117 protein-coding genes (1 of these 117 running past the window's edge) are annotated in these 115,343 nt (G+C 42.4%); 5 read left to right on the forward strand and 112 right to left on the reverse strand.

What is annotated here, in order from left to right:
* From H4683_RS21220 to H4683_RS02870, 84 genes are all read right to left on the reverse strand, one after another.
* On the reverse strand, positions 1 to 507 hold a 507-nt coding region (locus tag H4683_RS21220), incomplete at its 3' end, for a translation initiation factor IF-2 N-terminal domain-containing protein (protein WP_225941840.1).
* On the reverse strand, positions 485 to 835 hold the full coding sequence (locus tag H4683_RS02460; RefSeq protein ID WP_192597246.1) for a YlxQ family RNA-binding protein: 351 nt from the start codon (positions 833 to 835) through the stop codon (positions 485 to 487). The genes H4683_RS21220 and H4683_RS02460, both read right to left, overlap by 23 nt.
* On the reverse strand, positions 832 to 1,110 hold the full coding sequence (gene rnpM, locus H4683_RS02465; RefSeq protein WP_192597247.1) for an RNase P modulator RnpM: 279 nt from the start codon (positions 1,108 to 1,110) through the stop codon (positions 832 to 834). The genes H4683_RS02460 and rnpM overlap by 4 nt, the downstream gene beginning before the upstream one ends.
* A 19-nt stretch (positions 1,111 to 1,129) precedes the next feature.
* Complete coding sequence (gene nusA / locus H4683_RS02470) at positions 1,130 to 2,317, reverse strand: transcription termination factor NusA (protein WP_192597248.1); 1,188 nt, start codon at positions 2,315 to 2,317, stop codon at positions 1,130 to 1,132.
* 21 nt (positions 2,318 to 2,338) lie between these two features.
* Positions 2,339 to 2,815, reverse strand: a complete 477-nt coding sequence (rimP, locus tag H4683_RS02475; protein ID WP_192597249.1) for a ribosome maturation factor RimP — start codon at positions 2,813 to 2,815, stop codon at positions 2,339 to 2,341.
* A gap of 135 nt (positions 2,816 to 2,950) precedes the next feature.
* Positions 2,951 to 7,261 carry a PolC-type DNA polymerase III gene (locus H4683_RS02480; protein ID WP_192597250.1) on the reverse strand — a complete coding sequence of 1,437 codons (4,311 nt, stop codon included), beginning with the start codon at positions 7,259 to 7,261 and terminating at the stop codon, positions 2,951 to 2,953.
* Between the two features lie 73 nt (positions 7,262 to 7,334).
* Positions 7,335 to 9,041 carry a proline--tRNA ligase gene (locus tag H4683_RS02485; protein WP_192597251.1) on the reverse strand — a complete coding sequence of 569 codons (1,707 nt, stop codon included), beginning with the start codon at positions 9,039 to 9,041 and terminating at the stop codon, positions 7,335 to 7,337.
* A gap of 69 nt (positions 9,042 to 9,110) precedes the next feature.
* Positions 9,111 to 10,382, reverse strand: coding sequence for an RIP metalloprotease RseP (rseP, locus tag H4683_RS02490; protein ID WP_192597252.1), 1,272 nt, complete (start codon positions 10,380 to 10,382; stop codon positions 9,111 to 9,113).
* A 35-nt stretch (positions 10,383 to 10,417) separates the two neighbouring features.
* Complete coding sequence (locus tag H4683_RS02495) at positions 10,418 to 11,575, reverse strand: 1-deoxy-D-xylulose-5-phosphate reductoisomerase (RefSeq protein ID WP_192597253.1); 1,158 nt, start codon at positions 11,573 to 11,575, stop codon at positions 10,418 to 10,420.
* Between the two features lie 196 nt (positions 11,576 to 11,771).
* Complete coding sequence (locus H4683_RS02500) at positions 11,772 to 12,566, reverse strand: phosphatidate cytidylyltransferase (protein ID WP_192597254.1); 795 nt, start codon at positions 12,564 to 12,566, stop codon at positions 11,772 to 11,774.
* Complete coding sequence (locus H4683_RS02505) at positions 12,563 to 13,357, reverse strand: isoprenyl transferase (protein ID WP_192597255.1); 795 nt, start codon at positions 13,355 to 13,357, stop codon at positions 12,563 to 12,565. The genes H4683_RS02500 and H4683_RS02505 overlap by 4 nt, the downstream gene beginning before the upstream one ends.
* A gap of 144 nt (positions 13,358 to 13,501) precedes the next feature.
* Positions 13,502 to 14,059, reverse strand: a complete 558-nt coding sequence (gene frr / locus H4683_RS02510; protein WP_192597256.1) for a ribosome recycling factor — start codon at positions 14,057 to 14,059, stop codon at positions 13,502 to 13,504.
* Entirely contained in the window at positions 14,059 to 14,784 is a 726-nt protein-coding gene (gene pyrH, locus H4683_RS02515; protein ID WP_192597257.1) for a UMP kinase, read from the reverse strand. The genes frr and pyrH overlap by 1 nt, the downstream gene beginning before the upstream one ends.
* 78 nt (positions 14,785 to 14,862) lie before the next feature.
* On the reverse strand, positions 14,863 to 15,747 hold the full coding sequence (tsf, locus tag H4683_RS02520; protein ID WP_192597258.1) for a translation elongation factor Ts: 885 nt from the start codon (positions 15,745 to 15,747) through the stop codon (positions 14,863 to 14,865).
* Between the two features lie 86 nt (positions 15,748 to 15,833).
* The gene (gene rpsB, locus H4683_RS02525) at positions 15,834 to 16,556 is read right to left on the reverse strand and encodes a 30S ribosomal protein S2 (protein WP_192597259.1); all 723 of its coding nucleotides are present in this window, start codon (positions 16,554 to 16,556) and stop codon (positions 15,834 to 15,836) included.
* A gap of 143 nt (positions 16,557 to 16,699) precedes the next feature.
* On the reverse strand, positions 16,700 to 17,215 hold the full coding sequence (locus H4683_RS02530) for a hypothetical protein (protein WP_192597260.1): 516 nt from the start codon (positions 17,213 to 17,215) through the stop codon (positions 16,700 to 16,702).
* A 5-nt stretch (positions 17,216 to 17,220) separates the two neighbouring features.
* A complete protein-coding gene (locus tag H4683_RS21225) occupies positions 17,221 to 17,520 on the reverse strand; it encodes an RNA polymerase subunit sigma (RefSeq protein WP_225941841.1) in 300 nt (99 codons plus the stop codon).
* Positions 17,517 to 18,299, reverse strand: coding sequence for a FliA/WhiG family RNA polymerase sigma factor (locus H4683_RS02540; protein ID WP_192597458.1), 783 nt, complete (start codon positions 18,297 to 18,299; stop codon positions 17,517 to 17,519). Before H4683_RS02540 ends, H4683_RS21225 begins: the two co-directional genes overlap by 4 nt.
* A gap of 102 nt (positions 18,300 to 18,401) precedes the next feature.
* A complete protein-coding gene (locus tag H4683_RS02545) occupies positions 18,402 to 18,896 on the reverse strand; it encodes a chemotaxis protein CheD (RefSeq protein ID WP_192597261.1) in 495 nt (164 codons plus the stop codon).
* A gap of 1 nt (position 18,897) precedes the next feature.
* Positions 18,898 to 19,530 (reverse strand): chemotaxis protein CheC, encoded by a 633-nt coding sequence (locus H4683_RS02550; protein WP_192597262.1) that lies wholly within the window; start codon positions 19,528 to 19,530, stop codon positions 18,898 to 18,900.
* Positions 19,520 to 19,987 (reverse strand): chemotaxis protein CheW, encoded by a 468-nt coding sequence (locus tag H4683_RS02555; RefSeq protein ID WP_192597263.1) that lies wholly within the window; start codon positions 19,985 to 19,987, stop codon positions 19,520 to 19,522. The genes H4683_RS02550 and H4683_RS02555 overlap by 11 nt, the downstream gene beginning before the upstream one ends.
* A gap of 16 nt (positions 19,988 to 20,003) precedes the next feature.
* On the reverse strand, positions 20,004 to 22,055 hold the full coding sequence (locus H4683_RS02560) for a chemotaxis protein CheW (protein WP_192597264.1): 2,052 nt from the start codon (positions 22,053 to 22,055) through the stop codon (positions 20,004 to 20,006).
* A gap of 13 nt (positions 22,056 to 22,068) precedes the next feature.
* The gene (locus H4683_RS02565) at positions 22,069 to 23,193 is read right to left on the reverse strand and encodes a protein-glutamate methylesterase/protein-glutamine glutaminase (RefSeq protein ID WP_192597265.1); all 1,125 of its coding nucleotides are present in this window, start codon (positions 23,191 to 23,193) and stop codon (positions 22,069 to 22,071) included.
* Between the two features lies 1 nt (position 23,194).
* Positions 23,195 to 24,046 (reverse strand): AAA family ATPase, encoded by an 852-nt coding sequence (locus H4683_RS02570; protein WP_192597266.1) that lies wholly within the window; start codon positions 24,044 to 24,046, stop codon positions 23,195 to 23,197.
* Positions 24,039 to 25,154, reverse strand: coding sequence for a flagellar biosynthesis GTPase FlhF (gene flhF, locus H4683_RS02575; RefSeq protein ID WP_192597267.1), 1,116 nt, complete (start codon positions 25,152 to 25,154; stop codon positions 24,039 to 24,041). The genes H4683_RS02570 and flhF overlap by 8 nt, the downstream gene beginning before the upstream one ends.
* Positions 25,154 to 27,184, reverse strand: a complete 2,031-nt coding sequence (flhA, locus tag H4683_RS02580; protein WP_192597268.1) for a flagellar biosynthesis protein FlhA — start codon at positions 27,182 to 27,184, stop codon at positions 25,154 to 25,156. Before flhA ends, flhF begins: the two co-directional genes overlap by 1 nt.
* Before the next feature lie 26 nt (positions 27,185 to 27,210).
* Entirely contained in the window at positions 27,211 to 28,290 is a 1,080-nt protein-coding gene (flhB, locus tag H4683_RS02585) for a flagellar biosynthesis protein FlhB (protein WP_192597269.1), read from the reverse strand.
* A 4-nt stretch (positions 28,291 to 28,294) separates the two neighbouring features.
* A complete protein-coding gene (fliR, locus tag H4683_RS02590; protein WP_192597270.1) occupies positions 28,295 to 29,071 on the reverse strand; it encodes a flagellar biosynthetic protein FliR in 777 nt (258 codons plus the stop codon).
* A 4-nt stretch (positions 29,072 to 29,075) separates the two neighbouring features.
* Positions 29,076 to 29,345 carry a flagellar biosynthesis protein FliQ gene (fliQ, locus tag H4683_RS02595; protein ID WP_192597271.1) on the reverse strand — a complete coding sequence of 90 codons (270 nt, stop codon included), beginning with the start codon at positions 29,343 to 29,345 and terminating at the stop codon, positions 29,076 to 29,078.
* An 11-nt stretch (positions 29,346 to 29,356) separates the two neighbouring features.
* On the reverse strand, positions 29,357 to 30,022 hold the full coding sequence (fliP, locus tag H4683_RS02600) for a flagellar type III secretion system pore protein FliP (protein WP_192597272.1): 666 nt from the start codon (positions 30,020 to 30,022) through the stop codon (positions 29,357 to 29,359).
* Positions 30,015 to 30,701, reverse strand: coding sequence for a flagellar biosynthetic protein FliO (locus H4683_RS02605; protein ID WP_192597273.1), 687 nt, complete (start codon positions 30,699 to 30,701; stop codon positions 30,015 to 30,017). The genes fliP and H4683_RS02605 overlap by 8 nt, the downstream gene beginning before the upstream one ends.
* Positions 30,702 to 30,708: 7 nt before the next feature.
* Positions 30,709 to 31,071: a response regulator gene (locus H4683_RS02610; RefSeq protein WP_192597274.1), complete on the reverse strand. Its 363-nt coding sequence runs from the start codon at positions 31,069 to 31,071 to the stop codon at positions 30,709 to 30,711.
* A gap of 20 nt (positions 31,072 to 31,091) precedes the next feature.
* Positions 31,092 to 32,252, reverse strand: coding sequence for a flagellar motor switch phosphatase FliY (gene fliY, locus H4683_RS02615; RefSeq protein WP_192597275.1), 1,161 nt, complete (start codon positions 32,250 to 32,252; stop codon positions 31,092 to 31,094).
* On the reverse strand, positions 32,245 to 33,243 hold the full coding sequence (gene fliM, locus H4683_RS02620) for a flagellar motor switch protein FliM (RefSeq protein WP_192597276.1): 999 nt from the start codon (positions 33,241 to 33,243) through the stop codon (positions 32,245 to 32,247). Before fliM ends, fliY begins: the two co-directional genes overlap by 8 nt.
* Positions 33,244 to 33,290: 47 nt before the next feature.
* The gene (fliL, locus tag H4683_RS02625; protein ID WP_192597277.1) at positions 33,291 to 33,719 is read right to left on the reverse strand and encodes a flagellar basal body-associated protein FliL; all 429 of its coding nucleotides are present in this window, start codon (positions 33,717 to 33,719) and stop codon (positions 33,291 to 33,293) included.
* Positions 33,709 to 33,930, reverse strand: a complete 222-nt coding sequence (locus H4683_RS02630) for a flagellar FlbD family protein (protein WP_192597459.1) — start codon at positions 33,928 to 33,930, stop codon at positions 33,709 to 33,711. Before H4683_RS02630 ends, fliL begins: the two co-directional genes overlap by 11 nt.
* A gap of 80 nt (positions 33,931 to 34,010) precedes the next feature.
* Complete coding sequence (flgG, locus tag H4683_RS02635; protein ID WP_192597278.1) at positions 34,011 to 34,988, reverse strand: flagellar basal body rod protein FlgG; 978 nt, start codon at positions 34,986 to 34,988, stop codon at positions 34,011 to 34,013.
* Between the two features lie 84 nt (positions 34,989 to 35,072).
* Complete coding sequence (locus H4683_RS02640; RefSeq protein WP_192597279.1) at positions 35,073 to 35,453, reverse strand: TIGR02530 family flagellar biosynthesis protein; 381 nt, start codon at positions 35,451 to 35,453, stop codon at positions 35,073 to 35,075.
* 20 nt (positions 35,454 to 35,473) lie between these two features.
* Positions 35,474 to 36,133, reverse strand: a complete 660-nt coding sequence (flgD, locus tag H4683_RS02645) for a flagellar hook assembly protein FlgD (RefSeq protein ID WP_192597280.1) — start codon at positions 36,131 to 36,133, stop codon at positions 35,474 to 35,476.
* Positions 36,134 to 36,135: 2 nt separating this feature from the next.
* Positions 36,136 to 37,401, reverse strand: coding sequence for a flagellar hook-length control protein FliK (locus H4683_RS02650; RefSeq protein WP_192597281.1), 1,266 nt, complete (start codon positions 37,399 to 37,401; stop codon positions 36,136 to 36,138).
* A gap of 35 nt (positions 37,402 to 37,436) precedes the next feature.
* Positions 37,437 to 38,060: a magnesium transporter MgtE N-terminal domain-containing protein gene (locus tag H4683_RS22095; protein ID WP_192597282.1), complete on the reverse strand. Its 624-nt coding sequence runs from the start codon at positions 38,058 to 38,060 to the stop codon at positions 37,437 to 37,439.
* Between the two features lies 1 nt (position 38,061).
* Positions 38,062 to 38,514: a flagellar export protein FliJ gene (fliJ, locus tag H4683_RS02660; RefSeq protein ID WP_192597283.1), complete on the reverse strand. Its 453-nt coding sequence runs from the start codon at positions 38,512 to 38,514 to the stop codon at positions 38,062 to 38,064.
* Entirely contained in the window at positions 38,511 to 39,842 is a 1,332-nt protein-coding gene (gene fliI / locus H4683_RS02665) for a flagellar protein export ATPase FliI (RefSeq protein WP_192597284.1), read from the reverse strand. The genes fliJ and fliI overlap by 4 nt, the downstream gene beginning before the upstream one ends.
* A 2-nt stretch (positions 39,843 to 39,844) precedes the next feature.
* Positions 39,845 to 40,624, reverse strand: a complete 780-nt coding sequence (gene fliH, locus H4683_RS02670; RefSeq protein WP_192597285.1) for a flagellar assembly protein FliH — start codon at positions 40,622 to 40,624, stop codon at positions 39,845 to 39,847.
* On the reverse strand, positions 40,608 to 41,621 hold the full coding sequence (gene fliG / locus H4683_RS02675; protein ID WP_192597286.1) for a flagellar motor switch protein FliG: 1,014 nt from the start codon (positions 41,619 to 41,621) through the stop codon (positions 40,608 to 40,610). Before fliG ends, fliH begins: the two co-directional genes overlap by 17 nt.
* Before the next feature lie 14 nt (positions 41,622 to 41,635).
* Entirely contained in the window at positions 41,636 to 43,234 is a 1,599-nt protein-coding gene (gene fliF / locus H4683_RS02680; protein WP_192597287.1) for a flagellar basal-body MS-ring/collar protein FliF, read from the reverse strand.
* Positions 43,235 to 43,298: 64 nt separating this feature from the next.
* Positions 43,299 to 43,607 carry a flagellar hook-basal body complex protein FliE gene (fliE, locus tag H4683_RS02685; RefSeq protein ID WP_192597288.1) on the reverse strand — a complete coding sequence of 103 codons (309 nt, stop codon included), beginning with the start codon at positions 43,605 to 43,607 and terminating at the stop codon, positions 43,299 to 43,301.
* Positions 43,608 to 43,631: 24 nt separating this feature from the next.
* The gene (flgC, locus tag H4683_RS02690; RefSeq protein ID WP_192597289.1) at positions 43,632 to 44,093 is read right to left on the reverse strand and encodes a flagellar basal body rod protein FlgC; all 462 of its coding nucleotides are present in this window, start codon (positions 44,091 to 44,093) and stop codon (positions 43,632 to 43,634) included.
* Between the two features lie 2 nt (positions 44,094 to 44,095).
* Entirely contained in the window at positions 44,096 to 44,488 is a 393-nt protein-coding gene (flgB, locus tag H4683_RS02695; RefSeq protein ID WP_192597290.1) for a flagellar basal body rod protein FlgB, read from the reverse strand.
* Positions 44,489 to 45,177: 689 nt separating this feature from the next.
* Positions 45,178 to 45,954, reverse strand: a complete 777-nt coding sequence (gene codY, locus H4683_RS02700; RefSeq protein WP_192597291.1) for a GTP-sensing pleiotropic transcriptional regulator CodY — start codon at positions 45,952 to 45,954, stop codon at positions 45,178 to 45,180.
* A gap of 87 nt (positions 45,955 to 46,041) precedes the next feature.
* Positions 46,042 to 47,442 carry an ATP-dependent protease ATPase subunit HslU gene (gene hslU / locus H4683_RS02705; RefSeq protein WP_192597292.1) on the reverse strand — a complete coding sequence of 467 codons (1,401 nt, stop codon included), beginning with the start codon at positions 47,440 to 47,442 and terminating at the stop codon, positions 46,042 to 46,044.
* Complete coding sequence (hslV, locus tag H4683_RS02710) at positions 47,439 to 47,981, reverse strand: ATP-dependent protease subunit HslV (protein ID WP_192597293.1); 543 nt, start codon at positions 47,979 to 47,981, stop codon at positions 47,439 to 47,441. The genes hslU and hslV overlap by 4 nt, the downstream gene beginning before the upstream one ends.
* A 12-nt stretch (positions 47,982 to 47,993) precedes the next feature.
* Entirely contained in the window at positions 47,994 to 48,893 is a 900-nt protein-coding gene (gene xerC, locus H4683_RS02715) for a tyrosine recombinase XerC (RefSeq protein WP_192597294.1), read from the reverse strand.
* A gap of 468 nt (positions 48,894 to 49,361) precedes the next feature.
* Positions 49,362 to 50,672, reverse strand: a complete 1,311-nt coding sequence (gene trmFO / locus H4683_RS02720) for an FADH(2)-oxidizing methylenetetrahydrofolate--tRNA-(uracil(54)-C(5))-methyltransferase TrmFO (RefSeq protein WP_192597295.1) — start codon at positions 50,670 to 50,672, stop codon at positions 49,362 to 49,364.
* 26 nt (positions 50,673 to 50,698) lie between these two features.
* Positions 50,699 to 52,771 (reverse strand): type I DNA topoisomerase, encoded by a 2,073-nt coding sequence (topA, locus tag H4683_RS02725; RefSeq protein WP_192597296.1) that lies wholly within the window; start codon positions 52,769 to 52,771, stop codon positions 50,699 to 50,701.
* A gap of 169 nt (positions 52,772 to 52,940) precedes the next feature.
* Positions 52,941 to 53,828 carry a DNA-processing protein DprA gene (gene dprA / locus H4683_RS02730; protein WP_420826533.1) on the reverse strand — a complete coding sequence of 296 codons (888 nt, stop codon included), beginning with the start codon at positions 53,826 to 53,828 and terminating at the stop codon, positions 52,941 to 52,943.
* Positions 53,829 to 53,892: 64 nt separating this feature from the next.
* Complete coding sequence (sucD, locus tag H4683_RS02735; protein WP_192597297.1) at positions 53,893 to 54,795, reverse strand: succinate--CoA ligase subunit alpha; 903 nt, start codon at positions 54,793 to 54,795, stop codon at positions 53,893 to 53,895.
* Between the two features lie 18 nt (positions 54,796 to 54,813).
* Positions 54,814 to 55,974: an ADP-forming succinate--CoA ligase subunit beta gene (gene sucC / locus H4683_RS02740; RefSeq protein WP_192597298.1), complete on the reverse strand. Its 1,161-nt coding sequence runs from the start codon at positions 55,972 to 55,974 to the stop codon at positions 54,814 to 54,816.
* A gap of 121 nt (positions 55,975 to 56,095) precedes the next feature.
* On the reverse strand, positions 56,096 to 56,386 hold the full coding sequence (locus H4683_RS02745) for an EscU/YscU/HrcU family type III secretion system export apparatus switch protein (RefSeq protein WP_192597299.1): 291 nt from the start codon (positions 56,384 to 56,386) through the stop codon (positions 56,096 to 56,098).
* Positions 56,383 to 58,302 carry a hypothetical protein gene (locus H4683_RS02750; protein ID WP_192597300.1) on the reverse strand — a complete coding sequence of 640 codons (1,920 nt, stop codon included), beginning with the start codon at positions 58,300 to 58,302 and terminating at the stop codon, positions 56,383 to 56,385. The genes H4683_RS02745 and H4683_RS02750 overlap by 4 nt, the downstream gene beginning before the upstream one ends.
* The gene (locus H4683_RS02755; protein WP_338062378.1) at positions 58,299 to 59,090 is read right to left on the reverse strand and encodes a ribonuclease HII; all 792 of its coding nucleotides are present in this window, start codon (positions 59,088 to 59,090) and stop codon (positions 58,299 to 58,301) included. The genes H4683_RS02750 and H4683_RS02755 overlap by 4 nt, the downstream gene beginning before the upstream one ends.
* Before the next feature lie 113 nt (positions 59,091 to 59,203).
* A complete protein-coding gene (gene ylqF / locus H4683_RS02760) occupies positions 59,204 to 60,067 on the reverse strand; it encodes a ribosome biogenesis GTPase YlqF (RefSeq protein WP_192597301.1) in 864 nt (287 codons plus the stop codon).
* A 17-nt stretch (positions 60,068 to 60,084) separates the two neighbouring features.
* Positions 60,085 to 60,642: a signal peptidase I gene (gene lepB / locus H4683_RS02765; protein WP_192597302.1), complete on the reverse strand. Its 558-nt coding sequence runs from the start codon at positions 60,640 to 60,642 to the stop codon at positions 60,085 to 60,087.
* A gap of 99 nt (positions 60,643 to 60,741) precedes the next feature.
* Positions 60,742 to 61,086: a 50S ribosomal protein L19 gene (gene rplS, locus H4683_RS02770; RefSeq protein WP_192597303.1), complete on the reverse strand. Its 345-nt coding sequence runs from the start codon at positions 61,084 to 61,086 to the stop codon at positions 60,742 to 60,744.
* A gap of 133 nt (positions 61,087 to 61,219) precedes the next feature.
* Positions 61,220 to 61,957, reverse strand: a complete 738-nt coding sequence (trmD, locus tag H4683_RS02775; RefSeq protein ID WP_192597462.1) for a tRNA (guanosine(37)-N1)-methyltransferase TrmD — start codon at positions 61,955 to 61,957, stop codon at positions 61,220 to 61,222.
* A complete protein-coding gene (gene rimM, locus H4683_RS02780; RefSeq protein WP_192597304.1) occupies positions 61,957 to 62,472 on the reverse strand; it encodes a ribosome maturation factor RimM in 516 nt (171 codons plus the stop codon). The genes trmD and rimM overlap by 1 nt, the downstream gene beginning before the upstream one ends.
* A 61-nt stretch (positions 62,473 to 62,533) precedes the next feature.
* Positions 62,534 to 62,767, reverse strand: a complete 234-nt coding sequence (locus tag H4683_RS02785; RefSeq protein ID WP_192597305.1) for a KH domain-containing protein — start codon at positions 62,765 to 62,767, stop codon at positions 62,534 to 62,536.
* A gap of 15 nt (positions 62,768 to 62,782) precedes the next feature.
* Complete coding sequence (gene rpsP, locus H4683_RS02790; protein ID WP_192597306.1) at positions 62,783 to 63,055, reverse strand: 30S ribosomal protein S16; 273 nt, start codon at positions 63,053 to 63,055, stop codon at positions 62,783 to 62,785.
* Positions 63,056 to 63,167: 112 nt separating this feature from the next.
* A complete protein-coding gene (gene ffh, locus H4683_RS02795) occupies positions 63,168 to 64,523 on the reverse strand; it encodes a signal recognition particle protein (RefSeq protein WP_192597307.1) in 1,356 nt (451 codons plus the stop codon).
* Between the two features lie 12 nt (positions 64,524 to 64,535).
* The gene (locus H4683_RS02800; protein ID WP_192597463.1) at positions 64,536 to 64,868 is read right to left on the reverse strand and encodes a putative DNA-binding protein; all 333 of its coding nucleotides are present in this window, start codon (positions 64,866 to 64,868) and stop codon (positions 64,536 to 64,538) included.
* A gap of 73 nt (positions 64,869 to 64,941) precedes the next feature.
* A complete protein-coding gene (gene ftsY / locus H4683_RS02805; RefSeq protein WP_192597308.1) occupies positions 64,942 to 65,943 on the reverse strand; it encodes a signal recognition particle-docking protein FtsY in 1,002 nt (333 codons plus the stop codon).
* Between the two features lie 14 nt (positions 65,944 to 65,957).
* On the reverse strand, positions 65,958 to 69,515 hold the full coding sequence (smc, locus tag H4683_RS02810; protein WP_192597309.1) for a chromosome segregation protein SMC: 3,558 nt from the start codon (positions 69,513 to 69,515) through the stop codon (positions 65,958 to 65,960).
* 2 nt (positions 69,516 to 69,517) lie between these two features.
* Positions 69,518 to 70,285 carry a ribonuclease III gene (gene rnc, locus H4683_RS02815; RefSeq protein WP_192597310.1) on the reverse strand — a complete coding sequence of 256 codons (768 nt, stop codon included), beginning with the start codon at positions 70,283 to 70,285 and terminating at the stop codon, positions 69,518 to 69,520.
* 184 nt (positions 70,286 to 70,469) lie between these two features.
* Complete coding sequence (locus H4683_RS02820) at positions 70,470 to 70,706, reverse strand: acyl carrier protein (protein ID WP_192597311.1); 237 nt, start codon at positions 70,704 to 70,706, stop codon at positions 70,470 to 70,472.
* A 371-nt stretch (positions 70,707 to 71,077) separates the two neighbouring features.
* Entirely contained in the window at positions 71,078 to 71,824 is a 747-nt protein-coding gene (gene fabG / locus H4683_RS02825) for a 3-oxoacyl-[acyl-carrier-protein] reductase (protein WP_192597312.1), read from the reverse strand.
* The gene (fabD, locus tag H4683_RS02830) at positions 71,824 to 72,771 is read right to left on the reverse strand and encodes an ACP S-malonyltransferase (RefSeq protein WP_192597313.1); all 948 of its coding nucleotides are present in this window, start codon (positions 72,769 to 72,771) and stop codon (positions 71,824 to 71,826) included. The genes fabG and fabD overlap by 1 nt, the downstream gene beginning before the upstream one ends.
* Positions 72,768 to 73,760, reverse strand: coding sequence for a phosphate acyltransferase PlsX (gene plsX / locus H4683_RS02835; RefSeq protein WP_192597314.1), 993 nt, complete (start codon positions 73,758 to 73,760; stop codon positions 72,768 to 72,770). Before plsX ends, fabD begins: the two co-directional genes overlap by 4 nt.
* The gene (gene fapR / locus H4683_RS02840; protein WP_192597315.1) at positions 73,757 to 74,341 is read right to left on the reverse strand and encodes a transcription factor FapR; all 585 of its coding nucleotides are present in this window, start codon (positions 74,339 to 74,341) and stop codon (positions 73,757 to 73,759) included. Before fapR ends, plsX begins: the two co-directional genes overlap by 4 nt.
* Complete coding sequence (locus tag H4683_RS02845) at positions 74,328 to 74,666, reverse strand: hypothetical protein (protein WP_192597316.1); 339 nt, start codon at positions 74,664 to 74,666, stop codon at positions 74,328 to 74,330. Before H4683_RS02845 ends, fapR begins: the two co-directional genes overlap by 14 nt.
* Positions 74,663 to 76,711, reverse strand: a complete 2,049-nt coding sequence (gene recG / locus H4683_RS02850; protein WP_192597317.1) for an ATP-dependent DNA helicase RecG — start codon at positions 76,709 to 76,711, stop codon at positions 74,663 to 74,665. The genes H4683_RS02845 and recG overlap by 4 nt, the downstream gene beginning before the upstream one ends.
* The gene (sdaAA, locus tag H4683_RS02855; protein WP_192597318.1) at positions 76,692 to 77,600 is read right to left on the reverse strand and encodes an L-serine ammonia-lyase, iron-sulfur-dependent, subunit alpha; all 909 of its coding nucleotides are present in this window, start codon (positions 77,598 to 77,600) and stop codon (positions 76,692 to 76,694) included. Before sdaAA ends, recG begins: the two co-directional genes overlap by 20 nt.
* A gap of 12 nt (positions 77,601 to 77,612) precedes the next feature.
* Positions 77,613 to 78,275: an L-serine ammonia-lyase, iron-sulfur-dependent subunit beta gene (sdaAB, locus tag H4683_RS02860; RefSeq protein WP_192597319.1), complete on the reverse strand. Its 663-nt coding sequence runs from the start codon at positions 78,273 to 78,275 to the stop codon at positions 77,613 to 77,615.
* 138 nt (positions 78,276 to 78,413) lie between these two features.
* A complete protein-coding gene (locus H4683_RS02865) occupies positions 78,414 to 80,081 on the reverse strand; it encodes a DAK2 domain-containing protein (protein ID WP_192597320.1) in 1,668 nt (555 codons plus the stop codon).
* 18 nt (positions 80,082 to 80,099) lie between these two features.
* On the reverse strand, positions 80,100 to 80,462 hold the full coding sequence (locus H4683_RS02870; protein ID WP_192597321.1) for an Asp23/Gls24 family envelope stress response protein: 363 nt from the start codon (positions 80,460 to 80,462) through the stop codon (positions 80,100 to 80,102).
* Positions 80,463 to 80,678: 216 nt separating this feature from the next.
* Here H4683_RS02870 and rpmB point away from each other — a divergent pair, with 216 nt between their 5' ends.
* Entirely contained in the window at positions 80,679 to 80,867 is a 189-nt protein-coding gene (gene rpmB, locus H4683_RS02875) for a 50S ribosomal protein L28 (protein ID WP_192597322.1), read from the forward strand.
* Positions 80,868 to 81,064: 197 nt separating this feature from the next.
* On the opposite strand, the gene H4683_RS02880 is transcribed toward rpmB, so the two are convergent.
* From H4683_RS02880 to gmk, 12 genes are all read right to left on the reverse strand, one after another.
* Positions 81,065 to 81,718 (reverse strand): thiamine diphosphokinase, encoded by a 654-nt coding sequence (locus H4683_RS02880; protein WP_192597323.1) that lies wholly within the window; start codon positions 81,716 to 81,718, stop codon positions 81,065 to 81,067.
* Positions 81,715 to 82,383 carry a ribulose-phosphate 3-epimerase gene (gene rpe / locus H4683_RS02885; protein ID WP_192597324.1) on the reverse strand — a complete coding sequence of 223 codons (669 nt, stop codon included), beginning with the start codon at positions 82,381 to 82,383 and terminating at the stop codon, positions 81,715 to 81,717. Before rpe ends, H4683_RS02880 begins: the two co-directional genes overlap by 4 nt.
* On the reverse strand, positions 82,376 to 83,269 hold the full coding sequence (gene rsgA, locus H4683_RS02890) for a ribosome small subunit-dependent GTPase A (RefSeq protein ID WP_192597325.1): 894 nt from the start codon (positions 83,267 to 83,269) through the stop codon (positions 82,376 to 82,378). Before rsgA ends, rpe begins: the two co-directional genes overlap by 8 nt.
* Before the next feature lie 17 nt (positions 83,270 to 83,286).
* The gene (gene pknB / locus H4683_RS02895) at positions 83,287 to 85,251 is read right to left on the reverse strand and encodes a Stk1 family PASTA domain-containing Ser/Thr kinase (RefSeq protein ID WP_192597326.1); all 1,965 of its coding nucleotides are present in this window, start codon (positions 85,249 to 85,251) and stop codon (positions 83,287 to 83,289) included.
* Positions 85,248 to 86,006, reverse strand: a complete 759-nt coding sequence (locus tag H4683_RS02900) for a Stp1/IreP family PP2C-type Ser/Thr phosphatase (RefSeq protein ID WP_192597327.1) — start codon at positions 86,004 to 86,006, stop codon at positions 85,248 to 85,250. Before H4683_RS02900 ends, pknB begins: the two co-directional genes overlap by 4 nt.
* A 36-nt stretch (positions 86,007 to 86,042) precedes the next feature.
* Positions 86,043 to 87,398, reverse strand: coding sequence for a 16S rRNA (cytosine(967)-C(5))-methyltransferase RsmB (gene rsmB / locus H4683_RS02905; RefSeq protein WP_192597328.1), 1,356 nt, complete (start codon positions 87,396 to 87,398; stop codon positions 86,043 to 86,045).
* Entirely contained in the window at positions 87,395 to 88,336 is a 942-nt protein-coding gene (gene fmt / locus H4683_RS02910; RefSeq protein ID WP_192597329.1) for a methionyl-tRNA formyltransferase, read from the reverse strand. Before fmt ends, rsmB begins: the two co-directional genes overlap by 4 nt.
* Positions 88,333 to 88,842, reverse strand: a complete 510-nt coding sequence (def, locus tag H4683_RS02915; RefSeq protein WP_192597330.1) for a peptide deformylase — start codon at positions 88,840 to 88,842, stop codon at positions 88,333 to 88,335. Before def ends, fmt begins: the two co-directional genes overlap by 4 nt.
* 23 nt (positions 88,843 to 88,865) lie before the next feature.
* Positions 88,866 to 91,277 carry a primosomal protein N' gene (gene priA / locus H4683_RS02920; protein ID WP_192597331.1) on the reverse strand — a complete coding sequence of 804 codons (2,412 nt, stop codon included), beginning with the start codon at positions 91,275 to 91,277 and terminating at the stop codon, positions 88,866 to 88,868.
* On the reverse strand, positions 91,267 to 92,484 hold the full coding sequence (coaBC, locus tag H4683_RS02925) for a bifunctional phosphopantothenoylcysteine decarboxylase/phosphopantothenate--cysteine ligase CoaBC (RefSeq protein ID WP_192597332.1): 1,218 nt from the start codon (positions 92,482 to 92,484) through the stop codon (positions 91,267 to 91,269). The genes priA and coaBC overlap by 11 nt, the downstream gene beginning before the upstream one ends.
* 96 nt (positions 92,485 to 92,580) lie before the next feature.
* Complete coding sequence (gene rpoZ / locus H4683_RS02930; RefSeq protein ID WP_192597333.1) at positions 92,581 to 92,805, reverse strand: DNA-directed RNA polymerase subunit omega; 225 nt, start codon at positions 92,803 to 92,805, stop codon at positions 92,581 to 92,583.
* A gap of 4 nt (positions 92,806 to 92,809) precedes the next feature.
* Positions 92,810 to 93,427 (reverse strand): guanylate kinase, encoded by a 618-nt coding sequence (gmk, locus tag H4683_RS02935; RefSeq protein ID WP_192597334.1) that lies wholly within the window; start codon positions 93,425 to 93,427, stop codon positions 92,810 to 92,812.
* A gap of 155 nt (positions 93,428 to 93,582) precedes the next feature.
* Here gmk and H4683_RS02940 point away from each other — a divergent pair, with 155 nt between their 5' ends.
* Both H4683_RS02940 and ccsA read left to right on the forward strand, forming a co-directional pair.
* Complete coding sequence (locus H4683_RS02940; protein ID WP_192597335.1) at positions 93,583 to 95,274, forward strand: Rqc2 family fibronectin-binding protein; 1,692 nt, start codon at positions 93,583 to 93,585, stop codon at positions 95,272 to 95,274.
* A 312-nt stretch (positions 95,275 to 95,586) separates the two neighbouring features.
* Positions 95,587 to 96,786 carry a cytochrome c biogenesis protein CcsA gene (ccsA, locus tag H4683_RS02945; RefSeq protein WP_192597336.1) on the forward strand — a complete coding sequence of 400 codons (1,200 nt, stop codon included), beginning with the start codon at positions 95,587 to 95,589 and terminating at the stop codon, positions 96,784 to 96,786.
* Positions 96,787 to 96,914: 128 nt separating this feature from the next.
* Here ccsA and H4683_RS02950 read toward each other — a convergent pair whose 3' ends face one another.
* The 4 genes from H4683_RS02950 to H4683_RS02965 form a co-directional block, all read right to left on the reverse strand.
* Complete coding sequence (locus H4683_RS02950) at positions 96,915 to 97,103, reverse strand: hypothetical protein (protein ID WP_192597337.1); 189 nt, start codon at positions 97,101 to 97,103, stop codon at positions 96,915 to 96,917.
* A gap of 329 nt (positions 97,104 to 97,432) precedes the next feature.
* Positions 97,433 to 98,365: a hypothetical protein gene (locus H4683_RS02955; RefSeq protein ID WP_192597338.1), complete on the reverse strand. Its 933-nt coding sequence runs from the start codon at positions 98,363 to 98,365 to the stop codon at positions 97,433 to 97,435.
* Positions 98,366 to 98,449: 84 nt separating this feature from the next.
* Positions 98,450 to 99,721 (reverse strand): S-layer homology domain-containing protein, encoded by a 1,272-nt coding sequence (locus H4683_RS02960; RefSeq protein WP_192597339.1) that lies wholly within the window; start codon positions 99,719 to 99,721, stop codon positions 98,450 to 98,452.
* Positions 99,722 to 100,272: 551 nt separating this feature from the next.
* Positions 100,273 to 100,725 (reverse strand): GNAT family N-acetyltransferase, encoded by a 453-nt coding sequence (locus tag H4683_RS02965; protein WP_192597340.1) that lies wholly within the window; start codon positions 100,723 to 100,725, stop codon positions 100,273 to 100,275.
* Positions 100,726 to 101,020: 295 nt separating this feature from the next.
* On the opposite strand from H4683_RS02965, the gene H4683_RS02970 reads away from it, so the two are divergent.
* On the forward strand, positions 101,021 to 101,551 hold the full coding sequence (locus tag H4683_RS02970; protein WP_192597341.1) for a GNAT family N-acetyltransferase: 531 nt from the start codon (positions 101,021 to 101,023) through the stop codon (positions 101,549 to 101,551).
* A 67-nt stretch (positions 101,552 to 101,618) separates the two neighbouring features.
* The gene (locus H4683_RS22290; RefSeq protein WP_192597342.1) at positions 101,619 to 101,723 is read left to right on the forward strand and encodes a helix-turn-helix domain-containing protein; all 105 of its coding nucleotides are present in this window, start codon (positions 101,619 to 101,621) and stop codon (positions 101,721 to 101,723) included.
* 172 nt (positions 101,724 to 101,895) lie between these two features.
* Here H4683_RS22290 and H4683_RS02980 read toward each other — a convergent pair whose 3' ends face one another.
* From H4683_RS02980 to H4683_RS03035, 12 genes are all read right to left on the reverse strand, one after another.
* Positions 101,896 to 102,546: a hypothetical protein gene (locus H4683_RS02980; RefSeq protein ID WP_192597343.1), complete on the reverse strand. Its 651-nt coding sequence runs from the start codon at positions 102,544 to 102,546 to the stop codon at positions 101,896 to 101,898.
* 229 nt (positions 102,547 to 102,775) lie between these two features.
* On the reverse strand, positions 102,776 to 103,408 hold the full coding sequence (gene pyrE, locus H4683_RS02985; RefSeq protein WP_192597344.1) for an orotate phosphoribosyltransferase: 633 nt from the start codon (positions 103,406 to 103,408) through the stop codon (positions 102,776 to 102,778).
* Entirely contained in the window at positions 103,408 to 104,118 is a 711-nt protein-coding gene (gene pyrF, locus H4683_RS02990) for an orotidine-5'-phosphate decarboxylase (protein WP_192597345.1), read from the reverse strand. The genes pyrE and pyrF overlap by 1 nt, the downstream gene beginning before the upstream one ends.
* A complete protein-coding gene (locus tag H4683_RS02995) occupies positions 104,115 to 105,029 on the reverse strand; it encodes a dihydroorotate dehydrogenase (RefSeq protein ID WP_192597346.1) in 915 nt (304 codons plus the stop codon). Before H4683_RS02995 ends, pyrF begins: the two co-directional genes overlap by 4 nt.
* The gene (locus tag H4683_RS03000; protein WP_192597347.1) at positions 105,026 to 105,802 is read right to left on the reverse strand and encodes a dihydroorotate dehydrogenase electron transfer subunit; all 777 of its coding nucleotides are present in this window, start codon (positions 105,800 to 105,802) and stop codon (positions 105,026 to 105,028) included. The genes H4683_RS02995 and H4683_RS03000 overlap by 4 nt, the downstream gene beginning before the upstream one ends.
* Positions 105,799 to 108,996, reverse strand: coding sequence for a carbamoyl-phosphate synthase large subunit (carB, locus tag H4683_RS03005; protein ID WP_192597348.1), 3,198 nt, complete (start codon positions 108,994 to 108,996; stop codon positions 105,799 to 105,801). The genes H4683_RS03000 and carB overlap by 4 nt, the downstream gene beginning before the upstream one ends.
* Positions 108,989 to 110,089 (reverse strand): carbamoyl phosphate synthase small subunit, encoded by a 1,101-nt coding sequence (locus H4683_RS03010; protein ID WP_192597464.1) that lies wholly within the window; start codon positions 110,087 to 110,089, stop codon positions 108,989 to 108,991. The genes carB and H4683_RS03010 overlap by 8 nt, the downstream gene beginning before the upstream one ends.
* Positions 110,089 to 111,366, reverse strand: a complete 1,278-nt coding sequence (locus H4683_RS03015) for a dihydroorotase (RefSeq protein WP_192597349.1) — start codon at positions 111,364 to 111,366, stop codon at positions 110,089 to 110,091. Before H4683_RS03015 ends, H4683_RS03010 begins: the two co-directional genes overlap by 1 nt.
* A 1-nt stretch (position 111,367) precedes the next feature.
* The gene (locus tag H4683_RS03020; RefSeq protein WP_192597350.1) at positions 111,368 to 112,246 is read right to left on the reverse strand and encodes an aspartate carbamoyltransferase catalytic subunit; all 879 of its coding nucleotides are present in this window, start codon (positions 112,244 to 112,246) and stop codon (positions 111,368 to 111,370) included.
* Between the two features lie 147 nt (positions 112,247 to 112,393).
* On the reverse strand, positions 112,394 to 113,680 hold the full coding sequence (locus tag H4683_RS03025) for a solute carrier family 23 protein (RefSeq protein ID WP_192597351.1): 1,287 nt from the start codon (positions 113,678 to 113,680) through the stop codon (positions 112,394 to 112,396).
* Between the two features lie 28 nt (positions 113,681 to 113,708).
* Positions 113,709 to 114,257 (reverse strand): bifunctional pyr operon transcriptional regulator/uracil phosphoribosyltransferase PyrR, encoded by a 549-nt coding sequence (gene pyrR, locus H4683_RS03030; RefSeq protein WP_192597352.1) that lies wholly within the window; start codon positions 114,255 to 114,257, stop codon positions 113,709 to 113,711.
* Positions 114,258 to 114,595: 338 nt separating this feature from the next.
* On the reverse strand, positions 114,596 to 115,343 hold the 3' portion of the coding sequence (locus tag H4683_RS03035) for an RluA family pseudouridine synthase (protein WP_192597353.1). Its footprint extends 179 nt past the window's final position; the window shows 748 of its 927 coding nt (coding positions 180-927); its start codon lies off the right edge, out of view; the stop codon is at positions 114,596 to 114,598.

A 115,343-nucleotide genomic window follows, 5' to 3' on the forward strand; every position in this document is an offset into this window, starting at 1 on the left:
GCTTTGGCCTGGACGAGACTGGCCTCCACCTTGTGCCGGACGCGCTGCTGGACGGTTAGCTGATTGTCCTGATGTGCTTTGGCCTGGACGAGACTGGCCTCCGCCTTGTGCCGGACGCGCTGCTGGACGGTTAGCTGATTGTCCTGATGTGCTTTGGCCTGGACGAGACTGACCTCCGCTTTGTGCTGGTCGGGATTGACCACCTTGTGCCGGTCTTGCTGATGGACGTGCAGCTGATTGTCCACCTGTCGTACCTTGTGTACTTTGTGCTGGACGGTTTTGACCTGCTTTTTGAGTAGCATCCGATTTCGGTGCAGGATTTACTTTTGGTGCATTTGACTCTTTTTTATAATCGCTGAATTTATTATCCAATTTAGAAACAACTTCCTTATCTATTGTGGACATATGATTTGTCACACTCACATTTATCTTACTAAGCTCATCGATGACTTCTTTACTTGATTTATTCACACGTTTTGCGTATTCATGTACACGTATTTTCGTCATTAGCCCACCCCCGATTATATTCGTTGAGGAGCCCAGACACTTTTTTGGCAAAGCCAGCGTCCGTTAGCGCGAGTACGACCCGCGACTCTTTACCGATTGCATGCCCAATGTCTTCACGATTTCCGAAAACATGCTTCTCAACGTTGTAAGACGTACATTTATCGTCCAATTTCTTCAATGTGTTGTTAGATGCATCTTCTGAAACAATCACAAGATGCGCTTTACCAGAACGGATTTCACGTATAACGAGTTCTTCACCTGTGATGATCATCCTTGCGCGTGTAGCCATGCCAAGCATTTGATAGATCTGTTTCGTCGGATCTATCATTTCAAAGCCTCCCGGCGGATTGCATGAAGTAGATCATCGAATACCTGTTCAGGCACGGCCGTTCCAAGTTGACTTTCAATCGAACGATTTCGACGCGCGGATTCGACTGCTTCTTCGGATTTTGACACATATGTCCCGCGGCCAGATTTCTTGCCTGTGAGATCCACTGAAACTTCCCCTTCTTTCGGACGGACGATGCGTATCATTTCCTTCTTTGGAAACATCTTGCCTGTCGACGCGCATTTACGTAAAGGAATTTTTTTCATGTTTGTCATGTGTGGTCATCCTCTCTCCTCAGTCTTCGTCGCTTGAATACAAATCGATTGATTCGATTTCTATATCCTTTGTCACTTCATCCTCAATATAATACGGATCGTCATTTTGTGTAGTTTCTTCAATAATATCTTCTTCGGCAGCCTCATTGAATACAGGAGGATAGATTCCGAGTTCCCGTGCATCCGTTTCACTCTTGATGTCTATTTTCCAACCGGTCAACTTAGCAGCTAGTCTTGCATTCTGTCCTCGTTTTCCGATGGCAAGCGATAATTGATAATCAGGTACGACAACCGTTGTCGATCGTTCGTCATCATTCACTCGGACATCGATTACTTTGGATGGGCTTAACGCGTTTGCTACGAAAATAACCGGATCCTCAGACCACTCCACGATATCAATCTTTTCACCATTCAGTTCATTGGTAATCGATTGCACACGAGAACCTCTTGCGCCTACACATGAACCAACCGGATCGACGGCATCATTATTCGTATGAACTGAAATTTTTGAACGGTCTCCTGCTTCGCGTGCGATAGATTTAATCTCTACGATGCCTTCAAAGATTTCAGGTACTTCCATCTCAAACAATCTACGTAGAAGGCCAGGATGTGTTCGCGATACGAATACTTGTGGGCCGCGTGATGTTCGTTCAACTTTTGTAATATAAACTTTAATGCGATCATGCGGCTTAAACGATTCGGTCGAAATCTGCTCACCTATTGGCAATACAGCTTCGACTTTCCCAAGACCTACATACAAGTTGCGTGGATCGAGTCGTTCAACAATACCGTTAACGATATCATCTTCCTTGTCGACATACTCCTCATAGATAATGCCACGTTCCGCTTCCCGAACTCGTTGTGTGACGACTTGTTTTGCAGTCTGCGCCGCGATACGACCGAAATCACGTGGTGTTACTTCTTCTTCCACGATATCCTCAAGTTCGTAAGAAGGATTAACTTTGTGCGCATCTTCAAGCGAGATTTGTAATCGATCATCCTCGACTTCTTCTACGACATCTTTACGGGAATATACTTTCATCGTCCCCTTATCAAGATTCAAATCAACCCGCACGTTTTGTGCCTGATTGAAGTTACGTTTATAAGCGGTTATAAGTGCCACTTCGATTGCTTCTACCAATACGTCCCTTGAAATGCCTTTCTGCTTTTCGAGGGCAGTCAATGCATCGAGTAGATCACTACTCATTTTCATCACTCCTACAGTCAATTATGCGGAAAAATCGATGGCCAATCTGGCAAGTGCGATTTTTTCCTTGTCAATACTTACAGTCACTTTCCTTGTCTTGATGCGTATTTCGACTTCTGCGGTTTCAGGACCATAAGTTAGTAAGTAGCCTTCGAATTCCTTCATGCCATCGATCGCTTCATAGGTCTTAATAAATACGAACTGACCGATTGCTTTTTGGAAGTCTTCTTCCTTTTTCAATGGTCGCTCTGCCCCTGGTGAAGATACTTCAAGGAAGTAATTTTGTGTAATTGGATCGGTACGGTCGAGTTCTTCACTTAGTTTTTCACTTACTTGTGCACATTGATCAATGTCGATATTTCCATCAGGGTTGTCAATATACACGCGCAAAAACCAGTCTTTTCCTTCTTTTACAAATTCCAAATCGACTAGCTCTAATCCCAAGTCATTTACGATTGACGTTGCAAGCTGCTCAATTTCCTCCGTAATTTTACTCATCTTGTCCCTCCCAACAACTATCTAAAAAGCGCTTAGAACAACAGAAAAGAGCGGGAATTCCCACTCTTTTTGCGCAAGACTATTACAAAAGTTATTCCAATCATACCATACGAAGATAGCGGGTGCAACAATGTCTTAGAAGAGAGAAAGCTGATTCGCTTCCGGCATGCCTTCTAGGCAACCTAACGTATCCAAGTACTCGACTACTGTCTTGGAGACACGCCCCCGTTGCTGTAAGTCCTCTTTCGAAAGAAACTCTCCATCCTTCCTCGCTTCAACAACCGCTTTCGCAACATTTGCTCCAAGTGACGGTATCGAATTAAACGGTGGCAAGAGGGAATTCCCTTCAATGATAAATTCCGAGGCATCTGATTTGTATAGATCTGGTTTCGCAAATGAAAAGCCCCGTTCGCACATCTCCAATGCAATCTCAAGCACCGTTAGTAAACTTTTCTCTTTCGGCGTTGCATCAAGCCCTTTTGCATTAATTTCTTTAACTTGTGCCCGAATCGAAGCCGATCCTTTCGTCATCGACAATAGATCGTAATCAGTTGCTCGTACTGTGAAATAAGCTGCATAATACAAAATCGGATGATGTACTTTAAAATATGCAATACGAAGTGCCATCAGAACATAAGCAGCGGCATGCGCTTTCGGGAACATGTATTTAATCTTTTTACAAGATTCAATGTACCAATTCGGCACACCCTGCGTTTTCATCTCCGCCTCGAATTCCGGTGAAAGACCTTTCCCCTTACGAACGGACTCCATGATTTTAAAGGCCATCGATGGTTCTAATCCTTGATAAATCAAGTACACCATGATGTCATCGCGACAACCGATAACGTCTGACAGTACACATGTTTTATTCTGAATCAATTCCTGTGCGTTACCTAGCCAAACGTCCGTCCCATGAGATAATCCCGAAATCTGAATCAGTTCTGAAAACGTCGCTGGTTTGGTCTCTTCAAGCATCTGACGAACGAATCGGGTACCAAACTCTGGCACGCCAAGTGTCCCGGTTTTACAACCAATCTGTTCTTCCGTGACACCAAGTGAAGTAGTCCCACTGAATAGTTTCATGACTCCTTCATCATCTGGAGGAATGGTTAACGGATCAATTCCCGAAAGATCTTGCAACATTTTTATCATCGTCGGGTCGTCATGCCCAAGAATATCGAGTTTCAACAAATTATTATCGATAGAATGAAAGTCAAAATGGGTAGTCTTCCAGCTTGAATTCGTGTCATCTGCCGGGAATTGAATTGGCGTAAAATCGAATATCTCCATTGTATCTGGTACAACGATAATACCGCCGGGATGTTGCCCCGTATTCCGCTTGACGCCGGAGCAACCTTGCACGAGTCTGTCAATTTCCGCTCCACGAAGGTTCAAGCCATTATCGTTCATATAACCACGTACATAGCCGTAAGCCGTTTTTTCCGCAACTGTTCCGATAGTCCCTGCCCGGAAGACGTACTCTTCCCCAAACAGTTCTTTTGTGTAATTATGCGCATGCCCCTGGTATTCTCCACTGAAATTCAAATCGATATCCGGTACTTTATCCCCTTTAAAACCAAGAAATGTTTCAAACGGGATATCTTGACCATCTTTTTTAAACATCGTCTCGCAAGAAGGACACGCTTTATCGGGAAGGTCATAACCTGAACTTACTGAGCCATCAGTAAAGAACTCGACATTTTTACAGGATGGACAGATGTAATGCGGCGGTAATGGATTCACTTCGGTGATTTCCATCATCGTCGCAACGAGAGATGATCCAACTGACCCCCGCGAGCCAACAAGATAACCATCATCAAGCGATCTCTTAACTAATTTATGGGAGATGAGATAGATAACCGCAAATCCGTGACCAATTATCGATTTCAATTCTTTATCGATTCGCGCTTCAATTAGTTCCGGCAACGTTTCACCATAGATTGCATGAGCCATAGAATATGTCAATTCACGTACTTCATCTTCTGCTCCTTCAATCTTCGGTGTATAAAGTTCATCCTTAATTGGTTTCACATCGCCGATTCTATCAAGAATTTTCCGTGGATTGTCAATGACGATTTCCTCCGCGACTTGTTCACCCAGAAACGAAAACTCTTCCAACATTTCATCTGTCGTCCTGAAATGGACTGCGGGCAAAGCATGTCTGTTCATCGGGTTGGCCCCGCCTTGCGATCTAACAAGAACTTCCCGGAACTTGGCGTCCGTCTCATCGATGTAATGGACATTACCTGTCGCACACACTGGAAGTCCGACTTTTTTCCCAAGCTTAATCATTTTCCGCATGATGTCTTCCATATTCCATTCATCGCGAATCAATTCAAGTTCTACGAGATGTGAATAGACTGGTTTCGGATGCACCTCAAGGTAGTCATAGAACTTCGCGATTTCCTCAACCTCTTCAAGCGACTTCTGCATCAGCCCTTCAAATACTTCGCCTTTATCACACCCAGAACCGACTAAAAGACCTTTCCGATGTTTGATAAGTAAGGACCTTGGAATCCGTGGTACGCGGTAGAAATAATTCATATGGGAATAGGAAACGAGTTTGAATAAGTTTTTTAACCCTTCGTCATCGGTCACAAGAAGCGTGCAATGGGATGGACGGGAACGTTTATAGGCATCTCCTTCCCCAATATGCGTATTGAAATCATCCAAGTATTCGATACCCTTCTCTTCTGCTTCTTTCATGAGACGCAAGAATAGATGGGCAGTTGCTTCGGTGTCATAGATGGCGCGATGATGCTGGGTCAGTTCGATATTATACTTTTTCGCCAGTGTATTCAGTCTGTGATTGCGCATCTCTGGATGAATTAATCGAGCCAATTCGAGCGTGTCGATAACTGGATATGCGGCTACAGTTAGCCCCGACTTTTTAGCCGATTCGTAAAAGAACCCCATATCAAATTTTGCATTATGGGCGACGAGTATCGAATCTCCGATAAATTCATCGAACTGCTTGATGACTTCCGCAACTTCAGGGGCATCTTTTACCATATCGTCCGTTATACCTGTCAGCTTTGTCGTTGTGGAAGACAATGGATGATGCGGATTAGCGAAACGTTCAAATGTCTCAATGATTTCACCATTCTTTAGTCTGACTGCAGCAAGCTCAATAATTGTGTCATAAACAGCTGAAAGTCCTGTTGTCTCAACGTCGAACACGACATATGTAACATTCTCAAGTTTCAGATGCTGTTCATCATAAACAATCGGTACACCATCATCGACCAAGTTCGCTTCCAGACCGAAAATCACCTTAATATCGTTCTTCTTCCCAGCTGAAAACGCTTCTGGAAACGATTGGACATTCGAGTGATCTGTAATCGCGATTGCAGGATGACCCCATTTCGCTGCTTGTTCGACAAGTGCAGATGCGGATACCAAACCATCCATCTGACTCATTGTCGTATGGGCATGAAGCTCGATTCGTTTCCTATCCTCGGGTGCTTTGTCTTTCCGTATGACGGGTGTGACTTCCATAATATCCTGTGCCATCATGATTAAGTCACGGACGAATGTATCGTTCTGAATTCCACCGCGTGCTCGGATCCATGCCCCTTTTTTCAACATTCTCATCATTTCGGCATCTTCATTATCACGGGAAAACATTTTCACAAGAATTGAATCCGTATAGTCGGTCACTTTCAACGTAAGTAATGAACGGCCACTACGTAATTCCCGTACTTCTGTATCGAACACAAATCCTTCTATCGTCACGCGGCGCTCTTCATCTTGAATATGCTGAATTTCCAATAACGGTTCATCCTGCCTGATGGGAGTTCCAAGTCGGAACGGGCCGGTTATATTGCCATTTTCTTTTTTATTGGTTTCGCGTTGCATCATATCAGCAAGTGCTTTTTGCCCCAGCGCATCTTCCTCTGCCTTACGTTGTACTAAAAATGCTTTTTGCGCATCTACTGCGCCATTATCCTCTTCGGTGATTTTGAAATCGACAATCGGCCTTGCTAAACCGAATGTTGTATAGACCTCTGAAATCTGGCTCGCGTATTTACTTTTCAACGTTTGTAGCTCCATGTCATTCATGCAAAGAAGCGTCATTTTGCCCCCTGTCATGACAGGTTTTTGGCTCATCAACCGATCCCTAATTGGCGGCGACATCACACTCATCTCTTCGATGACGATTGGCCAGTAGTCAATGAGTAGCTGATCATCAACTTCCTCGGCGTTATGCGTGATTTGCAAACGAACCGTTGCGATTGCTGAAAAAGCTTCGTTTATGCGGCCAGAGAAATATTTATATATTTCAATAGGTAATGGTTGTTTGAGTGTCAAATTGAATTGCCACACACGTGATTTTTTATGGATATTAACGCGATTCAGTTCCGCCTGCTCAAAGTGAATCGCGAATTGGTCATCTGTCATTCCAATTTGCTGTAATAGTACATACAGTTTGTTGTTGGCCTCCATCTACCGTCCCACCTTTCTTTTGCAGTGAAAAAGAAGGGAAGTACCGATTTAGACGGCCTTCCCTTCCTGCTCGTTATTCCATTCCGAAAAATGCTTGCAACTTTTCAGTGAGTTCCTCTTTTTGCCATTCCGTAGATTCCCCGGTCTGTCTGAACTTCACTTCTACGATGCCCTCAGAAGCTTTTTTCCCAACTGTAATACGTACCGGCAATCCAATTAGATCCGAATCGGCGAATTTCACACCCGCACGCTCAGGTCTATCATCATAGAGTACGTCATATCTGTACGATTTTAGGATGTTATATAGCTCTTCAGCCAATGCGTTTTGACTTTCATCCTTGGTGTTAATGGCAATAAGATGGACATCGTATGGCGCTAATTTTTTTGGCCATTTCAAGCCATTCTCATCATTGAACTGTTCCGCAACCGTAGCAAGAATTCGTGAAACTCCGATTCCATAGCACCCCATGATGAACGGCTTTGCTTTACCGTTTTCATCAAGAAACGTCGCATCCATCGCTGTGCTATACGTTGTCAAGAGTTTGAATATATGACCCACTTCAATTCCTTTGGCAAACTTAATCGTACCTTTGCCGTCCGGAGAAGTATCCCCTTCTTGAACGAAGCGTAGATCTTCATAACGATCCACCGCAAAATCTCGTTCCGGATTAACATTCGTTATATGGAACCCGTCTTCGTTCGCACCGCAAACACCGTTTACGATGGACGCGATTGCATGATCCGCAATCACTTTTAGATCGACCGGTAATTTAACAGGTCCAATTGAACCGACTCGACATGAGAGAAGTTCCAAGACGTCCGCTTCATGAGCAAATTCCACAACCGTTGCACCTAGTGCATTTTTAAGTTTGATGTCATTGATTTCATGATCGCCACGAGCAAGAACGACAATAAGTTTATCATCCGCTTTGAAGATAAGCGTCTTGACAATTCGACTTGCATCGACTTCAAGGAATGATGCAACATCGTCAATGGTTTTCTGGTTAGGCGTCTCGATTTTCTCCATTTTCTTCAATGGCTCGGACAATTTTTCATAGGCTACATTCACTTCAGCCATTTCGATATTCGCCGCATAGCTAGACGAATCACTGTAAGCAATCGTATCCTCGCCTATGTCGGACAATGCCATGAACTCATGCGTTCCTGTTCCACCGATAGAGCCGCCATCCGCGATAACCGCTCGGAAATTCAGGCCAATTCTTGTAAAGATATTCATATATGCCCGCATCATGTCTTGGTATTTTTCTTCAAGACTTTCTTCCGTCGCGTGGAATGAATACGCATCTTTCATGATGAACTCACGGCCACGCAACAAACCGAATCGTGGACGTTGCTCATCGCGAAACTTCGTCTGAATTTGGTACATCGTTAACGGCAATTTCTTATATGATTTCACTTCGTCACGGACGAGGGATGTAATGACTTCCTCATGCGTTGCGCCAAGTGCAAATTCCCTGTTGTGGCGATCTTTCAAACGAAACAGTTCAGGACCATAGTTGTACCATCTTCCTGTTGCCTGCCATAGTTCCGCCTGTTGCATTGCAGGCATGAAGACCTCGACAGCTTCAATTGCATCCATTTCTTCTCGAATGATTATCTCTATTTTTTGTAACACTTTCTTACCCAAAGGCAGATAGGAATAGATTCCACTCGTGTTTTGACGAATGAATCCAGCACGTAGCAACAGTTGATGGGATTTAATCTCCGCATCAGAAGGCACTTCACGCATGGTTGGGATGAATGATCGTGATTGTCTCATGTCGTTTTCCACCTCAACTAAAGTTTTAGAAATCATGTTTTACAATCCTAGGCGCTGCAATTTTCTATTCTAAAAGAAGAATTGCTGGATATCATTCCATGTGACAACTAGCATAAGAACCATGAGAAGCATGATTCCAACAAAATGGACCATTCCTTCTTTTTGCTTGGAGACTGGCTTACCACGAATCGCTTCGATTAAGAAGAACAGCAATCTTCCCCCATCAAGTGCGGGCAATGGTAGCAAATTCATGATTCCCAGGTTGATGCTCAATATAGCAGCCCAGTTCATGAGACTGTAAATACCGAACTGTGCAACTTCTTCTGTCGCCTTGTAAATGCCGACCGGCCCAGATAATGCGTCAATCGAGAATTTACCCGTAACGAGCATTCCAAGCAATTCAAATATTCTCATAAACCAAGTATAGGTTTGCTCCGCACCAAATGCGACCGCCTTCAGCGGATTCTTTTCAACTGGACTCTCATAGACTACGCCTATTCGACCAAATTCCTTGCCCTTTTCTTTAACTGTGGCTGGAATAATTTCAAGCTTCACTCTTTCACCATTTCGATCTACTTCAAATTGAAGCGGCACCTCAGGATTATCCTGAATGACTTTAGAAAACTCCATCCACGTGCTTACAGGCTTTCCATCGACCACTTTGATGTAGTCGCCTTCTTCCATACCAGCCATCTGCGCAGGACTACCCGCTTTTACTTCTGAAATAATTGGTTCGTTTGTTGGTTCGCTTATCGGTACTCCTTGCAGAAGTCCAATCGCTAGGAAAATGAAGAATGCAAGGATGAAATTGAACAATGGACCCGCAAATATGGCCATCGCACGACTGCCAACAGATTTCGATTCAAATTGTCTATCATATGGAGCAATAAGTGTTTCCTGACCTTTTTCAAGAATAATTGCTTTTCTAGAGACGTTGTAGCGAACGAGTTGTCCCTCGTCGTCATAGCCTTCGATATACAATTCCTTTTCAAGATCCGAGGATTCCGTTTCCAAAAACAGCACGTCTGGATTCGCAACATTGCGGTTCAAGTAGATTTTCTCTACTTCACCAGACCTTCCAATTAGGAGACCTACACGATAGCCTGGCTGTAACTCGACTGTATCAAAGTCTTCACCAGCCATTCTGACATACCCGCCAAGCGGTAAAAGCCGAATCGTATATAATGTTTCGCCTTTCCTGATTGCAATTATTTTAGGACCGAATCCAATCGCAAATTCGCGCACCATAATCCCTGCCCTTTTAGCAAACAGGAAATGCCCAAATTCATGAAAAGCAACGAGTGTACCGAAAATGACTATAAACGCAATAACGGTTTCCATATAAAACCACCTTCACTGACCATTTTGGTCCATTCTTAAGTAATTGATTCTACCATAGCATACACCATTTTTCGAGTAAGCGAATCTGTTTCCAAAATCGTTTCGAGATCTGGTGTAGAAATCACCTGATGCCCATCCATTATACGTTCAATGATATCTTCGATTTGGATAAACGGTATGCGTCCATTCACGAATAAATCGACCGCCACTTCGTTTGCCGCATTCATGACAGTCGGCATTGTGCCACCCTCCCTGCCAGCAGCATACGCAAGTGCTAATGCCTTAAAACGATTGTAATCCATCTTGTCAAAATGCAATTTGCCAATCTCCTCAAGTCTAAGCGGCTTCGCGTTTTGCATCGGAATTCGGTCTGGATACGTTAGTGCATATTGGATTGGCACGCGCATATCTGGAGAACCAAGTTGAGCCATGACGCTAGTATCTTCAAATTCGACCATGGAGTGTATGATGCTTTCCTTGTGCAATAGACAATCAATTTTATCATACGGCATGCTGAACAAATGATGTGCCTCAATCACTTCGAGTCCTTTATTCATCATCGTCGCTGAGTCAATCGTCAATTTATTGCCCATCGACCAGTTCGGATGTGCAAGGGCCTGCTCCACTGTGACATTTGAAAGTTCCTTCCGTGAAAGATCCCTGAAGCTTCCTCCTGACGCCGTTAATATGAGTCTAGAAATACGCTTAGGGTTTTCCCCGTTCAATGACTGGAAAAGCGCGGAATGCTCGCTGTCAACCGGCAGAAGCGGAACACCATATCTTTTAGCTTCCGCCATGACAATATCCCCTGCGGCCACAAGCGTCTCCTTGTTGGCAAGTGCGATGGTAATGCCTGCTTTGATGGCTTCAAGCGTTGGCTTGAGTCCGACACTCCCCATGACCGCATTGACCAAAATATCGGCATTTGAATGAGCCGCTACCTCAATGAGCCCTTCTTCACCGTAGACAAATTTGATGTTCGGAAATTCACCTTCCAGTCGATCAGCATCTTCACGCCTCATCACCGAAACTACCTTTGGGAAAAACATAACTGCAATTTCCCTTACCTTATCAATATTCTTGCCAGCTGAAAAAGATACGAGTTCAAATCTGTTCGGATTCGATCCGATGATATCTAACGTCTGTATTCCAATGGAGCCGGTCGCCCCTAGAAGACTTATTTTCTTTTTCATAACGACACCCTTTCCAATCAAATACGCCTTGGCGGATTTGCGCCCGGATTTTGAATTGAGCTTACTCAATTCAAAATCCGGGGCATCCGCCAGAGGCTTAACTTTATTCAGCAGGGATTTGAAACCTCGTTGAATTGTCTACATACTTCTAATTATATCATTACTTATTGAAGTGAATGACCTCTGCTGAATGAAGTTAACCTACAAAATGAAGGAAATGAAGCAGTGGTAATACAAAAAGAAGACTATCAAATCTATCCAATATTCCGCCATGTCCCGGTAGGAGCTTTCCTGAGTCCTTCACTTCATAATGCCTTTTAAGTGCCGATTCGACAAGGTCACCCAGTTGTCCAACAATAGAAGCAATAATTGTCACACTAATAAGTAATATGTATGTCGATGCAATTGGGATAAAGTATTGAAATACGCACGCAAAAACAATAGCGGAGATAATTCCACCCAAAAAACCTTCAATCGTCTTATTTGGTGATATTTCCGGCCAAAGCTTCCGCTTGCCGATTTTCCTCCCTATAAAATAAGCACCTGAATCTGTCGTCCAAATCACCATCAAGGCATACACGACATATTCAATTCCAGACATTCTCGTTTCGATCAAATAATAGAAGCCAATTCCGACATACAGTGCCGCCAAGACAGAAAATGCCGCGTGATCGAACGTATACCTATTTTTCACAATCACCGTATGGACCAATAAAATGAGAACAAATGCAAACGCCATTTCGATTTTAGTATAGCCTAGTATGTCATAAATGTGGTTTCCCCAATCTATCGGCATAAGAAGCACAACGAGTACAGCCCAGGTGATGACGCCTTCGATAGAGAATAGGCGGATCTCTTTCATCCGCAACAATTCATATAATCCAACCGTAGCAATTGCATAAATCCCTATCGTGAAAGGTATACCTCCGGTAATAACTAATGGGATGAAAAATGCAAACGCAACGATAGCGGTGATTATTCTTTGTTTCATGCCTTCCCTTCCCCTTCTATACTTCCAAAACGTCTATTGCGCAATTGGAATTCTTCGATTGCATTCAACATGCATTTTTCATCAAAATCAGGCCATAACACATCTGTGAATGAGAACTCTGAATATGCAAGTTGCCACAGCATAAAATTCGAGAGTCTTACTTCGCCGCTTGTACGAATAAGCAAATCGGGATCTGTTAAATGTGCGGTCATTAGATGAGATTCGATGAGTGATTCATTGATATCGTCTGATTTGATTGACTGATCCGCAATCAGCGTTGCAATTTCCTTTACAGCTTCGACGAGTTCAAGCCTACTACCATAATTCATGGCAAAATTTAACGTCAAACCGTTATTTCCTTTTGTTTCTTCCATTGCTTTTAAAATCGAATTCTTCGTATGATTCGGCAGTTCATCAAAATTCCCAATCATTTCAACTTTCACATTTTGCTCGATTAGTTCAGGGAGATATGTAGTTAGAAACTCGCCAGGAAGTTTCATTAGAAAATCTATTTCCAATTTGGGACGTTTCCAATTTTCTGTGGAAAAAGCGTAAAGTGTAAGCACTTTTATGCCGAGTTCGTTTGCGATTCGAGTTATTTTACGGACCGTTTTCATCCCTTCATGATGACCTGCGATTCTTGGTAAGCTACGCTGTTTCGCCCATCTTCCATTGCCATCCATAATAATCGCTACATGAGCAGGAATGTCTCTGCATTTCACATTAGCAATCCGTTCGATTAATGAACCGCTCGACACCCTAGTTTTTTTCCGAAAGAGTTTTTCCAGCATATCGTTTCCTCCACTCGGCTACTTTTCATAGCAAGTACATACTCTATCGTACCAAATTTAACGTCAAATTACAGTTGATAATGAAAAACAAATGAAAAAGACGTCCTGAAATTAGGACGCCCCGGAGTATAGAAAGTTCTTCTATCAGATATCCATGATTTCATTTTCTTTATCTTTTGCAATTTCATCAATTCTTACGATTTGAGTATCAGTTAACTTCTGGATTTCCTCACCATTACGATGTAATTCATCTTCCGTAATGTCACTACTTTTTTCGAGTTTCTTGAAATCCTCATTTGCATCGCGACGAACATTACGGATTATAATTTTTGCGTCTTCCGCTTCTTTTTTCACAAGTTTGACGAGATCTTTACGTCGTTCTTCCGTCAATATAGGAATCGCTAGACGAATAACAGACCCATCGTTTGATGGTGTAATTCCTATATCTGATTTCATGATTGCCTTTTCAATATCCCCTAGCGTTGTCTTATCATACGGTTGAATGACGAGAAGACGCGCCTCGGGAACAGAAATTCCAGCCATCTGACTGAGTGGTGTAGGTGCTCCGTAATAATCGACAGCTATTCTGTCTAATAAGGAAGCATTTGCGCGTCCAGCTCGAATTGATGCAAGTTCCCTCGTATACGAACTAATCGCTTTGTCCATCCTGTCTTTCGCTTGATTTAATACTGTTTGTGGCATTAAATATTCCTCCTGACAACCGTACCGATTGGCTCACCAAGTACAGCTCTTTTTATATTTCCGTGCTCCATAATCGAGAATACTACGAGTGGGATATCATTGTCCATACATAGAGTAGAAGCTGTAGAATCCATAACTTCAAGACCTTGACTAATGACTTCTAAATAGGATAGTTCTGTGTACTTAACCGCATCCGCATTTTTCATCGGGTCCGCGGAGTATACGCCGTCCACATTATTTTTACCCATAAGGATGACATCTGCTTCGATTTCCGCCGCACGTAGAGCCGCTGTCGTATCTGTCGAAAAATAAGGGTTTCCAGTTCCTGCTGCAAAAATGACGACCCTTTTCTTCTCAAGATGACGAATCGCTTTGCGACGTATGTAAGGTTCTGCAACTTGCCTCATTTCGATAGAAGAAGAGACACGGGTTTCAACACCAATTTTTTCTAGGGAATCCTGTAACGCAAGGGAATTCATGACTGTTGCCAGCATGCCCATATAATCCGCAGTCGCACGATCCATTCCCATTTCGCTTCCGATTTTGCCACGCCAAATATTTCCGCCCCCAACAACGACGGCCACTTCGACATCAAGTTCAACAACTTCTTTCACTTGTTCAGCAACGGTTTTGATAATCTCAGGTGATAATCCGAACCCTTTTTCTCCAGCAAGTGCTTCACCGCTTAATTTCAAGACGATTCTTTTGTATTTTGCGACGCTCATTTGAACCCTCCATCTATTCGGTTTTCTCGAAAAAGAGGGAACACACGCATGTGTTCCCACTCATCATTTTATTATGGATTAGTTTCCTTTTACTTGGTTCATTACTTCGTCCGCAAAGTTCTCTTCGCGTTTTTCGATTCCTTCGCCTACTGAATAACGGATAAATTCCGTCAATGTACCGCCAGTAGATTTAACGAAGTCTCTTACCTTTTGATCGGAGTTTTTAACGAATGCCTGATCAAGTACACAGATTTCCTCGAAGTATTTACCGATACGACCTTCAACCATTTTCGCTACAATATTTTCAGGTTTTCCTTCGTTAAGTGCTTGCTCTGTAAGAATTTTACGTTCACGATCCACTTCTTCTTCAGAAACTTGGTCGCGTGATACATATTTCGGGTTCAAAGCTGCAATATGCATTGCAACATCTTTCGCCGCTTCCGCATCCGTAGATCCTTCAAGAATTGCAAGAACACTAATGCGTCCACCCATATGAAGGTATGGTCCAAATGCGTCGTTAGCAGTTTTTGTGCGGATTTCAAAGCGACGAAGAGTAAGCTTTTCGCCGATTTTCGCTACAGCGTTTGAAATATGATCAGCTACAGATAGACCGTTTGACATTTTAGATTCAACCGCTTCTTCAACTGTTGCTGGTTTTGTAGCAAGAAGATGTTCAGCAAGTTCTTTTACAAGTGTTTGGAATCCTTCGTTTTTCGCAACAAAGTCTGTTTCCGCGTTCACTTCAAGAATGATTGCTTCGTTTCCGTCCACATGAATGGAAGTTATACCTTCCGCTGCAATGCGATCCGCTTTTTTAGCTGCGCTTGAAAGTCCTTTTTCACGTAAGAAGTCGATTGCCGCTTCCATATCTCCGTTAACTTCAATTAGTGCTTTTTTGCAGTCCATCATACCTGCGCCTGTTTTTCCGCGCAATTCTTTTACCATTTGTGCTGTAATAGTCATTTTTTTATTCCTCCTATTTACGTCATCTTTTCCTTTAAAAAAGACGATAAGGGTGTTAGCCACTTATCGTCCCATCATTTACTGGATTACTCTGCAGCTACTGCTTCTTCAGTCATTTCTTCGTCTTCACCCTGTCTAGATTCCATCAATGCGTCAGCCATTTTGCTTGTCAATAGGCGTACTGCACGGATTGCATCATCGTTTGCAGGTATAATATAGTCAATTTCATCTGGATCACAGTTTGTGTCGACGATTCCAACAAGTGGAATTTTCAATTTAATTGCTTCTGCTACTGCGATACGTTCTTTGCGTGGGTCAACAACAAACATAACGTCAGGTAGAGCTTTCATATCACGGATACCGCCAAGGAATTTAAGTAGGCGTTCGTGTTCTTTTTTAAGTTTACCGACTTCTTTTTTAGGAAGTACTTCGAAAGTACCGTCTTCTTCCATGCGCTCGATTTGTTTCATACGAGATACGCTTTTTTGAATTGTACCGAAGTTTGTAAGTGTTCCACCGAGCCAACGTTGGTTAATGTAATACATTCCAGCGCGTTCAGCTTCTTCTTTAATAGCATCCTGTGCTTGTTTTTTAGTACCGACGAATAGAACTTTCCCACCATCAGCACCAACTTGGCGCATGAATGCATATGCTTCTTCAAGCTTCTTCACCGTTTTTTGAAGATCGATGATGTAGATTCCGTTACGTTCCACGAAGATGAATTTTTTCATTTTCGGGTTCCAACGGCGTGTCTGGTGACCGAAGTGTACTCCTGCTTCAAGCAATTGTTTCATTGAGATTACTGACATTTACTATTCCTCCTGTTTGGTTAGATTCCTCCGTGCGCTTCATCCGATAGAGCGACCTTTCGGCACCTTCTCTATCGTCCGTACACGTGTGTAGTAATACCACTTGCTAATATAACATAGTCGCTTTTATTTCGCAACCTGATTCATCTAAATTTCAGAATCAGCTCCACCTCTGTGCGTCCCTTGCCCAATTTCTGTGCAATTTCCTCGATGGATTGACCAGCATCATGCATTTCATAGGCAAGTATCCTATCATCACTTGTAGCCGTTACTTCAGGTTCTTTACGTTTAGGAACTGAAGTCGTTGTGACTGCATTGTAGGATTTAAGGGCCTGATTGATAGGTATTCTTGATGTGTTAACGCCTATAAGAAAAGGTGTATCTTCCGAGGAAACCGTAGTTTCTCGTCTTTCTTGTACACTTTCTTTATTTGTTCGGGCCAATTCCTTGTCCCGGACAGAGAGTTTGACAATCAATCTTTCATTCTCGTCTTTCAGTTCAGATAAATATGCTCCAATCGAGTTGTCCATTTCAGCCATCAGTTTCCGCTGTTTCTTTTCAAGATCGTCAAACTTCGATATTTTAGTATAAAGTAAAGCTAGAAAATAAAAACTAGCGATTTGCATGATGAATAAAAATAAAAGAGCTATTGGTATCATCTTTCTTACCCTGTAAAGTCGACGAATGAACCTTTGTAGGGGTGCACCGTCTTCTTTTCCTCTTCTTTTTCTCGCCGTTCCCGTTCTTCCGACTGTTGTTCTTCATGTTTTTTCCTGTCTGCGTCCATCTCCGCATACTTTTCCGATTCCAAAACGGTTTCCCTATTTTTCAATGTTTGACGATCTGTTAAGGTGTTGGCATGGTCCTGGTTTAATTGTGACTGCTGCTGCTTTTGTTCAGCAATCTTTCCTGCTTCAAACGTCTTCGGTATGGCAATTTGCAGCTCAATCCCTTTTAGACTCATAATAACCCTCCATCTACTATTTCAGGCGCTAATTGTGTTCGCAGTTTGAATAATGCCTTTGAGTGGATCTGAGAAATGCGTGAAGTAGATAAATTCATGATTTCACCGATTTCCGTCAGTGTCATTTCCTCAGTATAAAATAGATTGAGAACAAGTTGTTCATTCTTGTTCAGTTCCTTGATTTTATTCACTAAATCACCAATCAGTTCATTCATCATCATTTCGTGTTCAGGTGTTTTAGAATCCTGATCCCGGATGACAAATGATTGTTGTCCCTCATCGTCATCGTCATTAATTTTCTCATTTATAGATAGAACACTGGAAAAATAATGTTCATGTACAGTCTGATACACTTCGTCAACACTTATCCCTATATGATCAGCAATTTCTTCAGGTGTCGCATGACGTTGTAATTGCTGTTCAAGCTTCGTGATGACTTCCTCAAGTTTTTTCGACTTCTCCCTTGACGAACGGGGAAGCCGATCCTCTTTTCGTAATCCATCGATTATACTCCCTCGAATTCGAAAAGAAGCGTATGTATCAAATTTCAAATCCCGGCTCTTATCAAATTTGGTCAATGCATCGAAAAGACCTTGATATCCAAGACTCATGATATCATCCCTCGAAACATGCCTTGGTAGTCCCTGACTTATCCGTTGGACATGGTACGTGACAAGCGGTGTATACTTCTCGACAAGTATATCCCCGGCATCAGGGTCTCGATTGTTTATCCACAGGTCCCAACATGCATCTTCTTCAGTTACTTCCCATTTGGACATCGAATTCCCCACTTTCAATGATGATTTCGCCATAGTTAATTAACTCCTATTATACCAAATAAATGCGAAGAAAGGCGCCTGAACTAATCAGACACCTCCTTTTTATATCTCTTTCGAACCCTGGTTTACCTTCCTTACGTTTAGTATGGATGTAGCGGGGTCAAATTCAATGGTTCGACCAATTGATCCACCTGTATCCTCCGCGACTAATGGGATGGATAATCGTTTCAATTCTTTTTTAACAGCCTCAACATTTCGTGGACCTATGCGAATCGTATCACCTGAACCAAATTGAAACATTTGTGAGCCCCCCGCGATTTTCGCTTTTAATGATTGTGTTCGGACACCTTCTGCCTTAAGTAGCTCAATCAGTGCCACGACACCTGTGTCTGCAAATTTGGCAACATTTACACAATCTGATTTCCCTAGACTTGAATCTGGTAGCATCACATGCAATAGACCAGCAAACCTCTTCATGTCATCATAGAGAACAACTCCTACACATGAACCAAGTCCTGATGTACGGATTTTTGTCGGACGTTCAACAATGTTCATATCAGCTATCCCAACCCTAACGACCTCGTTAAATTTCGTCATTTTAGGACACACCCAACGAACGGAAAATGGTAGTGTATGATGATGGGTCCGGAAGAAAGAAAAAGTGACCATCTATACTTGTACGGCCAACCGCACTTTCTTCACAAATCTGCGTATCAATGACAATGACTTCGTCACAATGATGGGACACTTCAATTAGTCCAAAACTGATAATTGCACCGACCATGTCTACACTTAACGATGGTACAGTAGAATAAATTTTCAATCCCGTAAAATCCGAAAGAGCAGACAAATAAGAACCCGAAAGAATACTACCTAGTTCCTGCATCGCGGATATTCCAATATCAGATAACGGCGGTGAGTTGAAATCGAAAGATACATCCCCAATCAATCTTTGAATGAAGTAATTTGCCGACTCTAAAGGGAGAACAAAAAACATACTACCCGACAGATCACCCTCAATTCGCTGAAAGATGCCAGCTACAATTGTTTCAGCACCTCCTGCAAGATTGAACACCCCATCGAATGAAACAAGTTCAACATTTGGCACAAACATATCGATTTTACGATCAAGTAATAGGGACATTGACGTTGCTGCATGTGCAGCTCCAACATTACCCGTTTCCTTCAAAATATCCAGATGCATCTCAGTTATCAAACTTTCAGATCTCATCTGACAGACTTCGCTTTACCGGTTCGAGGACTTTTGTGAGATTTAGCATGACAAGAAGACGTTTCCCAACTTTAGAAACTCCTAAAATAAAGTCCGATTCAACGGAACCAACGACCTCCGGTTGAGGTTCAATTGATTCGATTGAAATATCGAGCACATCGTTCGCCGCATCAACAATCAAACCTACTTCGTATTCTTTCAATGTGACAATGATAATTCTTGTATTTTCGTCCATTTCTTTAACTTCAAGCCCAAACCGTTCACGTAAATCCACAATCGGTGTGACAACACCCCTTAGATTAAGAACCCCTCTTACATAAGAAGGAGTTTTCGGCACGCGTGTAATAGAAAGTAGTTTTTCGATTGACTGGACAACATCTACACTGATTGCATATTCCTTATCCACCAATTGGAAAACAATGACTTTCAATTCTTTTTGCTCTACCATTTCAGTCATGATAATCCACTCCTAATTATTTGATCAGTGCATTACAATCGACGATAAGTGCAACTTGTCCATTTCCAAGAATTGTCGCACCAGAAATCGCAAATACATTTTGTAAATAATTACCCAGTGATTTCAAAACGATTTCCTGTTGACCGATGAACGAGTCGACTACCAGCCCCGCTAGTCTTTCACCTTTCCTAACGATGACCACCGACTGAAATCTGCCAGATATATCATTCTGTTTCGGCATTTCAAAAATCTCTTTCAAATTAACAAGCGGGACGATACTCCCACGGAAATCAATCACTTTCTGATTATGAGCATTCATGATATCTGTTTTCTGAATAATTGCGGTTTCAATAATTGAAGAAAGCGGAATCGCATACACTTCACAATCAAGTTCCACAAGCATGACGGATATGATGGACAATGTAAGTGGAAGTTGAACTTGAAATAATGACCCTTCGTTTTCTATTGATTTGATTGAAATATAGCCCCCGAGCGATTCAATCGTATTTTTCACGACATCAAGACCGACACCCCGCCCGGATACATCTGAAATCTTTTCCGCCGTCGAAAAACCAGATGAAAGAATTAGTTCAGCCACTTGGCGATCCGTCATTGAATTGGCTGTTTCCTCCATTACAATACCATTTGAGATTGCTTTCGCAAGAACACGTTGACGATTTACGCCTGCACCATCATCTTCCAATTCTATAAATACGTGATTACCGGAATGATAGGCCCGTAGTGTTACAGTTCCTTCTTCTGGTTTACCTTTTGCAATTCGTTCCGACGGACTTTCAATTCCGTGGTCTAGCGCATTACGAATCAAATGGACGAGTGGATCTCCGATTTCATCGATAACTGTCCGATCTAGCTCAGTTTCAGCACCTACAATTTCCAGCATGATTTTCTTATCAAGATCACGTGCAAGCTGTCTTACCATCTTTGGAAATCGGTTGAACACCGTTTCAACAGGAATCATACGCATATTCAGGATGATGTTTTGTAAGTCTCCTGATACCCTAGTCATCCGTTCCACAGTTTCCGTCAGTTCTGGGTTATGAAGATCACCAGCAATGGATTGGAGTCTACCACGATCTATGACAAGCTCTTCGAATAAATTCATGAGGATATCAAGTCTGTCAATATTTACACGGATTGTCTTATTGCCAGATTGCACAGTTCCCTCCCGTTTCCCACTTTGAGCAACCGATTCTGGTAGCGTATTCACTTCTTGAGCAATGGATTCCGTGACTTTCGAAACTTTGCTCACTTCGACTTCCCTAGCCTGATTATCATTTATAAGATAATCATCCGTAACCGGAACTACTATCACGTTTTCAACCTCTGATACACTCATTACTTTGGACCTCAATGTGTCCGCATCTTCCGTAGAAATAAGTGCAATCGAAAACATTTCGCCAAATTCTTCATTTTCAAGGTATTGAACATCCGGTTCAGTTTTGATAATCTCGCCTAACTTTTCAAAAATTTCAAATACCATGAACACCCGTGCTGCTTTTAACAGGCAATCTACTCGCAATTGTACAGTGACTTCAAATGTAGTAAATCCCTGTTCGAGCGATTGATTAATCACCGTCATTTCATATTGATCAAAACGAAGGCCTGCTTTTTGATTATAATCTTCTTTCACAGCCACTGTTGCAGAAGCGGCAGATTCGACGGTAGCACCGCCAACTTCTATTCTATTCAAGGATTCTACGAGTTCACGCACATCTTTTTTACCTGTCCCGCCGGACGCGATATCCATTACCATTTCCTCAAGATAGTCAACAGCATGAAAGACAACATCCAATATTTCAGTTGAAACATGGATTTTTGCATTTCGAATTGCATCCAGTACATTTTCCATCATATGTGTCAAATCTGCGATGTCTTCATAACCCATTGTGGCCGACATCCCCTTCAACGTATGAGCAGAACGGAATATTTCATTCACAATACCGAGATCTTTTGGGTTTCTCTCAAGGTTCAATAAATGCTTGCTACATGACTGGAGATGCTCCTTACTTTCATCGATGAACATTTCCAAATATTGATGTGTATCCACTGTTATGCCCCCTTTAAGACTTTATGATTTCCATCATTGAGGTCGATATATCGTGTAAATCCATAATCTCATCAGCAAGATTCGCTTCCTTTATGGCTTTTGGCATACCAAAGACAACTGAAGTTTTTTCAGATTCAGCAATCGTGATTGTTCGACCATTTTCCCTCAAAATTTCCATCCCTTTCTTCCCGTCGTTGCCCATTCCAGTCATGATGACTGTCAAATAATTTAACTCGGAATTTTCAGCTGCCGACTCGAGAAGAGCGTCAACGGATGGGCGATGGCCCATTCGGGGTGGGTCAACATCATCCAAACGTACATAGTAACTCATGCCTTTCTTCATTATTTTAAGATGCTTTCCTCCCGGCGCGATAAATGCGGTTCCGTTTACAAGGGGCTCACCATTTTCCGCTTCTTTTACATGAATAGCACATAAAGTATCTAGCCTGTCTGCAAGGGATCTGGTAAAACCCGGAGGCATATGTTGAACTACGAGAATCGGGGCATCAATCGTGGAAGGTAAATTTGTCAAAACTTCTTGAAGTGCCCGAGGACCCCCTGTAGATGTACCTATTATAATAAATGTCTTACCTGTTTTAAAAACTTTGTTTTTTAATAAGCTTGTCATTCGATATTCGGGTAAAGATGAAGAAGTAATTTCGATTTGCTTGGACATGAATTGTCGCAGTCCAAATTGATTAGCAGGCTTTCTCACCATGGTAGACATTCGAACATTAGCAGCAGTCATGACTTTTTCAATGATTTCTTCTCTCACCTCATGAAGGTTTAACGATATCGATCCACCCGGCTTCGCAATAAAGTCGACAGCACCATATTCCATAGCAAGTATTGTATTTTCTTCACCAATTCTCGTCGTACTTGATAACATAACCACGGGAACCGGATGTTTCGCCATGATTTCTATCAAAGCTTCCAGTCCATTCATAACTGGCATTTCGATGTCCATTGTGACTACGTCCGGTTTCAGCGCCATCACTTTCTCCACGGCTTCTTTCCCATTGCGGGCTGTTCCGATTACTTCCATAGTAGGGTAACCCGAAAGAAAATTGGAAATGATTTTTCGCATGAAAGCTGAATCATCCACTACAAGCACTTTCTTACGATTATCCTTATCCAAATCATCCACGCCCTTTCGTAAACATGTTTCTCAATTTAGAAATGAATCCATCCCCCTTTTTTTGCTCCTGATCAGCATTTCCCCTGATAAACGTTTCAGCAATTACCATTATTATTTTTGAAATCGGAGCCTCTGGAAATAAAAAAAGGAGTGGTCTCTGCGCAACAACCGCATTATGGACGTATGAGTCTTCAGGAAGATAACCTAAGATGATCATTTCCTTGTCTAAGAACTTACTCACAGCATACTGAAGTCGCATTACAGTATCATTGCCGTCATCACTCCGATTTCCGACAATAAATAATGCCTTATCCTGATCTTCCACGCAAATGAACTTCATCATGGAATACGCATCTGTGACGGAAGTTTGCTCTTTTGTCAAAATGACGATTATTTCATCGACAGCAACAATCAGTTCGAGAGGTTGCTGAGTTGCTCCTATATCGAATAAAATAAAATCATACTCTTTTTGTAGACATTCCAATGCTTGAGTAAACCTTTTGAACATTTCTTCCGACCATTCCATAATTGTAGCAAGGTCAGACCCTCCTGAAATGAAAGTTAATCCTTCTGGCGCCTTATTAATTACCTCATCTATAGCTTTTGTTCCTAGTAAATAATCTTTTAAACTATACCGAGGTGTCATTCCGAGTAGAATATGGATATTGCCCATCCCAACATTCATATCGATTATGATCACCTTTTTGCTCTGCGCACGAAGTGCATAAGCAAAGTTCGTCGTGAAATACGATTTCCCACTACCGCCTTTTCCGCTGGCGATGGCAATCGTTTTTGAAAGTTCACCTTGAGATTTCAGCATCTTGAGCCTAAGAGTTTCTGCTTGATCACGCATCATATGCACCCTTCAACAATAAAGAAATCAGTTTTTCACTGTCTACTTCGGTAATATCCTCAGGTACTTCCTGACCGTCTGTATAATATGCGGTTCCAATACGGTAATCTCTCATCAAATTAAATATTGGGCCAATCGATCCTGTCTCATCCATTTTCGTGAAGATGAATTTTTCTAACGGCATCTTATTGAATTGTTCAACAATCGTTCTCATATCTTCTTCTTTCGAAGTTACAGAAAGGACTAAAAATGTTTCCATTTCAAGTGAAAAGTCAATGAGTCTTGATAGATCTTCCACATATTTCTTCTCTTTATAATTCCGTCCTGCTGTATCTATGAAAATAAGATCTCGATCAGCAAGTTTTTCAATTGCATTCTCAAAATCTTTACTATTGTATGCAATTTCTACTGGCGCTTGCATTAAATTCGCATATGTACGTAGCTGTTCAATTGCTGCAATTCGATACGTATCCGTAGTGATAAAACCGATTTTTCTTTTCTTTTCAAGAAGGGCACGTGCGGCAATTTTTGCAATTGTGGTCGTCTTACCAACACCTGTCGGCCCTATAACGTTAATGTATTTCTTATTAAAAGATATTCCGCCAAATGGTAAATCACCAATTTCTCTTTCAATTAATTGGTGCACGATGTCCAGTTGCTCTTCAGTTGTAAAATCTTTTTTCTCAGATTTCATTCGATTGAAAAGCTCTTCACCCAAATGTGAAACAAAGTCTGTGGCTAAATCTTGTTGCTCAAGATATGAAAGTAACGGTTTTATTTCATCTGGAAAACGAGAATGTGCTGCAGATTGATGCATATCTTTTAACATCTTTTTCATTTCGGTCATTTCTTTTTTTAGTTCATAAGATGTCCTATTCTCGTTATTTGAACGTTCCTCTAAGACGTTTGCTGAAACTGATACAACTGGTGGTGCGCTAGGTTTATCAACTCCCGCGACAACTTCAACAGACTTTCTTTTAAATAAACCTAAAAAGCCTTTAGATTTAACTACGTTCGAACTGAGGATGATTGCATCATCCCCAAAGTCCGAACGTACTTTTTTCATGGCATCTACCATCGTATTTTCTCTATATCTCTTCATTTTCATTAAATATCCACCACCCCGACACTTTGGACTTCGATTGAAGCTTCAAGCTCATTGTAAGATAGTATTGGTATCTGAGGGAAGTACCGTCCTGTAATTTTCCTTAAATACATCCGAATTGCTGGCGAGCATAAAATGACTGGAGATTGATCCATCAAAGCAACCCGTTCCACTTCTCTCGCAATAGATTCGAGTATTTCCTGTGAATCTCCAGGATCGATAGATAAATAATTTCCTTGTTCTGTCTGCTGAATATTGTCAGCAATCATTTTTTCCACTTTAGGTGAAACGGTAAGCACTTTAAGCGCTTGATCAGTTGTGGCATACTGTAACGTAATCTGTCTTGCAAGTGCCTGTCGGACATATTCCGTCAAAACATCCACATCCGATGTGTATTTCGAATAATCTGCCAGAGTTTCGAAAATGATTGGCAAATTACGGATTGAGACGTGCTCACTTAGAAGTTTTGAAAGTACTTTTTGAATTTCACCAATTGATAACGGTGTCGGTGTTAGCTCATCGACAAGTATAGGGAATGATTCGTGGACATGATCAACAAGTTGTTTTGTTTCTTGACGCCCAATTAAATCAGCGGCATTCGCACGTATCACTTCAGTAATATGTGTCGAAACAACACTTGGTGGATCAACAACCGTGTATCCATGTATTTCCGCATCTTCCTTCACATTTTCCGTTATCCACTTAGCAGGAAGTCCAAACGATGGCTCAATTGTTTCAATACCTTCGATTGCATCTTCTCCACCTGGGCTCATTGCAAGATAATGATCAAGAAGAAGTTCCCCTCTTGCTAGTTCACTTCCCTTTATTTTAATTCTGTACTCATTCGGCTGTAGCTGAATGTTATCTCGAATCCGAACGACTGGAATGACCAGACCCAATTCAATCGCAAGTTGCCTGCGGATCATAATAACCCGGTCAAGCAAATCGCCACCTTGTGTTGCATCAACAAGAGGTATCAATCCATAGCCAAACTCAAATTCAATCGGATCAACATTCAAGAGATTAACAACATTTTCAGGACTTTTCAGACCTTCTGTTTCAAAATCCTCTTCCATACCCAATAATTCTTCTGGATCTTCTTCCGCTTTGCGAGACATTACAAATGCGCCCAATGCAAGTGTAATAGCAATCGGAATTGTAAGCATATCATTGATAGGTGTTGCCAATCCAAGTAATAAAACCGTCACAGCTGCAATATAAAGTAGTTTAGGTTGACCTAGAAGCTGATTTGTAATATCGGAACCTAAATTCCCCTCAGAAGCTGCACGCGTAACAACGATGCCTGTCGCTGTTGAAATAAGCAATGCTGGTATTTGTGAAACAATACCGTCACCGACAGTTAATTGGGAGAATAGTGTAGCAGCTTCCGCGAAAGGAAGTCCCATCTGAACGACACCGATAATAATCCCAACAAGAAGATTGATGATAACAATGATAATACCAGCAATCGCATCCCCTTTGACGAATTTCGTAGCTCCATCCATTGCCCCGTAGAAGTCGGCTTCGTTACCTACTTTCTCTCGGCGCATCCGCGCATCCGTCTCAGAAATCATTCCCGCATTCAAGTCAGCATCAATGCTCATCTGTTTACCAGGCATTGCATCGAGGGTGAAACGAGCAGCAACTTCTGCTACCCGTTCCGCTCCCTTGGTAATAACAAGGAATTGGATGATGATCAAAATAACGAAAACAACGAGTCCCACAACAATATTTCCACCGGTAACGAATGTTCCGAAGGTTTCAACAACCCCACCTGCATCCCCATCGCTTAGTATCGCCCGCGTCGTAGAAACGTTAAGTCCAAGGCGAAACAGCGTAAGCAAAAGCAGTAAAGATGGAAATATTGAAAACTGCAACGCTTCCTGCATATTCATGGCTGTTAAAAGTACTAAAAGACCTAAAGTGATATTTATAATAATTAAGAAACTTAGTAGCCATGGCGGAAGCGGGATGACAAGCATCGCGACAATCATGATGACCGCAGCGAGCACTCCTATATCTCTGAATTGCATGTCATCCCCACTTTCTTATAATCAAGTTAAATTTTTCGTTGAATTCGATACACATAGGCAAGTATCTCGGCAATCGCTTTAAAGAATTGTTCGGGAATCCGTCCCCCAATTTCAACATCGTCATACAACGCTCGAGCAAGTGGCCTATTTTCCACCATGATGATGTCATGTTCTTTTGCAATCAATTTCATCTTCTGTGCGACAAAATCAACGCCTTTCGCAACAACAATTGGAGCATCCATATTCCCATCATCATACTTCAGTGCAATAGCGAAATGAGTCGGGTTTGTAATAACTACATCCGCATTAGGAATTTCCTGCATCATCCTTCTCATTGCCATTTCACGCTGTCGCTGTTTGATGCGGGACTTGATAATTGGATCCCCTTCAGTATTTTTATACTCATCCTTTATGTCTTGTTTAGACATCCGAAGATTTTTTTCATAGTCATACTTCTGATAAAAAAAGTCGAGGACGGATATGAACAACAATACAAACGATGCAGAAATTCCCATTAGAGCGGCAAGTTTCGCTACCGATGTCAACACTATCCATGGACTTTTGAAAGCCAGCCCAAGGACCCTATCGATATTCATCCAGATAATAAGGACTGTAACCGTACCGATTAATGAAATTTTTAAAAGAGATTTCATTAATTCAACTATAGCGCGCATAGAAAAAATTCGCTTTAGACCTTTGATAGGATCCAATTTCTTCAAATCTATTTTCAAAGGCTCCATTGTGAAGAGTAAACCGAATTGAAATAAATTACCTGCCACTCCTGCAATCATCGCAATTAGCATGACCGGTAAAAGGATGAAGGCCATTTGGACCAAGACGTCAAAGTAGATGAGTAGTGCCGTATCTTCATCCAGTACCCCAATTAGTATATACTGACTGAACGCTTGTGAAAAAAAGTGAAAAAAGCGATTTCCCATAAAGCCAGCTGAAAAAAACAGGAACAGAAATACTGCTAAAAGAACGATTGAACTCGTCACATCTTGACTTTTTAATACTTGACCTTTTTTTCTAGAATCTTGCCGCTTTTTCTGGGTGGCTTTTTCAGTCTTCTCCCCTGCAAAGAATTGCAAATCGAGTCGCAACATTCTATTAGCCACCCCCAAGAAGAATCATTAAGTCTCGCATGCTAATTATCATTACTTCAAATAGTTTTTTCATCACTGCTACCATCACACCCATCACGGCGACTAGGACAATGAAGCTGACACCAATCTTTATCGGAAAACCAACAACAAAGATATTCAATTGCGGCACCGCCCTTGCGGTGATTCCAAGTGCTAAATCGACTAGGAACAACGTCGCAACGATGGGAATAGCCATTTGGAAAGCAATGGCAAAGGACATTGTGAATGTCCTAATAACGAATTCAGCCAACCGGCCCTCACCAAAAGCAGGCCATAGTTGGTCCGCCGGAATGAATTGGTAACTATGATAAATACCATCCAGCAACATATGGTGACCGTTCAACGCAAGTAACAAAAGAATCGCAAGCGCATTGAAAAATTGACCAAGGAGCGGTGATTGCGCCCCCGTTTGAGGATCGAGGACGTTTGCAATTGCAAAACCCATTTGGAAATCGATAAAGCCTCCCGCAATTTGGATAGCCGACATAACGATGTAGGCAATGATACCAATCGCAAGGCCTGTTATTGCTTCCTTTACGACAAGCAAAATATAGTTACCATCAATCTCGATAGGAGGTATGTCGATTGCATACACAAGCATCCATGCAAGCAATGCACCAAAAATGATTCGCATTGTTGTCGGAACCGCTTTATAAGAAAAGAGCGGTATTGTTACAAAAAAAGCAGTTACCCGGGTCAGTATTAGCAAATATGCAGCGAAAGAAGGTACTAATTCTTCCATTCTATCACCCTATATACCGTGTAAGATTTTCAAAAATATCGCTTGCGAATGCGGTTACTCTACTCAACATCCAGGGACCAAAGAATACGATGCCGACGAGTACGGCAACAATTTTCGGAACGAAGGCAAGCGTTTGTTCCTGAATCTGCGTCGTTGCCTGAAAGATACTGACGGATAACCCTGTCACCAATGCAACAATGAGGAGAGGGCCTGAAGTTAAAAGAACGACCGAGATTGCACGCTCTGCGATAGCTATAACGATTTGATCAGTCATTCAAATTCCTCCTAGAAACTTTGAAGCAATGATTTAATAATGAGATACCATCCGTCAACAAGTACAAACAACAGAATTTTAAATGGTAGAGAAATCATAACAGGCGGTAACATCATCATCCCCATCGACATGAGAATACTCGCAACGATCATGTCAATAACTAGAAATGGGATGAAAATCATGAATCCCATTTGGAATGCCGTTTTGATTTCACTTAGTGCGAATGCAGGAACCATCATGGTGAGTGGAATTTCCTCAAGTGTCTTAGGACGATCTACTTTATTGTATCTGAGAAATAGCTCCAAATCTTTCTGTCGAGTATGTTTACTCATGAATTCCTTAAACGGAATACTCGCTTGATCGTAAGCTTCCTCAAGCGTAATTTCTTCTGCGAATAAAGGAGTCAATGCCTTTTCATTCACTTGCTGAAATGTTGGCGCCATGATGAAAAACGTTAAAAACAACGCGAGCCCAACAATTACCTGGTTCGGCGGCATTTGCTGCGTCGCAAGAGCTGACCTAACAAATGAAAGAACAATGATAATGCGAGCAAACGATGTCATCAGAATAAGAATTGCAGGTGCTAGTGAAAAAACTGTTAGAAGAAGCATTAGTTTGATGGATGTCGATACATTGGACGGATCATTATCCGAAAATAATTGAACGAAATCATTCATCTCGATCGCGCTCCTTTTCCAACAACCGGCCTAAATGCTGTTCCCTCTCCTCTTTCATCTCATCGAGTTTCGAATTGAATAGATTACTAAAGTCGATTGAATCATCCGCAGGTTGTTTTTGTTTTTCCTTGTTTCTACCGCTGAGTTTAACTAGAAAGCGGTCAAACAAGCCCGTCGGTAATCCCTTATCATCATCTTTGTAATACTCGATGAGTCTCTTGATTTCTTCCGGATTCGTAATTTCTTTCAACAAACGAATATCTTCGCCTACTCCAATCAAGTAGTATGACTCGCCTATCTCGACAAGTTGAATCGACTTATGTTGTCCGAGCGATATTCCACCCATATTTGACATCAATTTATTCTTATTGTATATCCTATTTTTTCGATTGATAAGTTTCAGTAGACCAAACAAAAGACCAAGGACAAACAACAAGGCGAAAATTGTTTTTATGTAATCCCAAACTGATAAACCTACAGTAGGGACTTCGTCATTCGAGCGATCGATAACTGGAAGTTCTTTGTCAATCTTCTTATCTTTTTTCTCATTTTCAAACAAATCCGACACCGATTTATCTGGATCGGTGTCAGCATTTACAGTAAAGTCTGGTAGTTGACTATAAAATAGGACAAACAAAATGACGATTAACGCACATTTTTTTAAGAGCGACGATTTCATCCGACTCTTATCCTAATGCTTTTTCAATTGCTTCGATTACACGATCCGCCTGGAAAGGTTTAACAATGAAGTCTTTAGCACCTGCCTGGATTGCATCGATAACCATTGCCTGCTGTCCCATCGCGGAACACATGATAATTGTTGCAGAAGGATCTTTTTCTATAATTGATTTAAGTGCTACAATTCCATCCATTTCAGGCATTGTAATATCCATTGTGACAAGGTCTGGTTTTAGTTCAAAGTATTTTTCAATAGCCTGAACACCATCCGCAGCTTCACCAACAACTTCAAAATTATTCTTAGTTAAAATATCTTTGATCATCATGCGCATAAATGCTGCGTCATCCACTATTAAAACTCGTTTAGCCATTTTCTCTTACCTCCGAATTTCTATCTTATATTATTTAAACGTTCCGCTTGACTCAATATATCCGTTATTCGCACTCCAAAATTTTCATCGATAACGACAACTTCACCTTTAGCAATAAATCGATTATTCACCAGTATATCAACTGGTTCTCCTGCAAGCTTATCAAGCTCTATAATGGAGCCACTAGACATATCTAATATTTCTTTTACCGAACGTTTTGTACGCCCAAGTTCCACTGTTACTTGCAATGGTATATCAAGGAGCATATTCAGATTATTTGTCCCAGACTGGCTTAGTGATGGACTGTCGAAGCTTGCAAACTGTGCCTGTTGAACATTTACTTGTGGTGGTAGCTGCATACCTCCGGGAGGAGCGATTTGCTCATGAATTTGCTGTTGAATTGGTTGCTGTAATGGCTGTTGAGTTACGGAATGTTGCTGTTCCTTTGGTGGCGACATTTCTACAACTGCCGCCGTTTCCTTTATTACATCTTCTCCCAAAAGTGACGCAACTAATTTTTTTCCAAATTCAAGTGGAAATAGTTGCCTAATGTCGGAGTCAATCAGTTCGCCAACTTGTAGAGCAAAGGATACACTTATCAACATATCTTCATCCGGTATATTTTCCGTTCCTTTATTAGCCTGAACGTCCAGCAAATCAATTTTTGGCGGAGAGATATCTACCTTTTTCCCGAATAATGTCGACATTGACGTTGCCGCAGAACCCATCATCTGGTTCATGGCTTCCTGAACGGCACTTAAATGGATTTTGCCTAAGTCCGTAGCTGGCTCCAATCCATCTCCACCTAACATTATATCCGCAATGATTGCTGCGTCATTTTGTTTGATGACAAATAGATTTGCACCACTCAACCCTTCTGTATAATTCACTGTAACAGCAACATAAGGTTGAACAAATTCCGTTTCCAACATATCCCTATGGAACACTGAAATTTTCGGTGTTGTAATTTCAACTTTTTGTCCAAGCAATGTGGACAAAGCGGTCGCGGAACTGCCAAAGGAGATATTGCCAATTTCACCAAGCGCATCCCGTTCCATCTCTTTTAAATATTCTTTCGTTTTCGCCTCTTTGGCTGAGGTCAACATAGTTTCTTCACTTTGCAAAGGTTCTCCGTGAAGCAACGCTTCGATTTCCTCCTGTGAAAGGATATTATCACTCATCATCTTCATCCCCTCCGGTCATTGGTTCAATTATCTGTACGGCCATCCGATTTTTCGAATGCCCTGGTTGAGCTGTAAATTTGGGTTTATCTCCAACCTTCACCACAAGTGGTTCATCGATTTTAGTATCTAGTGAAATCACATCTCCTATTTGAAGATAAAGAAAGTCTTCCACTGTCATTTGTCCCTGTCCAAGCTCTCCAACAACAGTCAAAGACGCACTTTTTAAGCGCTTTTCAAGCATGGCACTTTGCTCGATTGTCGGATCTTTTTTGTTAGATTGCATCCAATATCGAACAGAAAGATTGGGTACGATTGGTTCAAGAACACTATGTGGAATACAAATATTAATCATCCCGCTCGATTCTCCGATTACAATATTAAATGAAATGACAACAACTGTTTCGTTCGGCGATATCATCTGAAGAAATTGTGGATTCACTTCCACCTCCGTAAGATATGGGTCAATATCTATAATCCCTGACCATGCTTCTCGTAAATTGTCGAAAGATCTTTCGAATAAGTTCGTCATAATCTTTGTTTCAATTTCAGTCAAATTATCGACTTTACTTGGACTTGTCCCAACGCCTCCCATAAGACGATCCAGCATCGAATATGCAATATTCGGATTAACTTCCATTAATATATTCCCATCTAATGGAGGTACCTCAAAAATGTTAATAAGTGTCATATTCGGGATTGACCTGATAAATTCCTCAAATGGAATTTGATCGACTGACGCAACATTAATCTGAGTATATGTTCGTAGCTGAGCCGAAAAGTAAGTTGTAAGCAGCCTAGCAAAGTTTTCGTGAATTCGTGTCAAACTGCGAATCTGATCTTTAGAAAATCGCAGGGCACGTTTAAAATCATACACTTTGACCTTCCGGATCGACTCTTGTTTTTTCATGTCCTCTGCAGACATTTCTCCTGTAGATATCGCAGATAACAACGCGTCAATCTCATTTTGAGATAAAACATCTCCTGACATCTGGTCACCTCCCCGCAATGGATTTCAATCTGAATAAATCCGATGATTTATGGAATGATATAAGAAACGATGTATACTTTCTGGACTTCACCCTCTTGCATAAGTGGATTCAATTGAGATTTCAAGGCATCTTCAAGAGCGACCTTACCACTTTTACCTTGAAGATCTTCCGGCGTCATCTCGGATAGTTTTTGTATAACAATATTTTTCACCTGAAATTCTCGTTTCTCAAGCTCTTTAGCAGCTTTTTTATTATCCGTCTGGATTTTCAATGAAATACGGATAAATTTCTTACCTACTAAATTTGTTGTAATCTCCTCGATATCAACTGAGGAGTTGATGATTTCATCGATGGATGGTTCTTTCGATGAATCATCGCCTTTATTCAATTGCGTAGCAAATACGAGTGCTACAACACCTAGTAATGTGATACACACTAGAATGATTAAGGAAACCGTCAATACTTTATTCTTCATTTTCTTCACCCCGGATATGCGGATTTGATAACAACTGGACCGCCTTATAAAATTCGATGATACGACTGTTAACATCATCAGCCCTATCGAGGACAACATATTTCGTTCCCGTCGTTAAAGTTATCGTGGTATCCGGAAACGACTCGATTTTTTCTATGTAGAGTGCGTTCAATGTGAACGCACTCCCATTTAGGCGCGTGACTTGAATCATATGTAAGGGGCCAAGCACAGAGCCGGCCCGACCCTCCTTTTCTAGTGCAAGCTATCCTCGGTCATGTGTTCATTCATTTATTATCGTTTCAAGTTGACAAGTTCTTGAAGAATTTCATCGGATGTAGTAATAATCCGAGTGTTTGCCTGGAAACCACGTTGCGCAATAATCATTTCGGTGAATTCTTCCGCAAGATCGACGTTGGACATTTCAAGATATCCCGATTCAATTTTCCCCATTCCTTCTCTTGTTGCAACCTGGTTCAATGGTACACCCGAGTTAGCTGAATCCCTGAAGTAATTTCCTCCTACTTTATCAAGACCCCCTGGATTCGGAAACTTGGCAAGTACAAGTTGTCCAGCCCAGCGTAGTTTACCATCTGAGTCAACAAATGATACTGTTCCATCTTGCCCAATACTCATGGACTCAGCGTTTGTTGGAATTCTCATTGGAGCATATTTTCCAGTAGTTACTCCTGCAACCGGTGCTAAATCTGGTAGAAAACCATTAGCAATAGCATTATCTAAGTTACCTGTTATTGCATCGGCAGTAACAGCAGTAGCAAGTGGATAACTCGCACCAACCGTAGTTAAGTCACCATTCCATGACGCAGAATAGCCAACAAGGAACTTCCCATCCGCATTTACTAGATACCCCTTGTCATCCAAAGCGAAATTACCAGCCCGTGTATACATCGGTTTAGTAAATTCAGTAATACCAGCAGCAGCGGTTCCTTTACCATCCGCAACTTGGAAAAAACCATCGCCTGTAATTAAAAGATCCAATGTGTTATTAGTTAACTGGGATGATCCACCTGCATGAATTGTGTCAATTGCAGCTACCTGTGAACCTAATCCTATTTGTTTTGGGTTCACTCCACCACGTGTAACATTTCCTGCTGAAGCTCCCCCAATTGTTTGAGAAATCACGTCCTTGAAAATTGTACGGCCCTTTTTGAATCCGTGCGTATTAACGTTTGAAATATTGTTCCCGATGACATCTAGTTTTGTTTGGAAGTTTCGTAGTCCTGAAATTCCTGAATACATTGAGCGTAACATTTATTTTTCCCCTTTCGATTTTAAGTGCAACCGCATCTATCAGTCTGCGGTTTGATGGCATCCATTACGGTCCAGCCATAGTTCTTAGCTCAGCACGATTGTGCCGTCGATGTTCGTAAATAATTGGTTTTTCGCTTCTGCGCGATCCATCGCTGTAATGACCGTGGCGTTTTTCGCACTCACGATGAGTGCCGCTTTATCCATCAATACAAGCGAGTCTTTGATTCCCTTCATTTTCGCTTCGTTCACCTTTTCCGTAACAGTTGCCCATTCAGCATCAGAAATTTGAATATTTCGTTCCGCTAATCGTTTCGTTGCATGTTTACTAATTGTAAGTTCAGCAGGTTGCACCGCTTTGTTTAAATGTTCAAGAAACGTTTTATTAGGACTCTGTACAGACGTTAAAGGTTGACCTGGGCGAATGAACGGTTGCGATGGAATTCGATGGAGTTTCATATTATCCATGCAATCGCTCCGTTCTATGTTTATTGACTGATGGATGTAAAACCATTACCATCAATCCGACTTCCGTCATTCAAGATGTATTGGAGTTTTCCATCTTTATTGGAAACAGATACAACGGTACCCGTTTTCTCAACCGCACCGTCCATATAGCCAACCGTTTTGCCGATGAGCATGCTTGCTTCAATGAGACTGTTTGTACTTCCACTTCCTGATCCCGCAAGTACTTCAGAAATGTTCCCCGGTGTTAGTTCCTTACCATCTTTCATTGTGAAAACGACAGATCCGTTAATGAATTTCATGGATTCTATCTTTCCAGTCCCTTCATTGACGATTGGTTTGCCATCAGCGTCTTTTTTGTCCGTTAATTCATGCCACTTAATGGTTTTACCGATGAAACTATTGTATTGAATCAGTTGCGTCTGGTTTTGTGCTTCAGCAAACTTTTCAAATGACCTCGATAAATTCATAGTTTGTTCAAGGGAAGAAAACTGGGCCATTTGTGCAATGAATTCGTTATCTTTCATCGGATTCATCGGATCCTGGTTTTGCATTTGAGCGATGAGTAATTTCATAAAGTCATCTTTACCCATTGTGCTGTTGCCAGTTTGACGTGCATCCCGTTTTTTATTTAATAAATACATTGACTCTGTAATTGGTTTTTGTTCATCAATATTAACCATTGTTAAGCCTCCAATTCTATCATATATTCCTGAAACGTTATTTCCATTTCGTCATTTTGTCCTTGGTCATCAGCAGTCTCTTGCTCTTCTTTTTTAAAAAACTGACTAAATGCTTGATCACGATCATTTCTTGATGTATCTTGCAATGTTTGAGAAACGTCAATTCGCTCTACTTGTAAGTTTTGCTGCATAAATGCATTCTTAAGTTGGTGCAATTGACTTTCGAGCATTTCTTTGCCTAATGCCGTTGATGCAAGTATCCTCGCTGTCATAATTCCGTTAACCTGAAGTAATTCAATTCGAACTTGTCCAAGATGCTCAGGATACAGTTTGATAAGAAGACGATTCGTTCCGCCAGTCTGACCGAAATTAGAACGTTTGAAAATATTTTGCATTTCGCGAACCAATTCTTCGTTTCGTAAGTTATTTCGATTTTCAAGTTCAGCCAATGTGACTTCCCCTTTAGATACGACAACATTTCCAGTTACATTATTCATTGCCTGCTGCGATAATTCAGAGTTAGTTGTTTGACCTGCTTCTGTCTGGACGGCAAACTTCATCACTTGATGAGATTCCATTAAATGGTGCATGCCGGATTTTACGGAAATATTGATTTTAATAGCATCACCGAACTGCTCTCCCACTGTTGCGAGAAGGCTTTGTAAACTGAAAACCTGCTGTTCCTGCTTCATAAGAAGATCGGTTTTCGGAGCAACGAGTTCTACTACTTTTAACAACGCGAGGAGTTCAATCGCCGATTGTTTCGAAACTTCCCCTTTACCTTCTAGTGATTCTGTCAATCGATTACTAAACTGCGGTGCAACCTTGTCGATTTGCTCCAATACAGTCCATACATCATTCAGATTAACATCTTCACTAAACACTTCTTTTCCTAAAAGTATATTCAGGTTGTCTATTAACTTTTCTGGTTCCATTTTAAGTAGATTTGCTAGTTCTTCAAAGTTTCCTAAAAAAGAAATAAATTCTATTCCACTTATTGAATCTAGCTCTTCCTCACCCAATAATTGCTTCAGAATATCTTCAATTTGTTCCGTTGACGAAGTGTTAAGTAGTTCAGAAATCAACTTATTAGACACTTCTTTTTGAGGATTTTGTTGAATAGGAGCAATGATTGCTGTCCCACTTTTAGTAATAATACTATTGAAAACTGATCCAAACGTTCCGTCGGATGCTTCGTAGGCTTTTACTCCGTTTTGAGAAGGTTGTGGATTCACTTCACTAGTTGCTCGAATAGATGCGAAGTTCATTTTTTCACCTCCCTTCAATCGGATTCCTAAATTCTTTACTTCACCGTCATCATTGTCGTATACTTCGCTGCATTTTCCGGCGGCATTTTCTCTAAAACAGAGGCAAGTGTATCCGATTTTAAGTTTGTTAAAATTCGAATTGCTTCCGCATCACTCATTTTCATGATGACAGGTGCAGCTGATTTAGCACTCATTTGCTCAAATGTCGAAACGATTCCTTTGAATTCTCTTTTAGAATCGTCTTTTCCACGAACTAATACAGCGATTTCATCTTGAAGTTTTTCTTGCATAATCAGTGATTTTTTATTTTTATCAGCTGACTCTTCAAACTTTTGCTGTAGCTTGAAATATTGAGCCTCTTTCTCCTTAATTTCTGCTTGCAAAGTCACGACACGTTTTTCAAGGATTGGGTCAACCACTTTATCAATCTTGCTTCCTTCATCTTCCTTCTTTTTCTCACTCACATTAGAAAGATTTCCAGTCCACTCTCTTGCTTTATCGAATACGTTCACATCTGCAAATTTAGCAATGACAAGTGTGACTGCTAAAACAAGTAACAGTGTAAAGAACACTCCGAGCAATACGATTTGAAATGTACTGGTAGATTTTCCTTTTTTCACTGTAGCAAATTCTTTTGATTGTTTTTTTTGTTTACCCACATTACCACCCGTTTTCTCTTCCGCGGAACTTCAAAGTCGCCAATTCATCCAGCCAAGTCGCTTCTAGCTGTTCCATTTCAGTACGATGATGTTCACGATCATTTTCTTTCATTTTTTCAAACTTCCGGACTTCAAGTGTTTTTTCTAAAAGTTTCTCCCCATACCAAGTCATTTTAGAACGGGCTTGCAACACTTGTTGTTGCACTTCTGCAACCTTCTTTTCTAAACTGTCAACGAACCGGGCATAATGGTGGATTTCATTGACCGAAAATCCGATTGCCATCTTTTGCTGCTGTTCTAAGGATATTTCTTCCTTCTTTTTTAGTAATTCATATAATTTTGTTGCAATGTTTTCGAATTCACGGACTGCTTTTTTGTGTTCTACTTGAGTTTCAGTTTTTTCCTGTTCACGAAACATTAATACTTGTTCAAATCGATAATGGTAAGTCTTCATTTCATACCGCCCCCTACACCTAGTGCGACGAGTTCGGCAATACTGTCCTCTATCGGGATATTTTCTTTAAAACCTTGTTTCAAATAATTCGTGATGAGCGGTTCATACTCAATTGCTTGATCGATTTCTTGTGAAGTCCCCTGTTTATAAGCACCAATGTTGATAAGATCTTCGGACTTGTTATATGTGTAATAAAGATCCCGAAGTCTATCTGCCGCCTTTACGTGCTGTGGGTCTGCAATATGGTTCATGAGCCGACTAACACTTTTCAAGACGTTAATGGCTGGATAGTGTCCTCTATTCGCAAGTGTTCGGTCAAGGACGATGTGGCCATCCAAAATCCCTCGGACCGCATCAGCGATTGGTTCATTCATATCATCCCCATCGACGAGAACCGTGTAAAATGCTGTAATCGAACCGTGCTTATTCGTGCCCGTGCGTTCAAGTAGTTTGGGTAAAATTGAAAAAACGGATGGGGTATATCCCCGGGTGGCTGGCGGTTCGCCAACAGCTAGTCCTATTTCCCGTTGCGCCATCGCGACTCGAGTAACAGAGTCCATCATGAGCATGACATTCATACCTTTATCACGAAAGTACTCGGCGATGGCAGTCGCCGTAAATGCCCCTTTAATACGCATTAGCGCTGGTTGGTCTGACGTTGCCGCGACGACAATCGTTTTACTTAATCCCTCAGGCCCAAGATCTCGTTCAATGAATTCCCTTACTTCTCGGCCACGTTCTCCGATAAGTGCGATGATATTCAAATCAGCAGTTGTATTTCGTGCAATCATGCCTAGCAATGTACTTTTCCCTACTCCTGACCCCGAAAAAATACCAACACGTTGACCTTTTCCAACTGTGAGCATGCCGTCTATCGCTTTGACTCCTACCGCTAGTTTTTCTTCTATCGGTGGTCGGGTAAGTGCATTCGGTGGATCCTGCTCAGTTCGGACCGAAGTCAACCCTTTAGGAAGTTGGCTATTATCAATGGGATTTCCCATTGAATCAAGCACTTTTCCTATTAAGTTCATACCTACTTTAACTTCAAGTGGCTTTCCAAGACCTTCAACAAGACATCCACTTGAAATGTCACGGATATTCGTATAAGGCATGAGAATGACGATTTCTTCTCTGAAACCGACGACTTCCGCCATGATGATTGAATCATTCTTACTTGCTGCATTCAAATGGATATGACAGACATCACCAATGGAACTTTCGGGTCCTTGTGACTCAATCATTAACCCAACAACACGGACAACCCGTCCAAACTTTTTGAATGTTTTCATTTTCGGAATGAGTTCAGTTAGCTCCTCAGCTTTCTTCATCGTCAATCACCACTTTCCATAATTTCAACGAGCCTTTCCCTTAATTCGTTTAATTGGTCATCGATACTGACAACAATTCGACCATGATTCGTTTCGATATAACATTGAGTAGATTCGAAATCATCATTTGCGAAAATAAGGAATGGCACGTCCGGTGGAAAAATTGATGTAAGTTCAGCACGATTATCAGAAACAAGTTTAAAATAGGTTGATGAAACATATAGCCTAATTTCCTTCATTTCACGCGCTTCTTTCAATGCTCTTCTGACAATTGATAAATAAACTTCTTCATCTTCTTTAAGGGAATGACCGATAATTCGCTTTGCAGTAAGCATAGCTAATTCCAAAATGACTCGTTCCTGACTTACAAGGTATTTATCCGCATTGATATGGGACTGTTCCGTTGCATCATTCGCTTGTTGTATTGAAATTTCCATGTCAGATAACGCCTTGTTTCGTCCCTCTTCATAACCCACTTGAAATCCTTCGTCATACGCTTGTTGCTGTAGTACCATTTTTTCATTTTCCCAAGTGGCCTGCATAGACGAAATATCATCCATTGCAGTCTGTCGTAACTGTTCGATATTTACTTTTTCCTGCTCAATCGTTCCATTCGCCTCTTTATACAGTCGATCTCGTTCCGCAAGGAGGACATCCAAAGAGAGCTTCTCTGGATGTTTCATATCTTGGGAAACAGAAAGACTTCTTATGCTGATTTTTCTTGTTTTTCTTTCTTCAAAAATCGTGTCGTGGGAACGAAATATATTAGACAATAATGTCATCTCCTCCACCACGTGCAATGATGATTTCACCAGAATCCTCTAGTCGTCTTATGATGCTTACGATTCGAGTTTGAGCTTCTTCAACATCACGCAATCGAACAGGCCCCATGATTTCCATTTCCTCTTGAAAGGATTCTGACATCCGTTGGGACATATTTTTAAACAATATTTCCTTCACTTCTTCACTTGAAACCTTCAAAGAAAGAATTAGATCATCATTTTCACAATCACGGACAATCCGTTGAATCGAACGGTTATCCAATGTAACGATATCCTCGAAAACAAACATCCGCTTCCTTATTTCCTCAGCTAATTCTGGATCCTGGATTTCAAGCGCATCAAGAATCGTTTTTTCGGTCGTTCTATCCACACCATTGAGCACTTCGACAACCGCATCTACACCGCCTGTTTCTGTGAAATCCTGTGTAACAGTCGAAGATAGTTTTCTTTCTAAAACCGCTTCAATTTCACTCAATACTTCCGGAGATGTAGAATCCATCAATGCAATTCTTTTCGCAATATCGGCCTGCATCTCTTGAGGCAATGATGACAAGATCACCCCTGCTTGTTCTGCTTCTAGATATGATAGAATAAGCGCGATTGTTTGAGGATGCTCATTTTGGATAAAATTCATAATTTGGGCTGGATCTGCACGTCTAGCAAAATCAAACGGCCTCACCTGCAAGGAAGATGTCAAGCGATTAAGAATCGCTTGAGCATGTTCCTTTCCAAGTGCCTTCTCTAGGATTGTTTTGGCATAACCAATCCCTCCTTGGGAAATATAATCTTGGGCAAGGGCTATATTATGGAACTCCTCAATAATTTCATCCTTAACCGAAGCTTCCACTTTTTTAACACTCGAAATTTCTAGTGTTAGGCGTTCTATTTCTTCTTCATTCAAATGTTTATAAACTGCTGCCGATACTTCCGGACCAAGAGATATGAGCAGGAGTGCTGCTTTTTGCTTCCCTGTCAGCCCTTTTTCTTTCCTAACCACTGTTCATACCTCCGTCATTCTTCGGCTATCCACGTACGCAATAGTTTCGCAAATTCATCCGGCTTCTCTTTCGCCATCTTTTCAAGCTGCTTTCTACGTACAGTACCCTCTGTTTCAATTTCGTTATTAATATCATCCACCTTATAAGATACAGACTGTTCTTCAATAACGAACTCTTCTTCTAGATTGCTGTCTTTTCGTCTACTGCGAATGAATAAGAAAATCAATAGTACGATAATCAAGAGAAGTATTCCTCCTGCAATATATATCCACAATGGAATCACAGGTTCTTTTTCCTTATCATCGTCAATTGTCTTGCTATTGAACGGTTGAACGGAAACGACAATTTTCTCTTTCAAGTCTTCTTCCGTTAATATGCCCGCCGCTTCTTTATCAATTGACGTACGAATGATTGTCTCAAGTATACGCTCGACATCATTCCTTAACTCCTGCTCTATTTTATCTTCTTCTTTTGCATTAGTAGGTTCATCGAGCATGACTTGAATTCCGATATCTCGGATTTTATAAGGACTTTCAACAATTTCTTTCCTGATTCGGTTTACTTCATTGTTCACCGATTCTTCAATTCTTTCATAATCGCCGTTCGAAAAATTCCCTTCAACGTAACTTGTTCGATTATCTGTCGGATCTTCTGCTTCGGGCTTTCCTCCAGCGACTGGATTGTTCCCTGCAAATGATTCCGTAATACGCTGAACGCTTAATGCAATTCCTTTCATACTTTCCTCATCAACAGGAGTGACAAGCGTCTCCTCCCTGTTTTCAATTTTGAAATCGATATCCGTAGTTACCGAAACTAGGACCTTATCATGCCCCATCATTGTCCCAAGCATCATTTGCACTTGGCGTTGCAAGTCGCGTTCAATCGTCTTTTTAACCGTCATTTGATCTGCTATACTTGTACCGTATGAATTACCATTGCTATTCAACTCGAAGTACTCAAAATATTGGTTCATAATCACAATGTCATCAGTTGACAGATTCGGCAAACTTTTAGATACGAGATTATAAAGTGCATTAATCTGTGGTTCATTGAATTTATGACCCGGATCTGTCTTCAACATGATTGAGGCGCTTGCTCCCTGCGTAGTTTCACTAACAAATACACTTTCAGTCGGCAGGGTAATCATCACTTTCGCGTCTTTCACACCTTCGATTTCTTTAATCAAGTTTGCAAGTTCTGTTTGCATAGCTGCGAGCTTAATCATATTGAATTCGTTGTCTGTCGTCCCGAAACCAGCATTTTTCGCGAAGTACGAATAATCAGGAGCTCCTGAGTCTGGAAATCCTTCCGCAGCTAGTGTCACAAGCAGTTCGTCAACCTGTTCGCGAGGTACTAAAATCGAAGTCCCTCCCGATGTGACCTTACTTTGTACGCCTTTGCTATCTAACTGTTCTTTGATACGTCCGATTTCCCCTCGCGATGCATCTGAGTATAATGGAACGTAATTTGTTTTCGATAAAAAGAAAGTCAGAATCGTAGCTAGTATAATTATAGCGATACCAAATCCAATATAATTAATTTTTTGTTTTTTTGTACGGCTTGACCAGAACTCCCGTATATCCGTTCTGCTCTTCGCCAATCTTTCATTCATCATAATCCCCCGGTCAGGTAACGTAATTCATTATTATGGACTAACTTATACAAATTGTTTATAATCAAACCGGCATCCGGATGATTTCTTGATACGCTTCTACTACTTTATTTCGTACTTCCATCGTTGCATTTAAGGCAATTGTGGCTTTTTGGGCCGCAATCATAACCTCATGCAGTTCGACGTCTCCACCAAGGACCAGTTTTTGTGTCAATCCATCCGATACATTTTGTTTATTATTAACGTCCTGTATTGCATCTTTTAAGAAACTCCCAAAACTTTGTTGGGCCTCATAGGGTGTAAGTTTTTCCTGTGCACCCGTCTTGATTATTCCAGCAGAAGGAGCAACATTAAAAATTGATTGAATAGCCATTCGTTTAACATCCTTTCAGTACTATCATTTTCCTATTTCAAGTGCTTTCATAAGCATAGATTTATTGGCATTCAAAACGGTAACGTTCGCTTCATACGAACGAGTAGCAGACATCAAGTCAATCATTTCTCGTAAAGGATCGACATTCGGCATTTCAACATACCCATCCTCATCCGCATCGGGATGAGAGGGATTAAAAGCTAATTTAAAGGGTGTTTCAGTATCTTCTTTTATGTTTGAAACCTTTACCCCATATCCAGCAGACCCTTTTATCTGTTTGCCCTTCGCGACGTTGAGCATCGATGAAAATTGACCTTCTCGTGGTTGGAACGTAACAGACTTCCTACGATACGGCTGCCATTCCCCATCGACCATTTTTCCTCGTGTCGTTTCTATGTTTGCCATATTGGACGAAATGACATCCATCCGCATCCGTTGCGCCGTCAGTGCAGAGGCAGAGGTATTCAAGCTGTGAAACATTGTCATTCTTAACGACCTCCTTTGATGACATTTTGTAACGTATTAAATTTTCCGTTAAGTCGATCTACAACTGCATTATAATAAATCTGGTTTGCTGCAAGATCAGCTTGTTCCTTATCCATGTCGACACCATTTCCATTATGTCGATAGCGGAGATTCGAATAATCGAAAACACCCATGTGCTTACTGTTCGTTTTGAAAGCAACATGACGCTCATCTGTTCTATATGCTTCCAATGAATTTCCTTTAACATTGGCAAAGACTTCTTTGAAACTAACATTTTTCGCTTTATAGTTCGGCGTCTCGTTATTTGCGATATTTTGCGATATTGTTTTTCCTTTCATAGCGGAAAAATCTAATCCACGTTCAAGATGTGAAATTGTTGTTCCGAAAATATTCATTGGTGTCACCTCATATCTTCTAATGTTGAATCGAGAAGGCAAAACTAGTAAACTACCTCTCTCGTATATACTCATATTGTATCGAACTTTGCTGAATTTTGTCTACCAAATTTCGACAAAAAATTGTGGTCCTTATTATCCCTTTTTCATAAACGAGCACAAAGAATCCATTATATGTTAGGTATTTACTCACTAGAATGTATTATTTGTATTTTTTAAACTGTAATTAAATCATCTTTTATACTATAATAAAATATTATTGTAAATTTAGTGCATCCACTTATAACTAAATACCTATTACGGATTGTAAAGGTTAATAAGCCAAAATTTAAGGCCCATTACAGGTCGACAAAAGTGGCCAGTATATCTTAGCCATCCTTTTCTTACCCACTCTATTTCAGAATATGTACATAGAAGCCTTGTCTATTTTCAGAAAACACCTTCTGGAGTTTCAACTAAAATCGTTTCTTTTCCCTTGCCGTCATACTCCTTCAAAATATAAAAAAGTGATTTTTGTTATAATTTCATCAAAAAGTGCTGGAAATTGAGCTTACTGTTACTTCTTCCCTTATAGTTGAGAACTATCTTCCTATAGATTACCTCCATTAACAGACACAGACACACACACACACACAAAAAAAAAAAAACACATCTACTGAATTCAGTAGATGTGCCAAGTAAGCTTGTTATTAAGATTTTTGTTTTTCTAATTCCTCAAGGAATTTACTGTTAAGTACTTTGATATACGTGCCTTTCATCCCTAATGAACGAGATTCAATAACACCAGCACTTTCAAGTTTACGGAGCGCATTCACGATAACCGAGCGTGTGATGCCTACACGGTCCGCGATTTTAGATGCAACAAGAAGACCTTCGTTGCCATCAAGTTCCTTAAAGATATGTTCAATTGCCTCATGTTCACTATATGATAATGAATTAATCGCCATTTGAACAACTGCTTTACTGCGTGCCTCAGTCTCAATTTTTTCGGATTTTTCACGTAAAATTTCCATTCCAACAACTGTAGCACCATACTCCGCAAGTATTAAATCGTCGTCTTGAAAATCTTTTGCAAGTCTCGCCAGGATTAATGTACCTAATCGTTCGCCACCACCAATAATCGGAACAATCGTCGTCAAACCCTCTTTGAACAACTCACGGTTTTCATTAGGGAAAACTGTATGAGGACTATACACATCTAAATTAGAAGATGTTTCTCTAACTTCGAACAACCTGTTTGTGTAGTCTTCCGGGAACTTACGGTCTACAAACATTTGCTTCATACGATCATTCTCTATTTGATGATGAATTTCAAGCCCTAGCAATTTCCCTTTCCGGCTGACGATGAAAGCGTTGCAATCTATGACTGAGCTAAGCTTTTCCGCCATTTCCTTAAAGTTAACAGGTTTACCGGCCGATTCTTGAAGCATTGCATTAATTTCACGTGTTCTTGATAATAAATTCATTTGTTTTTTTCCTCCTCAAATTAATTGCTGGGTGTTTAATGAATATTCTAAAGGTTTTTAATCATTAAATAAAGTAAAACGATTCGATTATAATATAAAATGTGACAAATCTTTGTTTTTTGCGATATCTTTCAGTTTTTCATCCACATACTCAGGTGTTATTTTAATTGTAGCAGGGCCAATTTCGGCCGCTTCGTACGATAGTTCCTCGAGTAATTTCTCCAAAATTGTATGAAGTCGTCTCGCACCAATATTTTCAGTGTTGTCGTTCACTTCAAAAGCAATTTCCCCAATTCTATAGATGGCTTCATCCGTGAAATCCAACACGATATTTTCAGTTGCCAGCAATTTTTCATATTGACGGATAAGGGAAAAGTCCGGCTCTTTCAATATGCGAACAAAATCATCCTTTGAAAGCTTCTCAAGTTCCACACGAATCGGGAAACGCCCTTGTAGTTCAGGAATGATATCAGAAGGTTTTGCTGTGTGAAAAGCTCCTGCGGCGATAAACAATATGAAATCCGTTTTGACAGCACCATATTTGGTCGACACAGTTGAACCTTCAACGATTGGTAAAATATCCCTTTGCACACCTTCACGCGATACATCTGCCGAAGAGCCTCCGCCATTTCGGCTTGCAATCTTGTCCATCTCATCAAGAAAAATAATACCCGACTGCTCTGTCAACTCGATTGCTCGCCTTGCAATTTCGTCATGATCAATCAGTTTGTCCGCTTCTTCTGCTTCAAGTACTTTGCGGGCATCCTTCACTTTCAATTTACGTTTCATCGTCTTCTTTGGCAAGAGGGAGGACAGTGCATCTTGCATATTCGCACCCATTTGCTCAATCCCTGAACCCTGCAGAGCATCATAAATAGATGGTTGTTGAGCAGCAATTTCAACTGTAATCATTTCTTCTTCAAGTAGTCCCGCCCTAAGACTTGATGCAATCTCAGATCGTTTCAGCTTCACTTCGGCAACTTCCGCATAATTAGGCTCTTCCTGCTCTGTCTTTTGACCGAACAGCATCTCGAATGGATTTTGAAGCCCACCCTTTTTCTGTTTTTCAGGCACAAGTAATTCGACCAGTCGTTCTTCAGCAAGTACAGCAGCTTGACCTTTCACTGCTTCCCGTTGCTCTTCCCGCACAATCCGAATGCCGGTTTCGGTCAAGTCCCTTATCATTGACTCGACATCACGACCCACATAGCCGACTTCTGTAAATTTCGTTGCTTCCACTTTTATGAACGGAGCATTGACGAGTTTAGCGATTCTTCTGGCGATTTCAGTTTTCCCAACACCAGTCGGACCCATCATTAGAATATTTTTAGGAATGATTTCACTTTTCTCCTCATCCGGAAGAAGACTCCTTCTGTACCTGTTACGGATTGCGATGGCCACTGCTCGCTTTGCATTGTCCTGACCGACAATATACCGATCAAGATGGGCTGTCAATTCCTTGGGTGTCAGTTCTTGTCTGGTTATCATTCGAGTACCTCCACAATAATCTGATCGTTCGTGTAGACACATATTTCCGATGCCGTTTCCAGTGCTGCTCGGGCAATTTCGGTTGCGGTCAGTGAATGTCCGCTATATTTTTTCAAAGCGCGACCGGCGGCAAGCGCGTAATTGCCACCGGAACCGATTGCGAGAACACCATCATCTGGTTCAATCACTTCACCCGTACCGGAAACAAGTAATAATCGTTCACGATCCATGACGAGTAGCATCGCCTCAAGTTTCCTTAGGATACGATCCCCACGCCATTCTTTCGCAAGTTCTACGGAAGCACGTTGAAGATTTCCGTTATACTCCGTCAATTTTGCTTCAAATAGGTCAAATAACGTAAATGCGTCCGCGACAGATCCCGCAAAACCTGCCAATACTTTGCCACCGAATAATCTTCGGACTTTTTTTGCGGTACGTTTCATGACAACTGCATTTCCAACGGTCACTTGTCCGTCACCTGACATTGCACATGAGCCGTTATGACGAATCGCGAAGATTGTCGTTGCATGGAATTCCATCGAATCATCCTCCTATGCTCGCGGATGCGTATTCATATACGTTTTCCGTAGATGCTCTTTCGTTATATGTGTATAGATTTGTGTAGAAGATAAGTGACTATGTCCGAGTAATTCTTGAACAGATCGCATGTCTGCACCACCCGCCAGCAGATGTGTTGCAAAAGAGTGGCGAATCATATGTGGGTAGATTTTCGAATGAAGGGAAGCACGCTCCATCATCCTATTCAAAATATGTCGCACACCCCGATCGGTTAGTACGTCCCCACGTAAGTTAACAAACAGCCAGTCATGCTCCTTCTGTTTCATCAATAACGGACGGCTTTTCTCTCGGTAGTTATCGAGTGCCGTTTGTGCAAAACTTCCGAATGGGATGTAACGCTCCTTGCGCCCTTTCCCCATGACCAGTAGAATGCCAAGGTGATCATCGATATCCTGAATACGAATGGCCGTTAGTTCACTTACGCGCATGCCGGTTGCATACAATAGCTCAAGGAGTGCAAAGTCACGTAACGACTTCTTATCTTCCCCTTCGCAAGCTGAAAATAACAACCCTAATTCCTCTTCATAAAAAAAAGCCGGAAGCCTTTCTTTCTTCTTAGGATGGTGAAGCGAACGAAATGCCATATCGTTAATAGCATGTCTAGAATGAGCGTATTTAAAAAAAGAACGGACGGATGAGATCTTTCTTGAAATCGACGCTCTAGAAAAGCCTCTATCATACAACCCAGTCACATAAAGCCTCGCTTCAGGATAGGTAACCTCATTCAAATCCGTTATTCCCTCTACTTCTAAAAATACCAAAAATGCATCTACATCTTTTTCATATTCCGCAACGGTGTTAGATGAATAATTTTTCTCCAAGCGTACATACGATATGTACTCATCACGTATAACTGATGGTTGGATTAACATTCATTTCACCCCCAAATTGAAAAGCATCTAAATTATAGCAAAATTACAAGTCCTTTGAATAGTATTTCACATTATACGAATACCAATCAGGAATTTCAATTTACAATAACCGTAAAATGGCGACTAATTTGGAAATTCAAAAGTCATCCACGATTCACTATACAGTACACGATGATCATCCTGCAACTTATCAATGCATAGAAGTCAGACTTCTAACCATCAATTCATTATTTCGTCACATTTTGTACATACAATCAAATATGTCTCGGCGTATTTGTACCCTGATTCAAGTAAGAGAGTTAGCCAGCGTTCTGCAGTATTCAACAGGGGTTTGAATCCGCACTGAATTGTCTACCCACTTTGCATTCATCTCACCACTATATGGAAGTTGGAGATGAATGCCGAATGCAGATAAAAAGAAGCCCGGAATATTACTTCCAAACTCCCCTTCCATTCGTTCACTATTTTTCAATACGAAACGATTGGTAGAAACTTTTCGATTGCTTTCAATGCACGTTCTGCATGTTTTTCCGAACGCTCAAGCTTTGACTTCACGCGTTCCCCAAGATCTGGGAACAGACCGAAATTGATGTTCATCGGTTGGAAGTTCGCAGGATTAGCTTCTGTAATATACCTTGCCATGCTTCCAAGTGCCGTTTCATTCGGAAAAAGGAAAGGCTCTTTGCCAAGTGCAAGATTGGCAGCATTTACTCCTGCTATGAGTCCACTGCCCGCCGATTCGACGTAACCCTCAACGCCGGTCATCTGTCCTGCGAAAAAAATGTTACGGTTTGCTTTCAACTGGTAGGTCGCATCAAGGACACGCGGCGAATTAATGAACGTATTTCGGTGCATCACACCGTATCGAACAATTTCGACGTTTTCAAGACCAGGAATTAGACTAATGACTTCCTTTTGCGCTCCCCACTTCATATGTGTCTGGAAACCGACTAGATTATACAATGTTCCAGCCGCATCGTCCTGGCGGAGTTGAACGACTGCTCTAGGACGTTTACCAGTTCTAGGATCTTCCAACCCGACCGGTTTCAATGCACCAAACAAGAGTGTTTTTTCACCACGTTGCGCGATTACTTCAACTGGCATGCAACCCTCAAAATAAATCTCTTTTTCAAATTCTTTTAGCGGCGCGACTTCCGCCGCGATAAGTGCTTCGTAAAAACGCTTAAACTCTTCGGCATTCATCGGGCAGTTTAAATAAGCTGCCTCCCCTTTGTTGTAGCGGGATTTCAAATACACTTTATCCATATCAATTGAATCTTTTTCAATGATTGGCGCCGCAGCATCATAAAAGTATAAATAGTCTTCGCCAGTCAGTTTACGAATCTGCTCCGCCAGTGCCGGTGATGTTAACGGACCTGTCGCGATGATCATGATGCCCTCCGGAAGTTCCGTCACCTCCTCGTTGACGATTTCAATAAGTGGATGATTGCGAATCATATCCGTCACCTTATCGGCGAACTCATGACGGTCTACCGCCAAAGCGCCACCAGCAGGAACCGCACAAGCGTCTGCTGCGCCAATAATGAGGGAACCCAGTCTCCTCATCTCTTCCTTTATCACTCCGACTGCGTTGGTTAAGTTGTTCGCACGTAATGAGTTACTACAGACGAGCTCTGCAAACTTGTCTGTATGATGGGCTGGCGTCTGTTTTACAGGCCTCATTTCATAAAGCCGGACATTCACCCCACGGTTAGCTATCTGCCACGCAGCCTCGCTTCCCGCGAGCCCTGCACCTATGACATTTACGATGGATGTCATTCTGTCACCCTTTTCTTTGAAGTATATTATTGTGTATCCTCTTTATAGTCACATTCCGTACAATTGACTTGTACACCTTTTTTCAATTTCTTTTCTACTAATGACTTATCACACTTCGGACATGGCCTGGAGATTGGTTTATCCCAAGAAACATAATCGCATTCCGGGTATTGATCACAGCCATAGAAGATGCGTTTCGTTTTACTCTTCCGTTCAACGACCTGTCCTTCTTTACACTTCGGACATGTAACGCCGATTGGCTTGATGATTGCTTTTGTATTGCGACACTCAGGGAAATTTGAGCAAGCCATGAATTTTCCATATCTACCCAACTTGAATACCATAGGAGATCCGCATTTTTCACAATCTTCACCGGCAGGTTCATCTTTTATTTCGATTTTTTCCATTTCAGCATCCGCGATCTGTACATGTTTCTCAAAATCCCGATAGAATTCGTCGATGATTGTTACCCACTTCACATTGCCTTCTTCGACATTATCAAGTCCCCGTTCCATATGTGCAGTGAATTCAACATCAATGATATCTTGAAAATATTCATTCACTGCTTGGTGGACAATTCCTCCAAGCTCTGTTGGAATAAATCTTTTCGCATCAAGTGTCACATAGCCACGCTTTTGGATTGTATCCAATGTTGGCGCATATGTTGAAGGTCGACCGATTCCAAGTTCCTCGAGCGTTTTCACCAATCTCGCTTCCGAATACCTTGGCGGTGGTTGCGTAAAATGCTGTTTCGGATCGATATCGCTATAATTCACACGTTCCCCTTCTTCGAGCGGAGGAAGGATGCGATCTTTTTCTTCTTCTTTATCGTCATCGCCTTCAACATACACTTTCATAAATCCTTGGAATTTCACTTGCGAACCTGTCGCCCTGAACCGGACATCCCCATTCACTAGATCGACCGTTACCGTATCAAGTACCGCTGGAGCCATCTGACTGGCTACAAACCGTTCCCAAATGAGCTTGTACAGACGCAGTTGGTCACGCGATAATACCGTTTTCATAACGGATGGCGGACGCATAACAGATGTTGGTCGTACCGCTTCATGCGCGTCCTGTGTTTTGGTCGTTTCTTTCTTTACGGCTTTCGAAGTGGCAACGTATTCCTTGCCATACATCGATTCGATAAACGAATGCGCTTCCGTTTTAGCAGTATCGGAAATTCTTGTTGAGTCCGTTCTCATATAAGTGATGAGACCGACACTACCTTCTTTTCCGAGGTTGATCCCTTCATAGAGCTGTTGCGCGAGCATCATAGTCTTTCTCGCCCTGAAGTTCAACTTTCGGGCCGCTTCCTGTTGTAGTGAAGACGTTGTAAACGGCAGTGCCGGATTTCTTTTACGCTCTTTTTTCACAACGCTTGCAATTTCGAATTCGTCTCCGTCCAGTTGGCTGAGAATTCCATCCACCTGTTTTTTATCCGTCAGTTTCACTTTTTTCTTTGCGTCTCCATAAAATGCTGCTTCGAAGGTTTGTTGACCTTTTTTAAATTGGCCCACTATGCTCCAGTACTCTTCAGGGACGAATGAATTGATTTCAACTTCTCGGTCAATAATCAGACGCAATGCCACGGATTGGACGCGTCCTGCGGAAAGGCCCTTCTTCACTTTTTTCCAAAGAATCGGACTGATGTTATAGCCCACAAGCCGGTCAAGTATTCGACGCGCCTGTTGCGCATCGACCAAGTCCATATTTATTGGCCTTGGATTTTTAAAGGATTCCTTAATAGCATCCTTCGTGATTTCATTGAAGACTACACGGCAATCCGATTCGATATCCACACCCAACTGGTGCGCAAGATGCCATGCAATCGCTTCCCCTTCTCTGTCAGGGTCAGCCGCGAGAAAGATTTTTTTTGCTTTTTTTGCTTCTTTCTTCAAGTCTTGAAGAATTGGACCTTTGCCGCGAATCGTAATGTATTTCGGTTCATAATTATTTTCGGTATCTACGCCCATCTGACTACGTGGAAGATCGCGTAAGTGACCAAGTGATGCCCGCACTTTATATTTTTTCCCGAGATAACGCTCGATCGTTTTTGCCTTTGCAGGAGATTCTACAATTACTAAGTAATCTGCCATTAAGTGTTTTCCTCCTTAAAGAGGTTCCATATATTTATTCGTCAAAAGAGGTTGTTCAAAGGGTAGAAACGCAACCATCTCTCCGAACAAGGACTCAAAAGAATATCTGTTGCAAAATGTATAACAGATTTGATTTTTTTGCAAATATTTCAACAAGACTAGTTCATACTTATCTATCAGAAACAAGTAATCCAACGATTTGAAAACCGTTCCAAACCGGCTTTGCACCTTCTTCTATTAGCTTGTTCGGTCCTGCTGACAGAGTCGAAGTGATTGGGCCAGGAACAGCAAAGATATCTTTTCCGTGATCGAGTGCATGTTCAACTGTACTCATTGTTCCGCTTTTGTCTGCCGATTCAGTGACAACAACCGCATTGGACAAACCGCTAATGATACGGTTGCGCATTGGAAAAGTCCAACGTTCGGGCTTTACATATGGCGGATACTCGGTAAGAAGTAAGTGATTTTTTGCAATTTCATCTGCCAGCTGCTGATTTTCTTTCGGATAAAGATGAAATAACCCATGCCCAAGGACGGCGATTGTTTTTCCTCCAATTTCAAGTGTAGCTTCATGTGCCATCGTGTCAGCGCCTTTCGCAAGTCCAGATACGATGATAGCACCATTTTCCACTAGCGGAGGAACGATAAGTGACATGGCCTGCTTTGAATAAATTGTCGCTTTTCGGGAACCAATAATCGCTATTTTAAACTCATTGTTGAGGTACGTGAAATCGCCTTTCGTATACAGGACGGCTGGCGGATCAATAAGATTTCGTAAATGTTCAGGATAAAGGGGGTTTGTGAACGGGATTGGGGTGATTGCATGCCGTTCATATAATTCTTCGTATGGGGTGGTGGAGTTACGGATCAAATTTTCCTTAAGTCGATTCGCCTTTTGTACTGTGATTTTCAGTATTTCGGCGAATTCAGTTGCTCGGTACGTGAATAGCTTTTCGAGATTGGGGTCTGTCTCGTAAAGCCTTTTCAATCTGTTCCACGGTACCGGAAATACATAATGAAGCGCTAACAACCGTTTTTCTGCATCTGTCATTTCCATCGAAGTCCTCCTTTTTGATAAAAAAAAGATGCAACGCGTCAAATGACACGCTACATCCTCCATATTAGTGTGTTTTACACTTTTCGTACAGACCTTTTTCTTTAATTACTTTAATTAGCGTTTCTCCGATGACCGATGGCGTAGCCGCAACTTCAACACCCGCCGCGTTAAGGGCTTTAATTTTCTCTGCCGCTGTTCCTTTACCACCAGAGATAATTGCACCAGCATGCCCCATACGCTTGCCTTCAGGAGCCGTTTGGCCACCGATGAAGCCAACTACAGGTTTAGTCATGTTTTCTTTGATCCACGTTGCAGCTTCTTCTTCAGCTGTTCCGCCGATTTCACCAATCATGACAACTGCATATGTTTCAGGGTCATTATTGAATTCTTTCAGTACATCGATGAAGTTTGTTCCGTTAACCGGATCCCCACCGATACCAACAGCTGTCGTCTGACCGATTCCAGCTTGGCTCAATTGGTGTGTAGCTTCATACGTAAGGGTACCTGAACGTGAAACAACGCCAACATGGCCTTTTGTATGAATGTAGCCAGGCATGATGCCGATTTTACATTCATCCGCAGTGATAACACCAGGACAGTTCGGGCCGACAAGACGTGTTTTCTTGCCTTCCATATAACGCTTCACTTTTACCATGTCAAGGACAGGGATATGTTCTGTAATACAGATGGCCATATCAAGATCTGCGTCAACCGCTTCCATGATTGCATCCGCAGCGAATGCTGCAGGTACATAAATAACCGAAACGTTTGCACCTGTTACTTTTACAGCTTCTTCAACTGTATTAAATACAGGAACACCCTCAGCTTCAGTTCCGCCTTTACCCGGCGTAACTCCACCAACGATTTTTGTTCCGTACTCAAGCATTTGCTTTGTATGGAAAAGTGCAGTAGCACCCGTAATTCCTTGTACGATAACTTTTGTGTCTTTGTTAATGAAAATACTCATGGTTTGTCCCTGCCTTTCTTAGCCTACGAGTTCAACAATCTTTTGTGCACCGTCTGCCATTGTATCGGCAGCGATGATGTTCAATCCTGATTCATTCAATAGAGCTTTACCTTTGTCTACATTTGTACCTTCTAAACGTACGACAAGTGGTACTTGAAGGCCGACTTCTTTTGAAGCGACGATTACGCCCTGTGCGATGACGTCACATTTCATGATACCACCAAAAATGTTGACGAAAATCCCTTTGACGTTTTTATCTGAAAGGATGATTTTGAACGCTTCTGTAACTTTCTCAGCTGTTGCACTACCTCCAACATCAAGGAAGTTGGCAGGTGATCCGCCGTAGTAGTTGATTGTATCCATCGTAGCCATCGCAAGACCTGCACCGTTAACCATGCAACCAATATTTCCGTCAAGGGAAATGTAGCTTAAGTCATACTTCGAAGCTTCAATTTCTTTTGCATCTTCTTCATCGTAATCACGAAGTGCCATGATGTCTTTGTGACGGTAAAGCGCACTGTCGTCAAAGTTGAATTTCGCATCTAGTGCAAGTACGTCGTCCCCTGCCGTTACAACAAGTGGATTAATTTCAACAATCGATGCATCTTTTTCTACGAATACTTGATACAGTCCAAGCATAAATTTCGCTGCTTTGTTTACAAGATGTGCAGGAATATTCATTTTGAAAGCCATTCGGCGTGCTTGGAAACCAGTCAAACCGGCAACTGGGTCAATGACTTCTTTGAATATCTTTTCAGGTGTCGCTTCCGCAACTTCCTCGATGTCCATTCCGCCTTCTTCAGAACCCATAAGTGTTACACGGTCTGTTGCACTGTCAAGGACAAGTCCTAGGTAATATTCTTTCTTAATGTCAGAACCTTCTTCGATAAGAAGACGTTTGATTTCTTTACCTTCAGGACCTGTTTGATGTGTGACAAGTGTTTTACCAATCAATTCTTTTGCATATGCACGCACTTCATCAAGATTTTTAGCAATCTTGACGCCGCCCGCTTTACCACGGCCACCCGCGTGGATTTGTGCTTTAACAACGATGACGTCTGTTCCAAGCTCCTTAGCCGCTTTAACCGCTTCTTCCGGAGAAAAAGCGACGAGGCCGTTCGACACAGCTACACCATATTCCCTAAGTAGCTGTTTGCCTTGATATTCATGGATATTCATCTTACATCCTCCATTCGAACTTACATCTCATAATTTACTGCCTTATCTATTGTAGTAAACATGTCAAACAATGTCCACAATTGTATGCTGAATGTAGAAATTTGTCGAAAAAAAGTCAAGTCTATAATCTCTTTTTCAGTCCATGCTCTCGATCAAGTTGGTAAATGTATGCAAAAACCTCCGATACTGCCTTGTACAACTCGTCGGGAATTGACTCGTTCAAATTCAGCTGCCCTAATATTTCTACAAGACTTGGATCTTCTTGGATTGGAACATCATTTGCTCTCGCTTTTTCCAAAATATTTTCTGCGATTTTCCCTTTCCCTTTTGCCACTACTTTCGGGGCTTCGGCTAAATTAGGCTCGTAAGAAAGGGCGACCGCTTCTTTTCGGATATGTCGTTTATCGTTCATATGAGGAAATCAACTCCTTGTCCGTCTGTTTTCAACCCCTTTTTCTTTTTCAATACTTCTTTCTTTTCCTCTTCGAATTGCTTATAGAAAACACCCGATAGTTTATATCCAGCTGAGTCAAGTCCTTCTTTTAATTTTTGTTGAAGTTGTCCCCCGACAATTTTCAGTGTGTCATCCGCATTAAAAACAGTGACCGATACGACCCGATTTTGAACTTGCATATCAATGATTGTTTTTTCAATTGACTCGAGTTCAAGGTAAAAAAGAATCCGCGCAAAGTCCGGATCGATTTTACCATCCTCTTTCATACGACCATTCCATTGCAATGTCGCATCGATGCGTTTTCCAAAAAATTCAAGCGGAACTTGCATAACGAGCTGATGTTGAACGCCATTTTCTCCTGATTGGAGTAGCGGTCCGTTCATTCTCATGACAACCGTTTCAGCCGCTACACGTAACGCAGAAGAAATGCTGGGATCTTGTATGAGCGCTAGCAATTGTGGCTTCAACGCTTCCGCAAGACGTCCGAAATCGGATTCTTTACTAAGAAGTCCCGCTTCATAATTAAACCCCAATGATCGAATAACTGTTTGCAAGGCTTCTTTCATAGCCCTACCATCAACAGCTGCGGCAACTGCTGCTTCTGTCGATTGCATCATTTTCTGGATTACCGGATTATCAGAGTGTTCCGCCAATTTTTGGAATGTTGTCAAATTACCCGCCCCTTGATGCCCTAGCATGGACAACATTTGCTCTTTTGGACCTTCGGTTGTCTGGAACGGTGTCGCAAGTACATTCTGAGCATTCATTCGGATGATTGCCTGTCCGATGTCCCGGACAAGTCCTGCTGTTGTTTCTGTATTCTGCGGGGAACCTATTGCACGATCAATAATTGCAATAAGCTCGGCTTTTTGTTGCGAATTCATGCCTGTTTCGGCCATGATGGATGCTTTCAGTCCTTCCAATGGGACATTGGCTAAAGGTTGAGGATTAGTACTTATTTGTCTAAGATTGTTCAAAATTTGTTGCATTGATTGTCCTGTTTGTGTAGTTTGCTGTGATGAAGCTAGATTTTCAGGACGACCAACACTATCATTTGTGAGTAGTGAAGTGAGCACTTGTTGCAAGTTTGCTAGTGAGGTTCGATCCGGTAATACACCTGCTTCTTTCAACATTTGCAGTATTGTAAACCTGCTCGCTGGTGTTTCGGCGCTATCAAGAAGTGCCAAGAGAGAATGACTAAGAAGCGTCGATCCCGTCGCCTGCGCAAAAGGTTTGGCCATATTCTCCAATACGGACAGAATCATATTTCTAACTTGGGGCGATAAGGAGGTATCGGCGAGCAATGCACTTTTCAGTGATGCCAACACATTGTGCAATCCTTCTTTCGTTTCGACACCGAGTAGTGAACGGAATAGATTTTCAGTGAACGGCAATTTCAATTCGGCCAGCCTTTGAATTGACATAAGAGCTTCATTACGCATGGCGGCCGGAACACTTTTCAAAAGACTTTCCGCTTCTAGCAAGTTTTCCCTCGTCATCGGAATCTTATTTCGCATGACAAATGAGAGTAATGCCTGCATTTCAGGTGTTTTCGGCAATTGCATCGCATCCATCAGACCATTTAGTTGACGAGCCTGCCCTTCCGTCGCCTGCAACGGTCCTGATATGATTTTCAATTGAAGTTCCGGCTTGATTGCATTCACTTGAAAATAATAGGACTCGCCCACTTTCATCGGAACTTCAAGTTTTGCCACCATCTTCTGTCCGCCGATTTGCACCTCAGCCATTTGTCCTGGAAAAAGTTGTTTGATCTGGCCATGGAACATCTGGCCTTCATTCAAAATGAGTGGTCTGTTTTGGGCAGCGTTAACTATTGCTTGTCCGGTCAGTGGTGCCATTGTTGGAAAACTCAATTGTCCCTTCCCCTTTCTGCCACCATCGATTTAACAGGTTCGAAACTTGTTCGATGATGTTCACATGGTCCGTATTTCTGTAACGCTTTCACGTGCTCGGCTGTTCCGTATCCTGCATTTTGTTTGAAGTTATAAACAGGGAAGTCGATATGTAATTCATCCATCAGGGCATCTCTCGTCGTTTTTGCGATGATAGATGCCGCCGCGACTGCCAAGCTTTTCGCATCACCTTTCACAACAGACTCTGTCGGACAATCTGTATCAAGAACCATCGCGTCCACAATGACAAAATCCGGTCGGACTGATAGCGCTTTAACCACTTGTTCCATCGAGTCTCGTGTCGCGGCATAGATATTCAACTCATCGATTTTTTCTACTGTTTGAATGTGCGCCGAATAGGCAATTGCGACATTACGAATCTCTTTGGCCAATCGTTCCCGTTCAGCCTTTGGGATGTTCTTTGAATCATCAAGCCCGATAAGACCAGGTGTTTTTTGTGGTAAAATGACCGCTGCAGTGACTACAGGGCCAGCTAACGGTCCTCTGCCGGCTTCATCCACCCCTGCAACCATCGCTCCCTCAAACGGCGCATGCGATATATCAAACGCCCTTTTCGTCATATGAGCTTTCTCTATCGCTTTCCTTTTATCATACTGTCGTCGCCAACGTATAAGTGCATTTTTCACTCCTGTCCTATGATCGGTCTCTAGTTTTTCCAACCAAGGCCCAGGTTCTTCAACCGTTTGCAACATCTCCACTATGTCTTTGACTGTCTTTATTTGAATCACCTTCCAGAAGCAGCTATTTTACTTTTCTATTATATCGGCAATTCATACCACTTTTCGACAAAAAAATAAAAGAAAGGCCGATTGCCGCGGAAAAATTCCGAATCGGCATCAACCTAATCATTTTGTATTTGTTGTGATGTGAAGTCAAATGTTAATTTTCCAAGATATTCATTTCGTATATCCCGAACAATTAGCTCCGCCACTTTGTCATAATCCACTTCTCCACCTGTTGAATACACTTTACGAAGTAAACCGATTTGATTGAAAATAGGTAGGATATCTTCACCCACGGCCTTCAGTCCATATCGTTCTGTGAGTCGTTTAGGGTAATTCAATTCAAGAAAACGGAGGCCGTACACCGCTAAATCCTCCATATTAACAATCGAATCTTTGATAGCGCCTGTCAGTGCAAGTTTATACCCTACTTCTTTATCTTCAAATTTAGGCCATAGGATACCTGGCGTATCGAGCAATTCGAGTTCTTTTTCAAATTTAATCCATTGTTGAGCTTTTGTAACGCCCGGTTTATTACCCGTTTTCGCAATATTTTTTCTTGCGAGCCGGTTAATAAGTGTCGATTTTCCGACATTCGGAATACCTACAATCATCGCACGGATTGCTCCTGGTCGGATACCTCTCTTCCGCATCCTTTCCAATTTCGGTTCCAAGATCTCTTTTGCGACTTTCGTGACTGTCTGAAGACCTTTTCCTTCGAATGAATCGATTGCTACTGCACGGATTCCCTGTGTTTCAAAATAGTTAATCCATCTTGCAGTTTCAGTATCATCGGCAAGATCCATCTTGTTCAATATAAGAAGTCGCGGTTTTTGATGAATGACTTCATCAATCATTGGATTTCTGGATGAAAGCGGAAGTCTTGCATCGACCAGTTCAAAAACGATGTCAACAAGTTTCAACTGCTCCGTCACTTCTCGCCGCGCTTTAGCCATATGCCCTGGAAACCATTGAATTGTCATACTTTCATCCCCTTTTATCAGTTGACGATTCCGAAATCTTTGATTGGCCAGAATACAATTTTTGTATTACCGATAATTTCATCGATTGATACGGCGCCAATAAGTCTTGAATCCTTACTTTTTCTTCTGTTGTCCCCCATGACAAATACATGACCTTCAGGGACCGTTTTACTTTGAATCTTCCCTTCAAGCGTGAAATTCTCAGTCAATGGACTATCTGCAATTTCCGCTTTGTATGCATCAAGATAAGGTTCATCGTACGGCTTTCCGTTTATAAACAACACATCATCCCGATACTCAACCTCGTCACCAGGAAGGCCGATGACCCGCTTGATGTAATCTTTCTGTTCTGGTGCGTGGAATACGACGATATCGAATCGTTTCGGTTCTCCAATTGTGTACCCAATCTTATTAACTACCATCCAATCACCGTTCTCCAGTGTTGGCATCATGGATACACCATCGACGACAATCGGTGTAAATAGGAACACACGAATAATCGCTGCAAGTCCAAATGCAATCAATAGCGCCTTCATCCATTCCCATGTTTCATTTTTCTTCTTTTTTTCATTCATCACAAAAGCCTCCCGCATGCTACTCTCACTATTGTACAGTCTATTCATATTTCAGGCAAAAAGAAAGGAGACCGTATTAATGGCCCCCTAGTCTTTGTTTTATCGGATTTCTTTAATACGTGCGGCTTTTCCACGTAGATTGCGAAGATAGTACAATTTCGCACGACGTACTTTACCACGGCGTATTACTTCAAGTGTCACGATTTTTGGTGTGTGTACAGGGAATGTACGCTCAACGCCTACACCGTTTGAGATTTTACGGACTGTGAATGTTTCACTGATTCCGCCTCCACGACGTTTGATGACGACACCTTCAAATAGTTGGATACGCTCACGCGTTCCCTCTACAATTTTCACGTGCAAACGGACTGTATCTCCCGCACGGAATGATGGATGATCTTCACGAAGCTGATCTTTCGTAATTGCTGCAATAAGATTTTGCATTATTTATCTCTCCTTATCCACAGATGTTCATGCACTTCCTGCCTTTGCAGCGGAACACCAGTCAGTATGTACTTCACATAGAAGTACATAGTAGATAGTATCACAAAGCGCAATTGGATGCAAGTTGTTCTATTTACTTTTTTTCACGTTTTAATTGTACAAGAAATTTCTGTTGATGCTCTGTAAGCGGCGCGTCTTGTAACAGGTCCTTTCTCCGTTCAAATGTTCGGAGAAGGGATTGTTCTTCTCGCCATTTGTCGATTTTCGCATGATTTCCGGACAACAGCACTTCAGGAACTTCTAACCCATTGAAATTGGCAGGTCTGGTATATTGGGGATGTTCGAGTAAGCCAGTCGAAAACGAATCGAGCACAGGAGAATCCACATTGCCAAGCACATTCGGTAATAACCGGACGACACTGTCGATGATAGCCATCGCAGCTATTTCTCCGCCAGTCAGAACAAAATCACCGATAGACAATTCATCGGTGACGAGATGTTGACGAATGCGCTCATCATAGCCCTCATAATGTCCGCAAATGAATACAAGATGTTCATCCGCCGCAAATTCTTCCGCTTTCTTTTGGGTGAACTTCTCCCCTTGTGGACACATTAAAATGACTCGAGGCAGTTTTTCCAACCCTTCAGATAACGCTTCAACAGCAGCGAATAACGGTTGGGGCTTGAGTACCATACCGGCACCACCGCCGTATGGATAATCGTCGACTTTGTGGTGCTTATCCGTAGAGTACTCACGAAAATCAGTCACTTCAAAAGATACCGCTCCGTTCGTCTGTGCTTTTTTCATGATTGATGAATGAAGGACGCCTTCGAACATTTCAGGAAATAACGATAGGACATCGATTCTCATCATGAAAGAAGTCCTTCCATCGGATCAATGACGATTCTTTTGTTGTCGATATCGACCTCTATGACAATTTCATCGATATACGGGATATACTGTGGTTTCCCCTTTTCAGGCGTTACTGTCCAAACATCATTCGCACCGGTTTCAAGAATCTCCGTTACTTTGCCGATATCAATGCCTCCAGTCGTTACAACTGCGCAACCAATAATCTCATGATAGTAGAACTCACCTTCATCCAGTTCACCCAATTTATCCTCAGAAATTTTAAAAATACCGTTTCGATACTTCTCTACATCATTTAGATTCGGATGGTTTTCGAATGTTAGCAAATCGAAAGTCTTATGCTGGCGATGACTTGCGACAGTAAGATAAATCGGGGCTTTACTCTCCGGCATGAAGAGGGCAAGTTTATTCCCTACCGTATAGCGTTCTTCTGGGAAATGAGTGCGTGAAATAACACGAACTTCTCCCCGGATACCATGTGTATTGACGATGGTGCCTACATTAAACCAGTTCATATGCTTTACCTCCTTTATTTAGACAAAAAAGGAAGGAACATTTGCTCCTTCCTTCTCCATATCAATCTATAATGTCGATTGAAACCTTTTTGCCGTGGTGACTTCCTGCTGCTGAATAAACAATAGTACGTATCGCTTTCGCTACACGTCCCTGCTTTCCGATCACTTTTCCCATATCATCGGGATTCACTGATAGTTTGTAGATGATACGATTATCGTGCTCATCCATTGCAACCCGGACATCCCCGGGATAATCGACTAACGGTTTGACGATTGTTTCAATCAGCTGCTTCATGGACACCCCTCCTGATTATTTACCGTGTTTAGCGTTATGGAATTTCTCCATGATGCCTTGGTCAGAAAACAGGTTACGGACTGTATCAGATGGTTTCGCACCGTTTTGAAGCCATTTTAGTGCAGCTTCTTCGTTGATTTTCACTTCCGCTGGTTTTGTTAGCGGGTTGTAAGTTCCAACTGTTTCGATTTGACGACCATCACGTGGTGAACGTGAATCTGCAACAACAATACGATAGAAAGGACTTTTCTTTGCTCCCATACGTTTAAGACGAATTTTTACTGACATTTTTTCTTGCACCTCCGAATAGTTTCACACAAGATAGTATATTATCAAGCTTTCTCATGTTTGTAAAGTGTTTTTTCTTAACACCATAAATTTCTTTGCAGAATCAGCCTTTTCATTTGAAAAACGAATCGAATCCAGGCATCTTCATTTTCTTTTTACCTTTTTGTTGCATGCCTGTCATCTGCTTGACCATCTTCTTCATATCTTCAAATTGCTTCAACAGTCGGTTCACATCTTGGATAGACGTCCCAGACCCTTTGGCAATCCGTTTACGACGGTTCGCATTGATGATATCAGGGGTGATACGCTCTTGCTTAGTCATTGAATGGATAACGGCTTCTACGCGCCCCATCTGCCCTTCATCGACTTTGGCATTCTCGAGGCCCTTGATTTTACCGGCACCCGGCATCATTTTTAGAAGTTCCTCGAGTGGCCCCATCTTTTTCACTTGTTGAAGCTGATCTAGGAAGTCGTCAAGCGTGAAAGATTGGGTACGGAACTTCAGTTCAAGCTCTTTCACTTTCTCCTCATCAACATTCTCCTGGGCTTTTTCGATAAGTGACATGACATCTCCCATACCAAGAATACGAGAAGCCATACGCTCTGGATGAAACGGTTCGAGTGCATCCATCTTCTCGCCCATTCCGACAAACTTAATCGGTTTGCCAGTAACTGAACGGATAGAAAGAGCTGCTCCGCCCCGTGTATCCCCATCCAGTTTCGTGAGAACGATGCCTGTAACCCCAACTGTTTCGTCAAAACTTTGCGCGACATTCACCGCGTCCTGTCCCGTCATCGCATCGACAACAAGGAATACTTCTTCTGGTTTTGAGAGTTCGCGGATATCTTTTAGTTCTTGCATCAGTTCTTCATCGACATGTAACCTTCCCGCTGTATCAATGATGACGACATCATGATGCTCTTTTTCTGCTTCTTCTAGTGCTTGGCGAACGATTTCAACGGGAGATACATCCGTTCCAAGTGCAAATACGGGTACTGTCAACTGCTTCCCTAGTGTTTCTAGCTGTTGGATTGCAGCTGGTCGGTAGACGTCTGCCGCAACGAGTAACGGGTTTTTATTATGCCGTTTCCGTAAGACTGTTGCTAATTTCCCTGTTGTGGTCGTTTTCCCTGCACCTTGAAGTCCAACCATCATGATGACGGTTGGTGGTTTTCTTGAAAACTGAATTGGATTCTGTTCTCCGCCCATCAAGTTCGTTAGTTCATCTTTAACAATTTTTACGACTTGTTGACCGGGAGTAAGACTTTTCATGACGTCTTGGCCGATAGCCCGTTCACTTACCGTTTTGACAAATTCTTTCACAACTTTTAAGTTAACATCCGCCTCGATTAGTGCAAAACGTACTTCTCTCATCATTTCCTTGACGTCTGCTTCACTGATTTTCCCTTTGCCCGTGATTTTCTGAATCGTCCCTTGCAGGCGCTGGGCTAATCCTTCAAATGCCATGCATAGAACCTCCTACTCATGATCTTTTAATGTGCTCAACAGTTTCCTTAATGCTTCCGATCGTGTATCCGTGTCTGTTATGAGCTGTTCAAGCTGATCGACAATTTCAATTCGATTCTGGAACTTCGAAAACAGATTCAATTTTTCTTCATAGTCTTCAAGCATCGCTTCCGTCCGGCGAACATTATCATAGACGGCCTGACGGGATACACCATACTCCCCCGCGATTTCTCCGAGCGATAGGTCTTCCAAGTAATATAACTGCATGTAAAGTCTCTGCTTGTCAGTCAATAGCGACTGATAAAAATCAAAGAGGAAGTTAATGCGTGTCGTTTTTGCAAGCACCATATGTCTTGCCTCCTCCACTTGTTTCTTCCCCTAATATCATAGTCTGACGGCTATGTACCGTCAAGCAAAATTACTTGTCTGTATCGTTCTCTTCCTGTTCTAGTCCATCCGCGAAAAGTCCGTATACATACTTCTCAGGATCGAACGGTTGCAGGTCATCCACGCCTTCTCCAAGACCGACAAATTTGACAGGAATATTCAATTTACTGCGAATCGCCAGTACGATACCACCTTTTGCAGTCCCGTCAAGTTTCGTCAAGACAATCCCCGTGACGTTTGTGGCATCTTTGAATGTCTGTGCCTGAACCAATGCATTCTGACCCGTCGTTGCATCAAGGGTAAGAAGAACCTCATGCGGCGCACCTTCAACTTCCTTACTGATAACCCGATGAACTTTTTCGAGTTCTTTCATCAAATTCACTTTATTTTGAAGCCTTCCAGCAGTGTCACAAATGAGTACATCCACCTTGCGATTTTTTGCAGCACGTATTGCATCATACATGACTGCGGCAGGATCGGAACCTTCCGATTGACGGATGACTTCCACTCCAGCACGTTCGCCCCAGACGACAAGTTGATCGATGGCGCCAGCACGGAATGTATCCCCTGCTGCCAACATGACTGTTTTTCCTTCCGCCGTTAGTCGTGCTGCGAGTTTACCAATTGTTGTCGTCTTACCGACACCGTTAACCCCAACCAGCAATACGACGGTCAAACCGTCTTCTTGGATATTAAGATTGTTATCTAGCTCCTCGCCCGCTTTATAGATTTCTACAAGTTTTTCAGAAATGACCGATTGGATGCCAGCTGTATCTTTGATATTTTTACGTTGCACCTCAAGCTTTAGTTGATCAATCAATTCCATTACCGTTTCGAAACCGACATCCGCCTGAAGTAACAGTTCCTCCAGTTCTTCAAAAAACTCTTCGTCGACTTCGCGGAAGCGTGCCACAAGGTCATTCACTCTCGACGTGAACTGATTACGAGTTTTCGACAAGCCTTCTTTAAACTTCTCCGTCACCGATTCATTCGTTCCTGTTATTTTCTCTTTCAACTTTTTTAAAAAAGACAATGCTCACCACTCCTTTACATAATCGCTTCTTCTGGTACCTCGGATAGTTTGACTGAAACAAGTCTAGAGACGCCTGATTCCTGCATCGTAATTCCATAGAGCACGTCTGACCCTTCCATCGTCCCTTTCCGATGTGTGATGACGATGAATTGCGTCTTCTCCGAGAACTTTTTCAAATAGTTACTGTAGCGTATGACATTCGCTTCGTCTAGGGCCGCCTCGACTTCATCCAGTATACAGAATGGCACAGGTCTGACTTCGATAATCGAGAACAACAAAGCAATTGCCGTCAACGCTCGTTCACCACCCGATAGAAGACTCAAATTTTGCAATTTCTTTCCAGGTGGACGCGCGACAATTTCCACACCCGTTTCAAGTAAATCTGCAGGTTGAGTGAGAATCAGATCTGCATCCCCACCGCCAAACATTACCTTAAACACATTGCGGAAACGGTTTTGGATAGCGCCGAATGTTGTCGAAAAGCGCGTCGTCATCTCCACATCCATCTCAGACATCGCTTCATTCAACGTGTTTTTCGCCTTAATCAAATCATTAAGCTGTTCAGTCAGGAATAGATGGCGTTCCGACACTTCCGTAAACTCTACAATCGCCCCTGGATTCACAGGTCCTAATGCTGACAATTCGCGTTTTAGTAATTCGACTTTTTCCCGTGTTAGCTGTTCATCAAAATGATCTGCTATAATCATATCCGCGTACAAGCCATAATCATTTACTAACCGTTGAGTGATTGCCTCATATTTCACTTCAAGGCGCGATACTGAAACATTCACTGTATTCAGCGTGCTGACCGCTTCCCCAGCACTTTCTCTAAGTTTACGGAGGAATGAACTTTTTTCTTCAAGTCGGGATGCAAGAACTGTACGGGTTTCTCTCCTTAACACAATCCCTTGCTCAAGCGTTTTTTTATCAGCAGATGCCTGTTCGATTCGTACCGTGATTTGTTCTGTGGTCAAATCACGGCCCTCTTCATCTCCGGCGAGAAACCGTAGTTCATCCTGCAATGAAGAATTTTTATGTTCAGCTTGTTCGGATGCACGTTCCATTTCATCAATCGATAATTGTTGGTGGGCTTTTTGTTCACGTAGGACTGCTACCTGTTCACGTAGTCCGTTGTAGCGGCCTGTAAGAGTCGCTTCTTCGTTCCTTCGATTGATAGCAAGACGTTCAAGTTTTTCCACTTCCGACTGAATCGTTTCCAGCTCACTTTTCACATTCGCATGCTTTTCTTGTAACATCGTTTTCTTTTCCAATAGTTCCGAGCCGGAATTTTCAGCACCACGTCTCCCTATTTCAGTCGATGCAAGTTCAGCTTCAACCGATCTGATTGAAATATCGGTTTCACGAATCCTAGATTCCTCCGCAGCAATTTCGATTTGAAGATTATCCGTCAATTTACGAAACTGCTCCGATTCCTGCAACTGCTTCGCAACACCCATTTTTGTATCGCCAATTTTCTTTTCGGCTAATTCAATCGAATCAGTCATCCGAATTAGTTGCATTTTCAACGTATCAAGTTCTGCTTTTCTCGTGAAGACGGATGCTTGCCCCTTCACTCCCCCTCCAGTAAGTGAACCCCCGGCATTCACAATATCCCCATCGATTGTCACGACACGAAAACGATACCCTACTATTTTTGCAATCGCAGATGCACCAGAAAGCGTTTTTGCAACGATTGTATTGCCAAGCAAGTTTTCAGTGATATTCGTATATGCCGCATCCGTTTCCACGAGTCCATCAGCAGTTCCGATAAATTCCGGATGTTGTTCAACCTCACGAATAGAGGTCGGTTGAAGTTTCCTAGATTTCATCACATCTCTTGGAAGGAAAGTCGCGCGTCCCGCATTTTTCGATTTCAAATAAGCGATTGCCTTTCTTGCTTCCACTTCGGTAGATGTCACAATATGTTGCATCGCACCACCTAATGCCGCCTCAACAGCTTTAACATAGTCCTTTTCGACAGATATGAGTTCCGCAACAGCCCCGTCTATACCGGTTAACTTACCTGATTTTTTTGCGACAAGGACCTCCTTCACGCCTGAATAAAAACCTGAGAAATCTGCCTCCATACTTTCAAGCGCTCGCATACGTCCTTGCATTTCATGTTGCTTGTTAAGTGCTTTTTGTATCAGTTCCTGCTGTAAATCGAGTTCCTCTTCGACAGTTCTTAACGCTCGTGCCGATTGACGGTAAGTCGTATTCGCTTCTGTCAATTGGTGCTTCAATACGAATAATAATTCTTCTTTTACAGACTTTTCTTCAGTTAACTCGTCAAATTTCTTTCTCAAAATAGATGTTTGTTGCCCTATCTTTTCGGATGAAGATTTTTCATCTTCAAGACGTTCCTCAATATGCTTCAAATCATTACGGAGTGTCGCTTCCTCATTCAATCGATCGATATATACAGATTTTAATTCCTCAATTTCCTTTTCTGTCTCTTTAACAGATTTTTTCAAAATTCGGGAAATACCATCCATTTCAATAGTTATTTTTTCATACTCTATTTCGGACAAATCGCTTTTTTTACGTATTGTTCCAAGTTTTAATGAAAGACTCAGTTTTTCTTTTTCCGTGGCGGTTAGTTCAACTTTAATTCTTTCAATCTGCTGATTTACATTCCGTCGTTTTTCAAGAGATAAAAGACGTCTACCTTCCCACTTCTCGGTATCAGAGCTCGCCTCTATCAATTCTTTTTGCAATATGTCCAGTTTTTCATCTATTTCTACTAGTTCTTTCTTGACTGATTCGGACTCTTCTTCAGCTTTCCTTATTTCGGTTTCAAGCAATTCCTTATCTTGCCGATTTTTTTTGACCTCTTCGGATTTCCCCTGGATTTCATCGCGGAGTTTTCTAGCATCATAGTTGAGGAGTAACACATCGGCTTCTCGAGTCTCTTCAGACAGGACCTCATGTTTTTCAGCCACTTCCGCACTTTTTTGAAGAGGGCCAATCCTCGAATCGAGTTCCTTCAAAATGTCAAGTACACGATCAAGATTATCTTCCGTTTCAACTAGTTTATGCTCCGCTTTCTTTTTCCTCATCTTATACTTTAGAACCCCAGCCGCTTCATCAAAAATACTCCGTCTATCTTCCGGTCGGCTATTCAATATTTCATCGACCCGTCCTTGCGAAATAATGGAAAATGCCTCTTTTCCAAGTCCCGAATCCATAAAAATATCGTTAATGTCTTTTAATCGGCATTGTTGACCATTTAAAAGATAGGTACTTTCTCCTGAACGAAACACACGTCTACTGACACTTATTTCAGTGTAATCGAGCGGAAAAAGCCCTTTCGTATTATCAAGAATCAACGTCACTTCTGCAAAATTGAGAGGTTTCCTCGAATCACTTCCTGCAAATATGACATCTTCCATCTTCGAACCCCGGAGTGATTTCGCCGACTGTTCACCGAGAACCCAACGAATCGCGTCCGTAATATTACTTTTTCCACTACCATTTGGCCCAACAACTGCAGTTACACCTGGGACAAAATCCATCACAATCCGTTCTGCAAACGATTTGAATCCCATGATTTCAAGTCTTTTAAGAAACACAATCAGTTCTCCCCTTCAGCCTGCCGATTCCCGAGTTCTTGAATCGCATGGCGGGCTGCTTCCTGTTCAGCTTCTTTTTTCGATCTACCGAGCCCTGTACCAAGTTGCGTTTCACCCAGACGGACAATCGTGACGAACTTTTTAGCATGGGCAGGACCCTTTTCCTCAATAATTTCATACTGGAGCTGGCCATTATTTTTTTGTTGGACAATTTCCTGCAAGCGACTTTTGTAATCCATCACATGCGAAAAAGCACCGACACTAATTTTCGGGAATACAATGGTCTCAAGAAACGGCGTCACCGACTCCATTCCTTGATCTATGTACAGCGCACCAAGGAACGCCTCAAAAACATCTGCTAAAAGGGCAGGGCGCATTCGTCCACCTGTCTGTTCTTCACCTTTTCCTAGCAGGATATAGTTCCCAAATTCGAGTTCATTGGAGAACTTCACAAGAGAAGGTTCACAGACAATTGCCGCTCTCAATTTCGTAAGTTCTCCTTCGGCCATATTAGGCTCTGTGGCATAAAGAAACCGTGAAACACCAAGTTCGAGCACTGCATCTCCTAGAAATTCAAGCCTTTCATTATCAGTGAACTTTTTTCTTCGATGCTCATTCACATAGGATGAATGAGTGAATGCGTTGTAAAGAAGTGAAGTATTATTGAAATGAATCCCCAATCTTTTTTGCAGTTCATCGAATTGGTTACGAATTACTAGCGGAAGAGTTGAGCGTGCGTTTTTTTCATTACTATGTCTATTATTTATCATTCGAATCTGCCTTTCAGTCCATAATGCTTTTAATTTTACCTCTTTAGCCTGATTAGTGCAAAACCGAAAAGAGACACTTCCAATCCTTTCAGGAGAAAGGATGAAAGAGTCTCAGCCGGAATGTCCATTAAAGTGCGATGCAACAAAGTTCAATTCCACTTAAGTTCGGCAGATTTATACTTTATTAGTTCACTTTTGTTTCGATAAACGAAACTGCGTTTCCGACAGTCGCAATCTTTTCAGCGTCATCATCAGAAATTTCCATATCGAATTCATCTTCTAATTCCATAACAAGTTCTACGACGTCTAAAGAGTCTGCGCCGAGATCATCACGGAAAGAAGCTTCCATTTTAATTTCACTTTCATCGACGCCAAGGCGATCGACAATCACTTTCGTTACACGTTCAAGTACTGTTGACAAATTTGTCACCTCCTCTCAAGAAAAGCGAAAGCGGCCGCTTAGGTGCGACAGGCATAAGACAGATTGACAAAGCGGTGCACTTTACCGCATTGGCAAAATGGCTTATGACCCGAGCATCTGGCCGCTGTAGCTGGACAAACAAGAAAAGCGAAAGCGGCCGCTTAGATGCGACAGGCATAAGACAGATTGACAAAGCGGTGCACTTTACCGCATTGGCAAAATGGCTTATGACCCGAGCATCTGGCCGCTGTAGCTGGACAAACAAGAAAAGCGAAAGCGGCCGCTTAGGTGTGACAGGCATAAGACAGATTGACAAAGCGGTGCACTTTACCGCATTGGCAAAATGGCTTATGACCCGAGCATCTGGCCGCTTACATTACCATCCCACCATCGACATGGATTGTCTGCCCTGTAATATAAGCAGCATCATCAGATAAAAGAAACAGGACGGTCCGTGCTACATCTTCAGGACTGCCTAGTTTACCAAGTGGGATAGCAGCTAACATTTGGGTCTTTATGTCTTCATTCAATGCGTCAGTCATATCCGTTGTTATGAAGCCTGGTGCGACAGCATTAACATTGATATTACGTGAAGCAAGCTCTTTTGCGACAGTCTTTGTGAGCCCGATAACACCCGCTTTTGCAGCAACGTAATTCGCCTGTCCAGGATTTCCAGATACACCGACAATCGATGCGACGTTCACAATCTTCCCTGCACGTTGCCTCATCATCTGGCGTGTTACAGCTTTTGTGCAAAGAAAGACGCCTTTCAAATTGATATTAATGACATCGTCCCACTCGTCTTCTTTCATACGCATGAGTAGATTGTCTTTCGTAATACCTGCATTATTGACGAGCAAATCGATTGAACCGAACATTTTTAATGTTTTATCAACCATAATTTTCACACTGTCTGCATTGGACACATCTGCCTGAATTGCAAATGCTTCTCCACCCGATTCCATAATAATCTTGACGACTTCTTCCGCTTTCCCTTGGCTACCGCTATAGTTGACCACTACGCGTGCCCCTTCTTTTGCAAGAAGAAGTGCGATTTCTCGACCAATCCCACGCGAAGCGCCGGTGACAATTGCCACTTTCCCTTCAAACCTGCCCATTATGACCATCCTTTCTTCGAAGCTTCAATCACTACTTGCAATGTTTCTTCATCGTAGACAGAGAATACAGTCGCATTTTTATCGATTTTTTTCATAAGCCCGCTAAGAACTTTACCAGGCCCACATTCGATGAAATGAGTGACGCCTAGCTCAAGTAATGTCCGAACGGAGTCTTCCCATAGAACAGGGGAATAGATCTGTTCGATAAGCAATCCTTTTATTTCATTGCTATCCTCGACAACAGATGCATTGACATTCGCGATAACTGGAATTTCCGCTTCTTCCATCTCCACAGATTCAAGAACTGCAGCAAGTTTCTCCGCCGCTGGTTTCATGAGTGACGAATGGAACGGACCACTCACATCAAGGGGAATTGCCCTTTTAGCTCCCGCTTCTTTCAATTGGACACAAGCTTTCTCGACACCTAATTTCGTTCCGGAAATGACAATTTGACCTGGACAATTCAAGTTCGCCATTTGGACAGCAAAACCATCCGCAGTAATGATGTCCGTCACTTCTTTCAATTTCTCTACATCGAGGCCAAGTATTGCCGCCATCGCCCCTTCACCTGCCGGAACTGCTTCATTCATGAATAATCCTCGCTGATGGACGATAGACACACCGTCTTCGAATGAAAGGACACCCGACACAACAAGCGCCGTATACTCACCTAAACTGTGACCCGCCGCATAGTCAGGTGAAATGCCTCCTTCAATCAACCTGTCCGCAATCATGGACCCGACTGTCAGAAGCGCTGGCTGAGCGTTATAAGTCAATGTCAACTCTTCCTGCGGCCCTTCAGTTATAAGTTTGCCAAGTTGGTAGCCCAGCACTCGATCAGCCTTATCAAAAAAGTATTTACTATCATCATGTATCTCAATTAGCTCTTTCCCCATACCCACCAATTGCGATCCTTGTCCTGGGAAAACAAACGCTACTTTTGTCATTTAGTCTCCACCTTTCCAATCGTTTCACGAATTGTTCCACATACATCGTATTGCACCATTGTTCTTGCCTGACGAAGTGCGTTCAAGATTGCGTTCGCATTTGAAGATCCGTGCGCTTTAATGACGGGTGAATTCAAACCGAACAGCCCGGCACCACCATATTCCGTGTAATCCATCTTTTTCTTCAATCCACGCAAATTATCCTTCACAAGCACAGCAGAAAGCTTCGATTTCAATGAAGCACTGTACACTTCTTTCAACATGGAGAAGAAAGCAAGCGCTGTCCCTTCAATCGTCTTCAGTACCATATTACCTGTGAAACCATCTGCAATAACGACATCTGCTATGCCATTCAACAAATCACGTGATTCTACATTGCCGATGAAATTGACCGGCGCTTCTGACAGTACATCATAAGCTGCTTTCGCCAATTCATTCCCTTTTCCTTCTTCCATTCCAATATTCAATAAGCCGACACGCGGATTTTCGACACCTCTTACTTTTTCGGCATAAATGCTACCCATAACCGCAAATTGGCCAAGCTGAGACGGTTTTGAATCTACATTCGCCCCGACATCCAACATGACGAACCCCTTCCCGTCAACTGTTGGCAATGTCGGTGCAAGTGCAGGACGTTCAACCCCTTCCATTCTGCCGACGATAAATAGACCAGCTGAAACGAGAGCGCCTGTGTTCCCAGCTGATACACAAGCCGCCGCTTCACCATCTTTGACCGCTTGAGCCATCCTGACCATCGAAGCATCTTTTTTTCTCCGAACTGCTCGCACCGGCTCATCATCGGACTCTATTTTCTCTGTACAATGAATAATTTTCAATCTTGCATGCTCTTTCAAATAAGGCGCCATCACCGCCTCATCTCCATAAATATGTATGTATATGTCATCGAATACAGCGAGACTTTCAAGTGCACCCGCAATTATTTCCGCGGGTGCATGATCTCCACCCATTCCATCTACTGCTATTATCAATTTGACTCCCCCTGCTGCGTATCCGTCATACGGTACATATAAAACTCTCCTGTGAACACGGTTTCGTCGCCAACTTTTGAGACAACTTCGACTAATGTCCTCTTTTTTAATAGGCTATCTTCTTTCACATCGGCGCGTGCTACGACTCTGTCTCCTGCCCTGACTGGTTTCAAGAAGAGAATTGTAGATTTCACTGTCAAAGCCAAATCATCATCCATGACAGCGACAGCAAGAGAATTCGCCTGTGCGAAAAGATGATGCCCACGAGCGATACCGTTCCGTTGAAATACATGATCTTCCGTGACGTCAAATATAGACAAAGCCCTCTTATCAAGTTCGATGTCAACAATATCTCCGATAATCTCGTCGGAATGAAGAGACTTCACTTCTTCCTTCATCGTCCGCGATGCGACAGATTTCAAGCGCTCCCTCAATTCGGGAATACCACATTCAAGTCTATCCAATCGAATCGTCTGTACACTCACAGTAAAATGGTCGGATACTTCCTCATCTGTTAGGAACGGATTTTTTTCAAGCAACAATCCAAGCAGTCGTTGCCTTTCCTTTTTAGGCATTCTCAATCGTTTCACCTTCCGGATTAGCACTTGGTACTAACACTAGTATATAAAGATAAAAAAAAGAATGCAAGCATAGAAATGCGAAAATGGCCGAAAATGAACGTAGCCTAAGCCCGCCGCGTCCTGCGGCAATGGCTACGTGACCTACTTCCTGTAGGCCCGCGACAGGCATAAGACGGAACGGCAAGGCGGCGTTCTTTGCCGCATGGTCGGTACGGCTTATGACCCAAGCATCTGGCCATTGGAGCTGGACAGCATAGAAATGCGGAGGACGCCGTCTAAATGTGGCAGACATAAGACGGATTGGCAAAGCGGTGCACTTTATCAATCGATCCTATCCCCACTTAACGCACCCGACTGTTCAAGCTGCACCCGAATAATCGCATACTCGGGATCTTCATAAAAACGGGTTGATTCTAGCAATATTTCTGCATCTTTCCTTGCTGTATCAAGCGCTCTATAATCATGAACAAGATCTGCAACTTTGAACTCAGGCATTCCGCTTTGCTTCTTCCCAAAAAAATCTCCTGAACCCCTAAGTTCAAGATCCTTTTCCGCCAACACAAATCCGTCATTCGTTTCTGTCATTATCTGCATCCGTTCTTTTCCTTCTTCTGTCTTTGGGTCTGCTAGGAGGACACAATACGACTGCTCTGCTCCCCTTCCTACACGGCCCCTCAACTGATGAAGCTGCGCAAGACCAAAGCGTGTCGCATCATAAATGAGCATGAACGTCGCATTTGGCACATTAACACCAACTTCTACGACAGTTGTCGAAACAAGGACATTTATCTTACCCTCACTAAAATCCCGCATAATGGCCTCTTTATCATCTGCATGAAGTCGTCCATGCATTAGACCTACCGTATAGTTACCACTGAAATAAGTGGAAAGCTGGCCGTGGACATCAACCGCATTTTGAACATCCAATTTGTCGGATTCCTCAATCAGCGGACAAATAACATAAGCCTGGCGTCCCGCCGATAGTTCATTTTCCATTTTTTTCAGAACCGGTAGCAATGAATCCTCTTTCAACCAATGCGTCTCAATTACCTTTCTCCCAGCAGGCAACTCATCGAGTATAGATACATCCATCTCACCGAAAGCCGTAATCGCGAGTGTCCGCGGAATCGGAGTCGCTGTCATGAACAGAACGTCAGGATTCAATCCTTTATCACGAAGGATACGTCTTTGTTCGACACCAAATCGATGCTGTTCATCCGTAATGACAAGACCTGGATTTTTGAAGATGACATCAGGCTGGATAAGGGCATGCGTTCCTATAAGCAAATCAATTTCACCTGATTCCAGTTGTTCCAGAAGATTTCTTCTCAATTTCACCTTTGTCGATCCAGCCAAGAATGCAACTGTGACACCCTGTGACTCAAGCCACCCAGCAAGGGAAACAGCATGCTGTTCTGCAAGAATTTCTGTTGGGGCCATGAGCGCACCTTGAAAACCAGCCGTAATAACAGCATATAAAGCGATGGCTGCGACGACTGTTTTTCCAGATCCAACATCCCCTTGGAGCAGACGGTTCATCCGGATTGGACTCTTTAACTCTGTGCATAATTCGTTGACAACCCTTTTCTGTGCATTCGTTAATTCAAATGGCAGAGAAGCAATGAAGTTCTTCACTCTCACTAAGTCATAGTCGATGGCCGTACCTTTTTCTACTTCTTTTCGCGCTTTCTTCATTGCAAGCATTTTCAGTTGGAATAAAAGCAGTTCCTCATAAACGAAACGCCTTCTTGCCTGCTTAACATCCTGAGGACTTGTCGGAAAATGAACCATTTCAAAAGCTTCCCCAATTCCAGGTAAACGGTACATTTCACGAATATCCGTTGGAAGTGTTTCTTCATGCTTTCCAACGACGATATCCAATGCCGCCCGCATAAAACGTCGAAATGTTTTTTGATGCATGACACCTTTCAAACTATACACCGGCTCAAAATCAGCCTGTTCCGTTTTCGGTCCGTCTTTAAAATTGCTGACATTGATTACTTGCCTACCCCGATCCCATTTGCCAGTAACAGTAACAATCATTCCAGGTGCTAGACGATCTTTCAAATAATGCTGATTAAAAAAGACCGCCTTTACAAGATGCCTTCCGGCTAGGAGACGGACTTGCAATCGCGACCTATTTTTCCCTAAAAAAAGAACGGAAGGCTCACTTTCGACCCTTCCTTCAATCGTAACCCGTTCATTATGTGGCGTTTCTGTTAAATCTTTTAACCTGAAATCTTCATGACGATACGGAAATGTCATGGTAAGATCTTGAATTGTGACGATTCCTAGTGCTACAAGTTGCTCACCGGCTGCTTTTCCAATCCCTTTTATTGTCGTAACGGAATCATGAATGGACGGAGTCACTATCAACTTTATCCTTGCCGAAAATTTTCGCTTCTAGTGCTTTTCCAGTCGGTGTAGCAGCCAATCCACCTTTTGCAGTTTCCCGTAGAGCGGAAGGCATCGACTGCCCTATTTTATGCATCGCTTCAATTACTTCGTCTGTAGGAATACGGCTGACAACCCCTGCAAGCGCCATATCCGCACCTACAAGTGCTTTCGCCGCCCCCATTGCGTTGCGCTTCACACAAGGTACTTCAACGAGACCAGCAACCGGGTCACAGACAAGACCGAGCATATTTTTCATAACAATAGAAAATGCTTCTGCACTTTGTTGTGGCGTTCCACCCGCCATTTCGACAATTGCTGCTGCCGCCATCGAACCGGCTGATCCTGTTTCCGCTTGACATCCACCAGCAGCACCCGAAATCGATGCATTATTGGCAACGACGAAACCGAAAGCGCCTGAGGTAAATAAATAGTTGAGCATTTGCTCACGTGTCGGATTCAATTTATTTTTCACCGCGAATAATGTACCCGGCACAATTCCAGCAGCACCTGCTGTAGGTGTTGCACAAATCGTCCCCATCGCTGCATTCACTTCATTCGTCGCAACCGCTTTACTGATGGCATCTATGACTAGATCCCCACAAAGAGACTTTCCTGTCGCCATATATTTTTGAAGAAGTACTGCATCCCCACCCGTTAAGCCAGAGGTCGAATAAACCCCTTCAAGCCCTTTCTCAACAGCGTTTTCCATAACAGTTAAATTATTATCCATCTGTGCGATAATATCTTCCCTTGACCGTTTCGTCATGAGCATTTCCTGTTCAATCATAATTTCTGAAATAGGCTTGTTTTGCACTTCAGCAAGTGCCACTAACTCTTTAACTGACCTAAATAGAACTTCCATCTATTTCCCTCCTTAGTTTGCCAATGTAGAAACTTGTGTAACATGCGCTAATACTTCCAACTCATTGATAAGTGCATCATTGATAAATTGGTCAACTTCGATTACCATAAGCGCCATTTCGCCCTTTTCTTTCCGACCACATTCCATATGCGCAATATTAACGCCCTGTGCTGCAAGTGCATTGGAAACGCTCGCAATTACACCGGCACGATCCTCATGAACGATGAGAAGCGCAGGGAAATGCCCAGAGAGCCTAAGTGGGAATCCATTAAGCTCAGTGACTTCCATTGTCCCACCACCGATAGAAATTCCAGTTAGCTCCATAACACTCTTACTATCCCCAATAATTAACTTCGCTGTGTTCGGGTGCTCCGCCTCTTCCTCTTCAGGAATAAATTCAAACGTCAAACCAAGTCTTTCAGCATCTGCAAACGACGTTTTAATTCGTTCATCAAATGTATCATAATCTAGTAATCCACCAATAATTGCGATGTCCGTCCCATGACCTTTATACGTTTCAGCAAAGGAGCCGTAAAGATGGATCCTTGCCCATTCCGGTTGCCGTCCGAAAAGTGTCCGTGCGACACGGCCAATCCGTGCTGCACCGGCAGTATGTGAAGAGGAAGGTCCAATCATAACCGGGCCAATAATATCAAAAACTGATCTGAATTTCATTCATACTACCCCCTATTAAGTAAGCATACGTTCCTATTCATTTTACATGAGAAGTTAACTAAAAACAAAATTATTATCTAATTACCACGTTTCACAAAAATAGTGCACCTGTTAGTAAGGTGCACCACTAAAACACTGTTATTCCACTGAAATGATATAGGGATAAAGCGGCTGTTTACCATTATACAGTTCAACTTCTGCGTGACTGAAGGTATCTTCTACATAACTTGCAATTGAAGAAGCATCTTCCTTCTTAACATCCTCACCATAGAGAATTGTCACAATTTCATCATCTTCATCAATAAGGGAAGTTAAAAGTGTTTTCATAACTTCTTCAAGTGAAGGAGATGAAATGATTATTTTCCCACCAGAGATACCCATGAAATCATCTTTCGTTATTTCAACGCCGTCAATTGACGTATCTCGTACAGCATGTGTAACTTGTCCCGTTTTCACATGCGATGCTGCTTCCGCCATCGCTACGGCATTTACACTAACTTCCGCTTCCGGATTAAATGCAAGAATCGCAGCAAGTCCTTCTGGCACAGTCTTCGTCGGAACGACAGCTGCTTCAATACCGAGAATTTCTGCTGCCTGTTCGGCAGCCATGATGATGTTTTTATTATTCGGCAAAATGAGGACACGTTCTGCGCCGACCTCTTCAATTGCCTTGACGATGTCTTCGGTAGACGGGTTCATCGTTTGACCGCCTTCGATAACTGCAGAAGCACCTACACTTCTTAATAATTCAGCAATGCCTTTCCCCATTGCAACCGTGATGATTGCATAGGGATGCTTACTAGTATCTTTTTTCGGCATCGTTTGAACCGAATAATTTTTACCTACGATTTCACTATGTTGCTCCCGCATATTTTCAATCTTAATTTTAATAAGTGAACCGAACTTTTGGCCGTAATTAAGGGCGTCTCCCGGTTCTTCTGTATGAATATGTACTTTCGCAACTTCCTCATCGGAAATAACAAGCAATGAATCGCCAAATTCACTCAATGCTTTGCGGAAATCTGATTCATCATATGGATTCGTTTGCATTTTTTCATTGTCGAACTTAACCATGAACTCTGTACAGTAGCCAAATTCGATATCTTCCGTATTCATAAAACCTTGAATACTGCGATGATGCTCTGCGTTGACTAAATCATCCATCGAATGGACCACAGTTCTCGCAGGAAGTTCCTCGCCTCTTAAACATGCTAAAAAGCCCTCGTACACATAAACGAGACCTTGTCCTCCACTATCGACGACTCCAACTTCCTTTAAAACCGGCAACAAGTCAGGTGTCCGTTCAAGTGAAGCTTTGGATTCTTCTAAGATTGCTTCCATTACCGCTATAAAATCATCGGTCAATGCCGCTTTTTCTACACCACTATTCGCAGCGTCCTTCGCAACAGTTAAAATGGTTCCTTCAACAGGTTTCATGACAGCTTTATACGCTGTTTCCACGCCGTATTTCAGTGCCGCCGCAAATTTCACACCGTCAACAGTAGATTCCTCTTCAATCGCTTTACCAAACCCACGGAATAACTGTGAAAGGATAACGCCCGAATTGCCTCGTGCACCCATCAATAGCCCTTTAGATAGAGCTTGAGCAGTTTGACCAAGGTGAGTTACAGCTTTCTCATCTGCTTCTTTCGCTCCAGATGTCATTGACAAATTCATATTGGTTCCCGTATCACCATCAGGTACTGGAAAAACATTTAACGAATCGACATAGTCGGCATTTTGATAAAGATGGTGAGCACCCATTTTTATCATTTCTGCAAATTTCAAACCATCGATAGATTTCATTGAAATTACTTCCTCCCTCTACAGGTTCGTCACTCTGACTCCCTGGACAAAAATATTAATAGATTTCACAGTCATGCCGACTGTCTTTTTCAATGTATACTTCACTTTTGATTGTACTTGATAGGCAACTTCAGAAACTTTAGTACCATAACCTACAATGACATACATATCGATATGTGTCTCTTCACCAACATTGCGTACAATAACCCCTCGTGCAAAATTTTCTTTCCGGAGAATTTCAGTTAGTCCATCTCGGATTTGGTGCCTTGAAGCCATACCAACAATCCCATAACATTCGATAGCAGCTTCCCCTACCACTTGAGCGATGACGTCATTCGTTATATCAATCTTGCCGAATTGATTTTTCACTTCGATTGACATGGTTGAGTCCTCCTTACATCCTTTTTCACTTCTTCCATTGTACTATATACCACATAATAATAAAAGAAAGCATTTCTACAGGCTAATAGTGTGTAAAGGGTTTCTCCTTGAAAGATGTCATAAAAAAGGTTGCAACACTGGATTTCATATGATACATTATTAGGGTATGCGAATAAAAGTGAATCGCTTAATTATCATTCGCAAGGAGGTACTACAATGGCTAAAGTATGTGTTATTACTGGACGCAAAGCCCGCGCTGGAAACTCTCGTTCTCACGCGATGAATGCTAACAGACGTACATGGGGTGCGAACCTTCAAAAAGTCCGTATTCTCGTTGACGGTAAACCTAAACGAGTATGGGTCTCTGCAAGAGCCCTTAAATCTGGTAAAGTTCAACGCGTGTAAAGTGAACAGAAATAAAACGTCAAGCTGAATTGATTCAGCTTGACGTTTTTTCTTTAGTCTTTTTTTTAGCTTTACCTCTTTTACTCGCAGTTGCTTTCGTTTGTTCTTCTTTATGGAAAACAACCATGTACTTCCTAACAATTCCGCTCACAATCTTAGGTAACGTAAACGTGTAAACCCGCAATTCCCCACTCCTTTCAGGAATCTGAACTCCTTACCATTAAGCATATGCCTTCACGGAATGAGATAGTACAGACTTCTGCGGCTGGTTCATTGCTAGTAAATCTCGTCATACCTGTTTCTAACAAAACATCAACTGTTTCATACTTGAAACCTGTAAGCGTGAGACCCAAAACATTTCCGCCGAAAGGAAAAAAAGATATGTACGGAAAACTATCATCTGGTTTAATGCGTTGGACTCCCGGAAGAAGGATAGAAAATTCATTTGTTGGATTGCGTATTGAAAATGATGTCGCTGCGTTTTCTGTCTGAAGCCGGTAGAGTAGATGGAGAGAAGATTCCATATGATCCAGTCTTCCACCTGTTACACCTGTTAAAATGACATGGTCCGGATGATAAGTAAGCGCTCGTTCTACCGCAAGTTCTATGTCAGTTTCATCTTTCTCCGAACGAAACCGTCCCACTATACCGATAGAAGTCGAGATTCGTTCATATTCACTCTGCGTGACAGAATCAAAATCCCCAACCGCCTCAAGAGGGGTAATTCCTTTTTGCAATAAATGCAGTGCTCCCCTGTCTGCCCCGATGAACACTGTATCCTCTTGAATAAATTCCAACATATCGACGATTTCTGATTCAGGCCCTCCCGCGCAAATGACAGCAATTTTCATTTTTTTAACGCGCCTTCACCAGCAGACTTTATCCGTTGTAATGCCTTCGCCCGATCTGGTTCATTATAGATGGCAGATCCCGCAACAAAAATTGTAGCTCCCGCCTCGACACAAGGGATAATTGTTTCCTCATTGATGCCGCCATCGATTTCAATTTCAATTTTCAAATTCCGTTCACGAATTAAATCGGCAAGTTGTTTCACTTTCGGAAGTACCGAATAAATGAATTTCTGACCCCCGAAGCCCGGATTGACTGTCATGAATAACACAAGATCAATTTCATCAAGAACATGGAGAATCGTTTCTATCGGTGTATGCGGGTTCAAAACGACACCCGATTTCGCCCCGGTCGATTTGATAAGTTGCAATGTCCGATGTAAATGCCTGCATGCTTCGACGTGCACTGTAATATAATCTGCACCCGCTTCTGCAAATTGTTCGATATGAGCATCCGGATTTTCAATCATTAAATGAACATCTAGCGGTAACTTCGTCACAGGTCTAAGTGCTTCTACTACGATTGCGCCCATCGTAATGTTCGGAACAAAATGACCATCCATTACATCAATATGGATTAGTTCCGCTCCCGCATTTTCTACTTCTTTCACTTCTTCAGCGAGTTTTGAAAAGTTTGCCGCTAAGATTGAAGGTGCAATTTTAATCATTTCTATCATACCTCGGCTTTCGATCTATTATTTCCTGCATAAACTGCAAATAATTCGTATAACGGTGACGCGGAATTTCTCCCGTCTCCACTTTTTCTTTCACTACACACTTCGGCTCTTTCATGTGCAAACATCCCCGGAACTTGCAATCCGACGATATTTCAGCCATATCTATGAAATAATGTGGCAATTCATCCTTTTCGATATGGTCAAACTCTAGGGAACTGAACCCGGGTGTATCAGCAACAAGTCCACCTGCGACTTCAAGTAATTCCACATGGCGCGTCGTATGTTTACCACGGCCGAGCGCTGTCGAAATGGCATTCGTTTTCAACCCAAGGGAAGGTAGCACTGTGTTCAGCAATGTGGATTTCCCCACACCAGACTGGCCGGCAAGGACTGTTGTCTTCCCTTCCAAATAGGGTTTCAACGTTGTAGCCAGGGTTTCATCGCCAATGAAAGTGGAAATCACATCATAACCAATCTGCTCATAATAGCTTGCGGCCTCTGCCACCTTCTCAAGTATTGCGTCACTTGCAAGATCGCTTTTGGTTAGGCAGATGATAGGTTTCACATCATATGATTCGACGACCACAAGAAATCGATCTAACAGATGGGGACTAAACGCCGGTTCCACGACTGAAAAAACAAGCAATGCCTGGTCGATGTTAGAAATCGGCGGACGTACAAGTTCATTGCGTCGCTCATGAACCACGGTAATCATCGCATCATTATCCCCATCAGGTACATAAGTCACAAAATCTCCTACAAGAGGATGGATGCCTCGGTTTCTGAAAACACCCCGGCTTTTACATTGAAGCAATTCTCCATCTTTTTCTACATAATAAAATCCACTGATGGCTTTTCTGATTTGTCCTTCTGGCATCCTATCCCACTTCCTAATCACTGTAATTGAACTGGTTCCTCGGCAATAATTGTTGAATCGCGCGTAATCTTATATGCACCGCGCTGCCCTTCTTCTAGTTCAATCTTAATCTGTTTCACCGTATTTTCTGTAATCGTAAATTCCTCGACTGGGTCAGCCATTGTATGTGTTTTATCTTGAACGTAAATTCGTATCTGTTGAGGAACTAACTCTGGTTCTATCCAGTTGCCCTCTTCATCTTCATATGCGTCCATAACTTCTGGTTTGTATTCAATTGTCACTGTTTTAAAAATAGATTTAACGGGTTTTTTCTCTACGCCTTTCGACATGACAACCTCCACTTTTCCGCCTTTTGCAATTTTTGTTCTTGCACTTGGACGCTGTGATAGGACATGTCCCGCTTCGATAGTCGCAGAATGTTTTTCACCTACAACAATAATTTTAAATCCGGACGTTTTTTCATAGTCGTGCAGCCTATCTTTGTCGTAATTTTCTAGGCTCTCAAGCTCTTGTTCGTCCGGCCCTTTACTCACTGTAAATAGTATATCCGTTTCACTAGGGATCAATTCCGATCCCTTCTCATGATTCTGCTTAAGTATTGTCCCAGTTGGTTCATCATTAAACTCTTCTTCTGAGTCAACCTTGAAACCGTAACTAGCCAAAAGTGAATAAATTTGAGTGTAATCACGTCCCGTGTAATCTTCCAGTTCCATTGTTTCTTTTCCAGTACTAACAAATAGTTTGACCGAGGTTCCTTTATCCCGTTTCTTTCCTACTTCAGGCACGGTACTAATAACTATTCCCTTTTCGAATTCATCGGACGGCTGCTCCATCCGCTCGTCGGCTTTAAATCCTTTTTCCTCCAGAAGATTGACCGCCTTTGTCTCCTCCATTCCTTCCACCTTTGGAATTTCCACCTGTTTTGGACCCAATATCCCCGATATAAACAACAGAAGTAGGAGGATAATAATGCCGCCGATTGAGCCGGCAATAATCGGCCATTTTTTTCGCTTCTTTACGGCTACAGGAGGTTGCTCAAGCGTGACTGGTTCGATTTTCTTTGTCGATTCGATGCTCGTAAATTTCGACATTTCATTGACTACTGGTATTGAACGTGTACGGTCATCATCGAATGGAATACTAAGTTTCTCTTCATTCGCTCGTTCTAGTGAAAGGACCGTCAGTAAATCATCAACCATTTCATCAGCCGAACGATATCGATATGTAGCATCTTTCGCAGTCGCTTTTAAAATTACATTTTCTACACTTTGCGGGATTGTTGGAAATAGAGCCCGGACAGAAGGTGTTTCTTCTTGTAAATGCTTCAATGCAATCGCCACAGCAGACTCTGCCGAGAATGGCAATTCACCTGTTAGCAATTCATATAACACGATTCCTAAAGAATAAATATCCGATTTCTTCGTCGCCATTCCACCACGTGCTTGTTCGGGTGATAAGTAATGGACTGTCCCGATGACCGAGTTCGTTTTCGTATGATCTGACGCGCTAAGTGCCATCGCAATGCCGAAATCCGTTATTTTCACATTGCCATCTGGATCCATCAAAATATTCTGCGGTTTTATATCACGGTGCACAATCCCGTTGTGGTGCGCGTTTGAAATCGCCGAAACAAGTTGACGCATAATCGGCAATGCCCGCTCAGGCTTTAACGGGCCATTTGTTTTGATAAATTTCTTTAATGTCTGACCTTCAATGTATTCCATAACAAGATAATGAAGTTTCCCCTCTTCACCTACATCGAAGATATCCACTATATGCGGATGAGTCAGACTGGTCGCAGAAAGCGCTTCTCGTTGAAACCGCCTTTTTAACTCCTCTTCATTTGCAAAATCATAATTGAGCACTTTGATAGCAACGTCCCGATTCAGGATAATGTCGTGTGCAAGATACACTCTCGACATGCCTCCATCACCGATGATTTTAATGATTTCATAACGTCCACCGATTCTACTTCCAATCATAGATTATTCACCTCCGCACCGGTAGAATTGATCAAAATGACGGAAATATTATCTTCTCCGCCCATCTCGTTCGCTAAATCCACAAGTTCTTTCGTCTTTTCACGTAAAGTTGCTTCGGACAGGACAATTTCCTTCATCCGTTGTTGATTGACTTTATTACTGAGACCATCCGTACAAAGTAGCAAATAAGTTCTCTCATTCAATTTCATAGAATAAAAATCAGGATCAACCGTCTTTTCCGAACCTAGCGCTTTCATAATCCAATTCCGTTTCGGATGAATTGCTGCTTCTTCTTCCGTTATTTCACCACTTTCAAGGAGGACGTTGACATAGGAATGGTCCCGTGTCACCTGGTGAACGCCTTCTTCACTTATAGTGTAGACACGGCTATCCCCTATATGAGATACGAGACACGATTGTCCCCATATGATTGCCGCATCTAATGTCGTTCCCATCCCTTTAAGTTCTTCATTTTCTTCGGCTTGATTGTAAAGCAACTTATTTACATGAACAACTGCATTCTGTAGCCATTCTGCCCAGTGTTCTTCCGCCTCGAAAGCGGTACTGTCGAGTTCCATAAATTGTTTTCCAATCACTTTGATAGCTGTTGAACTTGCATGATCTCCGCCACGGTGCCCCCCCATGCCGTCTGCAATAACAGCAAGAAGAATCCCTTCAGTAAGTGTGTAAACGGCCGCACTATCTTCATTGACTGTCCTCTTTCTACCGACATCCGTCAACACTTCGAATTGCAACGTCCATCCCCTCTTTTCCGCTTCTAGTTTTACTGCCTAACTTTCTTTTTTCTTGAAAGCTACTACAAAAAATCCGTCGCTCCCAAAGTGTTGAGGAAGCACTTGAAGCATATCGTCCGAAATTGCCAATTTTTCATGGTTTTTCAATTGATGCAATGGTATCTTCTCCATATCTGGATGCTGTTTCAGGAAGCGTTTGACCACTCCGTAGTTTTCCAAATACTCCATGGTACACGTACTGTAGACAATCACTCCATCGGGTTTGATCAATTCACATGCGGTGTCGAGCAGCTGTGATTGAAGATTGCTTAGACCGATGAAATCCGCTTCCGTTTTGTTGTACTTAATCTCAGGCTTCCTGCGAATGACACCTAGCCCACTACAGGGCGCATCCACAAGAATACGATCAAATGATGAAGGTCCGTAAAGCTCTACTAATTTACGGCTATCTCCGCTTTTTGGTTTAATGGACGATAAACCAAGTCTGTGTGCATTTGCTTCAATAAGCGCAAGTTTATGCTCATGAATATCATGCGCGAACACTTCCCCTTCATTGTTCATTAATTCAGCGATATGAGTCGTTTTCCCCCCAGGTGCTGCACACATATCCAATACTTTCATACCTGGCGAGACATTCAGAGCAAGTACCGGCAACATTGAGCTTTCGTCTTGGATGGTGATATAGCCTTTTTTATAGGCTTCGGTATTTGCGGGATTGCCATTGACAGAAACGATGCACGCAGGTACTACTTCGCCATGTCTCACTTCGATTCCTTCTGATTCGAGTGATGCGATTGCTTCGTCCACCGTTATTTTAGCTGTATTGACACGAACTGACATTGCAGGGGGAGCATTATTTTCATGTGCCATGATTGCCGCTTCTTCTTCACCAAATTGCGCGCTCCATCTCTTGATAAGCCATTCAGGGTGGCTTGTTTCAATGGCCGTTTTTGCAATTCCATCCTCCAATTCATCCAGTGAGCGGACGCCCTGTCGCAACACATTTCGGAGAATTCCATTGACGGTTGGCGCAATTCGTTTATGGCCACGCCTCTTTGCAATTTCAACTGCTTCATGGACAACAGCATGCGGTGGAATTTTCGTTAGATAGACAATTTGATAGACCGATAATCGAAGAAGTTCCCTAACCCAGCCATCCAATTTCCCGCGGACAAATGGTTCAAGATAATAATCCAGTGTCATCCGTTGTTGCAGTGTGCCATACGTCAATTCCGTCAGTAAGCCACGGTCTTTCGTTTCGATTCCATATTTTTCAATCGTTCGATGAAGCAGCAAATTACTGTACGCCTGATTGTCGTTAATTTCCATTAAAATTGAAAGAGCGGCATCTCGGACATTGCCATTCCATATTTTCTTTTTAGGTCTATTCATTCAAATTGGTCCCCTTCGCTCCATTTAGATCCGGTGCCACGAATGAATACTTCGGCCAGCATTCGTTTTTTCCCTGCTGGTTGAAGATCCGTAATTGCAATCGCGATGTCATCACCTGTTTTCACAAGGATCCGGTCTTTTTCTATCCCAATAATTGTACCGGGTTCCCTACTCACATCTGAATGTACTTTTTCTGCCCACCAAATTTTTACGTTTTCATCTTGAATATGCGTATAGGTAGCAGGCCAAGGGTGAAGTCCTCGAATTTTATCGTAAATCGCTTTGCCGCCTTTGAACCAATCTATCCGTTCTTGCTCACGGGAGATGTTGCGGGCGAACGTCACAAGTGATTCGTCCTGAACCTGTCGATTATTTGTTTCTCTCAACAAAGATGGTAGTGTCTCTTTTAGCAATTCGGTACCCGCTTTAGATAGCGCTTTGAATAGGTTTCCTGTATGATCCGTTTCCGCTATCGGAACTACTATTTGCGAAATGATATCGCCTGCATCGAGTTTTTCAACCATATACATGATTGTGACACCCGTTTCCGTTTCCCCGTCCATGATTGCCTGATGGATGGGCGCCCCACCCCGGTATTTGGGCAGTAAGGAAGCATGAACGTTGACGCAGCCAAGTGCTGGGGCGTCTAGTAATTCCTTCGGTAAAATTTGACCGAAGGCCGCGGTAACAATGAGGTCGGGTTGCAGTGCTAGAATTTCTACCAATTCCGCCGATCCTGTTAGTTTTTCAGGCTGGATAACGGGTAATCCAAGACGCAATGCTTCTGCTTTGACTGGAGGGGGAGTCAAGACTCTTTTCCGCCCCACAGGCCTGTCCGGTTGTGTAACGACTGCCAGTATCGTATGCCCTTCGTCATGGAGCATCGTCAAGATTGGCACTGAGAACTCAGGTGTCCCCATAAAAATGATTTTCGTCATCGTTTCTCACCTTCTTTACTCTCTTCTTCAACCATTTCTTCAAATTCAGACGGATCAACAACGCGGATAATCTTCGAATCGAAGAGCACGCCATTTAAATGATCGATTTCATGAAGGATTGCTCGCGCTTCATAGTCTTCTGCTTCAAGTTCAAAGAGTGTCCCGTTTCGTTCCTGTGCTTCGACTCGGACAAAAAATGGCCTTTCTACTTCACCATATAACCCCGGGAAGCTTAGGCATCCTTCTACCTCGACCTCCGAGCCTCCAATAGCCGTTACAACAGGGTTCACTAGTTCAATGACTTCCTGCCCTTCACCCAAATCAACGATTGCGACACGAACTGCTTCTCCAATTTGGGGTGCTGCAAGGCCAACGCCATCCGCCGCTACCATTGTTTCGTGCATATCATCAAGAAGTTTTCCGAGCTTCTTATCGAATTTCACAACCTCCTTACATGATTGTTCAAGAATCTTTGCAGGGTGCTTCACAATTTTAAGTATCACCAAATCAATTCCTCTTTCCTATCTACTCAATAAATGGACGCGGGCTCTATATCAACGGTCATCGTTAGACCTGACTTTATCCAGTCCGTTCGGTAGTACTTAATGAGCTGTTGCAACGTTTCCGTCAACTTCGGCTCTTTTTTGTATTTTATCAAACATTGGTACCGATATCTATTGTTCACTCGGCTGATTGCAGCAGCAGTTGGACCAATGATTACGGTTTCGGGCGACAAGTTCCCTTTCAGAAAACGGGCACCCTTATCCGCAAAGTCGGCAACCTTTAACAGGTCTTCATGCGTAAATTGGATCAGTGTAACAAAATAAAAGGGCGGATAGCCATACTGCCTTCTTGCTGCCATTTCTAAGTTGTAAAACGGTTCATAATGTTGGGCTTTTGCCAAATCGATTGCATAATGCTCCGGAGAATACGTCTGCATAAACACTTCACCAGGCAATTCATGACGTCCAGCACGTCCACTCACTTGCGTCATCAGTTGAAATGTTTTTTCTGCAGCACGGAAATCGGCAAGATGGAGCGTCGTATCTGCGGCAAGAACACCAACGAGCGTGATATTTGGAAAATCAAGGCCTTTCGCAATCATTTGTGTTCCGAGTAGAATATCCGCTTTCCCTTCACTGAACTGACTTAGAATGCGTTCATGAGATCCTTTTTTTCTTGTTGTATCAACGTCCATACGAAGAACGCGTGCTTCTGGGAACAGCTTCGCAATTTCTTCTTCCGCTTTTTGTGTCCCGGTGCCGAAAAAACGGATATGCTCACTCTTACATTCTGGACAGACAAGCGGTACTCGTTCCTCATGCCCACAGTAATGGCATTTCAACTGTTCATGCGAGCGGTGATAAGTAAGTGATATATCGCAGTTCGGACATTCGACGACGGTGCCGCAATCCCTACATAGGACAAACGAAGAGAAACCGCGTTTATTTAGAAATAAAACGGTTTGCTCCCCTTTTTCCAACCGTAAACGCACCGCATCCGCCAGTGCCACCGAAAACATCGAACGATTTCCTGTTTTCAGTTCCTCCCGCATATCTACGACTGTAACGGCAGGCAATTCCTGGTTTTTCGCACGTTTTGTCAGTGTAAGTAAGCTATACACCCCTTTTGAAGCCCGGGCATACGATTCCAGTGAAGGAGTTGCACTACCAAGAATGACAGGACAATTATAATACTCCGCGCGTCTGATGGCCACATCTCTGGCATGATAGCGCGGTGTATCTTCCTGTTTATATGTCGATTCATGCTCTTCATCAAGAATGATAATGCCGATATTTTCAAACGGGGCGAATATCGCTGACCTTGCACCGACAACAACTTTCACTTCACCCCGACGGATTTTTCGCCATTCATCGTATTTCTCCCCAGCGGAAAGACCACTGTGCATGACAGCAACTAAGACTCCGAAACGTTCTTTAAATCTCGCCGTCATTTGAGGTGTCAAAGCTATTTCCGGTACGAGGACAATTGCTTCCCGACCTTCCTGCAAAACATGTTTGATGGCACGGAGATAGACTTCCGTTTTCCCACTGCCCGTAACACCATGAAGCAGAAATGTCTCCGCTTTCCGATTATCTGCGGAAATCGTTAGCTGTTGGAGCGCCGTTTGTTGTTCATTGGTTAATTGTTGCGGGATTTTACCGTCTTTAAGGGTAGAGCCCTCGGGTTCACGGTACACCTCAGACAACTCTTCGAATGCAGCACCTTTCTCGATAACTATTTTCAGCACTGACGATTGGATACCGGAAAGCTCCACTACTTTTTTTGCGCTAATCGTTTGTCCAGCTCGTCCCAACATCCATTGAATCAACTCAACTTGTTTTCTAGCATTGGGTTGAATAGATTCAAGTACTTTAATTAGTGAAGATTCGTCTACTACCCGAATCATACGCACTTTTTTTACGGCGGTCTTCTGATTGATAGCCGTATCGACTGTGATGACTTCCTGTTCTACATATCTTTTCACTGCTTTCAATACTCCTGATGCAGTCGCTTCTTTTAGTGGGATACGTTTCCTACCTGCTAGAAATCGAAGAAACTCCAAATCTTCAATGCGTTCCGAGTCGTTAACGATGATGAACTTTTCATATTTGGCACGCATTGCCGCGGGTAACATGACTTGAAGTGCATCGATTTCATAGGAAAGCGTCTGTGTGGCAAGCCATTTTGACAAATCCAGCAGTTCTTCCGAAATAGCTGGCTCAAGGTCAATTAGCTCAACAATTGGTTTTAATTTACCGAACTCAAGGTCACTTTCCTCTTTCAGCGCCGTTACATAACCAAGTACTTTTCTCGGTCCAAACGGTACTTTTACACGTGACCCGGATTCTATTACCATCGCCATTGATGCAGGAACAAGGTAGTCAAACGGTCGATCTATCGGATAGGCAGCCACATCTACAATGACTTCAGCGATCATTTAGTTGTTCACTTTCCTCTTTTATAATCGTTTTCAGTAGCAAAGTAGCGAGCTTCTTTTTCGACATCGCTGGAAATGGTCGATGAGTCCCATTCTTTGACAGAAGTGTAACAACATTTGTATCTTTCCCAAAACCCGCATCGGGATCTGTGACGTCGTTGACGATAATATAGTCCAGGTTTTTACTTTCCAATTTCCCCGACCCGTAATCGACCGCATTTTGCGTTTCCGCCGCAAAGCCGACAAGAATCTGATGGGTTTTCATTGTACCAAGCGTTTTTAATATATCGGTTGTCCGCTCAAGCTCGATAGTAGAGTCTCCAGGTTGCTTTTTCATCTTCTGTGGATAGACTTCCTTCGGTCGATAATCAGCGACGGCAGCAGCTTTGATAACAATTGCCGCGTCGTCGAATTGTGAACGAACCGCTTCCAGCATTTCCGCGGCACTTTCGACATCAATGACAGTCACCCCTATGGGTTTGTCCAATCCAACTGGTCCGGAAATAAGGACTGCATCAGCACCCAGCGCGGCGGCAGCCTCCGCCATGGCATATCCCATCTTGCCGCTCGAGAAATTCGAGACGTATCGAACAGGATCGATTCGTTCACGTGTTGGACCCGCGGTAATGACGACTTTTTTCCCCCTTAGTGGGAGTTGCTTCGACATATTGAATCGTTCCGCTAGAAGTTCTACAATCTTTTCAGGCTCTTCAAGTCGCCCCTTCCCTACATAACCGCATGCAAGAAAACCTTCGGATGGCTCGATGAATTGATAGCCATCATCATTCAATGTTGTAATGTTGCGGATAACGGATTTATTGTCATACATGTGAACGTTCATTGCAGGCGCAATCCACACTTCAGCTGTCGTAGCAAGGAGTGTCGTCGTCACCATATCGTCTGCAATTCCGTTTGCAAGTTTACCGATAACGTTCGCGGTAGCAGGTGCGATGACAACAAGGTCAGCCCAATCTGCAAGGTCAATATGGGCAATGACACCAGATTCTTTTTCATCGAACGTATCATAATAGACATCATTACGTGACATCGCCTGAAATGAAAGCGGTGTAACAAACTCCATCGCTGATTTTGTCATAATGACTTTCACTTCTGCACCTGCTTGCACTAACTTACTAACAAGCACAACCGCTTTATAGACTGCAATTCCACCCGTTACACAAAGAAGGATTTTTTTATTCACTAACACAGTCCTCTTCCTTTCTAAAATGACAAACTCCCAAAGAAAAACTCGTTTCTAAGGGAGTATCGTATTGAACTATTTTAATGGCATAACTGAAATGAATTAAACTTCGTCTTCATAGACGATTGAATCGTCCTGCTTACGTTTCTTAAGTGCTCCTGCAGCAACTTCTTCAAGCGCTTTCCCAACGTTTTTTTTCGATTTGTAAGAAGAAAGAAGATAGTTTCCTCCTTCTTGCATTTCACGTGCACGTTTCGAAGCGATTGTTACAAGTGTGTATTTGGAATCAATTTTATCTTTCAATGAATCGATTGATGGCTTCAACATAATATCATTCCCCTTTCAGCATAGTTAAATAGCGTTTTTCCACACGTTCCCGACGACAATGTTCTGCAGTGACAATTGCATTGATGCGATCGCATGCATTTGTTACTTCATCATTTTCGACGACATAATCGTATAAATTCATCATTTCAAGTTCCTCACGTGCTTTGGAAATCCGTGATGCAATAACATCTGCTTTTTCCGTTCCTCTACCAACAAGACGACTTTCAAGTTCAGAAAGGCTTGGCGGCGCAAGGAAGATGAATAGCCCGTCAGGAACTTTAGCACGTACTTGTGCCGCTCCAACAACTTCTATTTCAAGGAACACATCTCTCCCAGCATCAAGTGTCGCATTCACATAATCAAGCGGTGTACCATAATAATTGCCGACGTACTCGGCGTATTCTAGCAGTTTTCCTTCTTCGATAAGTCGCTCGAATCCATCTCTCGATTTAAAAAAATAATCGGAGCCATCCACTTCGCCTTCACGCGGACTTCTCGTCGTCATCGATATGGAATATTCGTAGTTGGTGTCCGGCTGTGTAAAAAGCTCTTTTCTAACCGTCCCTTTTCCTACACCGGAAGGACCGGATAGGACAATCAAAAGCCCACGTTGTTTGTACATACAATCCCTCTTCTTATTCTAATCTGATTGGCAATAGAGCGTAGGTACAATTCGACCGGCTCAATTAATTTCATCCTAACAATCTGTTCTTATTGTATCATATCGAGTGCGCGTAGTGCTAAAATGGGACAAAACGAATTGAAAGAGGAATCCAAATGGCATTTGACGGTTTATTCACAACGGCGATGGTACAGGAATTGCAAGTTTTAAAGAATGGACGCATTTCCAAAATCCATCAGCCTAACGCACAGGAAGTTGTGTTTCTTATTCGAGCAGACGGTAAAAATCAAAAGCTGCTCATTTCAATCCACCCATCCTATTCACGGATCCAGCTGACGGAGGAAGCGATTACGAATCCTTCCGAACCACCGATGTTTTGTATGGTTTTGCGCAAACATCTCGAAGGCGGCAAAATTACTTCCATCAATCAATATGGCATGGACCGAATCATCACGATGGACATCCGCGCGAAAAATGAAATTGGTGACGACATCAATCGAAAAATTTACGTGGAAATCATGGGAAGGCATAGTAACCTGCTGCTCGTTGACCCCGATCGTGATTTAATCATCGACAGCATGAAGCATTTGCCTCCATCCGTTAACAGTTATCGCACAGTCATGCCAGGGCAGCCATTCATATCTGCACCACCGCAAGACAAAACTGATCCATTTTCCTTGTCAGAGGATGCATTCGCTACACTTCTCCCGCAATTTGAAAGTTCCCGCGATATCGTCGATACGTTGACAGGATTTTCACCGATCAATGCGGACGAACTTCTTTACCGATTACGCGGAAGTTCCGCGGATGAAGCATTTACAGTGTTTACATTATTCCTTTATTCATTCAAAGGAATCGATTCTGCACCAAACATTTCGGCGAACGGCACGAAAACAGTGTTCTCCGCAACGGCGCTTACCTATGTTGACAAGACGGTTGCCGAATTTAATTTACTCGGAAACCTGCTGGATAAAGTGTATTTTGCACGTGCGGAGCGGGAACGAGTGAAATCACAGGCGGCGGATCTCGAACGCTGGCTTGACAATGAAATTGCAAAGCTCAATCTAAAAATGAAAAAACTTGTGAAAGAACGGGAAACTGCTGGGAAATTGGATACACTTCGATTATATGGCGAATTACTTACCGCTAATATCCATGCCGTGCAAAAAGGCGCGAAAGAAGCGGTCGTTGACAATTATTATGAGGAAGGAACGACGATGACCATTCCACTCGATCCACGCAAATCGCCGAATGACAATGCGCAGCGTTATTATTCCAGGTATTCGAAGGCGAAAACCGCGTTGATCATGCTTGCGGAACAGCTTGAAAAAACAGTGGATGATATCGCTTATTTCGAAATGGTTAAACAGCAGGTTATGCAAGCTTCCCCTGAAGATATCGAGGAAATACGTGAAGAGCTCGCGGAATTAGGCTTCTTGAAAGCGCGGAAGTTAAAAAAGAAAAGCAAACCGAAGAAACCAGCTCCCGAATCCTATATCTCTTCTGCTGGTGTGAAGATTTCTGTCGGCAAGAACAATAAACAGAACGATTATTTAACATTTAAGATTGCATCACGTGATCAAACATGGCTTCATACAAAAGACATTCCTGGCTCACATGTCGTCATCCACGATGCGAATCCGGACGAAGAAACAATTCGGGAAGCAGCGGTCCTGTCCGCCTATTTCAGCAAGGCGCGCGGATCTTCCTCCGTACCAGTCGACTACACTGAAGTTCGGCATGTGAAAAAACCCAATGGTTCAAAACCCGGTTTTGTTATTTATTTTGAGCAGAAGACGATGTTCGTCACACCGGATGAGGATATTGTTAGGACAATGAAGAAATGACAAAAAGCTATTCCACATGTGATTTGTGGGATAGCTTTTTTCTTTATTAGAGGTTCAAATCAATCGATTGCATACTTACAATGAACTACCTTTAATTTGAGGGGACTTCTTATTCTCTCGCCATTCATTCCAAGTCACATAATTGTCGTAAAATTGAGCCCCTAGTACAATTCGTCAATGCTATACTGGTTTCAATTGGTTTTCAAGGGAGAATTATATAATTAGGTTTTTCATTTATATGAAGGCTATTATTCGCTATTAAAACCGAATCTGTCCATGTATGGATAAAAATACGTAAATAGGAGTGTACTTATGTCTTCAAGTTCATTAATCGGTCTAAGCAGTACCGCACTATATATTTCTTTCTTCATCTACCTAATCGCAATGATTCCCTTAGGTCTATCCGTGAATTCGAAAAAGAAAATGTTCTCAATCTTAGGAATATCATTAACTTGGATAGGTTTTATTTTACAACTTGTTTATTTTATAACAAGATGGGTTGCAGCCGGACATGCACCGGTCAGTAATCTGTACGAATTCATGACGTTCTTTGGTATTATGCTCGTCGGTAGTTTCCTAATTATGTATTATCTATATCACCAAACGGTCATTGGACTTTTCGCTCTTCCAATCGCATTGCTGATTCTAGGTTACGCAAACGCTTTTTCGAAGGATGTTACTCCACTGATTCCGGCGTTACAAAGTAATTGGCTAACGATACATGTCCTAACAGTTGCTTTTTCTAGTGCGATTTTATCCATATCCTTTGTTACAGCCATCATCTACCTTTTGAAAACAGTCAATCCCGTTCAAAAAAGCATGAAAACATTCTTTTTGGAGCTGGTCATGTATTTCATGGTCATCGTAGTGGGCTTCATCACAGTGACAAGTACTTTTAGCGCAACAGGTTATAGTAAAGACCTTCAATTTGAAAATCGCGAATCAAAGATGGAGATTTATAAATATAAACTACCGGCTATTACCGTTCCTAAAGACTCCATCGTTGTTTTAGTAGAGGATAACAATGTTCAAGAGATGGTCGATAAACAAAATGGCCTTATTGAAATCCCTAACGCAATTGATTCACTGAAATTGAATACAATCCTGTGGTCATTTTTCGTGGGGACTGTGCTCTATATTCTGATTCGTCTGCTGACAAGGCGGACAATCATCTCGCTGCTAAAACCACTTACTCATAAAGTAAATGCGAACTCGATGGACGAAATAACCTATCGTGCAGTCGTCATCGGGTTTCCTTTGTTCGCACTCGGCGGACTGATATTCGCTATGATTTGGGCACAATTTGCCTGGAGTCGCTTCTGGGGCTGGGATCCGAAAGAAATTTGGGCTCTTATCACCTTCTTGTTCTATGCCGCAATGCTACATCTGAGGTTCGGCAAAGGATGGGAAGGAGAACGTACGGCTTGGATGGCAATTATAGGTTTCGGAATTATTATTTTCAACCAAGTCTTCGTAAACCTAATCATTTCCGGATTACATTCATATGCATGATGGTGAGCAGCTCCTGTGAGTGGACCTAGCTGTTAAAAATATCGAACATGAAAGTAAGAATATCAAAAATGCTATTCCAATTTCAACAGGGGATAGCATTTTTGATTTCACTTTAATATTAAGTACATTCATTTCTTTTTAAATGCCCAAATAGCATAAATTAACGATATAAGGGACATTGCGATGGAGCCAAATATGATACTCCAAGTAGCCCATACAGTGGATGAACTTTTATCAGTGTTCACAACGGTAGAAATACCCCAAATTGCCATCCCCATCATGAACACTGATATAGAAAGTAGGATATACTTTCTCATAAAAAATCCTCCTTAACTATTAATATCCTAATACAGAACCAAAAATTCCTCCGCTCCAGTTCCCGTAAACAATAACACTTTGAGCGTTTCTCAAATACTCTTGAGCAGCTTTACTTAAGTTTGCTCTATAAGCAGTTGCATAAAAATTAGCAGTGTAATAACACTCACAGACTTTTTAACCTCATCATAAGCATATCCTACCTCACATGCTTTGTCGCTTTTAGTTATGCAAAATTTCATCCAATAAAGTTCTCCTTATTCTCCTCTACGAAATAAAAAATAGGGCTGCCTGCAAGTCGATTATTCGACAAAGCGGCAGCCCCTATTTGTTATAATGCATCCGTTTGTTCTTTCCCTTTCGGAAGATACTGCGATAAGCCAATATCTTGCAAACCATTTTTTATTTTCGTTGTATAGCCAAGGTTTTCATTGGATAGATATGATGCTTTTGAAGCAATCATTTCTTCAAGTAACGGCAAATACGTTGGGTCGATATCTTGCCATAGCTTATAGGAATTGATTAAATCTTCTAAAGTTAGATGTTTATAATCATCACCTTTGTAATCATGCAATGGGGAAATACGATACCAGATATCGCCGTTATCACGAATCCAATCCTGTTTCTCCGTTGCGATTGCAGTTTGGATAGCGCGCGCTGCATCTAAATATTTCTCGTCCTGAAACTCATTGTAAGCAATCAGTAAAATATTCATACCACCTAACACGTGATTCATCGAGGCATGTGTCTTTACATCCTGCACAATCGGAAAGTAGTCCGAGATGTAGTAGGAACCGCCATTCACGGGAATAAAATTGCCTTTTTCTTTTTGTGACACAAGTAGATCCGCATAATTACGTAACGGCTCCTTTGCATTTTCAATTCCGAAATCAGCTCCACTATTATAATAAAATAGTGCGATTTGTTCATTAAATCGTGTATCAATGAATGGTGCTGTAATTTCATATAAATCTTTCAAATATGTGCTGGTTACCTCTGTTTCCCAATATGTTTTATCCTCTTTGAAATTTTTCAAGTTAACAAAAGAGTTATAAATTAAGTTTTCAAAATAGCGATCCTTTTGCTGATTATATAAAACTAATGCACGATCCTCTTTTACTAGGAGTAGATTTCGTCCATACCCTTGTCCTGTTTCTGGCATAGGTTCTGTCGTTGTCGCCATTTTATTGAATGGACCACTCGCTGTATACCATTTATTACGTTTTTTATAGTTTTGAGCAGATTCAAGTAACCAGTTTTCCATATGCACGTCATTCTCAAATAACTGATCTTCAGCATTCAAATACCATTGATCTACAATGTCGGTCCCCTTTGACTTCAACGTATGCTAGGAAAGTAAAGTAGGTCCAATTTGAGCATATGAAAGCGCCACTTTTTCATCAAGTAATTGACGCATATAGCTATATCCATCATTCGGATATTCTAATGATAACTGTTTCGATAGGTACGACTGCCCAACCATACGATCCTTAACCATTCCGTCCTGCTTTACAAAACGTAACAAGCCAGTCGGATAGGACGTTGTGTCACTACCGAAAACATCTTGGGAACTGCGCTTAATAGTATAGCGGTCATAACGGTATAGGTTAAATGAATCGACTTCGTCTTCCTTTTGAATCACATCCACTGTTATTGCTGATCTAGAAGGATTATCGATTTTTGAAAATAAGAAGTAATCCCCATTATCAAATGAGCGGACCGTTAACTCAATTGTTGCACCTTTTTCGCCGACCTTATATATGTAAATATTATCTCTTGAAAATGAATTATCGATTCTCGTATGATTCGTAAATAATATCGTTTCTGCCGATCTTAAATAAATAGGATGCTCATCAAATGACACTTTAACTAAGTTCACATCCGATTGAAGCGAAATAAAGTTAGTTGACAGCTCGAAATTAGTCAACTCATAATTTTTCGTTGTTTCAATTGTTCCAGCCTCTGCAAGCATTCGATGCAAAATAACTGCAAAAGTAGCGCGGTCAACCGTTGTTTCCGATTTGAATAAGCTATTTTGTACAATTGTTCTAATTCCGAGCTGCGGAACAGTTCCAGCTGTTTCTTTGGCTATTGGACTGATATTTGACCAATCTATCATTTCATTGTTTTTCAGATTAAATGCATGCACGAGTGCAGACGTCAGTTGTTCACGCGTTAAAGGATTGTCTACACCAAAAACACCATTCTTATCACCAGTGAAAATAGCCGCTTTATAGGTTGCCATAACAGCAGCCTGGTAGTTTGAATCACTTTTCACATCTTTGAAAACCGGCTCATATGCCACTTCTTGTAACTTTAACGCATCGGTAAAAATTTGTGCCGCCTCTCCGACTGTCATTGACAAATCCGGACGGAACTGCATATCGCGATAACCCGTCATAATCCCCATGTCCACAAGCTGCATAATTTCATTTTTCGCCCAATAGTCATTTGAAATATCCGTAAACTTCGCATCAGTCGTGATATCTACTGACTTAACATGCTGAAGCTGAGTTCCCTCCTTAGCTGCTGAATCAGTAGTTGCTAATACGATTGAATAAGAGTCCGGAAAAGCTACCATTACTAATAGAACGAATAACAGTGTTTGTATTTTTTTCATACATATAACAATCCTCTCAACTTATGCGAAATGAATAAAAACCACTCAAATCATTATTCATATCCAATTAAATGTAAATTAAAGCATACCATTTGTAATGGATCTTTGTCCATTCAACTATGAAAATCTTAGTACTTTAATGAATGAAACTTCATAATTTAATAAACAAAATGAGCTGCCAGAGCAATTCATTTCAAGAAACTCCTTATTCATAAAACTATTTCAACAAAATTCCTACTTATTCTTTTAGTTCTGCTACTCAAAACAATCCACCTTGAATAAAGTAAAATTTCAATTATATCAGAAACAATGTACGCGACGTCACGTATTTGCGTCCAGATTTTAGGTCAATAAGATATTAATCACTTAGGAAAGTGGGATTGAACTTCATTCCTTCTTGTTGCCGCTCGCTCGATGCAGCGAATTTAATATGCCTTCCTACTTTGGCGATCTTAGCGGGATCCAGCAGGTGTTTAACACCCATTGAATAGAATGCCTATTTTGCATTTATCCCGCTACTGATTGAAGTAGGAGAACTCTGTTGAATGAAGTTAAATTTTCTTTATAAAAGAAGTCAACGATAGATGCTCTGCCACTCTTGTCTCTCCTGTGCTCGAAAAACCATTTCTTTTGTATAAATTTATTGCCGGTTCATTTTTGGAACCAGTGGATACTACAATCGTTTCACTATCTTCGTTGATACCTTCAATATATTCCAATAACATACCGGCAATTCCTTTCCTGAAATGTTTTGGATGTACCATTAACCTGTGGATATCAATGATACCATTTTCAACTTTTAAGGAAATCGCCCCGCATAACTCATCATTCAGATAATAACCGTAGAACGTTTCACCACATTGTTGCAATGTTTCAATCGTATCTTTTAGTGGCGGTATATCTTGAAAGTCAATCAACTCCGCCTCCACATTATACGAAGGTATTTGAATGCTTATTATTTCCCTAGCCGAATTAAAATTAGTAATATCCACTTTTTTTATCAACGCTATTCTCCTTCTAATTTAATCGATTTAACTGCTCGATAAGGGCTGTTCTGATTTGTAAAAAAAATGCTCCCTTTATTCGATTATTGCTCCAGTTAGTGAAATAAACGAATTGAAAACGATACATTTAGGTTCATTGTCAACTGCCTTAGTGGTTAAATAATCATCGTTTTGTTCAACCTTTTATTCCCTCTATCAAGTATAATAAAACTAACTGGAAATTTGAAGGGACTGAACTATGCGCAGATATCAATATCTTTAATCCGACTATATAAATATAATGGAGGTAAGAGTATTGATTACAGAACTACACACTGAGCGATTATATTTAAGGAAGATGAAGGAGTCGGATTCGTCTAGCTTGTTTACTATTTGGTCTGACCCAGATGTTACTAAATTTATGAATATCAGTAGTTTCACTGATGAAAACCAAGCAAAAGATATGATTAATCTCCTTAATGAATTGTCTCAGGATAACAAAGCAGCTCGGTTCACCATAATTGAATTAGAATCTAATGAAATTATCGGTTCTTGTGGTTATAATTCCTTAGACTTTGAAAATGCTAAAGCAGAAATTGGATATGATATTGCCAGAGCATTTTGGGGTAGAGGATATGCTACAGAAGCCATCTATTCTTTGTTAGACTATGCATTCACATCCCTAGAACTAAATAGAATCGAAGCAAAAGTAGAACCCGAAAACGTAAATTCTATAAAACTTTTACGAAAGTTGAACTTTATATTCGAGGGGACACTGAGACAATCTGAAAGATCGAAAGGAAAGTTTATTGATCTTACTATTTATTCTAAATTAAGAACAGATTGACTTGATTCTTCCTGCCTATACTTCAATGAAGTATAGGCTGCTTTCTATTTTATCGATTTCGCGCTGAATGGCCCGATTACCTACACCTCTCGATAATTTAGCGAAGATATGCGTTGCATTGAATTGTGAAATCAGTGATATTTTGATATTAGAAAAAGAGCAAACGGAGTGATCCGCAAGTTCTTTTTATATACCCATTTGTACCTTTCATATGCGACACATAATGCTCCCAATGTGCAACAAGGTATTTTAAAAATCTATATTTTAATCAATTTTCCATTTCCAACAAACTGAGTAAAACGCACCACCCGAAGGCAGTACAAAATTTTAATATTTTGTTGTTATTATCGGTCTGACTGAACTTGTTCTCTTAAACCACCATCATCCCGTATTTCAAATTTCCCAATTTTTCCTGGTTCTGAAAGAATTGCCGTACCTTTTACTTCGTGTTGTGAAACTTCACCTGCATTATTCGTATATTCTACCTGAGCGGTAAAGTCATAAAACTTGGGAGTGTTAATATTCTCACTTTTAGTTACTTGTATATCACTAACTTTCATTTCGTATCTAACATTTTCGTAAAAGCCTAAATATCCATAATGATATTTAAAAGCAATAACAGTAGAAATAAGGGTATCAAAAGCATTATCCGTAAAGTAAGGTCCATACGTTTTTTTCACTAAGTCCACGTAGGCACGCCATTCGTCTGAGACCCCCGACTCTTCGCCTCCATTTACTTCATTTGCTTCAGGTGTGTGGCTGCCTATTTCGGTCATTTTTTTATCGATATTTTTGACAATAACCAAATATTCTTCGTTCGGAACTGTAAACTCCGATTCAAGAACAGCTTGGACTGCTTCTATATTTTTATCTTCTGATGAAACAATCACTTCTTCTTGGTGTTCAGGATTTTCCTCCGAACAGCCCGCAAACAGAAAACACGAGCTAATCAAGAATAAGATGCCTCCTTTTTTTTTGATTTGTTTATTATACATGCTAATCCCCCCCTGATAATTTGTCTAATGTTAAAGTTATTATCTTATGTAAATTATAATACGTTATAAAAACTAAAAGGTTTCATTTTTCTATCTTTTACTCATTTACGCGAAACCCACAAGTTCCCTTTTTATAAAATTTGTATTGTTATCTCAACTAAACGCCGATTGTATAAACAAAATGAGCTGCCGAAGCAACTCATTCTAATAATTTTCTTATTCACGAAACTTATTTCAACAAACCCGCCTTCAACTTGCCATGCCAGTCCAGCAAACTTGTAATCGATGCTTCGCTGATTGCTCCGCTATCTTTCGCCGCCTCTGTGAGCGCTCCAAAATTGGTTAAACTACTGTATGATAAGCCTTCCGTTGCAAAGGCTTCATCGGCGCTTTTGAGTTCGTATGTAAAGATTGCAACAACGCCTGTTACTTCGACGCCTTCGGAACGTAGCGCTTGTGCTGCATTCAAACTACTACCGCCTGTCGAGATAAGGTCTTCGATAATGACCGCTTTATCTGTATCAGCAACTTTCCCTTCAATCTGACGGCTGCGTCCATGTCCTTTTGCCTTCGAACGGATGTACACCATTGGCAAGCCCAGAATATCTGCAACCCATGCCGCGTGAGGGATCCCAGCTGTCGCAGTTCCGGCGATTACCGTCGTTTCAGGATAGTTTTCACGGATTAGATCCGCAAGACCTTCCGCGATTTGTTTCCTTCCAACTGGATCTGACATTGTCAAACGATTATCACAGTAAATCGGTGATTCAATTCCCGAAGCCCATGTGAATGGCTCATCTGGACTTAATGCCACTGCTCCAACGTTCAATAGGATTTTCGCAATTTCTTTTTTCTCAGTCATTATTTCGTCCCCTTCCAACGCGAATTGATATGTTCATATGCAGCGCGTGGATCAGCCGCTCCCGTAATCGCTCGTCCAACAACGATATGTGTCGAACCTGCTAGCCGTGCTTCTTCAGGCGTCGCAATCCGTTTTTGATCATGCATTCCACCGTCCGCGAGGCGAATGCCCGGCGTCACTTTGAAGAACTCGTTCCCACAAACATGTGAAATCACTGCCGCTTCATGGACCGAACAAACGACACCATCAAGTCCAGCATCCTTTGTTAGCTTCGCATAATGAAGAACAGAATCCTGTAACGAACCGTCAATTAGTTGCTCTGAACGAACTTGTTGTTCATCCGTCGATGTTAGTTGTGTTACGCCAATCAATGATGGACGAACGAGTCCTGAAGTTGTCCCTTTGTCTAGTCCTTCAAGTGCCGCCTCCATCATTGTCTTCCCGCCCGCCGCATGGACGTTGATAAGATCCACACCGAATCCCGCGAGCACTTCCATCGCAGATTGCACCGTGTTCGGAATGTCATGCAATTTCAAATCAAGAAAAATATCATAACCCAATTCTTTCAATCGAGCGACAATTGCAGGTCCTTCTTTGTAATAAAGTTGCATACCCACTTTGACATTGACGTCGCCTTCAAATGCCTTGAGAAACTCGAACGTTTTTTCCGCAGAATCAAAATCAAGCGCGATAATCGGTGCTGTTTTCATAGACGATGGCTCCTTCCTATCAATTCAGAAATATGATTAATGCCCAACTCATCCAGCTTAGCTGGCAACTCTTTAATAATCGTTGGACAGATGAACGGATTGACGAAATTCGCTGTTCCGACTGCGACTGCACTTGCACCCGCAGAAAGGAACTCGATGACATCCGCTGTTTCTGCAATTCCACCCATTCCGATGATTGGAATATTGACCGCTTTACTTACTTCGTAGACCATTCGTATTGCGACCGGTTTTACAGCTGGTCCCGATAATCCACCTGTACCGTTTGCAATGATTGGTCGACCCGTTCTCTGATCAAGTCGCATGCCTACAAGTGTATTAATCATCGTAATGCCGTCCGCTCCCCCCGCTTCAACAGCTCTGGCAATCGCAGTTATATCCGTCACATTCGGTGATAATTTCACATAAACAGGTACTTCCGAAACTGCTTTCACAGCTTTTGTTAACTCTTTTGCGATTTCCGGATCCGTACCGAATGTAATCCCGCCGCATTTAACGTTTGGACAAGATATATTCAGTTCAAGCGCCTTGACGTTTGGTGCAGCCGAAATCATTTTCGCTACTTCTACATAATCTGCTGTTTCTGTCCCGGCAACATTTGCAATGATGGGCACATCAAATTGTTCGAGCCAAGGGAGCTCTCTATCAAGTACACCTTGCAAACCTGGATTTTGTAGGCCGATTGCATTGAGCATACCTGATGCCGTTTCTGCAACACGTGGCGTTGGATTACCGAGTCTCATTTCAAGTGTTGTTGCCTTGATCATAATCGCACCAAGAAGCGATAAATCGTAAAGATTACCATACTCTTTTCCAAATCCAAAACAACCAGATGCCGGCATGATTGGATTTTTTAACTGCAAGCCAGGTAAATCAACCGAAAGTCTGTTCATATCGCCACCACCCCCGCTGGGAAGACTGGACCATCTGAACATACTTTAACGTATGCTTTTTCCGTCCCTTCCGTCGTTTGACAAACACAGGCGAAACAAGCGCCAATTCCGCAGCCCATACGCTGTTCGAATGATAAGAACCCTTTTTTGCCAGCGTACATCGTTTCCACAGCGTTCAACATCGGCATTGGTCCGCAACTGTAATAGGTCGCGAAATCGTCACCTAGTTTCTCCATGACCGTCGTTACAAAACCCTTCGTTCCATGCGTTCCGTCAACTGTAACGATATGTGTTTCTCCAAGAACTTTGAATTCATCTTCATAAAAGACGACGTCCGCCGATTGGAACCCCAATACATGCACACACTTCACGCCTTTTGCCGTCAATTGTTTCGATAGTTCATAGAGTGGTGGAACACCAATACCGCCGCCAATCAAAATAGCCGTTTCTCCCTCCGCTGTTTCATCAACAGGAAAGCCATTTCCAAGTGGACCCAGTACGTCGACTTCATCACCAACCCGTCTCTCTGACAAGATTGTCGTTCCGCGACCTTCCGCACGATAAATGATTGTCATTTCACCGGCTTCTTTGTCGATAGAAGCGATGGAAATCGGGCGTCTTAACAAGGGTTCAAATGAATCTGCCACTCGGATGTGGACAAACTGGCCGGGGGAAGTAATTTCCCCGACCAATTTTCCCGACAGCTTCATCTCAAAGTTATTTTTCGCAACCTGTCGTTGTTTAATGACCTTCATTCGGTCCTGAATGATCATACACGTACCTCCTGTTTGGACATTTCCTCCGTCTGGAATGTCATCGATTCGATAACGCGGAGCATGGCATCAGCCGTATCCAAGGAAGTGAAACAAGGAATGCCATTCTCAACCGAATCACGTCGAATTCTAAAGCCATCGCGTTCCGGCTGCTTTCCTTTTGTTAACGTATTGATGACGACTTGCGCTTCGCCTTTTTGAATGACATCAAGAAGTGTCGGTCCTTCCGAGCCAATTTTATCGACCAGTTTGACCGGAATCCCAGCTTCCTTCAACACACGCGCCGTACCTTCTGTCGCCAGAATGTGGTAGCCGATGTTGGTGAAGCGTTGAGCGATGCCGACCATTTCTTCCTTGTCTTTATCCGCCACAGTCATCAACACAGAACCATATTCTTTTATTTCCATTCCGGCGGCTACTAGACCTTTGTACAGTGCTTTTTCGAGCGTCGTATCTTTCCCCATAACTTCACCCGTCGACTTCATCTCAGGTCCGAGCGTAATGTCGACACGGCGCAATTTCGCGAATGAAAACACCGGTACTTTCACATAAACGCCAGCTGGTGCGATTGCAAGCCCCGTTCCATAGCCCTGTTCTGTAATGGATTGTCCAAGAATCGCCTTCGTCGCGATGTTAGCCATCGGAATGTTGGTGATTTTACTCAAGAACGGCACTGTACGGCTTGAACGTGGATTCACCTCAATCACATACACTTGGCCTTCTGAAATGACGTACTGGATATTGAGCAACCCAATAATACCAAGGCCTTTTGCGAGCCGAGTTGTGTAATCGACAATTGTCGACATTTGGCTTTCCGATAAATTTTGTGGTGGGTACACGGCAATCGAGTCACCCGAGTGAACACCTGCGCGTTCGATATGTTCCATGATGCCTGGTATTAAAACATTTTCTCCATCGCAAATTGCGTCTACTTCGATTTCAGTACCTGTCAAATAGCGATCGACAAGGATGGGGTGGTCTGGACTTGCTTCGACTGCATGCTCCATATAGTGAAGCAACTCTTCTTCAAGGTAGACAATTTCCATCGCGCGCCCACCAAGAACATAGGAAGGTCTAACGAGAACGGGATAACCGATTTCATTGGCAATGACGACTGCTTCTGGTACAGAGACGGCTGTTTTTCCAAGTGGTTGTGGGATGCCAATGTCACGCAATGCACTTTCAAACTTATTGCGATTCTCTGCACGGTCGATATCTTCAAGAGAAGTCCCTAAAATTTTCACGCCGCGTGCTTCAAGTCCTGCCGCCAAGTTAATGGCCGTTTGACCACCAAATTGGACGATGACACCTTCTGGCTGTTCAAGATCGATGATATGCATGACATCCTCGATTGTGAGCGGTTCAAAGTAAAGTTTGTCCGAAATCGAGAAGTCTGTCGAAACCGTTTCAGGGTTATTATTAACGATGATTGCTTCGTAGCCTGCTTCTTGAATCGCCCAGACGGAATGTACTGTTGCGTAGTCAAACTCGACGCCTTGTCCGATTCGAATCGGCCCTGAACCTAAGACAACAACACTTTTCTTAGCTGATTTAACGGATTCATTTTCATCTTCATATGTGCCGTAAAAATAAGGTGTATCCGATTCATATTCACCCGCACATGTGTCAACTTTTTTATAAACCGGGATGAGACCTCGCTCTTTGCGCCAGTCATATATCGTACGTTCGTCCGAATTCCATAATTTCGCGACGGTTATATCAGCAAAGCCCATCCGTTTTGCCTTGCGTAAAGTTGCGAAGTCAAACGGATTCGCTTGCAATACTTGTTCGAACTGAACGATTTTTTGAAGCTTGCGCAGGAAAAAGACGTCAATCTGACTCCAATCATTGACCGTTTCGACGCTCACCCCTCTTCGGAATGCTTCGCCGATGAAGAATAGACGTTCATCTCCCGCACGTCGGATGCGCTTCTCAATCCATTCATCCGTCATCTCGCTACCATTTTTCAATGATAAGCCGAATTGACCTGTTTCAAGTGAACGTACTGCTTTTAGGATTGACTCTTCGAATGTGCGACCCATTGCCATTACTTCGCCCGTCGCTTTCATTTGCGTTCCAAGATTCCGTTTTGCGGATTCGAATTTATCGAACGGCCAGCGTGGAATTTTCGTCACGATATAGTCGAGTGTTGGCTCGAAACAAGCATACGTCGTGCCTGTGACCGGGTTCATCATTTCGTCGAGCGTTAGGCCGACTGCGATTTTCGCTGCGAGTTTGGCAATCGGATAGCCTGTCGCTTTCGATGCCAATGCAGATGATCGGCTGACACGTGGGTTCACTTCAATGATGTAGTAATTAAAACTATGCGGATCAAGTGCCAGTTGAACGTTACATCCACCCTCAATTTTCAGCTCACGGATTATTCTCAACGACACATTTCGTAGCATCTGATTTTCACGGTCCGAAAGCGTTTGGCATGGAGCTGCGACAATTGAATCACCCGTATGGATCCCAACAGCATCGACGTTCTCCATATTACAGACAACAATTGCATTATCCGCCGAATCGCGCATCACTTCATATTCAATTTCCTTGAAACCCGCAATCGATTTTTCCAATAGACATTGAGTTACTGGACTGTATTTCAAACCACCTGTAACAATCTCTTCAAGTTCCTTATCAGTATGACAAATACCGCCGCCTGTGCCGCCCATTGTGAATGCAGGACGCACGATGACAGGGTACCCGATTTTAGCGACAAATGCATGGGCTTCTTCGAGGTTATGGATAATATCACTTTCTGGAACAGGTTCTCCCATTTCATTCATCAACGTCCGGAACAAGTCTCGGTCTTCCGCTTGATGGATTGCATGAAGCTTTGTGCCAAGAATTTCAATGCCAAGTTCATCCAAAATACCTGATTCATGAAGTTCGATTGCCATATTCAAACCCGTTTGTCCGCCAAGCGTCGGAAGGAGTGCGTCCGGACGTTCTTTACGAATAATGCGGCTGACGAAATCGAGTGTGAGCGGTTCAATATACACTTTGTCTGCGATTTCAGTGTCTGTCATAATCGTTGCTGGGTTGGAGTTGATAAGGATGACGCGGTAGCCCTCTTCTTTTAATGAAAGACAGGCTTGCGTTCCGGCATAGTCGAATTCTGCTGCCTGTCCGATGACAATAGGACCTGATCCGATAACTAAAATAGTTTCAATATCTTGACGTTTAGGCATTGATATTCTCCTCCCTGTTGCTTGTTTTCATTAAATCAGTAAACCTATCAAACAAGTGATTCGAATCTTCGGGCCCAGGTGAACCTTCTGGATGGAACTGGACGGAAAAAGCATCATAAACTGTACTTCGCACACCTTCGACGATGCCATCATTCAGTGCTTTATGCGTTACTTCAAGTCCTGTGCCTTCTATTGACGCCTCATCGACTGCATAGCCATGGCATTGAACTGTTAATTCGGTGCGTCCTGAAGTTAAGTCTTTCACTGGATAATTACCGCCGTAATGACCGTTCTTCAGTTTTAATGTGCGTGCACCGCATGCAAGGGCAAATAACTGATGTCCAAGCCCAATACCGAAGATTGGGGCTTTACCTACTAATTCTTTGATGGTTTCGACTGCCCCTTCGACGTCTTCGGGATTACCCGGTCCGCTTGAAAGAACGATGCCGTCTGGGAATAACGCAAGAATTTCTTTTGTCGAAGTTGTGTAAGGAACTACGATAACGTCGCAATCCCGCTTGTTCAGTTCGCGTAAAATACCATGCTTCATGCCGTAATCGATGAGAACTACACGCTCTCCTCGGCCTGGGCTTGGATAGGGTTTTTTCGTCGACACACGCGCAACTAAGTCTGTAGGTAATATGTAGGATTGCAGTTGGGCAATTTTCTCCTGACTATCCACTTCTTCATTAACCGCGGTCAACATCCCTTTCAACGGACCTTTTTCACGTAAAACCCGTGTCAATTTCCGTGTATCGATTTCCTGGATTCCTGGAATACCTTTCAATGTAAGTAGTTCACAAAGTGTCATGCCGCTACGGAAATTTGACGGTTCATCCGATAGTTCACGGACAACAATGCCGCTTGCCGTAAGTTCGATTGATTCATAATCATCTCGGTTAATGCCGTAGTTGCCGATGAGTGGATAAGTCATGACGATAATCTGTCCACAACCAGATGGATTTGAAATCGTTTCCTGGTACCCAGTCATGCCGGTTGTGAAAACTGTTTCTCCGATTGAAGCTGTATCAGAACCAAATGCAATCCCTTCAAAAATCGTGCCGTCTTCTAAAATGAGCATTCGTTTTTTCATCATTGGCCATCCTCCCAAACTACTTTTCCACCGTAAATCGTTTTCACAGGCCAGCCCGTGCATTTCCACCCATTAAATGGTGTGTTCTTTCCTTTTGAAACAAATGTCGTCCGATTGATTTCCTGTTCTTTAGTCAAATCAATCAATACCAGATCTGCTACAGCACCGACTTCGATTTTCCCATAAGGTAAGCCGAATACATCGGCTGGTTTCTTCGTCATCCAATCGATGAGCTGTTGCAATGTCCATGTGCCTTCTTTCACGAAATTCGTATAGAGAAGGGGGAATGCTGTTTCAAATCCCGTAATGCCGAATGGTGCCCTTTGCATGCCAACCGCTTTTTCTTCTGCGGTATGAGGTGCATGATCCGTAGCGATGACGTCAAGCGTACCATCAAGCAAACCCTCTCGGAGCGCATGGAGGTCTTCTTTTCCACGCAGTGGTGGGTTCATCTTCCAATCCGCATTGTCATTTGGGATATCATCTTCTGACAGTAGCAGATGATGCGGACTTACTTCTGCTGTGACGTGGACGCCTGCTTTCTTTGCATCACGGATAACACGAACCGATTCCTTCGTACTGACGTGGCAAACATGATAATGGGCACCCGCAGCTTCAGCGAGCAGGATATCACGAGCGATATGTACGGATTCTGCAATTGAAGGGATACCAGGTAAGCCGAGCTCTTTATTTCGTTTCCCCTCATGCATTGCACCGCCGTAAATGAGCGTATTATCTTCACAATGCGCGACAATCGGCATGCCAATTTTAGCTGCATCTTGCATCGCTTCGTACATCATCCCTGCCTGTTGCACACCCACACCATCGTCAGTAAATGCGAATGCGCCATGTTCTTTCAACTCCGCAAGATTAGTCCGTTCTTTACCCGCTTCGCGGATTGTGATTGATGCGTAAGGAAGTACACGGATGAGTGCATTTTTCTCAATCAAGTCATTGATAAAGGTTAGATTTTCTTTCGTATCTGGTACTGGACGAGTGTTTGGCATTGAACAGATTGTTGTATAACCGCCTTTTGCTGCTGCTCGCGTTCCACTTTCAATCGTCTCCTTATGCTCGCCCCCTGGCTCACGAAGGTGAACATGGACATCTATGAAACCTGGTGCAAGGAACAACCCTCGTCCTTCAATTAGTTCAGCATCCCCTTCCTCCAAATTTTCACCGATGCTCGAAACTTTATCCCCTGTAATTTTCACATCCGTTGTGATTAGTTCACCTTCAGCGTTTAGCGTCTGTACCCCTTGAATGATTTTCTCCATGTCAATTCCTCCCTTTCAATACTGCTTCTAGCACTGCTGCCCGTATAAATACGCCATTTTCCATTTGCTTGAAGATCCTTGATTGTGAGCATTCTATAAGACTGTCTGCCAATTCAACGCCCCGATTAAAAGGTCCAGGGTGCATGATAATTGCATGTTCTTTCATCATCTTCGCGCGAGTCTCTGTTAGACCAAATTGTTCGTGATAACTATTGTTCGTGAAAACCGATTCCTCTTCATGCCTTTCATGCTGGACACGCAGCAACATAACTACATCACTTTGCCCAATCACTTCATCCCACTCGCTGACACTATCGAATTCGCCTGCCCATTCAGTTGGGCAGAGAAACGTCACATTCGCTCCTAATTTCTTCAGTGCATCTGCATTGGAGCGAGCTACACGGCTATGGTCAATGTCTCCTGCAATAAGGACATTCAATCCTTTGAATGAGCCAAATTCCTCTCTGATTGTGAACAAATCTAGCAGCGATTGTGTCGGGTGTTGGCCTGAACCATCCCCTCCATTAATAATCGATACGCTTGTCCGATTGATTAATTGGTCGTAATAATTATCCTCAAGGTGTCGGATGACAAGCGCATTGATGCCGATTGCTTCCAGTGTTTTCACCGTATCATACAGGGTCTCACCCTTTAATACGCTTGAAAAACTAGCTTCGAACGGCAATACATCAAGACCAAGTTGCCGCTCCGCCATTTCAAAGCTCATTTTCGTCCGTGTACTTGGTTCGAAAAACAAATTGCTGACAAAATATTTCCCGGGCAATTCTCGTATTCCGTATTTCTTAAAAACGTCTGCCCGATCCAAAATCCCCATGATTTCTGCTTCTGTTAACTGTTTCATAGATACAAGATGCTTCATCCAGATAATCCCCCTTAATTAAGTAAAAGCCTTCCCGATAAGCGGAAAGGCTCGTTTAAGCTGGTCATCCATATCCCTCCAAAACGTATGAAGAATAGATACCAAACGAACCTTTCCCCGCCTCTCAGGGCAGTGTTAAAAGGTCTGTTATTCAGTTTTATCAATCAAACTTTCGTTTGTTCTTCCTGGTAGTACCAAGTTGAGTACAACACCGATGATTGCGGCGAGCGCCATTCCTCCAATTTCGAAGGTTTCACTGAATTTGATTGTTGCTCCACCGATTCCAACGACTAATATAACGGATGCAATGACGAGATTGCGTTGATTGCCAAAGTCGACTTTATGATCAACAAGCATGCGCAATCCTGAAGATGCGATAATCCCAAACAATAAGATCGAGATACCACCAAGTACTGCTGTCGGAATGGTCTGGATAACCGCCATCATTTTTCCGATGAAGGAAAACAGAATCGCAAACACCGCTGCGCCTACGATGACATAGACACTGTATATTCTTGTAATTGCCATTACACCGATATTTTCTCCATATGTCGTCTTAGGCGGCCCTCCCAATAGACCACTGATCAAGGTACCAAGCCCATCTCCTAACAACGACCGATTCAAGCCTGGATCTTTGATGAAATCCTTTTCTACGACACGCCCAAGAACAAGCTGGTGTCCGATATGCTCGGAAATCGTAACGATTGCAATCGGAACCATGATGACTAACAGGGTCGGCGTTATGATGAATTCATAGTCTACTCCCGGTAATAAGAAATTTGGTATTTCAATCCAATCCGCTTTCTTCACTTTTGTGAAATCCAAGATTCCTATAAAACCGGAGTATATGTAACCGACAATAATCCCTATTAAAACAGGCATCAGACTGATAACTCCTCTGAAAAACATGAGGCAGATGATGGCTGCTGCCAATGTCACCATTGCAGCTGAAAAGTGTAGCAAATTATAAACTGCTTTACCGTCTACTTTGATGGTACTTGCCATCTCAACTGCAACTGGGGCAACGGCCAACCCGATGACCATGATCACGGGGGCCACGACGATTGGTGGCAGTACTTTCATAATCCAATTAGGGCCAGTCTTCCAAATAAGCAAGGACACAATTCCGTAGACAAGCGCGACGAACATGCTTCCAATCATTGCACTGCCAATCCCGCCAGTTTTAGTAGCAATTTGAATCGGAATGATAAAGGCAAATGAAGAACCTAAGTACGCAGGCACTTGAAAGCGTGTCACAAGTACGAAGACGATTGTTGCGATACCACTTGTCAAAAGAGCAATTGCTGGGCTTAATCCGACAAGTTGGGGAACTAATATCGTTGCGCCAATCATCGCGAACATATGCTGCAAGCTGAGTATAAGCCATCTGTCTACTGTTGGTTTTTCATGTACATCTAATACTTTTTCACTCATCTTCATTTTCCTCCTTGCGTCGTTTACTTTATTTTGAATGGATCGATACGCTATCTTTATCGTCTGTTTCTTTTAAACTAACGACTACCCGCTCATCGCTAGATGTTGGGATATTCTTTCCGACGAAGTCTGGCCGGATAGGAAGTTCCCGATGCCCTCGGTCAACTAGTACGGCAAGTTGGATTGTTGCTGGTCTACCAAGGTCCATGACGGCATCCATCGCCGCGCGTACTGTTCTTCCTGTGTAAAGGACGTCATCTACAAGGATTACTTTCTTGTCCGTCACGTCATGTTTAATGTCTACTTGTTGGACGAGTGGTTCATTGCTATCATATTTCAACATCAGGTCATCCCGGTATAAGGTAATATCAAGTTCACCTATTAAAATCGGTGTCCCTTCAATCTGTTCAATCTTTTTTGCAAGTCGTTCTGCAAGATGGGAGCCTCTTGTTTTTATACCTACAAGAATGCATTCCTCAATCCCTTTGTTACGTTCGATGATTTCATGTGCAATTCGAGTAATCGCTCTGCCAATTGCTTGTTCATCGAGAATATTGGCCTTTTCCGTCAACTTCATAACCTCCTTTGTCAATATAAGAAAAGCGCAAGGCGCCGTTCAGCCCCGACAGGCATAAGATGGTTTGCGAGGAGGTGTACTCCAGCCACCACAGCAAAACGGCAAGGAGGGATGAAGTTCAATCCCTCCCATATGACCCGAGGGGTTGGCGCCTAGAGTCTAGACACCGACCCAAGTATAAAAACCCTCCTGCCATAATTGGCGGGAGGGTTTACGTTCAGAAAAAACTATACAAAGGGACTGCGCGCAGCAGTCTTTGTATTTCCGAGCAACCTTCCCAGCCTCTCTGGACTGTTATTAAAGGTATCGCTATTTAATTGCTTTGTTCAGTATACAATTCATGCATCCTTTTTGTCAACGCTTTGTCGCATTCTACCGACTAACGCTTGGAAGTCTTCCGGAAGAGGGGCATTGAACTCTAAGTATTCCCCTGTTGTAGGATGGTCAAATCCAATTGTCCCTGCATGCAAGACTTGCCCGCCGAATTCAATCGTCTTTTTCGGACCATATTTTGGATCCCCAACAAGTGGATAGCCAATGTATTTCATATGGACACGAATCTGATGGGTTCTTCCCGTTTCAAGCCTACATTCAACAAGTGTGTAATCACCATAGCGCTCAAGCACTTTGAAATGTGTGACGGCATGCTTCCCTTTATCGATAATTGCCTGGCTTTGACGATCTCGTTTATCACGGCCAATCGGTGCATCGATTGTTCCGTTATCATGTGGAATATGGCCGTGTACAAGGGCTGTATAGACCCGGGTAACAGATTTCTCAACAAGCTGATTGACAAGCGAGACATGTGCCTGATCATTTTTTGCGACCATGAGAAGACCAGTTGTATCTTTATCAATACGATGGACGATACCTGGACGCAACACACCATTTATGCCGGATAGGTCGGTGCAATGGTGCATTAGACCATTAACGACTGTTCCCCCTGGGTGACCTGGCGCTGGATGAACGACCATGCCGCGTGGTTTATTGACAACGAGTACATCTTTATCTTCATAAACGATATCAAGATTAAGGTCTTCCGCAATGACGTCGAGTTCTACTGGCTCAGGTTCATCCACAGTCACG

The sequence above is a fragment of the Sporosarcina limicola genome, assembly GCF_014873855.1.
Lineage (GTDB): Bacteria > Bacillota > Bacilli > Bacillales_A > Planococcaceae > Sporosarcina > Sporosarcina limicola.

Bases quoted from the DNA above. Each gene is read 5' to 3' on its own strand.
- fliE (WP_192597288.1), bottom strand. From the start codon at position 43,607: ATGGCTATTCAATCAATTTTTAATGTTGCTCCTTCTGCTGGAATAATC.
- H4683_RS03000 (WP_192597347.1), bottom strand. From the start codon at position 105,802: ATGATCATTCAGGACCGAATGAAGGTCATTAAACAACGACAGGTTGCG.
- H4683_RS02960 (WP_192597339.1), bottom strand. From the start codon at position 99,721: ATGAAAAAAATACAAACACTGTTATTCGTTCTATTAGTAATGGTAGCT.
- fliF (WP_192597287.1), bottom strand. From the start codon at position 43,234: ATGAATGAAAGATTGGCGAAGAGCAGAACGGATATACGGGAGTTCTGG.
- fmt (WP_192597329.1), bottom strand. From the start codon at position 88,336: ATGACGAAAATCATTTTTATGGGGACACCTGAGTTCTCAGTGCCAATC.
- fliM (WP_192597276.1), bottom strand. From the start codon at position 33,243: ATGTCAGGAGATGTTTTATCTCAAAATGAGATTGACGCGTTGTTATCT.
- tsf (WP_192597258.1), bottom strand. From the start codon at position 15,747: ATGACTATTACAGCACAAATGGTAAAAGAATTGCGCGGAAAAACAGGC.
- rimP (WP_192597249.1), bottom strand. From the start codon at position 2,815: ATGAGTAAAATTACGGAGGAAATTGAGCAGCTTGCAACGTCAATCGTA.
- H4683_RS02940 (WP_192597335.1), top strand. From the start codon at position 93,583: ATGGCATTTGACGGTTTATTCACAACGGCGATGGTACAGGAATTGCAA.
- H4683_RS21225 (WP_225941841.1), bottom strand. From the start codon at position 17,520: ATGAGTCTAAAAGGGATTGAGCTGCAAATTGCCATACCGAAGACGTTT.
- topA (WP_192597296.1), bottom strand. From the start codon at position 52,771: ATGGCAGATTACTTAGTAATTGTAGAATCTCCTGCAAAGGCAAAAACG.
- H4683_RS02530 (WP_192597260.1), bottom strand. From the start codon at position 17,215: ATGATACCAATAGCTCTTTTATTTTTATTCATCATGCAAATCGCTAGT.
- nusA (WP_192597248.1), bottom strand. From the start codon at position 2,317: ATGAGTAGTGATCTACTCGATGCATTGACTGCCCTCGAAAAGCAGAAA.
- rpsP (WP_192597306.1), bottom strand. From the start codon at position 63,055: ATGTCAGTAAAAATTCGTCTTAAACGTATGGGAGCAAAGAAAAGTCCT.
- sdaAB (WP_192597319.1), bottom strand. From the start codon at position 78,275: ATGAAATTCAGATCAGTTTTTGATATTATTGGCCCGGTTATGATTGGA.
- H4683_RS02995 (WP_192597346.1), bottom strand. From the start codon at position 105,029: ATGAACAGACTTTCGGTTGATTTACCTGGCTTGCAGTTAAAAAATCCA.
- sdaAA (WP_192597318.1), bottom strand. From the start codon at position 77,600: ATGGAAGTTCTATTTAGGTCAGTTAAAGAGTTAGTGGCACTTGCTGAA.
- xerC (WP_192597294.1), bottom strand. From the start codon at position 48,893: ATGTTAATCCAACCATCAGTTATACGTGATGAGTACATATCGTATGTA.
- H4683_RS02460 (WP_192597246.1), bottom strand. From the start codon at position 835: ATGATAGATCCGACGAAACAGATCTATCAAATGCTTGGCATGGCTACA.
- H4683_RS02485 (WP_192597251.1), bottom strand. From the start codon at position 9,041: ATGAGACAATCACGATCATTCATCCCAACCATGCGTGAAGTGCCTTCT.
- flgC (WP_192597289.1), bottom strand. From the start codon at position 44,093: ATGACAATGTTTCACAGCTTGAATACCTCTGCCTCTGCACTGACGGCG.
- fabD (WP_192597313.1), bottom strand. From the start codon at position 72,771: ATGACAAAAGTAGCGTTTGTTTTCCCAGGACAAGGATCGCAATTGGTG.
- dprA (WP_420826533.1), bottom strand. From the start codon at position 53,828: ATGGAAATGACAGATGCAGAAAAACGGTTGTTAGCGCTTCATTATGTA.
- flgB (WP_192597290.1), bottom strand. From the start codon at position 44,488: ATGAATATTTTCGGAACAACAATTTCACATCTTGAACGTGGATTAGAT.
- H4683_RS02605 (WP_192597273.1), bottom strand. From the start codon at position 30,701: ATGAAATCGTCGCTCTTAAAAAAATGTGCGTTAATCGTCATTTTGTTT.
- H4683_RS02980 (WP_192597343.1), bottom strand. From the start codon at position 102,546: ATGTATAATAAACAAATCAAAAAAAAAGGAGGCATCTTATTCTTGATT.
- rplS (WP_192597303.1), bottom strand. From the start codon at position 61,086: ATGCAAAATCTTATTGCAGCAATTACGAAAGATCAGCTTCGTGAAGAT.
- rnc (WP_192597310.1), bottom strand. From the start codon at position 70,285: ATGATAAATAATAGACATAGTAATGAAAAAAACGCACGCTCAACTCTT.
- H4683_RS02505 (WP_192597255.1), bottom strand. From the start codon at position 13,357: ATGCTGGAAAAACTCTTTCGGAAAAAAACTAGGGTGTCGAGCGGTTCA.
- fabG (WP_192597312.1), bottom strand. From the start codon at position 71,824: ATGGGCAGGTTTGAAGGGAAAGTGGCAATTGTCACCGGCGCTTCGCGT.
- rnpM (WP_192597247.1), bottom strand. From the start codon at position 1,110: ATGACAAACATGAAAAAAATTCCTTTACGTAAATGCGCGTCGACAGGC.
- lepB (WP_192597302.1), bottom strand. From the start codon at position 60,642: ATGAATGAAAAAAAGAAGAAAAATGAAACATGGGAATGGATGAAGGCG.
- rseP (WP_192597252.1), bottom strand. From the start codon at position 10,382: ATGGAAACCGTTATTGCGTTTATAGTCATTTTCGGTACACTCGTTGCT.
- hslV (WP_192597293.1), bottom strand. From the start codon at position 47,981: ATGGAATTCCATGCAACGACAATCTTCGCGATTCGTCATAACGGCTCA.
- fliJ (WP_192597283.1), bottom strand. From the start codon at position 38,514: ATGAAGACTTACCATTATCGATTTGAACAAGTATTAATGTTTCGTGAA.
- H4683_RS02745 (WP_192597299.1), bottom strand. From the start codon at position 56,386: ATGAACGATAAACGACATATCCGAAAAGAAGCGGTCGCCCTTTCTTAC.
- fliL (WP_192597277.1), bottom strand. From the start codon at position 33,719: ATGAAGAATAAAGTATTGACGGTTTCCTTAATCATTCTAGTGTGTATC.
- H4683_RS02480 (WP_192597250.1), bottom strand. From the start codon at position 7,261: ATGGAGGCCAACAACAAACTGTATGTACTATTACAGCAAATTGGAATG.
- rpmB (WP_192597322.1), top strand. From the start codon at position 80,679: ATGGCTAAAGTATGTGTTATTACTGGACGCAAAGCCCGCGCTGGAAAC.
- rpoZ (WP_192597333.1), bottom strand. From the start codon at position 92,805: ATGTTGAAGCCATCAATCGATTCATTGAAAGATAAAATTGATTCCAAA.
- ffh (WP_192597307.1), bottom strand. From the start codon at position 64,523: ATGGCATTTGAAGGATTAGCCCAGCGCCTGCAAGGGACGATTCAGAAA.
- H4683_RS03015 (WP_192597349.1), bottom strand. From the start codon at position 111,366: ATGGAGAAAATCATTCAAGGGGTACAGACGCTAAACGCTGAAGGTGAA.
- H4683_RS03020 (WP_192597350.1), bottom strand. From the start codon at position 112,246: ATGAAGCATCTTGTATCTATGAAACAGTTAACAGAAGCAGAAATCATG.
- H4683_RS02570 (WP_192597266.1), bottom strand. From the start codon at position 24,046: ATGCGTGATCAAGCAGAAACTCTTAGGCTCAAGATGCTGAAATCTCAA.
- frr (WP_192597256.1), bottom strand. From the start codon at position 14,059: ATGCCACAAACAGTATTAAATCAAGCGAAAGACAGGATGGACAAAGCG.
- flgG (WP_192597278.1), bottom strand. From the start codon at position 34,988: ATGTTACGCTCAATGTATTCAGGAATTTCAGGACTACGAAACTTCCAA.
- trmFO (WP_192597295.1), bottom strand. From the start codon at position 50,672: ATGACATCCATCGTAAATGTCATAGGTGCAGGGCTCGCGGGAAGCGAG.
- rsgA (WP_192597325.1), bottom strand. From the start codon at position 83,269: ATGCCAGAAGGACAAATCAGAAAAGCCATCAGTGGATTTTATTATGTA.
- fliP (WP_192597272.1), bottom strand. From the start codon at position 30,022: ATGAATGATTTCGTTCAATTATTTTCGGATAATGATCCGTCCAATGTA.
- H4683_RS02865 (WP_192597320.1), bottom strand. From the start codon at position 80,081: ATGAAATCTATCGATGGTTTGAAATTTGCAGAAATGATAAAAATGGGT.
- ccsA (WP_192597336.1), top strand. From the start codon at position 95,587: ATGTCTTCAAGTTCATTAATCGGTCTAAGCAGTACCGCACTATATATT.
- hslU (WP_192597292.1), bottom strand. From the start codon at position 47,442: ATGATAACCAGACAAGAACTGACACCCAAGGAATTGACAGCCCATCTT.
- H4683_RS02650 (WP_192597281.1), bottom strand. From the start codon at position 37,401: ATGAACTTCGCATCTATTCGAGCAACTAGTGAAGTGAATCCACAACCT.
- fliI (WP_192597284.1), bottom strand. From the start codon at position 39,842: ATGAAGAAAGCTGAGGAGCTAACTGAACTCATTCCGAAAATGAAAACA.
- gmk (WP_192597334.1), bottom strand. From the start codon at position 93,427: ATGTACAAACAACGTGGGCTTTTGATTGTCCTATCCGGTCCTTCCGGT.
- H4683_RS02640 (WP_192597279.1), bottom strand. From the start codon at position 35,453: ATGGATAATATGAAACTCCATCGAATTCCATCGCAACCGTTCATTCGC.
- H4683_RS02540 (WP_192597458.1), bottom strand. From the start codon at position 18,299: ATGTCCAAATGGGAAGTAACTGAAGAAGATGCATGTTGGGACCTGTGG.
- flhF (WP_192597267.1), bottom strand. From the start codon at position 25,154: ATGAAAATGAAGAGATATAGAGAAAATACGATGGTAGATGCCATGAAA.
- H4683_RS02785 (WP_192597305.1), bottom strand. From the start codon at position 62,767: ATGAAGCAGCTGATTGAAACAATCGTCAAACCGTTAGTCGATTATCCC.
- H4683_RS02610 (WP_192597274.1), bottom strand. From the start codon at position 31,071: ATGGCTAAACGAGTTTTAATAGTGGATGACGCAGCATTTATGCGCATG.
- rpe (WP_192597324.1), bottom strand. From the start codon at position 82,383: ATGATTAAAATTGCACCTTCAATCTTAGCGGCAAACTTTTCAAAACTC.
- H4683_RS02555 (WP_192597263.1), bottom strand. From the start codon at position 19,987: ATGACTGAAATGGTAGAGCAAAAAGAATTGAAAGTCATTGTTTTCCAA.
- ylqF (WP_192597301.1), bottom strand. From the start codon at position 60,067: ATGACAATTCAATGGTTTCCAGGGCATATGGCTAAAGCGCGGCGAGAA.
- flgD (WP_192597280.1), bottom strand. From the start codon at position 36,133: ATGGTTAATATTGATGAACAAAAACCAATTACAGAGTCAATGTATTTA.
- trmD (WP_192597462.1), bottom strand. From the start codon at position 61,957: ATGAGAATCGATGTCCTATCGTTATTTCCTGAAATGTTCGAAGGCGTC.
- H4683_RS02545 (WP_192597261.1), bottom strand. From the start codon at position 18,896: ATGACGAAATTTAACGAGGTCGTTAGGGTTGGGATAGCTGATATGAAC.
- sucC (WP_192597298.1), bottom strand. From the start codon at position 55,974: ATGAATATCCATGAATATCAAGGCAAACAGCTACTTAGGGAATATGGT.
- priA (WP_192597331.1), bottom strand. From the start codon at position 91,277: ATGATCGCTGAAGTCATTGTAGATGTGGCTGCCTATCCGATAGATCGA.
- H4683_RS02880 (WP_192597323.1), bottom strand. From the start codon at position 81,718: ATGAAAATTGCTGTCATTTGCGCGGGAGGGCCTGAATCAGAAATCGTC.
- H4683_RS02550 (WP_192597262.1), bottom strand. From the start codon at position 19,530: ATGAGATCTGAAAGTTTGATAACTGAGATGCATCTGGATATTTTGAAG.
- H4683_RS02950 (WP_192597337.1), bottom strand. From the start codon at position 97,103: ATGAGAAAGTATATCCTACTTTCTATATCAGTGTTCATGATGGGGATG.
- pyrR (WP_192597352.1), bottom strand. From the start codon at position 114,257: ATGAAGTTGACGGAAAAGGCCAATATTCTCGATGAACAAGCAATTGGC.
- H4683_RS02870 (WP_192597321.1), bottom strand. From the start codon at position 80,462: ATGTCAATCGAAGTGAAAAATCAATTCGGCAAGATTGATATAACGAAT.
- pyrE (WP_192597344.1), bottom strand. From the start codon at position 103,408: ATGACTGAGAAAAAAGAAATTGCGAAAATCCTATTGAACGTTGGAGCA.
- rpsB (WP_192597259.1), bottom strand. From the start codon at position 16,556: ATGTCAGTAATCTCAATGAAACAATTGCTTGAAGCAGGAGTACACTTC.
- pyrH (WP_192597257.1), bottom strand. From the start codon at position 14,784: ATGAGCGTCGCAAAATACAAAAGAATCGTCTTGAAATTAAGCGGTGAA.
- rimM (WP_192597304.1), bottom strand. From the start codon at position 62,472: ATGAACTGGTTTAATGTAGGCACCATCGTCAATACACATGGTATCCGG.
- codY (WP_192597291.1), bottom strand. From the start codon at position 45,954: ATGAATTTATTATCAAGAACACGTGAAATTAATGCAATGCTTCAAGAA.
- fliR (WP_192597270.1), bottom strand. From the start codon at position 29,071: ATGGAAGAATTAGTACCTTCTTTCGCTGCATATTTGCTAATACTGACC.
- fliH (WP_192597285.1), bottom strand. From the start codon at position 40,624: ATGACATTATTGTCTAATATATTTCGTTCCCACGACACGATTTTTGAA.
- carB (WP_192597348.1), bottom strand. From the start codon at position 108,996: ATGCCTAAACGTCAAGATATTGAAACTATTTTAGTTATCGGATCAGGT.
- H4683_RS22290 (WP_192597342.1), top strand. From the start codon at position 101,619: ATGGCCCGATTACCTACACCTCTCGATAATTTAGCGAAGATATGCGTT.
- pknB (WP_192597326.1), bottom strand. From the start codon at position 85,251: ATGATTGGAAGTAGAATCGGTGGACGTTATGAAATCATTAAAATCATC.
- fliY (WP_192597275.1), bottom strand. From the start codon at position 32,252: ATGAGTGATAATATCCTTTCACAGGAGGAAATCGAAGCGTTGCTTCAC.
- H4683_RS03010 (WP_192597464.1), bottom strand. From the start codon at position 110,089: ATGAAAAAACGAATGCTCATTTTAGAAGACGGCACGATTTTTGAAGGG.
- flhB (WP_192597269.1), bottom strand. From the start codon at position 28,290: ATGTTGCGACTCGATTTGCAATTCTTTGCAGGGGAGAAGACTGAAAAA.
- H4683_RS02495 (WP_192597253.1), bottom strand. From the start codon at position 11,575: ATGAAAAAGAAAATAAGTCTTCTAGGGGCGACCGGCTCCATTGGAATA.
- fliQ (WP_192597271.1), bottom strand. From the start codon at position 29,345: ATGACTGATCAAATCGTTATAGCTATCGCAGAGCGTGCAATCTCGGTC.
- sucD (WP_192597297.1), bottom strand. From the start codon at position 54,795: ATGAGTATTTTCATTAACAAAGACACAAAAGTTATCGTACAAGGAATT.
- H4683_RS02630 (WP_192597459.1), bottom strand. From the start codon at position 33,930: ATGATTCAAGTCACGCGCCTAAATGGGAGTGCGTTCACATTGAACGCA.
- flhA (WP_192597268.1), bottom strand. From the start codon at position 27,184: ATGCAATTCAGAGATATAGGAGTGCTCGCTGCGGTCATCATGATTGTC.
- H4683_RS02955 (WP_192597338.1), bottom strand. From the start codon at position 98,365: ATGGAAAACTGGTTACTTGAATCTGCTCAAAACTATAAAAAACGTAAT.
- H4683_RS03025 (WP_192597351.1), bottom strand. From the start codon at position 113,680: ATGAGTGAAAAAGTATTAGATGTACATGAAAAACCAACAGTAGACAGA.
- pyrF (WP_192597345.1), bottom strand. From the start codon at position 104,118: ATGAAAACAGCACCGATTATCGCGCTTGATTTTGATTCTGCGGAAAAA.
- rsmB (WP_192597328.1), bottom strand. From the start codon at position 87,398: ATGAATAGACCTAAAAAGAAAATATGGAATGGCAATGTCCGAGATGCC.
- H4683_RS02500 (WP_192597254.1), bottom strand. From the start codon at position 12,566: ATGAAACAAAGAATAATCACCGCTATCGTTGCGTTTGCATTTTTCATC.